The organism is Streptomyces sp. NPDC046335 (assembly GCF_055587985.1).
This window is the reverse complement of the sequence record NZ_JBVJFF010000016.1, coordinates 1-112,345: the sequence shown is the minus strand read 5'-3', so window position 1 is coordinate 112,345 and position 112,345 is coordinate 1. Positions and strand designations below refer to the sequence as shown.

Genomic DNA, 112,345 nt, shown 5'->3' with positions numbered 1-112,345 from the left:
CCAGGGCATTCTGGCCAGGGAAGGGAAAACGAGACGCGGGGAGAGGGAAACAAGAGGGGGCGGGGGACGGCGGGGGAAAGAGAAAAGAAGAGACCCCCCCCCCCCCCCCCCCCCCCCCGGCCCCGTCCCGCCCTCGCCCCTCGCACCACCGAAGGACCGCACCACCATGACCGACCCCATCCGCGGCACCCGCCATGGCTCCGCCCCCGCCGCCCTGTCCGTACTCGACTCCGCCATGACCGGCACCGGCCAGAGGGCCACGGAGGCGCTGGCCGGGAGCATCGAACTCGCCCGGCTGGCCGACCGGCGCGGCTTCACCCGCTACTGGATGAACGAGCACCACGCCATGCCCGGCGTCTCCACCTCCAGCCCGCCCGTCCTGCTCGCCCGGCTCACCGCGGAGACCAGCAGGCTGCGGCTCGGCGCGGGCGGGATCATGCTGCCCAACCATCCGCCACTGGTCGTCGCCGAGCAGTTCGGCATGCTGGAGGCCCTCGCGCCCGGCCGCATCGACCTGGGTCTGGGCCGCGCCCCGGGCACCGATCACGCCACGGCCGACGCCTTGCGGCGAGGCGCGAGCGGCGCCGAGGACTTCCCCCGACAGGTCCTGGAACTCCTGCACTTCCTCGGCGACGACTTCCCCGCCGAGCACCCCTACGCCGACCGCGTGTACGCCGTGCCGGGGCCCGCCCAGGACCGGCTCAACGGTGTCACCCCGCCCGCCGGACGCCTGCCGGTGTGGCTGCTCGGCTCGTCCGGCTACTCGGCGCAGCTCGCCGCCCGGCTCGGCCTGCCGTTCGCCTTCGCCGCGCACTTCAACCCGCGCGACGCCGTGGCCGCCCTGCGCCTGTACCGCGAGCGGTTCACTCCGTCCGAGGCCCTGGCCGAGCCGTACGCGCTGGTCAGCCTCACCGTGGCGGCATCCGAGGACGAGCGTGAGGCCCGCCGCCAGGCCGGCACCCTCGCGCACGCCATGCTCCGCATGTTCCAGCGCAAGTCCTACCTGCTGCCGTCCCCCGAGGAAGTGGACGCCTACACCTACGACGCCGAGGAACGCCAGGCCGTCGACAGCTGGCTGACCCACGTCCCGCACGGCACTCCCGAGCAGGTCACCGCCCACCTGAACCAGGTCCAGCGGGACTCCGGCGCCGACGAGCTGATGATCGGCGCCGTCGGCCACTCCGTCCAGGCCCGGCTGCGCTCCACCGAGCTGATCGCCGACGCCTACGGCATGCCCGACAGCCCGCACTGACGCGGGACGGGCGTTCCCGTGGCCACCGACCGCCCAGCCGGTAGCCGCCACCCCGGCCTCCGCCATCCCGGCACTCCGGCATCCGGCGTCCGGCATCCCCGCCTCCCGAAAGTACCGACCCCATGGCCCACCTGCCCCTCGCCCCCACCCGCACCCCGCCCACCGCCGCTCCCGCCAGCACCCCCGCCATACCCGCGGTGCAGAAGCGCACCCTGACCGTGCTGCTCGTCTCCCAGGTCCTCAGCGGTGTCGGCCTCGCCGCCGGGGTCACCGTCGCCGGGCTGCTGGCCGGGCAGATGCTCCACGACACCTCGCTGTCCGGACTGCCCATCGCCCTGCTCACCGCGGGCTCCGCCGTCGCCGCCGTCGTCATCGGACGCGTCTCCCAGCGCCTCGGCCGCCGCCCGGGGCTGGCCGCCGGATACCTCACCGGCGCCCTCGGCGGTGCGGGTGTCGTCGTCGCGGCCGCGCTCGGTAGCCCCGCGCTGCTGTTCGTCTCCCTGTTCCTGTACGGCGCCGGCACCACGTCCAACCTCCAGGCCCGGTACGCGGGAGCCGACCTCGCCGCGCCCGGTCAGCGTGCCCGCGCCACCTCCACCGTCATCGTCGCCACCGCGGCCGGCGGCATCGCGGGACCGCTGCTCGTCACCCCCGCCGGGCACCTCGCGACCGCCCTCCGACTGCCCGAACTGACCGGCCTGTTCCTCCTCTCCACGGCCGCCTTCGCGCTGGCCGCGCTCACCCTCCTCGTATGGCTGCGGCCCGACCCCCTGCTGCTCGCCCGCGCCCTGCCCGTAGCCCCGGCCGAGGGCGCGCCCGCGGATTCGCCCTCCCGGTCCGGGCCCGGACTGCTCGTCGGCGTCATGGTCCTGGTGCTCAGTCAGCTCGTCATGGTCGCCGTGATGACCATGACCCCCGTCCACATGCACGCCCACGGCTTCGCCACCGCCGCGTCCGGCCTGGTCATCGCCCTGCACACGGGCTCCATGTATCTGCCGTCGCCGCTGGCCGGCCGCCTCGTCGACCGGTTCGGCGCCACCGCGATGAGCGTGGCGACGGCCGGCACGCTGCTCGCCGCGGGAGTGGTCGCCGCCCTCGCGCCCGGCCACTCCTTCGCCCTGATCACCCTCGCCCTCGTCCTGCTCGGCGTCGGCTGGAGCTTCGGCCTGGTCACCGGCACCGCGATCGTCACCAACAGCACGCCCCTGGCCACCCGCGCCAAGGTCCAGGGACTCGTCGACGTCGCCATCGCCGTCGCGGGCGCCGTCGGCGGCCTGGCCTCCGGCATCGTCGTCGCCTTCGCCGGCTACCCGGTCCTCGCCACCCTGTGCGGCGTCCTCGCCTTCGCGGCCGCGCCCGCGGCCGTCATCGCGGCCCGCGGGCAACTCCGTGTCCATTTCCCGCCAGCCCCGCTGACTCCGAACGACTTTCATTGAACCCGCAAGCACTTCTCGCCCAAGAGCGGCGGAAACCACGCGTGAATGAAAGAGATACGGACATGTCTTCTCTCACCGGCAGGACCGCCCTGGTCACCGGCGGCAGCCGCGGCATGGGCGCGGCGATCGCGCTGCGCCTGGCACAGGAGGGCGCGGACGTGGCGATCACCTACGTACAGGGCGAGGCCGCGGCCCGCGAGGTGGTCACGAAGATCCAGTCCATGGGGCAGCGCGCCGTCGCCATCAGGGCGGACGCGGCGGACGCCGGCGACGCGGCGGGCGCGGTGGACCGCGCGGCCGACGACCTGGGCGGCCTGGACATCCTGGTGAACAACGCGGGGATCGGCGTGCTCGGCCCCATCGGCGACCTGACGCTCGCGGACCTCGACCGCGTGCTGGCCGTCAACGTACGAGGCGTCTTCCTGGCCTCGCAGACGGCAGCCGCCCGGCTCCGCGACGGCGGCCGGATCATCACCATCGGAAGCTGCATGGCCCAGCGCGTCCCGGGCCCCGGCGGCACGCTCTACGCGACGAGCAAGGCCGCGCTGATCGGCCTGAACAAAGCGCTGGCACGGGAGCTCGGCGGGCGCAGGATCACGGCGAACCTGGTCCAGCCGGGCCCCATCGACACCGACATGAACCCGGCGGACGGCCCCTTCGCGGAGGGCCAGAGCGCCATGACGGCACTCGGCCGCTTCGGCTCCGCCGACGAGGTGGCGTCCCTGGTCGGCTATCTCGCCGGGGACGACGCCGCGTACGTCACCGGCACCGAACTGTCGGTCGATGGCGGTCACGCCGCCTGACGCGCCCCGTCCCGGAACACGGGTGCATAGGCACACCGCACATCACACGTCGCACATCGGGACATGAGTGCGGGGCGCACCGGGGAGGTTCACCCGGTGCGCCCCGCGTTCAGGGGGTGCGGATCAGCCGCCCAGCTCCTGGTGGCGCGCGGCCAGCCCGGCCGCGCCCGCCTCGGTCAGCGAGCCGAACAGGCGCAGGCGGGAGATGCCGCCGTCCGGGAAGATGTCGACGCGGACGTGCGTACCGACGACCGGCGCGTCGAGGACGAACCGGTGGTTGGTGTCGGGCTGGAGGCGGGTGCGGGGCAGGGCCTCGGCCCACTCCCCCGACTCGCCGTCACGCACCGAGAGGGCGGCCCAGCCGGCCGAGTTGCCCTTGAGGTAGGCGGTGTCGATCTCGACGGCGCGGATCTCGGACTGCTGCACCAACTGGTAGCGGATCCAGTCGTTGCCGGTGTCGCGGCGGCGGCGGGTCTCCCAGCCGTCGTCCATCTTGCGGGACCTGCCCGGCTGGATGGTGTTGGTGGCCGGCGAGTAGAAGCGGTCGGAGGCGTCCTCGACCTGGCCGCCGTTCTCCAGGGCGACGACGTCGAACGTGCCGAGCGCGGCGAGCCACTTGGGGTCGGCGACGACCTCTCCGTAGACGCGGAGGCGGGCGATGCCGCCGTCCGGGTGCTGGTTGACGCGCAGGTGCGTGAAGCGCTGCTCGACGTCGACGGCGAAGCCGTTGGCGGCGTGACCGCCGACCGGCGTACGGGGGACGAGGGTCGTCCACTTCACGTCGTCGCCGCACAGCTCTTCCGGCGTCGGCGAACCCTCGACGCTGGTGCCCTCCACGGACACGGCCTGCGGGTAGTTGCCGCGGAAGTGGGCCGTGTCGATGACGATGCCGCGTACGACACCCGGCGCGCCGAGCCGTACGAGCGCCCAGTCGTGGTCGTCCTGGGTCGGCCACGGGTGCTCGGCCGACACACCGCGCCGGCGGCGGGTCTCCCACCCGTCCATGACCTTGCCCTTGTGGCCGAAGTGCTCGGGGTCGAACACGGCGGCGTGCGGGAGCAGCAGGTTCTCGCGCATCGCGAAGAACTCGTCGTTGGCGGCGATGACACCGGCGCCGAGCTGCCGGTCCGCGAGGTTGGCGTACTGGGTGAAGGGGAAGTCGGCCGTGCGGTAGTCGGCGTAGGGCTCGCCGCCGCCGTAGGGGCTGGCGTCGCCGGTGAAGGAGGCCAGGGGAGTTATGTTCTGCGCCGTCACGGTGTCAGTTGTTCCTTTCCAGAAGTCGGCCCGCGGGTTCACTGAACTCGCCGCCGTGCAGGATGCGTTCGCCGCGCAGCCAGGTGGACTTCACGACGCCGCTGAGGGTCTTGCCCGCGTACGCCGTGACTCGGTTCCGGTGCTGGAGCTCCGCGGGATCCACGGTGAAGGTCTCGTCGGGCGCGAGGACCGCGAAGTCGGCGTCGCGGCCGGCTTCGATGGCGCCCTTCTGGTCGAGTCCGACCAGTTCCGCGGTACGGGTGGACATCCACCGCACCACGTCCTCAAGGGTGTGGCCGCGCTTCCTCGCCTCGGTCCAGACGGCAGGAAGGCTGAGCTGGAGGCCGGAGATGCCGCCCCAGGCGGTGGCGAAGTCGTCGGTCTTCAGGTCGGCGGTGGACGGCGAGTGGTCGGTGACGACACAGTCGATGGTGCCGTCGGCCAGCGCGGCCCAGAGCAGGTCCTGGTTGCCCGCCTCACGGATGGGCGGGCAGCACTTGAACTCACTGGCTCCGTCGGGGACTTCCTCGGCGGTCAGGGTCAGGTAGTGCGGGCAGGTCTCGACGGTCAGCTTGACGCCCTCGCGCCTGGCGGCGGCGACGAGCGGCAGCGCGTCGGAGGACGACAGGTGCAGTACGTGCACGCGCGCGCCGATCCGCTTGGCGACGGCGATGAGCCCGTCGATGGCGGTGTCCTCCGAGACCCGGGGCCGGGTCTGAAGGTAGTCGGCGTACTTGGGGCCGCTCTTGTGCGGGGCGGCGTCCAGCTCGTGCGGGTCCTCGGCGTGCACGATGAGGAGGCCGCCGAACCCGGCGATCTCGGCCATGGAGGCGGCGAGCTGGTCCTGGTTCAGCTCGGGGAACTCATCGACGCCCGAGGGCGAGAGGAAGCACTTGAATCCGTAGACGCCCGCGTCGTGCAGCGGCTTGAGGTCCTGCACGTTGTCGGGGAGGGCGCCGCCCCAGAAACCGACGTCGACGTGGGCCTTGGGCCGGGCGACCTCCTGCTTGGTGCGGAGATTGCCGACCGTCGTCGTCGGCGGCAGGGAGTTGAGCGGCATGTCGACGAGCGTGGTGATGCCGCCGGCGGCCGCGGCGCGGGTGGCGGTCCAGAAGCCCTCCCACTCCGTGCGGCCGGGGTCGTTCACGTGGACGTGCGTGTCGACGAGGCCGGGCAGCAGGACGTCGTCGCCGAAGTCCTCGAGGCGTGCGCCGTCGGGTACGGCGGCGTCGTGCGCGGCGACGGCCACGATCTTCCCGCCGGAGACGGCGACCGAGGCGGCCCGGGTCCCCTCGGGGGTGACGACGCGTGTGGAGCGCAGCACCAGCTCCACCTCGCCGGTCCCGGCACTCGTGACGACGTCCACGTCTCGCTCGGACACCCGTGTCCCCTCTCTTCTGTTCCGCTACACAGACCTTTTGCTTCCGCTTAACGGAATTCAACGTTCTGTTGAAGAAGTTTTCACGCTCGCTCTTCCGGCGTCAAGGGTGGAATGGGCGGCGGGGTTCGCGTGCGCGCGGCGACGAGGCTCGCACTAGACATTTCCACAGAGTGGAAATACAATTCCGCACAACAAAACGTAGCTACGCACAACGACGGCGCCGAGTGATCCTTGGACATCACCGTGGAGACACGGACAAAGGCGACCTGACCGGCTACGACGTCACGACGCGCCAGAGCCCTGGCGGGGAACCGCCCGGTAGGCTGCTGACTTGCCCGCCAGCACCGAAAGGAACGCGCCGTGCCGACGTCAAGCGCCAACGACGCCCTTGCTGAAGTCGCCGCCTCAAAGCCTCCCGCCGCGAGCGGTGGCGTCCAATCCCTGGAGCGCGCCTTCGATCTGCTCGAGCGGATGGCGGACGCCGGGGGCGAGGTCGGTCTCAGCGAGCTCTCCGCCAGCAGCGGGCTTCCGCTGCCGACGATCCACCGCCTCATGCGCACGCTGGTCGCCTGCGGTTACGTACGCCAGCAGGCCAACCGCCGCTACTCCCTCGGCCCGCGCCTGATCCGCCTCGGCGAGTCCGCCTCCCGGCTGCTCGGCACCTGGGCCCGGCCCTACCTCGCCCGCCTCGTCGAGGAGACCGGCGAGACCGCGAACATGGCGCTGCTCGACGGCGACGAGATCGTGTACGTGGCGCAGGTGCCGTCCAAGCACTCCATGCGGATGTTCACCGAGGTCGGCCGGCGGGTCCTGCCGCACTCCACGGGCGTCGGCAAGGCACTCCTCGCCGACACGCCTCCCGATGAGGTACGGGCGCTGCTCGCGCGCACCGGGATGCCGGCGGCCACGGAGAAGACCATCACTACGCCGCAGGGGTTCCTCGACGCGCTGGAGGAGGTCCGCCGCGCGGGGTACGCGGTCGACGACAACGAGCAGGAGATCGGCGTGCGGTGCCTCGCCGTGCCGGTGCCGAACTCGCCCACGGCGGCGGCCATCTCGATCTCCGGGCCCGCGGGGCGGGTCACCGAGGCCGCCACGGACAAGATCGTGCCGGTGTTGCAGCAGGTGGCCGTCGAGCTTTCGGCCGCCCTGTCGGCCACTGCCACTGGCTCCTGAGCCTCGGCGGGCAGGGGCGGGGGGCGGTTCTCCCGAAGGGCCGCCCGAAAGCCCCCTCCCGGGAGCCGAAGCGGGGGTGTCAGAGGCCAGGGGGCCCGACGACCTTGCCGTCCGACAGTTCCACCACCCTGTCCGCCACACTGAGCCGCGACCGGTCGTGCGTGACCAGCACCGTCGCCGTGCCGCGCTCCCGCGTGAGGCCCGCCAGCAGGTCGAGTACCGCGCCTCCCCGCTCGTGGTCCAACGCGCTGGTCGGCTCGTCGACCAGCAGCACCGCGGGTGAGTTCATCAGCGCCCGCGCGATGCCGACCCGTTGCCGCTGCCCACCGGACAGCTGATGCGGGCGCCGCCCCGCCTCCCCCGCGAGCCCGACCGCGGCCAGCAGTTCCCTCGCACGCTCACGGACCTGCCGGGAGGCCCGCCGGCCGTCCACGTGCGCCATCAGCTCAAGCTGCTCCACCGCCGTGAGCGAGGCCAGCAGGTTCGGCTGCTGGAAGACGAGGCCGAGGCGCCGCCGCCGCAGCGCGGCCTGTTCCGCCCGGCTCAGCGCCCCCGTTTCGACGCCGTCGATCACGACCCGCCCCCGGTCGGGCATGACCAGCGTCGCCGCCACCGCGAGCAGGCTGGACTTCCCGGAACCCGACGGGCCGAGGACGGCCGTCATGGTGCCGCCGGGCACCGCGAGACTCACCCCGTCCAACGCGGTGAGCCGCCCGCCCCCATCGGGATACGTGAGGGTGACGTCCTCCACCGACAACGAGGACGGAGACGAGGACGAGGACGAACCGGACGGGAACAAATCTGCTGCATTCATCGAGCACTCCCCAGCGCAACCAACGGATCCACGGCGGTGATCCGCCGCACGGAAAGACCGGCTCCGACCACCCCGAGGGCGACCATCACCGCGGCCGGCCACAGCACGGTCGACGGTTCGAGGACGAACGGCACGTCGTCGCCGCTGATGACCCCGCCCACCGCGGCGGCAAGACCCGTCCCGAGGGCCGTCCCGGCGACCAGCATGGCCACCGCCTGCCCCAGCGCGTCCCGCAGCAGATACGGCGTCGAGGCGCCCAACGCCTTCAGGACGGCGATGTCACCGCCCCGCTGAATCGTCCAGACAGTGAAGAACGCGCCTATGACCAGCGCGGAGATCACGAAGAGGAAGCCCCGCATCAACTGAAGGGACCCGTTCTCGGCCTGGTAGGAGCCGATCGCGGTGAGCGCGCCGTCCAGCGACTTCGTCTCCGTCCCCGCGGCCCGGTCCCCGGCGGCCAGATCGACGCCGTCGGCGGTACGGAGCGCCACCACGGTCGCCTGCGGCTCCTTCGACGCCCCCTTGCGGGAGAGCTCCTGCCAGTCGTCGAGGCCGACCCACACCACGGGGGTGTGGCTGTACGAGGCGTCGGACGCCACCCGTACGACCCGCTCCTCGACCGCACCGCCCCCGAGCCGCACACGGTCACCGACGCCCGCGCCGAGCTCCGCGGCGGCCTTCTCGGACAGCACGGCCCCGCCGGACGTGACCCCGCGCGGGGCGATACCGGAGCCGGGCTCCACGCCGAACGCGGAGACCGCGGCCGACCGGTCGCCCGAGGTGGCGTTGAGGGTACTGATGCCGATGGGGTGCGCCGAGGTGACACCGGGACGCCCGGACCACTTCTCCCAGGCGCCCCGCCCCAGCGACGAGTTGGTGAAGGAGACGGACTGGCCGTCGGGCGGCGCGGCGAACGCCAGATGGTCGGCGGGCAGCCCGGTGATGGCCGAAGTGTTCTCCTTCGCGAGCCCGGCGGTCAGGCCGGACAACAGCCCCACGAGCAGGGTGATCAGTACGACGACGGCTCCCATGAGGGCGAACCGCCCCTTGGCGAACCGCAGGTCTCTCCATGCGACAAACATGCCTCCACCCTGCGGGCCCGGCGGGTGCCCGGGCATCGCGCCACAGCACGGTTCACCCGTATCGAAGTGCGGAACCGCCGCTCAACCTTTCGGTTGACGATCGAGCGGGGGCTGAGCCCGTACCGTGGAAGGAACCCCCGCCCGACCACACGAGACGCCCCCATGCCACGCACCCGCACCGCCACGAGCCCCCCGCCGGGCCGGCCGGTCCCCGTACCCCCCACCATCCGCCTCTGCCTCCACGCCCTCCTCGCCGGGCTGCTCGCGCTCGCCGCGGTCAAGGCGATGGCGGGCGGCGCAGAGCATCGGACGGGGGTCGTCGCGGCGGCGCTGGCCATGGGGGCCGTGTACACGGCGGGCACGCTGCACCCGGCGGTGGGCCGCTCGCGGCGTGCGACCGTGTGGTGGCTCGCGGCGCTCACCGCCTGCTGGCTGGTGCTGCTCGCGCTCTCGCCGGACGGGCTCTGGGCCGCCTTCCCGCTGTACTTCCTCCAGCTCCACCTGCTGCCGAAGCGCTGGGCGCTGCCCGCGGTCCTCGGCACGGCTGCGGCCGCCATCGCGAGTTTCCTGGTGCACAGCGCGCGGGTCACACCCGGCAGCTTCATAGGGCCACTGCTCGGCGCGGCCGTGGCGGTGGCCACGGTCGTGGGGTACGAGGCGCTGTACCGGGAGAGCGAGCGCCGCCGCGAGCTGATCGACGAGCTGATGGCGACCCGCGCCGAACTGGCCGCCGCCGAACGCACTGCGGGCACCCTGGCCGAGCGCGAGCGCCTGGCCAGGGAGATCCACGACACGCTGGCGCAGGGCCTGTCCTCGATCCAGTTGCTGCTGCGGGCCGCCCAGCGCGCGCTGCCGGACGACTCCGCCGCGGCCCCGCACATCGAGCGGGCGCGCGAGGCCGCGCAGGACAACCTCGCCGAGGCCCGGCGCTTCGTACGCGCCCTGTCGCCGCCCGACCTGGAGCACGGTTCGCTCGCGGGAGCCCTTGAGCGGCTGAGCGCGTCGAGTGCGGGGCCGCGCGTCCGGTTCTCCCTCAGCGGTACGCCGACGGAGCTTCCCACGCCGTACGAGGTGGCGCTGCTGCGGGTCGCGCAGTCCGCCCTGGCGAACACGGTCCGCCACGCGGAGGCCGGCCGCGCCGAGATCACCCTGACGTTCATGGACTCCTCGGTCACGCTGGACGTGGTCGACGACGGCCGCGGCTTCGACCCCGCGGCGGACGGCCGGGGCTCCGCCGGTGAGCGTGACGGCGGCTTCGGGCTGCCCGCCATGCGGGCGCGTGCCGAGTCGCTCGGCGGTACGTTCACGGTGGAGTCGGCGCCCGGTCAGGGCACGGCGGTGGCGATCTCGCTGCCGCTGCCGGTACTGGCGAAGGAGGACGCGGCGTGACGTTCGTACCCGGGGCGGGGGCACCGAAGATCCGGCTGCTGCTCGCCGACGACCATCCGGTGGTCCGCGCGGGCCTGCGGGCCGTCCTCGACGCCGAGCCGGACTTCGAGATCGTCGCGGAGGCGGCGACGGCGGAGGCCGCCGTGGAACGCGCCGCCGCGCAGGGGCCGGAGGGGACGGAAGGGGCGGAGGGCATCGATGTGGTGCTGATGGACCTCCAGTTCGGCCCCGGGATGCACGGAGCCGCCGCGACGGCGGCGATCACCGCGCGCGAAGGCGCGCCGCGGGTTCTGGTCCTCACCACGTACGACACGGACGCGGACATCCTCGCGGCGGTGGAGGCGGGCGCCGCGGGCTACCTCCTCAAGGACGCGCCGCCCGAGGAGCTGGCCGCTGCGGTCCGCACCGCGGCATCGGGACGTTCGGCGCTCGCCCCCGCCATCGCCCACCGCCTGATGGACCGGATGCGGGCGCCCGCGGAGGCGCTGAGCCGTCGTGAGCTGGAGGTGCTGCGCCTGGTGAAGGACGGCCTCTCCAACCAGCGGATCAGCAAGGAGCTGTTCCTGAGCCAGGCCACGGTGAAGTCCCACCTGGTGCACATCTACGCCAAGCTGGGGGTGGACTCCCGTACGGCCGCGGTGGCCGCGGCGACCTCCCGCGGCCTGATCCGCGACCGTCCCTGAACCCGCCCCCCAACTCTTTCCGGCGTGTCCTACCGCCCCACCAGCGCGATGTTCTCCACGGTCACCCGCCGCAGCGTCCTGCGCAGACCCCTCGGCAGAGCCGGTGCGGGAACGGTGAGGACCGGGCAGAGCGCGCGCGCACCGACCCGCCGCCGCAGCCGGCCCGGGCGGCGCCTGCCGGGCCGGGTGCCGAGGACCAGCAGGTCGTACGAGTGGACGGCCAGGCCGGGCAGCGCGCGTTCCGGACGGGCCTGAGAGCCTGTGTCATAACCCCGGCCGGGCGCCCGACGCCTGGCACGCACTCCCCCACGCCTGAAGGGCGCGGGGGGACCCCCATGCGGCGTTGCCGAAACGCCCTAGTAGCTCCTCCCCCAGGCCTGAAGGGCCTGGGGGGACCCCCATCGAGGACGCTCCGGCGCCTTGCGATCGCACGCTTCCCCAAGCTCTCGACTTCACTCGAGCAGGGGGGACCCCCATGACGCCGCGCGCTGATCCGACCGGGGTTATGACACAGGCTCTGACCACCCGGCGCTCGCACTCGACGCCGGGTGGCGCGCCGCCGAAGGCCGCGTCGAAGGCGCCGTCGAGGCGGGCCCGCGCCTCGGCCCGCCAGTGCCGTGCCCACGCCGGGTCGGGGTGCCGCAGATACAGCGCCTCGCCCTCCGGCGGCTCCCAGGCGGTCACCGCCACCAGCAGGCGCCCGCTCCGCCTGGCCTCGTCGGCGGCGGCACGCAGCGCGGCGAGACTCGCGAGCGAGCCGCTCACCCCCACCACGACCCGCCCGTCCACGCTCTCCGTCCCCGCTGTCGATGCCACCGGTACCTCCCAGGCCACATAGCCGCTTCACGCCCGCCACTGACGACTCTGTACGCTGATTGGCCTGGAGAGCAGGGCCAATCGGCAGGAGTTGGCATGGCAGAGGGGCACGTGGTCCGCGTGGTGGACAGAAGACTCGGCAGCCGTCAGCTCGCCGCGCTGCTCGTCGGCGCCGTGGGCGGGCACCCCGGCTACCGCGCGCTCGCGCACGGCATACGCACCCTCGTCCTGGACGGCCGTGTCCCGCTGCACACCCGGCTGCCCGCCGAGCGCGAGCTGGCCTCGGCGCTCGTGGTGAGCCGGGCCACGGTCACGGCGGCGTACGACGTGCTGCGCGAGGGCGGCTTCGCGCGCAGCCGGCGGGGCGCGGGGACCTGGACGGAGCTGCCGGAGGGGCAGCGTCCTGCCGCCGTGGCGGCGTTTCCCGCGGGCGACGACGTGCTGGATCTGGCGGTGGCGGCGCCCGGCGCTCCGGAGCCGGAGCTTGCCGCGGCGCTCGGCGCGGCGGCCGCGATGCTGCCCGCGCACGCGCCGACGGCGGGCTACCACCCGTACGGCATACCGGAGTTGAGGGCGGCCGTGGCCGACCGCTTCACCCGGCGGGGGCTCCCCACGCTCCCCGACCAGATCCTGATCACGACCGGCGCCCAGCACGCGCTGTCCCTGACGCTCTCACTCCTCGGCAGGCCGGGCGACCGCGTCCTGGTCGAGAACCCCTCGTATCCGAACGCCCTGGACGCGATCCGCAACGCCGGGCTGCGTTCGGTGCCGGTTCCGGTCACGGAGGACGGCTGGGACAGCGGGCTCGTCGAGTCCTCGCTGCGGCAGGCGGCACCCCGCATGGCCTACCTCGTACCGGACTTCCAGAATCCGACCGGCGGTCTGATGCCGCGCGAGCAGCGCGTACGCGTCCTGGAGACGGCCCGCGCCACCGGCACCTGGCTGCTGATCGACGAGACCATCGCCGACATCGCCCTGGACGGGCCGCCGCCCACGCCCTTCGCCTCGCTGGCGCCGCACGGCGTGGGCGAACAGGTCGTCACCGTCGGGTCGTTGAGCAAGTCGCACTGGGGCGGGCTGCGGATCGGCTGGGTGCGGGCGAGTACGCGGCTGATCACGGAACTGGCGATGGCGCGGGTGCCCACCGACATGGCGACGCCCGTCATCGAGCAGCTCGTGGCGCTGCATCTGGTGCGCGACATGGACCGGGTCCTCGGCGAGCGGCTGCCGATGCTGCGGGAGCGGCGGGACGCCCTGGCGGCGTCGCTGGCCAGGCACCTGCCGGAGTGGCGCTGGCGGACGCCGCCGGGCGGGCTTTCGCTCTGGGTGGATCTGGGGCGCCCGGTGGCGTCGGCCCTGGCCCGCGCGGCGCTGGCCCAGGGCGTGCGGATCGAGGGCGGCTCCCGCTTCGGCGCCGACCCCGGCACCCACGAACACCGCCTCCGCATCCCCTACACGCTTCCGCCCGCCACCCTGGAGGAGGCCGCGCAACGCCTGGCGGCAGCGCTGGCGGGCGACCTGCGCGCCCCCACCGACGACTCGCAGGGCCGCCGCTGGGTCGCGTGACGAGGGGCTAGGCCCCCGGCGGGGCTCCGAACATCTCCACCGCGCCCCGCACCTCCGCGAGCCCGGGCGCCAGGGCGCTGACGGAGCCGATCGCGCCGGCCACGAGGAGCAGGGAGCGGCGCAGCCGCGGGATCTCGGGGGTGCCGCCGTCGGCCATTTCCGCGAGGGCGGCCAGTTCGTCCTCGGCTATGCCGCGGTCGGTGAACTCCGGCGGGTGGACGGCGAGTTCACGTCGCAGCCGCGCCACGGAGACCCGCAGCCCAGCCACCCGCGGATCCTCACCGCTTCCGGCGCCCCCGGCCCTCGCGGTGCTCCCGGCACTCCCGGTACTCGCGACGTGCCCGACGCTCGCGGTACTCGCGGCGTGCCCGGCACCTCCGGCGCCCCCGGCACTCCCGACCCTCGCGGCACCTCCGGCGCTCTCGGCGCTCGCGATCCTCGCGGCACTCCCGACGCTCCCGGCACTCCCGGCACTCCCGGTGCTCCCGGTGCTCCCGGTGCTCGCGGCGCGCCCGGCACCTCCGGCGCTCGCGGTGCTCCGGGCGCTCACGGTGCTCCCGGCACTCCCGGCGTGCCCGGCGCTCCCGGCGCTCCCCGCCACTCGTCTCTGCTCCGTGCTCCGCAACACGGTTCTCCCCCCTCGCACACCGTCGCGCGTCAGTTCCCGTGCGTCAGTTCCGTGCGTCAGTTCTCGTGCGTCTTTCTCTGCCCCGTCAGGGCGCTGGTCAGGCGCCCGGGAGCCGCGGATCAGTAAACCGTTACGTGGGCGCGGTGCGCCACTTTCCGGCCGCCGCCCGGCCGGAACACGCCCTGCCGCCCGGGTGTATGCAGGGGGCATGACGACAGAACCGATGAACCCGCAGGCCGGCGAGGTGGCCGGACTGCTGCTCGCCGCGGGCGGCGGGCGACGCCTCGGCGGCCGGCCCAAGGCGCTTCTGGAGCACCGGGGCCGCCCCTTGGTCGAGCACGCCGTACGGGTGCTGCGCGAGGCCGGGTGCGCACGCGTGCACGTGGTCATCGGCGCCGCCTCCGCCACCGTACGCGCGCGTGCCTCGCTCCCCGGCTGCGTACTGGTGGACAACCCGGACTGGGCCCAGGGCATGGGTTCGTCGCTGCGGGCCGGTCTCGCCTCGCTGCGGGACACCGGCGCGGCGGCCGCGCTGGTCTCGCTGGTCGACCAGCCGGGGATCGGCCCGGCGGCCACCGCGCGCGTGCGCGCCGCGTACCGGTCGCCCTCGACGCTCGCGGCGGCGGCGTACGACGGCGTACGCGGCCACCCGGTCCTGTTCGGCTCCGCGCACTGGGCCGGGATCGAGGCGAGTGCGGTCGGCGACCGCGGGGCACGCGCCTATCTGAGGCAGCACGCCGGCGCGATCGCTCTGGTCGAGTGCGGGGATGTGGCGGAGGCTTACGACATCGACACGGCGGCGGATCTGAGCCGCCTGGAGCCCGCACCCCGGGACTCCGGGACGGCGGCGCACGGCGAGTGACCGGCGTGGCACTCAGCGACACGTTGTGTCGACGAAAAGAATCTCGACATCAACAAACCATTGAACTTCCACCATGAGGAAACTAGTATCCACTGACCAGAAGGCCCGTTACCTCGGACGGGGCCCGGAAGCCGTACCTCGGCTCTGGTGGCACTCCGTGCCACCGTGTCTGCCCGGCGGCTCGCCCGGCCACCGTCCGTGCAGCTCTCTGAAGGAAGTGACAGTTCATGTCCGCACTAGCGCCGTCGCCGCTGGCCATCGTCGACGCAGAGCCCCTGCCCCGGCAGGACGAGGTGCTCACCGACGCGGCCCTCGCCTTTGTGGCCGAGCTGCACCGGCTGTTCACGCCCCGGCGTGACGAGCTCCTCGCCCGCCGCGCCGAGCGCCGTGCCGAGATCGCCGCGACCTCCACCCTGGACTTCCTCCCGGAGACGGCCGCGATCCGCGCCGACGACTCCTGGCGGGTCGCCGAGGCCCCGGCCGCGCTCAACGACCGCCGCGTGGAGATCACGGGCCCGACCGACCGCAAGATGACCATCAACGCCCTGAACTCGGGCGCCAAGGTCTGGCTCGCCGACTTCGAGGACGCCTCCGCGCCCACCTGGGAGAACGTGGTCCTCGGCCAGCTCAACCTCGCCGACGCCTACGAGCGCCGCATCGACTTCACCGACGAGCGCACCGGCAAGTCGTACGCCCTCAAGGGCGCCGACGAGCTCGCCACGGTCGTCATGCGCCCCCGCGGCTGGCACCTGGACGAGCGCCACCTCCAGGTCGACGGCAAGCCGGTCCCCGGCGCCCTCGTCGACTTCGGGCTGTACTTCTTCCACAACGCCAAGCGCCTCATCGAGCTCGGCAAGGGCCCGTACTTCTACCTCCCGAAGACGGAGTCGTACCTGGAGGCCCGCCTCTGGAACGACATCTTCGTCTTCGCCCAGGACTACGTCGGCATCCCCCAGGGCACGGTCCGCGCGACCGTCCTGATCGAGACGATCACCGCCGCGTACCAGATGGAGGAGATCCTCTACGAGCTGCGCGACCACGCGTCCGGGCTCAACGCGGGCCGCTGGGACTACCTCTTCTCCATCGTCAAGAACTTCCGTGACGGCGGCGAGAAGTTCGTCCTGCCGGACCGCAACCTGGTCACGATGACCGCCCCGTTCATGCGGGCGTACACCGAACTCCTCGTCCGCACCTGCCACAAGCGCGGCGCGCACGCGATCGGCGGCATGGCGGCGTTCATCCCGTCCCGCAAGGACGCGGAGGTCAACAAGGTCGCGTTCGAGAAGGTCAAGAACGACAAGGACCGTGAGGCGAACGACGGCTTCGACGGTTCGTGGGTGGCGCACCCGGACCTCGTCCCGATCGCCATGAAGTCCTTCGACACCGTCCTTGGCGACAAGCCGAACCAGAAGGACCGCCTGCGCGAGGACGTGAAGGTCGCGCCCGAGGACCTGATCGCCATCGACTCCCTCGACGCGAGGCCCACCTACGACGGCCTGGTCAACGCCGTCCAGGTCGGCATCCGCTACATCGAGGCCTGGCTGCGCGGCCTCGGCGCCGTCGCGATCTTCAACCTCATGGAGGACGCGGCCACCGCCGAGATCTCCCGCTCCCAGATCTGGCAGTGGATCAACGCCGGGGTCGTCTTCGAGACGGGCGAGACGGCCACCGCCGACCTGGCCCGCGAGGTCGCGGCCCGGGAGCTGGACGCCATCCGCACCGAGATCGGCGAAGAGGCCTTCGCGGCCGGCAAGTGGCAGCAGGCCCACGACCTCCTCCTCCAGGTCTCCCTGGACGAGGACTACGCGGACTTCCTGACCCTCCCGGCATACGAGCAGCTCCGCTGACCGACCAGCAGACAGACGCCTCAGCGCCAGCCCCATCCCCCGGCACCGCACAGCGCCGGGGGCCGGGGCGCGGTCGGTAGAGGCCCACGGCCGGAGCCCGCCCTCAGCCGAGGTGGGCCGACCAGTCCTGCTCAGCCGCGGGCTTGCCGTGCAGGTCGGGCACCCGCTTGAGCCAGGCGGGCCGCCCCCGCTCGGTGGCGGCCGCCCGCCGCGCGTCAGCGGCAGCCAGCTCGTCCCGCGAGGGAAAACCGCTCGGCAGCCAGACGGCGGAGGACCGAGCCCGCGCCAGCAGAAACTCCACGTAGGCATCCCGGACCGCCCCCGGCGAGCCGAATCCGGGCTCGTCGTCCAGCCAGGCGTCCGGCACGAGCCTGGTGACTTCCCGCAGCAAGGACTCCGTGACCAGCGGCGCGAGTTCCGCGTCGGCGGCGGCCGTGTCCGGCCCGTAACCGCCCAGCGCGTGGTGCCGGAAGTCGTACACCTTGTCCGGCGCGGAGGCGCCCCACCGGTGGTGGAAGACCAGAGCCGCCCCGTGGTCGATGAGCCAGAGCTTCGGCGGCAGCACGCCGAAGGTGGGCCAGACCATCAGGTTCGAGCTGTGCACGGTCCGGTCCACGTTGGCCGTGAGCGCGTCGAGCCAGACGACCTTGCCGGCCTCCAGCGGGTCGACGTCGATCGCCTCCGGCGTGAAGTCGCGCGCCCCCGGCAGCAGGTCCATGCCGAGGTTGAGACCCGCGCTGGCACGCAGCAGGTCCCGCACCTCCTGGTGCGGCTCGTGCGCGCCGACCGCCGGGTCGAAGTCGACGAGGACCAGCTCGGGAAAGCGGAGCCCCAGCCGCCGCGCCAGCTCGCCGACGATGATCTCGGCGACCAGGGCCTTGCGCCCCTGCGCGGACCCGGTGAACTTGACGACGTACGTCCCGAGATCGTCGGCCTCGACGACCCCGGGCACCGAGCCGCCGGTGTGCAGCGGTTCGACGTAGCGGGTCGCCGCGACCTCTCTCAACATTTTCTCAGCCTCCGGCATGAAGTGAGCATAGTGACCGTAGGTGATCACAGGCGAGGAGTGGACTCGTCGTCCGGGACGACGACGCGGGCGACTCGGCCGTGCGCGCCTGGGCCCTCCCGCGGTGGCTGCACTGGCTCCCCGGCGGCAAGGCGGAAGGCGAAAGCGACGGCGGCCTCGGAGCAAGCCCCCGCTCCCGCTCCCGAAGGCAGGGCCGCCTCACGTCTCCCGCAGTGCCTTCGCCAGGACCCCGTCCCCGGAGAGCTCGATCCGGCCCGCGCGCAGGCCCTCGCCCACCGTCAGCGCGCCCCCGCTCACCTCGACGCACGTCTGCGCGTCCAGCGTGAGCAGCACGTCGGGGGCTTCCGGCGCGGGCCCGTCGCCGAAGCCCTCCGGATCGCCGCCCACGCGTACGTGGAACTCGCCCTCCGCCAGGCGGACCTGCACGGTCCCTGCCGCCCCGAGCCCCGCGAGCGACCGCAGCAGCGGCAGCGCGAACCAGTGCGCGCGCACCGCGTCGGTGGGCCTGCGCTCCGCCAGGGCGGGCGTGCCCCAGGCGGCGATGGCGCGCAGGACGGGCTGCAAATCCCGCCCCGGCGCGGTGAGTTCGTACACGTACGCCGCCGACGGCGGAGGCAGCTTGCGGCGGGTCACCAGGCCCTGCTGCTCCATGTCCTTCAGGCGCGAGGCGAGGACGTCCGTGCTGACGCCGGGCAGGTCGGCGTGCAGGTCGGTGTAGCGACGGGGTCCGGCGAGCAGCTCCCTGACGATCAGAAGGGTCCAGCGGTCCCCGACGGCGTCGAGACCGCGGGCGACCGCGCAGTACTGGTCGTAACTTCGGCGGGAGCGGGCGGACGGCCGTGACTGAGGTGGCATGCGACATAGTCTAGGGAACTTGTTGGACTTTCCAAGCGCGGGCTTGGTAAAACCAAGTAACACACGTCACGGGAGGCGCACCGCATGGAGTTCCGGCAGTCGAGCAAGCTCAGCGAGGTCTGTTACGAGATCCGGGGCCCCGTCATCGAGCACGCCAACGCCCTGGAGGAGGCGGGCCACAGCGTGCTGCGCCTCAACACCGGCAACCCCGCGCTCTTCGGCTTCGAGGCGCCCGAGGAGATCGTCCAGGACATGATCCGGATGCTCCCGAACGCGCACGGCTACACGGACTCGCGCGGCGTCCTCTCCGCCCGCCGCGCGGTCGCCCAGCGCTACCAGGCGCTCGGCCTCGACGACGTCTCCGTGGACGACGTCTTTCTCGGCAACGGCGTGTCCGAGCTGGTCACCATGGCCGTGCAGGCACTCCTGGAGGACGGCGACGAAGTCCTGATCCCCGCCCCCGACTTCCCCCTGTGGACGGCCGTGACCACCCTCTCCGGAGGCAAGGCCGTGCACTACGTATGTGATGAGTCCGCGGAGTGGTACCCCGACCTCGACGACATGGCCGCGAAGATCACAGACCGGACCAAGGCCGTCGTGATCATCAACCCCAACAACCCCACGGGCGCCGTCTACCCCAAGGAGATCCTGGAGGGCATCCTCGACCTCGCGCGGCGGCACGGCCTGATGGTCTTCGCCGACGAGATCTACGACCAGATCCTGTACGACGACGCCGTGCACCACAGCGTCGCCGCCCTCGCCCCGGATCTCGTCGTCCTCACCTTCTGCGGACTCTCGAAGACGTACCGGGTGGCAGGGTTCCGGTCCGGGTGGATGGTCGTCACAGGGCCACGGCAGCACGCCAGGAACTACCTGGAGGGCCTGACGATGCTCGCCTCCATGCGGCTGTGCCCGAACGCCCCCGCGCAGTACGCCATCCAGGCCGCGCTCGGCGGCCGGCAGTCCATCCGCGAGCTCACCGCTCCCGGCGGCAGGCTGCACGAGCAGCGCGACCGCGCCTGGGAGAAGCTGAACGAGATCCCGGGCGTCTCATGCGTGAAGCCCAAGGGCGCCCTGTACGCGTTCCCGCGCCTGGACCCGAAGGTGCACCCGATCCACGACGACGAGAAGTTCGTCCTCGACCTGCTGCTCCAGGAGAAGATCCAGGTCGTGCAGGGCACCGGTTTCAACTGGCCGCGCCCCGACCACTTCCGCATCCTCACCCTCCCTTACGCTGACGATCTGGACGCGGCGATCAGCCGCATCGGCCGCTTCCTCAGCGGCTACCGCCAGTAGCCAGTTCCGCCACGGCCCACCGGGAGCGACGTGACCCCCTGCCCCACCTGCGGTACGGCCTCCCGTACACAGTTCGCGTCACCCGATCTGGTCGGGCCCATCGTGTACGAGGACTTCGACCGCGCCGCCGACCCGGCGTGGCGGGAGTCGGGCGCCGCCACCGTCGAGGACTACGCGCGCTGGTGCGGCCACCTCTGCGGCCTGACGTGCTACCAGATGGCGCTCGGCGCGGACGCGCCCTCCCTCTTCGAGCTGCGTGACGGCGCCCTGAAGTACGGCGCGTACACCGAGGAGGACGGGGTGATCCGCGGGATGGTCTACGCGCCCTTCGCCGAGTACGCCCGCGAGGCGCACGGCGTCGACGCCACGGTCCACCGGCACCTCTCCGTGGCGGAGATCGGGACGCTGCTCGACGAGGGACGCCGGGTGATCGCCTCCGTCCACTTCGAGATCCGCCGCCCGCACCGCCCCGCGCCCGGCAGGGGCGGCCACCTGGTCCTGCTCACCGGCCGCACCGCCGAGGGGCTGCACTTCCACAACCCCTCGGGCATCGACGCGGCGACCAGGACCGCCACGCTCCCCGCCGACGAGTTCGAGCCGTTCTTCGCCGGACGCGGAGTCTCACTGCCCTGACAGATGGTCACCGGGGCTGCCAGGATGGCCCGATGATGCGTGGGGGCAGGGTCGCCGTCGTGGGGGGCAGCATCGCCGGATGTGCGGCGGCGCTGGCCGCGCACCGCGGCGGCGCCGATGAGATCACCGTGTACGAGCGCGCGGGGGGTGACCTCGCGGACCGCGGGGTGGGCCTCGCGGTGCACGACGCGCGGTACGCGGAGCTGGAGTCGGCCGGGTACCTGGACGCAGGCATGGCGTGGGTGCGGATGAGGCGGCGGCGCTGGTACGTGCGTGACGGCTCCACCGCCTCCCCGGTGGGCCGGGAGATCGCGGAGATGCCCTTCCCCTTCCGTACGTACAACTGGGGACCGCTGTGGCGGGAGCTGCGCGACCGGGTCCCCGGGGCCGCGGTCTTCCGGGCGGGTACGCCGGTTCAGGCGCTGCACCCCGGGGCCGACGGCACCCGGGTGGCGACCGCCGCGGGCTCCGAGCGCTTCGACCTGGTCATCGGTGCGGACGGCTACCGCTCGACGGCCCGCGCGGCGGCCTTCGGCGACGTACGCCCCGCGTATGCCGGATACCTCGCCTGGCGCGGTGCCTTCCCCGAGGACCGGCTCGCCGATCCGGCGCTGTGGCCCGGTGAGATCTGCGCGTACGTCGTCTTCCCCGGCGGCCACCTCATCGTCTACCGCATCCCTGACGGGTCCGGCGGCCGCCGCGTCAACTGGGTCCTGTACACCGCGCCGCCCCCGGGCCTGGACCTCGGGCTCGGCCTGGACCTGCGGCTCACAGGGCCCGCGAGCCTGCCGCCCGGCGGCCTCACCGAGGCGCTCACCGCGCATCTGCGGCACGTGGCCGACGAGCTGCTGCCGCCGTACTGGGGCGCGCTGCTGCACGCGACGGCGCCCGACGAGCGGTTCCTCCAGCCCATGTACGACTTCGCGGCGCCGCACTGCACGGCGGGCCGCGTCCTGCTGGTGGGCGACGCGGCGGCGGTGGCCCGGCCGCACACCGGCGCGGGCGCGGTGAAGGCGCTCCAGGACGCGACGGTCCTGGAGTCCTGTCTCGCGGCGGCGGACACCTGGGGTGAGGCCCTGGCCGCGTACGACAGGGACCGCACGCTCTCCGGCCACGCGATGGTGGACCTCGGGCGCCGGCTCGGCGACGCGCTCGTCCTGGCCACGCCGGACTGGCGGGCCATGGACGGGACGGCGCTTGAGGCCTGGTGGAAGCGGGCGGACGGCACCGGGGTCTTCGGCGGCCGGGAGCTGAAGCCCTCGTAGCCGGGCGGGCGTGGCGTGGCCCATGGGCGAGCGTGGCGCCCTGTGCCGTTCTGACGCCGTTTTGGGGATGTGCCGCCATGATCAATAAGATCCGGCGATGATCACAAGACAACGGCCGGCGGCCTGGGCCATCGCCCTGCTCGCCGCCCTGACCGCCGGGCTCGTCACGGCGGGCCCCGCAGCCGCCGACGACGACGGCGACGAACCCGCACAGCCCTCCCCCAAGGTCGAGCTGGTCCTCGACGTCAGCGGCTCCATGCGGGCCCGCGACATCGACGGCAAGTCACGCATGGCCGCCGCGAAGCAGGCCTTCAACGAGGTGCTCGACGCCACCCCCGACGAGGTCGCGCTCGGCATCCGCACCCTCGGCGCCAACTACCACGGCGACGACCGCAAGACGGGCTGCAAGGACACCGAGCTGCTCTACCCCGTGGAGCGGCTCGACGACTCGGGCCGCACCGACGCCAAGACCGCGGTGGCGACCCTGGCGCCGACCGGCTGGACGCCGATCGGCCCGACGCTGCTCAAGGCCGCCGACGACCTGACGGACGACACCGCCGAGCGCAGCCGCCGCATCGTGCTGATATCCGACGGCGAGGACACCTGCCAGCCGCTCGACCCGTGCGTCGTGGCCCGTGAGATCTCCGCCAAGGGCATCCACCTGACCATCGACACGCTCGGCCTCGTCCCCGACGCCAAGACCCGTGAGCAGTTGAGCTGCATCGCGGAGGCGACCGGCGGTACGTACACCTCGATCCGCCACACCGACGAACTGGCCGGTCGCGTCAAGCAGTTGGTGGACCGCGCCGCCGACCCGGTGGTCACCCCGGTGGAGGCCAAGGGCGGCGCCCGGTGCGCCGACGCGCCCGAGCTGAAGTCGGGCCTCTACACCGACCGCGAGAAGTTCGGCGAGCACCGCTGGTACCGCGTGGCGGTCCCCGCGGGCAAGGAGCTGCGCGCCTCCGTGAGCGTCTCGGCCGACCGTGCCGTCAACCCGGACTACGGCGTGCTGCTGCGGGCCGAGACACCGGACGGACGCGAGATCGTACGCGGCCAGGAGTCCGGCGACGGCCGCACGGACGTCATCTCCACCGGCCTGCGCCACCCGACCCCCGAAGCGGACGACGAGGACGAGGAGGGCACCGACGAGACGGTCTGTCTGCGCGTCAGCAACTCCTTCTCCGCGCCCGCCTCGGTGAAAACGGCACCAGGCCTGCCGATCGAGCTGGCCGTCGACCTGGTCGACTCCCCCGACGAGGCGTCCGACGTGGCGTCCTTCGGACTCGGCCACGGCTGGTGGCTGCTCGGCCTGCTCGTGCTCGTCGGCTTCCTCGCCGGGCTGGTCTGGGGCTGGATCTCACGCTGGCGTCTCGCGGTCTGGAGGACCAACTGATGCGTACGACACGTGTGCTGCGCCGGGCGCTGCTGCTGGCAGGTGCGGCGCTCCTGACCTTCTCCGGAGCCGCTTCCGCCGCCGGTGACGGTGCCGGCGACGACAAGAGCGACGCCCCCTCCGAGGCGGGCACCTCCTTCCGTACCGCCACGGCGATCCGCCAGGACCAGGAGGCCACCGCGGACGCGTCCACGGGCGACTACCTGTACTGGGCGTTCCCGGTGGACGCCGGGCAGCGGGCCACCGTGCACGCCACGGTGAAGCTGCCGGACGCCGCCGCCCGGCACGCGGCGTCCACCTGGCAGGTCGACGTCTACGACGGGCTGCGGCGCCGTCAGGCCTGCCGCCTCGGCACGCCGAAGAGGACGGCCGCGCAGGACGCCGCCTCGGTGTCCCTGTCCTGCTCGCTGCGGACGGTCAGGGCCTGGTCCGAGCAGTGGGCGAACGATCCGCTGCCGGGCACGTACTACCTGCGGCTCACGGTCACCGGCCTGAAGGCCGACGACCTCGGCCTGCCGGTACGGGCCGAGGCCAAGGTCACCGCGACCGACGCGGGCGGCGCGCAGGCCGTGGACGGGGCGCTCGCGGAGCCGCTGGTGCCGGGCGCGGGCTCGGACGGGCAGCGGCCCGCCGGGATCACCGAGCCGGAGGACGGCTGGTCCTCCGGATGGTGGTCATCGCGCTGGCTCTGGACGGGGGCCGGCGGTGTCCTCGCGGCCCTGGCGGGCGTCGGCGGCTACGCCCTGACGCGCGGCTCCGGCCGCCCCGCACGAGTGCCACAGGGACTGTGAACCGCCGATGAGGCGCGTCCCGGGGGGCACCTGACCTGCGGGGCATGGCAGTCTCGGGGGTGGCGGTACCGCACGGCACCGCCACCCCCACAAGAACAGGACTGGCGCGACATGGGCGATCTGCTCCTCGTCCGGCACGGCGAGACGGAGTGGTCCCTCTCAGGACAGCACACGAGCTGGACGGACATCCCCCTGACGGACAACGGCAGGGAGCAGGCCCGCTCGCTCGCCCCGCTGATCGGCAGGTTCCGGATCGGCACGGCGTTCACCAGCCCGCGGCAGCGTTCGCGGGAGACCGCGGAGCTCGCCGGATTCCCGGACGCCCGCGTCGATCCCGACCTCCGCGAGTGGGAGTACGGGGCGTACGAGGGCGTCACGACCGTCGAGATCCACCGCACGCGGCCCAACTGGTACCTCTTCGACGACGGCGTCGCCCTCGGCCCGCCCGACCACCCCGGCGAGAACCCGGCGCAGGTGGGTGAGCGCGCCGACCGCATGCTGGCCAAGGTGGACGCGGCCCTCGCCAACTACGAGGGCAGTGTCGTCCTCTTCGCCCACAGCCACTTCCTCCGCGTCCTCACGGCCCGCCGCCTGGGTCTGCCGGTGTCCGGCGGCTCGATGTTCCTCCTGGCCACGGGCACGGTGTGCCGCCTGAGCACGGAGCACGGGCGGCCCGTGGTGGCGAGCTGGAACCAGCGGCCGTAGCCGGGCCGCGGTCCGCTCCACCGCGCTCCCCGAGGCCCGTTGTCAGTGCCGCGAGGCACTATCGGAACCAGCGGACGGATCAACGGCGTCGGATCAACGGCGTACGGTGCCGATGGACTCATGGGGGAAGGGGTGCACGCGCGGTGAAGCCACCCACGGCCGCCCAGCGGCGGATCATCGAGGCCGCGGACCCGGACACGGGCCGCCTGTCCGGTACGGAGGCCCAGCTCACGGCCCTGGTCCGGGCCCGGCTCGCCTTCCGCCATCCCCGGCCGCCGCGCGCGTTCTTCCTGACCCCGGCGGGCCATCGTCTACGGGACGAGGGCGCGGCCCCCGCTGTCGCCCCCGATCCTGCGGAGCCCGCACCGGCCTCCGGGGTCTTCGCCGCCCGCACCGGCACGGAGACGTCGGCGCCCGGCAGCGAGGGCCCCGCGCGGGCGCGGGAGGTCCGCAGCGCCTGGGAGGGCCTCGTCGAGCTGCGCCGTATGACCAACCCCGACGGCTCCCGGGACCGCCCCTGCGCCTGGGAGCGCGCGCATCTGGCCCAGGCGGCGGCCCTGGCCCTGGAGGCCGCGGGCCGCTCCCCTGCGGCCCCCGGCCGCGAGGGGTACGAGGTGACCGGCACCCCGCAGCCGGAGGCCGTCGCCGTGCGCGAGCCGTCGCCGGAGGGGCTGCGGGCCTGCGCGGCGGCCCTGGAGCGGGCGGGCTGGCAGGTCGGCGAGCACGCGGGGCCGCGCGGCGGGGGCCGCTATCTGCTGGCCTCGCCGAGGCGAGCATGAGCCACCGGCCGTGCGCGCGGAATCGCGTGCGGCGAAGCCGAGTTGAACGCACCGAGCACATCCGAGAGATACCGAAGGGAACAAACACCGTGGCAGAGCCGTTTTCCGTGCGCGTCGACGTCCGTGGGTACGAGACGGACACGCAGGGGCACCTCAACCAGGCCGTGTACCTCCAGTACGCCGAGCACGCCCGCTGGTCCCTGCTCCGCGCGGCGGGCATAGCCCAGAGCGACCTCCTCGACAAGGGCGTCGGCCCGGTCGCCCTGGAGAACACCGTCCGCTACCGCAGCGAGCTGCGCGCGGGCGACGAGACGACGGTGAGCTGCGCGTTCCTCTGGGGCGACGGCAAGACGTTCCGCATCGAGCAGACGGTCACGAAGGCGGACGGCACGGTGGCCGCGACGTTCACCTCGGTCGGCGGCCTGATGGACCTCAAGGAGCGGCGGCTCGTCGCCGACCCGCGGGAGTACTTCAGGGCGCTGGCGAGCGACCCCGCGCTACTGGGGCTGTGAGCACGCGACTTACGCCCCCGCGCCAACGACCAGGGTGACTGTGTACATGACATCGTCACCGAACCACCCCACACCGTTCACACGATCGTACGCACATCCGTGCCACTCTCCCGGTGACTGACCAGTCAACTCGCGTAGACCACGCGCCCCTTGGGCGGACGCGCGGCGCGCGAGGTCGGATTCGGGAGAGGACACCCCCCACATGCCCGCCCCGCGCGTACGCCGCTGGAAACCCCTGGCCCTGACCGCCGCCGCGGTGCTCGTCGGCATCACCGTGCCGTCCGCCGCCACGGCCACCGCGTCCCCCGCCCCGGCCGCGGCACCCGCAGCCGTCGGCGCCTATGACGACACGTACTACCAGGACGCGATCGGCAAGAGCGGCCCCGAGCTCAAGGCCGCGCTGCACACGATCATCAGCGACCAGACCAAGCTGTCGTACTCCCAGGTCTGGGACGCCCTGAAGGCCACCGACCAGGACCCGGCCAACAGCTCGAACGTCATCCTGCTCTACAGCGGCACCTCGCGGAGCAAGAGCGCGAACGGCGGCGACCAGGGCGACTGGAACCGCGAGCACGTCTGGGCCAAGTCCCACGGCGACTTCGGCACGTCGACCGGCCCGGGCACCGACATCCACCACCTCCGCCCGGAGGACGTGAAGGTCAACAGCATCCGGGGCAACAAGGACTTCGACAACGGCGGCGGCGCGGTGGACGGCGCCCCCGGCAACCTCACCGACGGCGACTCCTTCGAGCCCCGTGACGCGGTCAAGGGCGACGTCGCCCGCATGATCCTCTACATGGCCGTGCGCTACGACGGCGAGAGCGGCTTCCCCGACCTGGAGCCCAACGACAAGGTCGACAACGGCAGCGCCCCCGCCATCGGCCGCCTCTCGGTCCTGAAGCAGTGGAGCGACGAGGACCCGCCGGACGCCTTCGAGAAGAACCGCAACCAGGTCATCTTCGACAAGTACCAGCACAACAGGAACCCGTTCATCGACCACCCGGAGTGGGTGCCGGCCATCTGGTGACCTGACCGCCGCACGGCGGGGGTGACGCGGAGCTGCCGCGTCACCCCCGCCGTCGCTTTCCAGGCGGCCAAGGGTGGCGCTGACGGCGCGAGTTGCGGGGCCGCCCGAAATCCGGGGCGGGAACTCGCGGCGGTGGCCGACCGTCTAGATTGATGCTTGATCGTCGAACTTCGACGCAGGTTTTCAGGAGGCTCCCGTGTCCGACCACGACCCGCAACTCGACTCCGCCGCCGACATCCGCGCGCGAATCGACACCAGCAAGCCGCACTCGGCGCGGTTCTGGAACTATTTCGTGGGCGGCAAGGACAACTACGAGAAGGACCGCGAACTGGGCGATCACATCAAGGAGATCTTCCCCGGCCTGGTCGACGTGGCCCGCCACAGCCGTCTCTTCCTGGGCCGCGCGGTCACCCACCTCGCGGGCGAGCAGGGCATCCGGCAGTTCCTCGACATCGGCACCGGCCTGCCCACGGCGGACAACACCCACCAGGTCGCGCAGAGCGTCGCCCCGGACTCCCGCATCGTCTACGTGGACAACGACCCGCTGGTCCTCGCGCACGCCCGCGCCCTGCTGACCAGCACGCCCGAGGGCGAGACGGCGTACATCGACGCGGACCTGTACGACCCGGACGCGATCCTGCGGGAGGCGTCGAAGACCCTGGACCTCTCCCGGCCGGTCGCCCTGATCATCCTCAACACCCTCGGCCACGTCGCCGACCACGGCAAGGCCCGTGACCTGGTCACCCGTCTCATGGCCGGGCTGCCGTCCGGCAGTCACCTCGTCATAAGCGACTCCACGGCCACCAGCGACGGCATGATCGCGGCGTCGAACGAGTACAACAGGAGCGGCGCGATCCCGTACTACGTACGCAGCGTCGAGGAGATCGGCGCCTTCTTCGACGGTCTCGAACTCCTGGAGCCCGGCGTCGAGCAGGTCACGCGCTGGCGCGCGGAGACGGCGGACCCGGTGCGGGTCGACGCCTACGGAGCGGTGGGGCGCAAGCCGTAGCACCCTGCCCGGCGGGCGACGGATGAGTCCGGGCGACGACTGGCACGCGTTCGCCCGCATGCTCCTGACGGTGGGCGTCGCGGACGGCGCCGCGGGTGGCCGTCGCCTGCTGGCCCCCGCGTCGGTGCGCCTGATGACCACCGACCATCTGACCGCGGCCCAGCGTGCTGCGCTTCTGGCGGTACGCGGCGGAGGCCGGTGGCCGGGATACCGGCACCTAGCCGCGTGAGAGCTCGGCCGTGCCGACCACGTCGGAGCCCTCGCGGCGCATCCGTTCACTGCCCCAGGCGCCGAGCGGCCCGAGCGCCTGGTTGAGCGTGTGCCCGTGCTCGGTCAGGGAGTACTCCACCCGTGGCGGCACCTCGGCATACACCTTCCGGTGCACCAGTCCGTCCTCCTCCATCTCACGGAGGTGCTGGGTCAGCATCTTCTCGCTCACTCCGGGCAGACCACGACGGAGCTCGGCGAAGCGGCGTACGCGATGGGCGTCGAGCTCCCAGAGGATCAGCCCCTTCCACTTGCCGCTCACCACGTCGAGCGCGGCGTCGATGCCGCAGATGTAAGGCCCGCATCTCGGCGCCTTGGCCATCACTGGTCCCCTTACTAAAAGGTAAGTACCGCAGAAAATAGTGGGTACTTCTCAGAGTAGTGGCGCACTCCGATCATTGAGGAGTGAACGAACAACAGCACCACACCATCAGGCAAGGCAGCGCTGTCACCGTGATCGGGCTCGGCCCGATGGGGCAGGCGATGACCCGCACCCTCCTCGCGGCCGGCCACCCGGTCACCGTCTGGAACCGCACCGCCGCCCGGGCCGACGGCGTCGTCGCCGACGGAGCGACGCTCGCGGCGACACCTGGCGACGCGGTCGAGGCGAGTGACCTCGTGATCCTCAGCCTCACCGACTACCAGGCGATGTACGACATCCTCGACGGCACCACCGCATCGCTCGCGGGCCGGACGGTGGTCAACCTGAGCTCCGACACCCCCGACCGCACACGCGAGGCGGCAGCCTGGGCGGCTGGCCACGGCGCCGCCTTCCTCACCGGCGGTGTCATGGTCCCGGCGCCGATGGTCGGCACGGAGGCGGCCCACGTCTACTACAGCGGCCCCGGCGAGGTGATGGAGAACCACCGGGCGACGTTGGCACTGCTCGGCACACCGAAGTATCTGGGTGAGGACCTGGGTCTCGCCCAGATGATGTACCAAGCCCAGCTCACGGTGTTCCTCACCACCCTGTCCGCACTGATGCACGCCACCGCGATGCTGGGCACCGCGGGAATGAAGGCCACGGAAGCGCTGCCGGAGCTGCTCGCCTCCGCCGACGCGATCGGCGCCATCCTCAGGGCCGGTGAGGAGAACCCCGGCGCCGCGCTGGATGCCGGGGAGCATCCCGGCGCCCTCAGCACGGTCACCATGATGGGCGCGACGTCCGACCACATCGTCGAGACCAGCACGTCACTCGGCCTCGACCTCGCGCTTCCCCTGGCCGTGCAGGCCCACTACCGGCGCGCGATCGAGAGCGGGCACGGCGGCGACAACTGGACCCGCATCATCGACAGCATCCGAACGCCGCGCTGACCCGGGCCTCCCGCGGCTGAGGCGGGCAAGCGCCGCACACTGGAGGGCGGCGGCGCATGCCATGGCCAGGCAGATCCCGGGGAGCCCGTGGCCCACCAGTACGTAGGCGAAACCGAGTTGAACGGCGGAGCCGTACGCCGTGACGCGGGCCAGAGCCGGGCTGCCGCCGCTGCCCTCGAAGACGCCGCCCACCCCGATGAAGCACGCGAGCAGCACCAAGTACGGCCCCAGGCACCGCAGATAGAGCGCCCCGGCGTCGGCCACCTCTCCCCCGGCTCCGAAGGCCCGCATGATCCAGGGCGCGGCGGCGAGCAGTGTCACGGCGGCCACCAGGCCGAGCGTCCCGGCGACGACGAGCGCCTGGCGGCCGACCGACCGCCGCTCGTCGCGCCCGGCGCCCAGCAGGTGGGCGGTGTGAATGGCGGCGGCCTGGCGTACGGAGTAGAACGCCATGGTCGCGACGTACATGGCCTTCGTCGCGATGCCGTACGCGGCGACCTCGTCCACGCCGATCCGGGCGACGACGGCGACGAGCGCGAGCGAGCCGGTCATGCGGACGACGAAGTCGGCGGACATGGGCAGCCCGGTCGCGGCCGTCCGCCGCGCGTCGGCGGCGAGCGCTCGGGCCGCCGGGAACCCGCCGCGGCGGCGCACCACCCCCGACGGGCCGCGCCGCGAGCGGCGAAGCGAACGGCGCAGCACCGCCAAGCCGCAGATCAGCGCCACCGTACGGCCGGTGACCGTGGCGATCGCCGCCCCGCGCACGCCGAGGTCGAGTCCGAGGATGAGCAGGGGGTCCAGGATGAGGATCAGCCCGTTGGCGAGCAGGGCGAGCCGCATCGGCGTACGGGTGTCGCCCGAGCCCTTGAGGATTCCGTCGACGACGTTCGTGGCGAAGTAGACCGCCATGCCCGGCAGTGCGACGGCGAAGTACTCCGCCGCGAGGTGCGGCGCCCGGCCGCCGTCGCCGAGGACCAGGCGGGCGAGCGGCTCGCGGCAGACGTAGCCGCCGACGGCGACCACGGGGGTGAGCAGCGCCCACAGCGCCCAGCCCCCGCGCACCGCGGACCGCGCCGCCGCCACGTCCTTCGCCCCACGGGCACGGGCCATCAGCACCGTCGTACCGGAACCGGCCATGAGGATGACGCCGAGCAGGACGTTCTCGACGTTCGTGGCGACGGCCACCGCGGCGACGGCGTCCCCGCCGAGCCCTGCCACCCAGACCATGTTGATGATCCCGGCCGCGACTCCAGCCAGGAGTTCGCAGTAGACCGGCAGGGCGAGCGACACCAGCCGCCGCCGGTGCTCCGTCGTACTCACCATGACCCATCCCCCTTTTCGCTGTACCTCGTTTCGAGGTACAGCGAAAAGAGATAGCATCATCCGCGGGGCAGGGACAAGGGCAGACGACCGAGAGTTCACGGGACAAGGAGCGCCGCTCGTGCTGGAGTTGACGATTCTGGGCTTCCTCCACGAGGAAGCCCTGCACGGTTACGACCTCAAGGCCCGTATCCAGGACCTGAACGGCCACATCCGGCCGGTGAGCGACGGCGCCCTCTACCCGGCCATCAACCGGCTGACCAAGGCCGGCCTCGTCGAACAGCGCACCGAACCCGGCAGCGGCGCCGCGCCCCGCCGGGTCCTGTCCCTCACCGAGGCGGGCCGTACGAGGCTGCTCGCCCGGCTGCGGGAGCCGAAGGACGTGGAAATCACCGACGGGCAGCGGTTCTTCACGCTGCTCGCGTTCCTGCGGCACCTGCCCGACCCGGCGGAGCAGGCCGCGGTGCTCCGCCGCCGCCAGGCCTTCCTCGACGCCCCGGCGAGCTTCTTCTACCGGGACGGGGAGCCCGTACGCGCGGAGGACGCGCCGGACCCGTTCCGTCAGGGCATGCTGCGGATCGCCCGCGCCACCGGCCGGGAGGAGAAGGCGTGGCTGGCCGAGACCATCGCCGCGCTCAGTCCGCCGGCTCGCGGGATCAGCGGCTGACGGCGGCCTCCCGCGTCACGCGCGACAGCTTGTCGGGGTTGCGGACGTGGTAGGCGCCTGTGACCCAGCCGTCCTCGACGCGCACGGCCACGACGCCGTCGACCTGCCCGTCGACCCGGACGAGGAGCGCCGGGCTGCCGTTGATCTGTACCGGTTCCAGCGACCTCGCGGCGTCGCGCTTCCACCAGCCGCCGGCCAGGAGGCGGGCGACCTTGTCCGCGCCCACGACGGGCCGCAGCAGGGCGTGCCGGACTCCGCCGCCGTCGCTGAGGGCGACGACGTCAGGGGCGAGGATGTCGAGCAGGCTCTGCAACTCCCCTGTCTCGACCGCCCGTTGGAAGGCGTGGAGCGCGGCTCGGGTCTGGGCCGGGGAGGTGGTGCCGCGTGGGCGGCGCGCGGCGACGTGCGCCCGTGCCCGGTAGGCGAGTTGGCGGACCGCGGCGGGGCTCTTGCCGACGGCTTCGGCGATCTCGTCGTACGCGAGGTCGAACACCTCGCGGAGCACGAAGACCGCCCGTTCGACCGGCGTGAGTGTCTCCAGGACCAGCAGCATCGCCATCGAGATGCTGTCGGCCAGCTCGACGTCCTCGGCCACATCCGGCGCGGTCAGCAAGGGCTCGGGCAGCCACGGGCCGACGTACGCCTCCTTGCGCCTGCCGAGCGCGCGCATCCGGTCGAGTGCCTGCCGGGTGACGATCTGCACCAGGTACGCGCGTTCCTTCCGCACCGTCGCCGGATCGACGGCCGTCCACCGCAGCCAGGTCTCCTGTAGTACGTCCTCGGCGTCAGCGGCCGAGCCGAGGATCTCGTAGGCGACGGTGAACAACAGATTGCGGTGGGCCACGAACACCTCGGTGGCGGCGTCCGGCATCGCCGCCCGGGCGGCGCGGCCCGGCGGCTCGGGTGTGTCCGCTGTCCGCCCGCCGCACTCGCTCATACCCGGCTCCCGCCCTGTCCGCTTCCCCGCCATGCGCAGCCATGCACAGTCATGGTCCGTGCATGAGACGTCGGCCCGGAGTCGCCCGTAACACTCGCGCCGGGTGGCCTGCGTCACACCGCCGCGGGTGTTACGGGCGACGGGGGGCCGACGTCTCGTGTGTGTCAGGACGCCATGCGTACGCACCGAGAAGGGCAGGGAACATGAGCAGCAGCAAGTTCGCCGTGGCAGGAGCGACCGGACGGCTGGGACGCCACGTCGTGGACGTTCTCACGGAACGGGGACACCGGGTCGTGCCGATGTCCCGCGCCACCGGTGTGGACGTGATCACCGGTAAGGGCCTGGCCGACGCGCTCACCGGTGTCGACGTCATCATTGACGTCGCGTCATGGCACGCCTCCGACCAGGAGGCCGCCACGGAGTTCTTCCGTACCGCCACCCGCAACCTGCACGAGGCCGGCCGGCGCGCGGGAGCCGACCTGATCGTGGCCGTATCCATCGTCGGCGCGGACAAGGCCACCGCCGGTTTCCTCGCCGCCCAGCAGGTGCACGAGGAAGCCAACCTGTCCGGCCCGCTGCCCGCCCGCATCCTGCGGGCCGCGCAGTTCCACGAGTTCGTCGGTCAGGTCCTGGACTGGCGGCAGGGTGACGTCGCGTACGTCCCCGCCCTGCCCACCCAGCTCGTGGCCTGCCGCACCGCGGCCGAGACACTGGCCGACCTGGCCACCGACCCCCACGCCGCGCAGCCGGGCCCCGGAGTGCCGATCCCCGAGGTCGCCGGACCCCGCAGGGAGTTGCTGTCCGAAGCGGCCCAACTCCTCGGCGCCCGCCGGGGCATCGAGGTGGTCCCGGTGGACGGCTCCGGCATGCCCGACGCCGAGATCGCGGCGGCCGGCGGGTTCCTGCCGGGACCGCACGCCAAGCTGGCCGGCCCCACGTTCCGGGAATGGCTCGAAACCCAGGACACAGCACACTAACCGGCACCACGCTAACCGTTAGTAAAGGAGAGCAGATATAAAAACCTAACCGTTAGTGTTAGCTTTGCCGCAGCACAGGGACGGCAAGAGGAGGAACGATGCGCACTGTGATCGTGGGCGCGGGTCTGGTCGGGCTCACCACCGCGGCTTCGCTGCGGCAGATCGGGCATGAGGTCATCGTGCTGGAACACGCGCCGCAGGTGCGGGCCGCCGGGGCCGGCATCGGCCTGTGGCCCAACGCGCTGCGGGAGTTGGACGCTCTTGGCGTCGGCGACGACGTCCGGCGCATGGGCGAGACCGTCGACGCCTGGTTCTTCGACGCCGCGGGACACCCGATGCGCGCGGCCGGCTACGACCCGGCCGCCCACCAGTTCCTGATGGTGCCGAGGCCGGACCTGAACAACCTCCTCGCCGACACCGTCGGCAGGGACCGGATCCGCCTGGGAACACACGTCACCGGCTTCACCGAGCACGACACACACGTGGAAGTGCACCTCGCCGACGGTGCGCCCCTGCGGGCGGATCTCCTGATCGGCGCGGACGGCGTCTACTCCGACGTACGTGCCTCCCTGGTGCCCGGCAGCACGGCGGTCGCGCATGCCGGCAACTACGCCTGGCGGGCCGTGGTGCCCTCCGGGGACGAACGGCCGGAGGGCACGTTCGTCACGATCGGCCCCGCGCGGACCCGAGGCGGCTACACGCGGGTCGCGCAGGGCCAGACCATGTGGTGGGTCGGCCAGTTCGACGCCGGTGAACTGGCCGGCAGCAAGCGGGAGCGGGCCCTGCGGCGGGCCCGCAACGTGGCCGAGTCCGGCTGGCACGACGAACTTCTGGAGATGATCGCCGCGACGCCGGAGGATGCCATCCTGGAGAATCAGATCATGCTCGTCCCCGAGCTGCCGCGCTGGACCACCGCCCGCGTCGCGCTGATCGGGGACGCCGCGCACGGCCTGTCCCCGCACATCGCGGCGGGCGGCACCCTGGGCATCGAGGACGCCGGAGTACTGCGCGCCGAACTGGCGGGCGGGTCCGGCACAGCCGCAGCCCTGGCCCGCTACGAGAGCGCCCGCCGCTCCCGGTTCGAGCAGGTGCGCGAGCACTCCGCCGCGGTCGAGCACGCCGACGGAGCCGCCGAATCCGCCGAGCGCTACGCCGCCTTCACCCACTGGATGACCACCACCATGCCCACCACCTGAGGCGGGCCGAACTGCGGGGCGCACCCACGGAGGAACGCGCCCCGCGCCGTGGCTAGCGACCCGGGCACTCCTTCCAGGCCATGTGGTACGTCGTGCTGATGTCGCCGTCCGTGGAGTCCATCGTCATGAAGCTGGTCTTCGTGGGGTCCGAGGTGCCCGCGCTCACGCGCAGCTCGGTGTTGATGTTGAAGTTCCGCCGCTCACCGCAGGGCGCGTAGACGAGTTGGGCCCAGTCCGTGGTGTCGGTGGCCTGCCAGTTGTCGTCGTACGCGCCGTTGAACTCATGGCTGAGCGAGGCCGTGCCCGGCGAGCCCTGGAAGTAGTACGAGGCCTTCTCGATGCCCTTGGCGCCGGGCTGGAGCGAGGCGTAGCCGCGGTAGTCCGCGCTCGCGATCGCGTAGGTGAAGCCCTGGGGGACGTACACGACAAGGCTGAGCTGGCAGTTCTTGCGGGCCGCCGTGGGGTCCGCGCCGCCGCCAGTCTTGGCGAGGTAGTCGCTGTAGGTGACCGTGAAGGCCGTGTTGTCCTGGGAGACGGCCACGGCCGCGGTGCCCAGCGGGCAGCCCGAGCCGTTCACCGTGGCGACCTCGATCACGATCTTGTCCGGGGGCGGTTCCGTGATCGTGGTCGGGTTGTGCGTGGGGAGTGTCGAGCCGAACAGCGCCGCGACGGCGCCGGACAGCAGCATTGCACCAGCCATGATTCTCCGTTCCATTGCGTAGGCGATTGCCAAGGAGGGGGTTGGAGAAGTGCTGTGGTGCGTGGAGCGGAATGCGTGAGCGAGGGGGAGCGTACGGACCACTGGGGCTGGCGGCCAGAGCGATGTCCGGCCATTCGGAGGCTCCGGTTCGGCCGCACGGGAGCACCCGTCAGCCACGCGTCAGGCGCACACCAGCCACGCACCAGCCTCTGCTTGACGGGTATACGTCATGCCGGATCTCTGGTAGGAAACCTTCCTAACAGTACGTGGATCGACGAACTCCCCACCCTGGAGGCCCTCGTGCAAACCCCCCACCCCCGCACGCCTCGCTCACCTCGCGCCGCACCCTGCTCACCCTCCTCGGCGCCGCCGTCGTCGCGGGCCCGGTCATCGCCACGCGGACGGCGTCCGCCGGGCAGGCGTCCGCGCGGGCCGGCGGGCTCGACGATCCGGCGAAGAAGGAGATCGCCATGAAGCTCGTGTGCAGCGCCGAGAACTCCAGCCTCGACTGGAAGAACTACTACCGCTACATCGAGGACATCGGCGACGGCCGCGGCTACACCGCCGGCATCATCGGCTTCTGCTCCGGCACCGGCGACATGCTCGACCTCGTCGAGCTGTACACCCGGCGCAAGCCCGGCAACGTCCTCGCGAAGTACCTGCCCGCGCTGCGCAGGGTCGACGGCACCGACTCGCACGACGGGCTCGACCCGAACTACCCGCGCGACTGGGAGCGGGCCGCCGAGGACCCCGCCTTCCAGCAGGCGCAGAACGACGAGCGCGACCGCGTCTACTTCAACCCGGCGGTCAAGCAGGGCAAGGCGGACGGCATCGGCGTGCTCGGCCAGTTCTGCTACTACGACGCCATCGTGATGCACGGCGACGGAGGCGACTCCACCAGCTTCCGCAACATCCGCAGGCGCGCGCTGCGTTCGGCCGAGCCGCCGGCCCAGGGCGGCGACGAGGTGTCGTACCTGAACGCCTTCCTCGACGCGCGCGTCTGGGCGATGAAGCAGGAGGAGGCCCACGAGGACACCAGCCGGGTCGACACCGCCCAGCGGGTGTTCGTGCGGAAGCGGAACCTCGGCCTGAACACCCCGCTGGAGTGGAAGGTGTACGGGGACTCGTACCGCATCGGCTGACCGGCCGGCCGGGGCGGCGAGGAAGGCGGTCGCTTCGTCAACTCGGCCGCTGTGCGCGGTGATCGGCGGTGTTAGTGTCCCGGCATGTCCCAGGCCGAGATAGACGCGCTCACAGCCGAGTTCTTCGGCTCCTTCGACAACCGTGACGGGAAGACCGCCGACGTCGCCCGGATCCGCCGGCTGATGCTGCCGGGCGGCGTCATCGTCGTGACCGCGCCGGAGTACCACGCGTTCACCGTGGAGGAGTTCATCGGGCCGCGCGAGGAACTCCTCGCCGAGGGCGGCCGGGTGACCGAGTTCTCCGAGTGGGAGACCTCCGCGCGGACGGACATCACCGGCGGCGTCGCCTCACGCTTCGGTGAGTACGCCAAGGCCGGGCTCCTGGAGGGCAAGCCGTTCGAGGGCGGCGGCACCAAGACCATCCAGTTCGTCCGCACCCCCGAGGGCTGGCGCATCTCGGCGTTCGCCTGGCACGACCGGCCCTGACGGCTCCGGCTCAGTGCGTGGCGGCCGCTTCGGCGTCCGTCGGCGCGGGGGCCGAAGTCGCCTTCGTACCCAGGTGGTTGAAGACGAGGTTCAGCGCCACGGCGAGCAGGCAGCCGGTGGAGATGCCGGAGCCGAGGACGATCTGGGCCCAGGCGGGGAACGCGTCGTAGAAGCCGTCGGACAGGGCGGGGGCCAGGCCCGCGCCCAGGGTGACGACGACGATGAGGGCGTTGTCGCCGCGGTGCAGGTCCGCCTGGAGCAGCGTCTGGATGCCGCTGACGGCGATGGAGCCGAAGAGGAAGAGGCTGACGGCGGCGAGGACCGGCATCGGGACGACCGAGATCAGGGCCGCCGCGGCCGGGCTGAGGCCGATCAGGACGAGGATGGCACCGCTGAGCGCGACGACGAAGCGGCTGCGCACCTTGGAGATCACGACCAGGCCGATGTTCTGGGCGAACGCGCTGGCGTGGAAGGCGTTGAAGAGGGGGCTGAGCGCGGAGCCGAGCGCGTCGGCGCGCAGGCCGCGGGCGATGGTCTTCTCGTCGACGTCACGGTCGACGATCTTGCCAAGGGCGATCATGTCGGCGGTCGACTCGGTGAGGATCACCAGCATCACGACGCACATCGAGATGATCGCGGGCAGGTTGAACTGCGGGGCGCCGAAGTGCAGCGGGGACGGGATGCCGACCGCGGCGGCGCCGTCCAGCTTCGAGAAGTCGGCGAGCCCCATGGGGATGGCGAGCAGCGTGCCGAAGATCATCGCGAAGAGCATGCTGATCTGCTTGAGGAAGCCGCGCGTGAACCGCTGGAGCAGCAGCATGACCAGCACCGTGGCGCCCGCGAGGCCGATGCTCCTGGGCTCCGGGGTGCCGCTCGCCGAGTCGTCGACGATCCAGTCGTAGGCGACGGGGATCAGCGAGACGCCGATCAGGGTGATGACGGAGCCCGTCACGACGGGCGGGAAGAACCGGACGAGCCGTGAGAAGTACGAGCTGACCAGCAGCCCGAAGAGACTTGAGACGATGATGGCGCCGAAGACGATCGGCATACCCGCCTCGACGCCGCCCTGCGTGGCGATGATCGTCAGCATCACGCCGACGCCCGCGAACGAGACGCCGTTGACGAAGGGCAGCCGTGAGCCGATGAAGTTGCCGATGCCGAGTGTCTGGAGCAGGGTCGCGACGCCCGCCATCAGGAGGCTGCCGCCCATGAGTACGGCCGTGTCCCCCGGTGACATCTTCGCCGCGACGGCCACGACGAGCGGGACGGAGACCGCGCCCGCGTACATGGAGGCGACGTGCTGGAGGCTGGCGACGAGCATGCGGCCCGGGGGCAGGATCTCGTCGACCGGGTGGACCTCGGGGGCGGCGGCGCTCGCGTCCGCGGTCTTCGCTTCAGAACTCATGGATGGCGCTTCTTCCGTTGCGTGACACCGGAAGCCGGCCCCGTTCCGTGGGAGTTCAAAGAGACGCGGAACAGGGCCGACGTAACCGACTGGAAAGTAACTTCCGCCATGCGGTCGACGGCGCCACGACGTTACGTCAGTGCACCCCGGCAGCGGAAGACCCCGTGTGTGAGGAGTGCGTGCGCTGTTCGACGATGGCCCCGCCGCCCTCCATCGGCGCCGTGACGTCGTCGTCCTCGCGGCCCTTGCCGATGTGGTTGAAGACCAGGTTCAGGAGCACGGCCGCCACGCAGCCCGTGGAGATGCCCGAGTCGAGGATGATCTTCGCGGTCTCCGGGAACGCGTGGTAGAACTCGGGCGCCGCGATCGGGATCAGGCCGACGGCCAGCGAGACGGCCACGATCAGGACGTTGTTGTCCTTCTCCAGGTTGGCCTTGACCAGCGTCTGGATGCCGCTCGCCGCGACGGAGCCGAAGAGCACCACACCCGCGCCGCCGAGCACCGGACGCGGCACGACCGCGATCAGCGAGGCGGCCATCGGGCAGAGGCCCATCAGGACGAGGAAGCCGCCGCCGGCGGCCACCACGTACCGGCTGCGGATCTTGGTCATCGCGACCAGGCCGATGTTCTGCGCGAAGGCGCTGCACATGAAGCCGTTGAAGAGCGGGCTGACGGCCGAACCGAGGCAGTCGGCGCGCAGACCCGCGGCGATCGTCTTCTCGTCGGCGGGACGGTCGACGATCTCACCGAGGGCGAGCATGTCGGCCGTGGACTCCGTCATCGAGACGACCATGACGACGCAGAGCGAGACGATCGCGGCGGCCGCGAACTGCGGGGCGCCGAAGTGGAAGGGCGTCGGGAAGCCGACGATGTCCGCGTCGCCGACCGGGCTGAAGTCCGTGACGCCGAACGGGATCGCCACGAGCGTGCCGATGACCAGGCCGAGCAGGACCGCGATCTGCTTGACGAAGCCGGTGGTGAAGCGGCGCAGCAGCAGCACGATGACGAGGGTGATGCCCGCGAGGCCGAGGTTCTTCATCGAGCCGTAGTCGTCGGCGCCCGGCACGGGGCCCTGCGCCCAGCCGAAGGCGACCGGCATCAGCGAGATGCCGATGAGCGTGATGACCGTGCCGGTGACCACCGGCGGGAAGAACCGCACCATCTTGGAGAAGAACGGGGCGGCGATGAAGCCGAGGACTCCGGCGACGATCACCGCGCCGAAGATGATCGGCAGCGCGTCGTCCTTGTCCTTGGTGGAGTCGACGACGGCGAGCATGGGGGCGACACCGGCGAACGTCACGCCGTTGACGAAGGGCAGCCGGGCGCCGATCTTCCAGACGCCGAGGGTCTGGAGGAAGGTCGCGAGGCCCGCGGTGAAGAGGCAGGCGCCGGTCAGGAAGGTGAGTTCCTTCGCGGAGAGGCCGATGGCCGCGCCGACGATGAGCGGCGGTGCGACGACGCCCGCGTACATGGCGGCCACGTGCTGAAGGCCGGTGGTGGCCATCTTCAGGGCCGGGAGCTTCTCGTCGACCGGATGCACGGATGGGGGTATGGAGGCTTCGCCGTCGCTGTCGGACGGCTCCGGGGTGTTGCCCTGCTTGGTGAACCTGGGCTGAGTGGCCACTGTGGCTCCTCCGGTTGTTTTCCAGTACCGGCTGGACACCGGCACTTTTCGCTTCTGGGAGGTGGTGCGTGGTGCGGGGAACGCTCGGTATTCGGTTGTGGGAATGCGCCCAGGTAGTGCTGACCGCCCCGGGAACGTGAAGCGTTGGGCCACGTTCCCGGGGCGGCACTTGAGCAGCCCGCTCGGCTGCTCAAGTCCGGTCGGGGGCCGTCCCCCCCGACCGGAGTTCCATGTGTCAGCTCCCGGCGGCGATGCGCGCCAGTCGCTGCGCCTCGTCCCGCGTGGAGCGGGCGATGGCGTCCTCGTCGGCGTGGAGCAGGCGGCCGTTCTCGACGACCGGCTCGCCGTTGACGAGGGAGAGGGTGACCGGGGCCGCCGCGCCGAAGACGACGGCGGTCACCGGGTCGGCGATCGAGGCGTGCCCGATGCCGTCGATCTTCCAGAGGACGAGGTCGGCGAGCTTGCCGGCCTCCAGGGAGCCGATCTGCGTGGCCCGGCCGAGGACTTGGGCGCCGCCGTAGGTGCCAAGGCGCAGGGCCTGGCGGGCGTTGAGCGCGGCTTCCTTGTGCGCGCCGAGGCGGTTGATCAGCAGGGCGTTGCGCAGCTCGGTGTGGAGTTCGCCGGACTCGTTGGAGGCGGTGCCGTCGACGCCGAGGCCGACCGGGACGCCCGCCCTCAGCATGTCGGGGACGCGGGCGATGCCGGCCGCCAGGCGCGCGTTGGACGAGGGGCAGTGGGCCACTCCCGTACCGGTGCGGGCGAAGGCGGCGATGTCGGAGTCGTTCATGTGGACGCAGTGCGCCATCCACACGTCGTCACCGAGCCAGCCGGTCGACTCGAAGTAGTCGGTCGGGCCCATGCCGAAGAGCTCGTGGCAGAACTTCTCCTCCTCGACCGTCTCACTGCCGTGGGTGTGCAGCCGTACACCCAGGCGGCGCGCCAACTCGGCGCCCTGCTTCATGAGTTCGGTGGAGACGGAGAACGGCGAACAGGGGGCCACGGCCACCTGCGTCATCGCGTCGAAGGAGGCGTCGTGGTGCCGCTTGACCGTCTCCTCGGTCGCGGCGAGCGCACCCTCCAGGGTCTCCACGGCGAAGTCCGGCGGCAGACCGCCGTCCTTCTCGCTGCGGTCCATGGAGCCGCGGGCCAGGGTGAACCGGACGCCCATCTCGGAGGCGGCGCGGATGATCGACCCGGAGAGGTCGCCGGAGCCGTGCGGGAAGACGTAGTGGTGGTCCATGGCGGTGGTGACACCACCGCGGGCCATCATGCCGAGGGAGCCCTGCGCGGCGGCGTACGTCATCTGCTCGTCGATGCGCGCCCACGTCGGGTACAGCGCCGTCAGCCAGTTGAACAGGTTGTGGTCGGTGGCCAGGCCCCGGGTGATCCACTGGTAGAAGTGGTGGTGGGTGTTGACCAGGCCGGGGGTGACGAGGTGGCCGGTGGCGTCCACACGGCGTACGACGCCCTGAAGGCCCTCGGGGGCCTTTCCGGCGCCGATGGACTCGATGCGGTTGCCCGCGACGACCACGTACCCCGAGGCGTACTCGGTGTCGTTGGCGTCGACCGTCGCGATGGCGGCGTTCTCGATGACGATGCGCTCGACGGCGCCTTCCTGGGTTGCCGATGCTGCCATGGTGCTTCCTCTTCTACTCGTGGCGCTGCGATGCGGGCACGGCATGACCCTAGGAAGATTTGAGTGCCGCGGCCGATGAGCCACGGGTGCCGAGGTGGTTGAAGAACAGGTTGAGCGAGACGGCGACCAGTGCGCCGGCGCTGATGCCGGAGCCGAGGACGGTCTGCGCCCAGGCGGGGAACTCCGCGTAGAAGGTGGGCGCGGCGAGCGGGATGATGCCCGCTCCGAGCGACACGGCCACCAGGATGATGTTGGAGCTGTCGTCGAGGCCCGCCTCGGAGAGCGTACGGATGCCGCTGACCGCGATGGAGCCGAAGAGGACGATGCCCGCGCCGCCGAGCACCGGCATGGGGACCACGTTGACGACCGCGCCGAGCACCGGGAAGGCGCCTAGGACGATGAGCGCGCCACCGGCGACGGCGACGACGTAGCGGCTGCGTACGCGGGTCAGCGAGACCACGCCGACGTTCTGCGCGAAGGCGGAGGTCGGGAAGCCGCCGAAGACGGGGCCGACCAGGGTGGCGATGCCGTCGGTGCGCAGCCCGCGGGTGATGGTCCTGCCGTCGGTCCTGCGCTCGCAGATCTCGCCGAGGGCGAGCATGCCGGCCGAGGACTCGGTCATCAGGACCAGCATCACGATGCAGAGCGAGAGGATCGCGGCGGGCTGGAAGGTGGGCGCCCCGGAGGCGAACGGCGTGGGCAGCGCGGCCAGCGGCGCGGACTGTACGGAGGTGAAGTCCGCCATGCCGAAGGGGATGGCGGCCAGCGTGCCGATGAACATGCCCGCGAGCAGGGCGACTTGCTTGAGGAAGCCGCGGCCGAAGCGCTGGAAGACCAGGATCACGACGAGCGTGAAGGCGGCGAGCGCGAGGTACTTCATGTCGCCGAAGGTCGGGTCGGTGTCGTCGCCGCCCTGCGCCCACTTCACGGGCACGGGCATCAGCGTGACGCCGATGAGGGTGATGACGACCCCGGTGACCAGCGGCGGGAAGAAGCGCAGCAGCCTGCCGAAGAAGGGGCCTATGACGAGGCAGAAGACACCGGCGACCATCACCGCGCCGTAGATGGCGGGGAGTTGCTCGCCCTTGGCGTTGGTCTCGGCGATGGCGAGGATGGGCGCGATGCCGGCCGACGAGGCGGCGTTCACGAACGGCAGGCGGTTGCCGACGAAGCCCTTGACGCCGAGGGTCTGAAGGATGGTGGCGAGACCGGCGATGAGCAGTCCGGCGGCGATGAGCCGGGTCTGCGCCACGGTGTCCAGGCCGCAGGCCTGGCCGATGATCAGCGGAGGGGTGACCACGCCCGCGTACATGGCGGCGATGTGCTGGAGCGCGGCGGGGACGAGCCGCGAGGGGTGGAGCTTCTCGTCCACCGGGTGACAGTCGAGCGCTGACGCGTCTTTCGTCAGCTCCGTTCCCGCTGTCATCTCCGATGGGGTGGAACACGGGCCTTCTGCCGGCCCCGATGCAGGCTGTGCCATTGCTGTTCCCTCCGGTGTGGCGCGCCCCCGCCCGCTGCGGTGGGGCGGGGGCGCGCGTCCCGCGTCAGAGGTTGGTCATGTCGACCGGGATCTTCGGCTCGACGCCGTCCCGCAGGATGGTGGCCTCGATGAGGCCGTAGGGGCGGTCGGCGGCGTAGTAGACGGCTCCGTCCTTGGCCTCGTTGTCGAGGCCGAAGGGCGAGAGGTCCTGACGGAAGTGGTGCTTGTTGGGCGCGGAGAAGCGGATCTCGTCGATCTCGCTGCGGTTGTTGATGACCCGCGAGCCCATCTGGTAGAGCGTCTGCTGCAACGACAGCGAGTAGGTCTCCACGAAGGCGTGCAGGATGTGCTTCTTGGCCTGCTCGTACGACCGCTCCCAGCTCGGCATGCGCTGCTCGTCGCTGGTCCAGTTGTGCCGCCACCAGGTGGACAGGGAGGTGGCGAGGATGCGGTCGTAATCCTCCTTGAGGGTCGTGTACTTGTCCTTGATGAAGCCCCAGAACTCCGAGTTGGTGCTGTTCATCACGGTCAGGTCCTTCAGACCCGAGAGGACCTCGAACTTCTCGCCGTCGTAGGTGATCTGGGCGAGCCGCGTCTCCTGGCCCTGGCGGACGAAGGAGTGGTTGACCTCGTCGGCGCCGATGAACTTGGCGTTGCTGTCGGAGCCGCCGATGCGGGCCCAGGAGTACTCCTCGATCCGGATCCGCGCGCGGTGGATCGAGGGCTGGCTGTCCACGAAGTGCCGGGCGAGGTGGATGCCGTACTGCTCGGCGGAGTCGATGCCGTACTCCTTGGCGAACGCGAAGCAGGTGTTCTTCGTCGTGTCCGTCGGCAGGCAGTTGGCATTCGAGCCGTTGTAGTGGACGTCGTCCAGGTCGCCGGAGAGGGCGACGGAGACGTTCAGGTCCTTGATGTGGTGGGTGTCGCCGTCCCGCGTGATCTTTACGACCCGGTTCTCAGCCTTGCCGTACTGGTTCTGTCCCAGAATGGTGGGCATGTCTGCTAGCTCCCTCGGTAAACGGAGTAGCCGAACGGGTTGAGCAGCAGCGGTACGTGGTAGTGCTCGCCCGGCGTGACGGCGAACGTGATCGCCACCTCCGGGAAGAACGCTCCGGTCGTACCGCTGTCCCGATTCGCGGGGGCGTCCTGCTGCGCCTCGGCTTGCTGGTTCTTCGACTTCAGGAAGTACGCCTCGGTCTCGAAGTCGAGGTGTACGTGGGTGGTGCCCTCCGGCAGCGCCGGCAGGTCCTTGCAGCGTCCGTCCGCGTCGGTCGCGCTGCCGCCGAGCTCCTGCCACTTCTCGCCGGAGCCGCTGCGGGCCGACAGGGAGATGGCGACGCCCCCGGCGGGGCGTCCGACGCTGGTGTCCAGGATGTGCGTGGACACCGAGGCGGTGGTTTCCGTGCTCATGCTGATTCCTCTTCCAGGAGGCGGGTCAGGCGGATGCGGTTGATCTTGCCCAGTTCGGCGCGGACGATTTCCCGCTCCTGCTCGGGCGAGCTGCCGATCCGTTCCTTGACCGCGTCCCGCATCTGCTCACCGGTGCGGCCGGTGGCGCAGATCAGGAAGACGTGACCGAACTTCTCCTGGTAGGCCAGGTTCAGTTCGAGCATCTCGGCCTTGAGCTCCTCGGAGGCGCCGGCCATGCCCCGCTGTTCACGGGACGAGGTCGGGTCTCCCGGCTTCGGGCGGCCGATCGGCGGATGCCCCGCCATCGCCTCGGCGAGATCGTCCGCGGTGAGCTCCGCCATGGCGGCGTCGCTCGCGGCGAAGAGGGCTTCGACGGTGTCGTAGGGGCGCTGGGCGAGCAGTCCGCTCCCCCACGCCGAAGAGGCACAGGCCTCATGGAGGGCGGCGGTGGCCGCGGCCTCCGGCAAGGCATTGAACCGGGCGATGCCCGGCGTCTTACTCGAAGTCACGGGAGCCTCCGTGGCCTTGTGCTGGACGGGCTGCGGAACAGCTAAGACCTTGAAGAACACGGCGTCAACAGTTTGTTGAAATTACTTGAACAAAGAAGCCGCCACCCGGCTGAACGGGTGACGGCTCGGCCGCGCAGCGTGACCGCGCGGCCCGGGGACGGACGTGGATCATTCGCCCTTCGCGGCGCTCTCCCTGTTCAGGTAGTTGTAGACGGTGAAGCGGGAGACGCCGAGCGCGCCCGCGACCGTCTCGACGCCGTGCCGCACGGCGAACGCGCCGCGCGCTTCCAGTATCCGCACGACCTCCTGCTTCGCCTTCCGGTCGAGTTCCGCGAGGGGCCGGCCCCGCTTGCGCTCCAGGGCGAGCAGGATGTGGTCCAGGGAGTCGGCGAGCTGCGGCAGCTTCACCGCCACCACGTCCTCGCCCTCCCAGGCCAGGACCACGTCGTCGGCCCCCGCCTGGTCCGGCGGCATCATCGTGCCGCCCATGGCGTCCACCAGCGGCTTCACCGCGGTGACGAAGGGATCGTCCCCAAAAACGGTCACTTATCCGCCTCCCCCGGCTCGCGCGGCTCCCCCGGTTCACCGATCACGTTGACCTGGAGCGAGACGCGGGTGGCGCCCGCCCCCAGGGTCTGGCGCAGCATCGCGTCGACGGCGGTCAGGACCGCGTCGACGCCGCCCTCGGCGGTGTTGCCGAACGGGCCCACGTCGACGGTGTCCAGTGGGGCCCCCTGGATCACCTCGCGGGCCACCAGGGCATGCGGCGGGGCCTCGTCGAGGTCGAACGGTTCGGTCGTGAACTCCACTCTCAATCGCACGCCGCCAACCTACTGCCGTCGCCCGAATTTTCGGCAGGGCCCTCTTGACAGCTTCCGTGGACGGCAGGCACTCTTCCATCAAGCAGAAATGAACTTCCGCAATACGGAAGGAGCGCGGAAGCCCCATGGGATACTCCGACCAGCGCTTCAATGTGAACCTGTCGATCCTCTTCACCGAGCTCCCGCTCCTGGAGCGCCCCGCGGCCGCCGCGAAGGCCGGCTTCGGCGCGGTCGAGCTGTGGTGGCCCTGGGTCGACGCCCCCACCCCCGAACAGTCCGAGCTCGACGCCCTCAAGCAGGCGATCGAGGACGCGGGCGTCCAGTTGGTGGGCCTGAACTTCTACGCAGGCCAGTTGCCGGGGCCCGACCGCGGCGCCCTGTCCGTACCCGGCGAGGAGAGCGAGAAATTCCGCGCCAACCTCGCGGTGGCCGCCGACTTCGCGAAGTCCCTCGGCTGCACGGCGCTCAACGCGCTGTACGGCAACCGAGTCGACGGAGTGGACCCGGCCGTCCAGGACGAACTCGCCCTGGAGAACCTGGTGCTCGCCGCCCGAGAGGCCGACCGCGTCGGCGCGATCCTGCTGATCGAGGCGCTCAACGCGCCCGAGTCACCCAAGTGCCCGATCGTGAGCGCCCCCAAGGCGATCGAGATCGTGGACAAGGTGAACGCGGCGAGCGGGCTCGGCAACGCGAAGTTCCTCATGGACCTGTACCACCTGTCCATGAACGGCGAGGACCTGCCCTCGGTCATCGAGCGGTACGCCGCCAAGACCGGGCACGTGCAGATCGCGGACAACCCCGGCCGCGGGGCGCCCGGCACCGGGTCGCTGCCGCTGGAAGCCCTGCTCGACCAGCTGCACGCCGCTGGATACGAGGGGTGGGTCGGCCTGGAGTACAAGGCCGGCGACCGCCCGAGCGCCGAGGCCTTCGACTGGCTGCCCACCGGGGCCCGCGCCGCGCGCTGAGCGCCCACTCATCGACGTACGACAAGCTTGAGAGCAGCAGGAGAGGCACCCTCATGAGCAACCTTCCCAAGATCGCGTGGATCGGCCTCGGCATCATGGGCTCCCCCATGTCCGAGAACCTGATCAAGGCGGGTTACTCCGTCACCGGTTACACCCTGGAGCAGGACAAGCTGGACCGGCTCGCCGCCGCCGGTGGTACGGCGGCGAAGTCCATCGCCGAGGCCGTCGGGGACGCCGACGTCATCGTCACGATGGTGCCCGCCTCCCCGCAGGTCGAGGCCATCGCGTACGGTCCTGACGGCATCCTGGAGAACGCCAGGTCCGGCGCGCTGATCGTCGACATGTCGTCGATCACCCCGCAGACCTCCGTGGACCTGGCCAAGGCCGCGAAGGAGAAGGGCCTGCGCGTCCTTGACGCCCCGGTCTCCGGCGGCGAGGCGGGCGCCATCGAGGCCGTGCTCTCCATCATGGTCGGCGGCGACCAGGCCGACTTCGACGAGGCCAAGCCGCTCCTCGAAGCCCTCGGCAAGACCATCGTGCTGTGCGGTCCGCACGGCTCGGGCCAGACCGTCAAGGCCGCCAACCAGCTCATCGTCGCCGTCAACATCCAGGCGTGCGCCGAGGCCGTGGTCTTCCTGGAGAAGTCCGGCGTCGACCTGAAGGCCGCGCTCGACGTGCTGAACGGCGGCCTCGCGGGCTCGACCGTCCTGACCCGCAAGAAGGACAACTTCCTGAACCGGGACTTCAAGCCCGGCTTCCGGATCGACCTGCACCACAAGGACATGGGCATCGTCACCGACGCCGCCCGCAACGTGGGTGCCGCGCTGCCGGTCGGCGGTGTCGTCGCCCAGCTCGTCGCCTCGCTGCGCGCCCAGGGCGACGGCGGCCTCGACCACTCCGCCCTGCTGCGCTCCGTCGAGCGCCTCTCGGGCGCCGAGCTCCAGTAACGGAGCTCCCCTGATCTTCCGGGCCGTGGCGGCGCTGACACCTGTCCTGTCGCGCCCAGGCGCCGCCGCGGCCCGGAACCCTTACTGCCGCCACACCGCTCTTGGGTGCGGCTCGTGCAACACCCACCAAAAACTTCAACAAACTGTTGACGTAGCTGCTCAGGGCTCCATACGCTCCCGAACACCGTCACCAGTCGAAGCAGTTCCGTATGGAAGGTCAACCTCGCCACCATGTCGAAGCGTGTGCTCACGACCGAGTCCGGCGCCCCCGTCGCCGACAACCAGAACTCCGCCACCGCCGGCATTGGTGGCCCGATCCTGCTCCAGGACCAGCACCTCCTGGAGAAGCTCGCCCGCTTCAACCGTGAGCGCATCCCGGAGCGTGTCGTGCACGCCCGCGGCTCCGGCGCGTACGGCTACTTCGAGGTGACCGACGACGTCACCGGCTTCACCCACGCCGACTTCCTCGGCGAGATCGGCAAGCGCACCGAGATCTTCACCCGCTTCTCCACCGTGGCGGACAGCCTCGGCGGCGCGGACGCGGTCCGTGACCCGCGCGGCTTCGCGGTGAAGTTCTACACCGAAGAGGGCAACTACGACCTCGTCGGCAACAACACCCCGGTGTTCTTCATCAAGGACCCGATCAAGTTCCCCGACTTCATCCACTCCCAGAAGCGCGACCCCTTCACGGGCAAGCAGGAGCCGGACAACGTCTGGGACTTCTGGGCACACTCCCCCGAGGCCACGCACCAGGTGACCTGGCTGATGGGTGACCGCGGCATCCCCGCCTCGTACCGTCACATGAACGGCTACGGCTCGCACACCTACCAGTGGACGAACGCGCAGGGCGAGGCCTTCTTCGTCAAGTACCACTTCAAGACGAACCAGGGCATCCGCTGCCTCTCCGCCGAGCAGGGCGCCGAGCTCGCGGGCAAGGACGCCAACAGCCACCAGACCGATCTCCTCCAGGCGATCGAGCGGGGCGTGAACCCGTCCTGGACGCTGCACGTGCAGATCATGCCTGCGGCGGAGGCGGCCGAGTACCGCTTCAACCCGTTCGACCTCACCAAGGTGTGGCCGCACAAGGACTACCCGCTCCAGCGCGTGGGCCGTCTGGTCCTCGACCGCAACCCGGACAACGTGTTCGCGGAGGTGGAGCAGGCCGCCTTCTCCCCGAACAACTTCGTGCCCGGCATCGGTCCGTCCCCCGACAAGATGCTCCAGGGCCGCCTGTTCGCCTACGCGGACGCGCACCGCTACCGCCTGGGCGTCAACCACACCCTGCTCGCGGTGAACGCCCCCAAGGCGACGAAGGCCGACAACTACGGCCGTGACGGTCTGATGGCGTCCAACGCCTACGGCCGTGACCGCAAGAACTACGAGCCCAACTCGTACGACGGTCCCGTCGAGACCGGCCAGGCCCTCTCCGCCCCGCTCGCCGTCAACGGCCACACGGGCACGCACGAGGCCCCGGCCCACACCAAGGACGACGACTTCTTCCAGGCCGGTGAGCTGTACCGGCTGTTCTCGGAGGACGAGAAGTCACGCCTGGTGGCGAACATCGCCGGCGGTCTCTCGCAGGTCTCCCGCGACGACGTCATCGAGAAGAACCTCGCCCACTTCCACGCCGCCGACGCCGACTACGGCAAGCGCGTCGAGGAGGCCGTCCGCGCCCTGCGCGAGGACTGAGGCGCTTGAGCTTCACCGGGGGCCGACGGGAGGTCGGCCCCCGGTGTTGAGCCCGACCCGCGTCACGAACCCGGATGAGGGGTGGTACGTGACGCGGTCGGGCAGGCCGGTCCGCGGCGGCTCTGCGAGCCAGTGCGGTGGTGAAGGGTCCGCGGCTTCCCTCTCGACCTGAGAGAGGGGATCCCACGGCCCGTCGCATCCGCCGCGGTCCCTCGCCCCTGGGCGTCGAGCGGTTCCCCCGCTCACCCCGGGGCTCTCCGCCGGCCCGGAGGCCAGGCCCCATGAACTCCGCCCGGCAGCGCGCATGCATGTTCCGCCAGTCGCGCGCGGTCGGGCGGTATCAACTCCACGTTTCTCACGGCCTGAGCGCCGGGTACGGACGGTCCCGTACCCGGCGCTCTTCCGCGTGTGCGGGGCCGGCGAGCGAACGGTGGGCGTTGTCGATCAGCTCCTTGTAGGTGAGGACCTCGACGCGGGTGACGTGCGAGTTGAATGTCCGCAGCGCCTCACTGATCTGCTCCTCCGGCACGTCGGGTTGGAGCGCGGGGTGGCCTATCAGCACCAGCGCACTCGCCCTGCGCGTCTCGATGCCGAGCTCCTCGCGGATGCGGCCACGGTTCTCGTCCAGGCCCACGAGGTAGTTGACGGCCTGCGCCACGGCGTCGTGCACGTGGGAGGTGGGTACCCAGGCGCCACGGTGCTTCTTGACCAGCGCGCCCTGAAGGCTCATCGCGCGCTTCAGCTCCACGACGTGCAGGGCACCATCGCCGCGGAGCAGGGGGATGTCGAGCTCGTCGCCGGGCACGAGACGGCGCCGTACGGCTTCGCCGACATAGCGGCCCCCGAAGATCCAGGGCTGGCCCTGGAGAGCGCACTGCAGATCGCCTTCGGATGCGCCGGGATCCTCGACGACCTTGCGCAGCGCCTCCAGGCCCGCCGCGCGCCGCTGCAACTCCGCCGCCTGGAGCAGCAGTTGCCCCTGGTCGTCAGCCGCGAGGAGCTTCAGTGCCTCCGGTGAGGTGACGATCTGCCGGGCCGCTTCCGTGGGGTCCTCGACGTCGATACGGCTGTCGCACAGGATGCGCTCCAGCCAGAGGGCGGTCTCCGCCGTGCCGCGTGGAATGACGTAGCGCCCCGGCCTGTCGGGGGGCGCGTTCAGGAACCGCGCGTCGCCCGCGAGGGACCGAAGGTGGCTGATGAGCTCCGGCGCGGCGGCTTCCGGGTGCGTGCCGAGGAACTCCTCGCCCGCGTCGGCCGCGCCGGCATAGCCCGCCGCCACGACCCTGCCGAAGGGCTCTGCGCTGCTCACCCGCCGCCTGCCGTCCCTGAACAGCCGCAGCCGGTCGTCCAGCTCCGGTTTCAGGATGCGCCCCTCGGCGTAGTCCACGGCGTCCTGCACGAGGCGGACGACGTGCCACTCGCCGACCGAGGCAGCCTTGGCCCGCGCCTCGGAAAGCAGGTGCAGGAGCTTCTTGCCGCCCCGGATCTTCCTGCCCCCGCCTCGCAGATGGCCCGCCACGGCCGCCAGGCAGTACCGCACATCCGCGTCCGACGCGACTCCAGCGGCGGCTTCCACCTGTCGCTCCAGCGTCACGTCCGCTCTCGGTTCCATGGCGAGCAGTGTGCCGCCCGGCACTGACAACGCCCCGCGTACGCGGAAGGGGCGGTCCACCCCCCTCGGGTGGACCGCCCCTGGCTTCGGCGGGTGTCAGACCTTCAGCGGGCGGATCGCCGTAGGCGCGTGCGCCGGCTCCGTGGCGATCTCCTCGAACTCCTTGACCGCGCTGATGTCCGCCGTCGGGCTCATGGAGATGTTCGTGATCCGCTCCAGGATCGCCTCGACGACCACCGGCACCCGGTGCTCCACCGCCAGCTTCTTCGCCTGCTCGAAGGCGTCGGCGAGGTCGGCCGGGTCGGTGACACGGATCGCCTTGCAGCCAAGGCCCTCGGCGACCTTGACGTGGTCGACGCCGTACACACCGAGTTCCGGGCTGTTCTGGTTCTCAAACTCCAGGTTGACCTGGAAGTTGATGTCCAGGCCGATCTGCGCCTGGCGGATCAGGCCCAGATAGGCGTTGTTCACGAGGACGTGCACGTACGGGATGCGGTGCTGCGCCCCGACTGCCAGCTCCTCGATCATGAACTGGAAGTCGTAGTCACCGGAGAGCGCGACGACCGGGGTCTCCGGGTCGGCCTTCGCGACGCCGAGCGCGGCCGGGATGGTCCAGCCGAGCGGGCCCGCCTGGCCGCAGTTGATCCAGTGCCGCGGCTTGTAGACGTGCAGCATCTGGGCGCCGGCGATCTGCGAGAGGCCGATCGTGGTGACGTACCGCGTCTCGGGGCCGAAGGCCTTGTTCATCTCCTCGTACACGCGCTGCGGCTTCATCGGCACGTTGTCGAAGTGCGTGCGGCGCTGGAGGGTCTCCTTGCGCCTCAGGTGCGAGGCGACCCACTCGGAGCGGTCGGGCAGCTTGCCCGCGGCCTTCAGCTCCTTCGCCACCTCGACGAACAGCTCAAGGGCGGCCTTCGCGTCGGAGGCGATCCCGTAGTCCGGGGCGAAGATCTTGCCGATCTGTGTCGGCTCGATGTCGACGTGCACGAACTTGCGGCCCTGCGTGTACACGTCCAGCTTGTAGCCGGTGTGACGGTTGGCCCAGCGGTTGCCGATGCCGAGGACGAAGTCCGACTCCAGGAACGTGGCGTTGCCGTAGCGGTGGCCGGTCTGCTGGCCGACCATGCCCGCGTTCAGGTCGTGGTCGTCGGGGATGGTGCCCCAGCCCATCAGGGTCGGCACGACGGGGGTGTTGGTGAGCTCGGCGAACTCGACCAGCAGGTCGGAGGCGTCGGCGTTGATGATGCCGCCGCCCGCGACGATCAGCGGCCGCTCGGACTCCAGGAGGAAGCCGATCGCCTTCTCGATCTGGGCACGGGAGGCGGCCGGCTTGTAGACCGGCAGCGGCTCGTACGTCTCGGGGTCGAAGTCGATCTCGGTCTGCTGGACGTCGATCGGCAGGTCGATGAGGACGGGTCCGGGACGGCCCGAGCGCATCAGGTGGAACGCCTGCTGGAAGACGCCGGGGACCTGCGCGGCCTCCAGGACGGTGACGGCCATCTTGGTCACCGGCTTGGCGATCGTCGCGATGTCGACGGCCTGGAAGTCCTCCTTGTGGAGCAGGTGCGTCGGCGCCTGGCCCGTGATGCACAGGATCGGGATCGAGTCGCCGATCGCGGAGTACAGGCCGGTGATCATGTCGGTGCCGGCCGGGCCCGACGTACCGATGCAGACGCCGATGTTGCCGGGGTTGGCGCGGGTGTACCCCTCGGCCATGTGCGAGGCGCCCTCGACGTGGCGGGCGAGGGTGTGGTCGATGCCACCGCCCTCCTTGAGCGCCTTGTAGAAGGGGTTGATCGCAGCGCCGGGGACACCGAACGCGTTGACGACGCCCTCACGCTTGAGGATCTCAACTGCCGCGCGGACAGCGGTCATACGAGCCATGGGATTCTCCTGCTTCGACAGCTTCGACAGCTTTTCTGCTGCCGGATACGGCTGGCGGATCCGGCTCCCGTCGCGCCCCGCGGTGAGCTTCTGTTTCCGCATCATGGAAAGAATGTTCTGCTATATGGAAGCAATGTAAGGGGGTGCGGCGAAGACCGTCAAGAGACGGCCGGGGATACGGCCACGGATTGCGGTGCGGGACACGGCCGCGGGCGGCATGGGATACGGCACCCCGGCTTTGCGCAACTCGCCTCGCGCGGGGCCCGCCGGGTGGAGGATGGAGGGACGTCGTATGGCGTACGGCGGGCGGTACGGACGCGGGCGGTGGAGACGATGACGGCAGGTGGCGTCCCGGTGCGGTGCCCGGGCTGCCGGCGCGAGCACTTGTACGAGCCGCCGTCCCTCCCCTGCGCCTGCGGAGCGCCCGTTTCACCGCCGGTGGCCCGCGGGGCACCGCTGACGCCGGTCACCGACCGGACCTGGGCGGACGAATGGATCACGGTCCGCTGCTGGGCCTGCGGCCGCCAGGGACAGTGGCCCCAGCCGGAACTGGACTGCGACTGCGGACGCGTCCTCCGCGTACCGGTGGTCCCGGCCCTGAGAGCCCCGGGGCACTCCAGCGCACCGGGGCGCCCCAGCGCTCCCGCAGGAGAGTCAGCGGCGGGTACTCCCGGACGCCCCGGCGCTCCCGGGGGAGAACCGCCGGCGGAATCTTCGGGGCACCCCAGCGCTCCCGGGGGAGAGTTGCCGCCGGGTGCCGGTGAGGCCGGCGTGGGGTCTGTCGGCGAGGCCGCCGAGACGCCTCCCGAAGGCGTGCCTCCCGTCGCCCCCGCCCATATCCCGCTCCCCCGCACCGCCCCGCGCCCCCGCCCCGCCTTCCGGCCCGTGCCCGTCCGGGACGCCCGCGACGCGGTCGCCGTGAGCGCGCTGTACCTGCGCTGGCTCGGCTACTCCGACACCCGCAGCACCCCCCGCGCCCGGCCCTCGGCGGTGCGCATCACCGCGCGCGGCATGCTGGCCCAGGTGGATCCGGCCCTGCGGCGCACCACCCCGCGCGACATCGAATGCCTGTGGCTCACGGCCATGACAGGCCCCTCCGAGACGCCGCCCGCCTGCGCCTTCTTCTCCCTCGCCGGATATACGGACCCCGCCCGCGCCCGCGCGGACACCCTAGGGGTGCCGCTGTTCACGCTGGACCTCACGGGAACCCCGCAGCCGGTCAACAGCGCGGCGGACGAGCTGGTGGCCACGGGCGCGTGAACTCGCGGCCGACCGACGAGGCCGCCGCACTGCCCGTGCCGGCACGAGATGGCCGGGCCCCGCATACCCGTCCCGTACGCACCACCCGTACACACTCAACCCGTACACAACTCGGCCCATGCATACTCACCCCATGCCGACCCGCAGCCGCATCCGCCCCGCCACCACCTCCGACCTCCCCTCGCTCCAGGACATCGAGCGCGCCGCGGGCGAACCGTTCCGCGCCATCGGCATGGCGGCCATCGCGGACGACGAGCCGCCGACGGTCGAGGAGTTGGAGCGGTACCGCGCGGCGGGTCGGGCCTGGGTGGCCGTGGACGGTGACGACGGCATGGGCGGGGCCCCCATCGCGTACGTCATCAGCGAGGCGCTGGACAGCCGAGGTGAACACATCGAGCAGGTCTCCGTGCACCCCCGTGCCGCCCGCCGCGGCGTCGGCCGTGCCCTGATCGAGCACGTGGCGGCCCTGGCCCGCGCGCAGGGCAGGACCGCGCTCACCCTCACCACGTTCACCGACGTCCCCTGGAACGCCCCGTACTACGCCCGCATCGGCTTCCGTCCGCTCGCGGAAGCGGAACTCACCCCGGCGCTCCGCGCCATCCGCGCGCACGAGGCGGAGCTCGGCCTCGACCGGTGGCCCCGCCTCTGCATGCGCCGCGACCTCACAGAGGAACTGACGACGGACCTCACTACACAACCGGACGGAGTCACTCGCTGAACCGCTCCCTGAGCTCGACCTTGCGCACCTTCCCCGAGACCGTCATGGGGAAGGACTCCAGGATGCGCAGCGCCGCCGGGATCTTGTAGTGGGCCAACTGCCCCCGGCAGTGGTCCTGGAGCTCCTCCAGGGTCAGCGTGCCGCCGGGCTCGCGCAGGATCACGCAGGCGAGGGGCACCTCCCCGTACCGTTCGTTGGGGACGCCCACCACCTGGACGTCGGCGATCTTCGGGTGGCCGTACAGGAACTCCTCGATCTCGCGCGGGTACACGTTCTCGCCACCCTTGATGATCATGTCCTTGATGCGGCCGACGATCTGGACGTACCCGTCCTCGCGCATGACCGCGAGGTCACCGGTGTGCATCCAGCGGCCTGCGTCGATGACCTCGGCGGTGCGTGCCGGTTCGCCCCAGTAGCCGAGCATGACGCTGTACCCGCGGGTGCACAGCTCGCCGGAGGCGCCGCGCGGCAGGGTGACACCGGTCGCCGGGTCGACGACCTTCACCTCGATGTGCGGCAGGACCCGGCCGACCGTGCCCGTGCGGCGCTCCAGGTCGTCGTCGCGGCGCGTCTGGGTGGAGACGGGCGACGTCTCGGTCATCCCGTAGCAGATGGAGACCTCCGCCATGTGCATCTCGGCGACCACCCGTTTCATCACCTCGACGGGGCAGGGCGAGCCCGCCATGATGCCGGTGCGCAGTGAACTCAGGTCGTACGTCGCGAAGTCGGCGAGGTTCAGCTCCGCGATGAACATGGTCGGCACGCCGTACAGCGAGGTGCACCGCTCCCGCTCGACGGCGTGCAGCGTGGCCACGGGGTCGAAGGACGGGGCGGGGATGACGATGCACGCGCCGTGGGAGGTGATGCCGAGGTTCCCCATCACCATGCCGAAACAGTGGTAGAAGGGCACGGGCAGACAGACGCGGTCCTGCTCGGTGTAGCCGACGGTGCGGCCCACCCAGTAGCCGTTGTTCAGGATGTTGTGGTGGGAGAGGGTGGCCCCTTTGGGGAAGCCGGTGGTCCCCGAGGTGTACTGGATGTTGACGGGGTCGTCGCAACTCAACTCCCGCTCACGCGCGGTGAGTTGCTCCGCACCGACCGAGTCGGCGGCGCCCAGGAGCTCGTCCCACGAACGGTCCCCGATGTAGTGGACGGCGCGCAGCTCGGGGCAGCGGGGCCGCACCTCGTCGACGAGCGCGCGGTAGTCGCTGCTCTTGTGCGCCTGCGAGGCGACCAGGACGGAGACCCCCGACTGGTTGAGCACGAACTCCAGCTCGTGGGCCCGGTACGCCGGGTTGATGTTCACCATGATCGCGCCGATGCGCGCGGTGGCGTACTGCACGAGCACCCACTCGGCACAGTTCACCGCCCAGATCCCGACCCGGTCCCCCTTGGCGACCCCGGACCCGAGGAAGCCACGCGCGAGCCGCGCGACGGCTTCACCGAACTCGGCGTACGTCCAGCGGGCACCCGCCGGCACGTCCACGAGGGCGTCGCGGTCGGGCCAGGAGGCGATGGCCCGGTCGAGATTGCGCCCGATGGTGTCACCGAGGAGCGGGGTGCCGCTGGTGCCATGGGCATACGAGAGCGGAGTCGACGTGGAGGGGGTGCCACTGGCGTACGAGGACGGGCCCCCGCCGTCTTCGTCGGCGTACGGGAGGGTGCTCACCGGAAGTCCTCCTCGCGGTACTCGGCGTCCGAGCCCGCGGCGGTCGCCTCGCGCAGCTCGATACGGCGGATCTTGCCGGACACGGTCTTGGGCAACGCCCCGAACTCCAGCCGCCGCAGCCGCTTGTACGGGGCGAGCGTCGCCCGGGAGTGCTCGAAGAGCAGCTTCGCGGTGTCGGGGCCGGGCGCGAAACCCTCGGCGAGCACGACGTACGCCTTGGGGACGGCGAGGCGCACGGGGTCCGGTGCGGGTACGACGGCCGCCTCCGCCACCGCCTCGTGTTCCAGGAGGGCGCTTTCCAGTTCGAACGGGGAGATCTTGTAGTCGGAGGCCTTGAAGACGTCGTCGGACCGGCCCACGTAGGTGATGTAGCCCTCGGCGTCGCGCGAACCGATGTCGCCCGTACGGTAGTAGCCGCCCGCCATGGCCTCGGCGGTGCGCTCGGGGTCGCCGTGGTAGCCGGCCATCAGGCCGACGGGGTCCTTGCCGAGGTCGAGGGAGATCTCACCCTCGGCGATCTCACCCTCGGCGGCGTCGGGCCCGTCAGCCACCGGCTCTCCCGTCACCGGGTCGAGGAGTACGACGGTGTAGCCGGGCGTCGGGCGGCCCATGGAGCCCGGCTCCAGCGGCTGGCCGGGCGAGTTGGCGACCTGTACGGCGGTCTCGGTCTGCCCGAAGCCGTCGCGGATGGTGACGCCCCAGTCGCGCCGCACCTGCTCGATGACCTCGGGGTTCAGCGGCTCACCCGCGGCGACGACCTCGCGCGGCGGGGTGCGGAGCTGGGTCAGGTCGGCCTGGATCAGCATGCGCCACACGGTGGGCGGCGCGCAGAACGAGGTGACTCCCGCGCGGTCCATCTCCGCCATGAGCCGTCCCGCGTCGAAGCGGGAGTAGTTGTGGATGAAGACCGTGGCCTCGGCGTTCCACGGGGCGAACAGGTTCGACCAGGCGTGCTTGGCCCAGCCGGGCGAGGAGATGTTGAGGTGGACGTCGCCGGGCTTCAGGCCGATCCAGTACATCGTCGCCAGGTGGCCCACGGGGTAGGACACGTGGGTGTGCTCGACGAGCTTCGGGCGGGCGGTGGTGCCGGAGGTGAAGTAGAGCATCAGCGGGTCGTCGGCTCGGGTGATGCCGTCGGGTTCGAAGGCGGCGGGGGCGTCGGCTACGCCTTCGTAGGGGGTCCAGCCGGGGCTGATACCTGTGCCGGGGGTGGTGCCGGCGCTCGTTCCCTGGTCGTACGGGGGGCGTCGGCCCGCGGTGCCGACCACGATGCGTGTGTAGTCGCCGGGCACGTCGTCGAACTTCTCCGTGTCCTCGGGGCGTACGACGACGTGGCGGGCCCGGCCGCGGTCGATGCGGTCGCGGAGGTCGACGGGGCCGAGCAGCGGGGTCGCCGGGATGACGACGGCGCGCAGCTTCATCGCGGCGAGGGCGATCTCCCACAGCTCGGACTGGTTGCCGAGCATCACCAGGATGCGGTCGCCGGCCCGTACGCCCCGCTCGCGCAGCCAGTTGGCGGCCTGGTTCGAGCGGCTGGACAGGTGTGCGAAGGAGTGGCGGACCTCCGTGCCGTCCTCCTCGACGATGTGCAGGGCGGTCTTCTCGTTGCCGTCCGCGATGGCGTCGAACCAGTCGAGCGCCCAGTTGAAACGCTCGGGCCGCGGCCAGGCGAAGCCCTCGTAGGCGGCGGCGTAGTCCTCTCGGTGCCGCAGCAGGAAGTCCCTTGCGGTACGGAACTGCTCCGTGGCGCTGGTCCCGGTCGTCGTCATGCGCACCCCTGCTCGATTCCGTGGCTCGTACTGCTGTGCTTTTGCTGTGGCGGCTCTGCCGTACTCATTGCCGGACGCTGTGGGACATCGTGTAATTCGAGATGCGGTCCCACCACCCCCGAACGGGGGTGTCGCGAGGTGAAAGGGCGGGCGCGTGGCGGCTGACGGCGGCGAGACGGTGGAGATACGGACCGCTCTGCTGCGGCTGCGCCGCGCCACGGGCATTCCGGTGGCCTTCGGCGGACTGCTCGAAGGGCAGCGGCATGTGCGGATCGGGGAGCTGAGCGGCACGGGGACGCGTGCGCTGTGCGGGCTCGCGGTCTCCTCGGGCACCGGTCTCGGCGGCAAGGTGGTCGCCCTGTCCCGGCCGTGCGCCGTCACCGACTACAGCGAATCCCGGCACATCAGCCACGAGTACGACGCGGCGGTCGAGGCCGAGGGCCTGCGGTCGGTGCTCGCGGTGCCGGTGGTGGTGCGGCGGCGGGTGCGGGGCGTTCTGTACGGGGCGTTGCGTACCGCTCAGCCGCTCGGTGACCGGACCCTGTCGGCGGCGGTGGCGGCGGCGCGGGACGTGGAGCAGGCGCTGGTCGTCCGCGACGAGGTGCGGTCGCTGCTCGCGGCCGCGCGGGAGCCGGTGGCGGGCCCCGGGGCCTGGGAGCAGGTCCGCGAGGCGCACGGCGCGCTGCGTGGCCTGGCCCCGCGGATCGTGGACCCGGCGCTGCGGGCGGAGCTGCTGGCGGTGTGCGGCCGCCTGGAGTCGGCGACGGCGGTGCCGAACGGTGGTGGCGAGCGTTCCCGTCCGGTACGGCTGGCGCCCCGGGAGGTGGACGTCCTGGCCTGCGTGGCCGCGGGCGTCACGAACGCCACAGCGGCGGAACGGCTCGGCCTCCGGCCAGAGACGGTCAAGGGCTACCTGCGCTCGGCCATGCGAAAACTGGGCACGCATACGCGGCTCGAAGCGGTGGTGGCGGCTCGGCGGGCAGGGCTGTTGCCTTAGGGGGGCCGGGGCCTGGGGGCGCCGGCTTTGCAGAGCTGCTGCTGCCCCCGCGGGGTTGTTGGCTCGGGCCGCTGCCCCGGCAGGGCGCCGGGCCAAGGCAGCGGCTCCTCGCGGCCAGGCGTCGCGGCGACGGCAACGGCGTTCCGGGCGGGGCCGGGCTACCCGTCAGGCGATCCGTCAGGCGTCGATGACTGCGCCGAAGCGGATGTCGTACGAGGGCGACGTCGACGCCGGCTTCTCGGCGATCCGCGACAGCATCCGCTCGGCCTCGCCCGTCAAGGAGTTCCGCTCGGCCCGGCTCAGCTTCCCGAACGGCTCGATCGTCAGCACGGCGTCCCCGCCCTTCGGGGCCTCCTCCAGCCGCCACACCCCCGCGAGGAAGCCGTCCAGGAGGAAGGCGCAGTACGCGATGTTCCCCTTCCAGGTGTGTCCCTTGTACTCCGGAGGGATCACGCGGGCGCGGTCCGCGTGGGAGAGGAGGAGATTGTCGAACTCCGGGAGGAAGCGGGGTGGGGCCGGCGTGTCCGCGGGCGGGCGTGGCGCGTCCGGCAGGTCGAAGAGCTCCACGCCGTTCGCGTCGCGGAAGGTACGCAGGCGGGGGCGCAGCCGCTCGAAGACCTCCCGCATCCGGGTGAGCCGCGCCCAGGTCTGCATGTCCTTGACGGAGGCGGGCCCGAAGGCCGCGAGGTAACGCAGGACGATGGCCTCGGGCAGAGGCAACGCCGCACCCGGCGGCGTCGCCCCGGCGATGAGCAACTCCCGGGCACCCGGCGGCTCCGCGTCGGCGCTCGACGCCGCCCGGGCACCCGGCGGCTCCGCGCCGACGCCAGGCCGTGGCCCAGCACCCGGCGGCTTCGAGCCGGCGCTCAGCGGTGCCCCCGCACCCGGCGGCTTCGAGCCGGCGCTCAACGCCCCCCGAGCCCCTGGCGGGACCGCCCCCGCGCTCAGCGGCCCCTCGGCGCCCGCCAGCCCCTGGGCACCCGGCAGCTTCGCCTCGGCACCCGGCAGCCTCTGCTCGGCCCCCGGCAGCTTCGCCTCGCCCCCCAGCCACTGCTCGACCGTGGTCAGAGCCACCTGCCCGCTTCGCCGCCAGAGCCCCCGCGGAGTCACCTGCACCAGCGGCAGCAGGCACCGCGCGGCGACCGCGAGGGACTGCGGGTCGGCGTCGGGCCACCGTACGAGCAGCACCTCCCGCAGTTGCTTCATCGTGCGGGGCTCCGCTTCGACGGCCGCACGCGCGACCTCCGCGAGCTCCGGGAGGTCGACGCCGGTGAGGCCGTGCCGGAACGCGCTCAGCTCCCGCTCCAGCGCGCCCTGCACGAACGGCCGCAGCGTCAGCGCGTCCTCGGCGGTGTGCAGATGGATGGTGGAGCGCATCGTGACCATGCGGACCAGCTCACGCGCCTCCAGGAGCGCCGACAGCTCGGCCGGGTCGAAGTCCTCCAGGCGCGCGGCGAGAGCGTAATAGGGCGGCTTGACGTTCTGCGCCTGGAGGCCGAGAAGGTGGGTGACGGCGTCCTTGACGGAGAGGTCGCGGGAACGGCGCAGGAGAAGCTGTCGTTCGAGCGTGGCGCGGTTGAGCGCGCGGTCGTCCAGTACGGGGGCGCCGCCGCTCGGACGGCTCACCCGGCTTCCGGTCGTCTTCGGCATGGCGCCAGGCTAGCCAGCCTTGCGGACAGAAACGGTCCGCGATACGAATCACCGCGGCCGCGTCGGGCCCACCTTGGCCGGCGCGATCCACGGCATGAACTTCGACGCGACCCCGGAACTGAACTGGGCGTTCGGGTATCCGTTCGCGATCCTGCTGATGGCCGCGGTCTGCGTGAGCCTGTACTTCAGCTTCAAGAAGCGGGACTGGCTGTAGCGGCGCTGCCGCGTCGGCTCGGCGGAGTCCGGCACCGGACATGCGAAAGCAGCGGCCCGGATCTCGTCCGGGCTCACCGCCGTGCCGCTGCGTCCGGCAGGGCCCGCTCCGTCTCGGCCGCCGTCCTGTGGCGCGCGATGCGCCAGGCGCCTTCGAGCAGCGCACCGGCCACGACGGCGATGCCGGCCGCGGCACACGGGGCGGTGGTGCCGGCCAACTCCATGTCGAAGAAGGACCGGAGGTGCGGGACCAGGGGAATCGCCGCGAAGGACAGCGCCATCGCGAGCACGAGCAGTACGCGCCTCCAGGTGCAGGGGCGCGCGACGATGGACAGTGCCCACAGTCCGACGAGGAAGGCCGTGAGCGTCGTGGCGGACGTCTGCGCCTCCAGGTTCCCTCCATGGACGGCGCGGGCGACGGCGTACGACCCCATGGTGGCCGCGGCGGTCACGGCTCCGCACGGGACGGCGAACCAAAGCACCCGCCGCACGAAGTGGGGCCGCGCGCGCCCGGTGTCGGGGGCGAGGGCGAGGAAGAGGGCCGGGATGCCGATGGTGAGCGAGCCGAGCAGGGCGAGGTGCCGGGGCAGGAACGGGTACGGAACGTCGGCAAGGACGACCATGACGGCCAGCAGGAGGGAGTACGTCGTCTTCGTGAGGAACAGCTTGGCCACGCGCTCGATGTTGCCGATGACGCGCCTGCCCTCGGCCACCACCGACGGCAGGGCCGAGAAGTCGTTGTCGAGGAGCACGATCTGGGCGGCCGAGCGGGCGGCCGGGTCTCCCGTTCCCATGCAGACGGCGACGTCCGCCTCCTTGAGGGCGAGCACGTCGTTCACCCCGTCGCCCATCATCGCCACCGTGCGGCCGCGGGACCGCAGGGCGGTGACCATGTCGCGTTTGCGTTGAGGGCCCACCCGGCCGAAGACCGCGCTGCCCTCCATGGCTTCCGCCAGTTGGCCGCCGTCGTCGTCGGGGAGCCGGCGCGCGTCGATGTGGCGGTCGCTGTCCGGCAGCCCCGACCCGCGGGCCGCCGCGCCCGCCGAGAGCGCGTCGTCACCCGAGATCACCTTGATGTCCACGCCCTGGTCCGCGAAGTACTGGAGGGCGGCAGGGGCCTCCTTGCGGATGTGCTGCGCGATGACCACGAGAGCCACCGGGTCCGTCGCGCCGGGGCCCCGCTCCGGCGCGGCCAGCACCTCGCTCAACGGGAGGGAGCAGCGCGCCAGGAGCAGCACCCGCAGGCCGCGCTCACCGTAGGCGTCCACGGCGACCAGTACGGAGTGTCCCGGCGGGAGCAGCACATCGGCCGCGCCGATCAGCCACGTCACGGTGGCACCGTCCCGGCCGGTCAGGGTCGCACCGCTCCAGCGACGGGCGGCGGAGAACGGGGCGCGCTCCTTCTCGGTCCAGCCCTCGGGTGCGGGGAAGGCGTCGATGGCGGCCCGCGGACCGGCGGTGGGGTGGGTGTCCAGCGCCCCTAGTGCGCCGAGCACGTCCTCCACCGCCACGTCCGGTTCGATCCGGTACACCTCGTCGACGTCCGTGGACGCCTCCGTCAGGGTCCCGGTCTTGTCCAGGCATACGGTGTCCACGCGCGCGAGGCCTTCGATGGCCGCCGGTTCCCGCACGAGGCAGTTGCGCTTCCCGAGCCGGACGACACTTCCGGCGAAGGCGACCGACGCGAGCAGCACAAGTCCGTCGGGGACCACCGGGACGACACCGGCGACCATCCGCCGCGCCGCCTCGGGCACATCACCGCCGTCGGCGGCCAACTGGTGCATGAACAGCGCGATCCCGACCGGGATCACGGCGTATGTGACGTATCTGACAAGGGTGTTGACGCCGTCGCGCAGTTCGGATTCGACGGGTGTGAAGCGGGCGGCCCTCTCCGCCGGCCGTGCCGCGCGGGTGTCCCTGCCGACCCTCTTGACGGCGAACGCACCGGAGCCTGACACGACGGAACTCCCGGACATCACGTCGTCGCCCGGTCGTTTGAGCACGGGGTCGGCCGCACCGGTCAGGAGTGCCTCGTCGATCTCCAGGCCGTCCGCCTCCAGCACGGTGCCGTCGACGACGACCTCGTCCCCGGTACGGAGTTCGATGACGTCGCCGAGGACGATCCGGGCCGGGGCCAGGCCGACGGTACGGCCGTCGCGGCGCACCGCCTGGCGGGCCCCGCCCGTGGCGGTGAGCCGGTCGAGGGTCCGTTCGGCGCGTACGTCCCGCACGACGCCGAGCAGGATGTTGGCGAGGACGACAACGCCGAAGGCGGCGTTCTGGACGGGCCCGACAGTCAAGATGATCACGAGCAGGACGCCGATGGCCGCGTTGACGCGGGTGCATACGTTGGCGCGCACGATGTCGCGGATGGTGCGACCGGTCGGTGGGGGTGCGTCGTTGGCCTCGCCCCGTCCGCTTCTCCGCTCCGCCTCAGCGGAGGTCAGGCCGGTGGCCGCACCCCCAGGTAAGAAGGGGCCGACGGTGTCACCACCGCCGGCCCGCTCCGTTCCATTCGCCCCCCTCGACCGCATATCCATACCTGGATCCCCTCCACACCGGTCGTGACCAATGAACTGATCCAGACCGTAATGACCGCTGGTGTCCCCTCACTACGGACGAACGATGGTGGTGGCCCCCACTTTCGTGGTGGCCCCGACGGGACGAACGGTCGGACCCGCGGTCGGTCGGGCGGTCGCGCGCGCAGTCGGACGGGCGGTCGGACGGGCGGTTTCCGGCCTCAGCTCATGCCCGCGTCACGGGCGAGCAGCGCCACCTGGACGCGGTTGGAGAGGCCCAGCTTGGCCAGGGCCCGGCTCACATGGGACTTCACCGTGCCCTCGCTCATGGACAGTGCGCGGCCGACCTCGGCGTTCGACAGGCCTCTGGCCACCGCTCGGACCACGTCCTCCTCCCGCTCGGTCAGCACCGCCATCCTTTCGCGGGCGTTCGCGGAGTCCCCCGATTCCAGTCCGGCGAAGGTGTCGATCAGCCGCTTGGTGATCCGGGGGGTGAGCATCGCGCTGCCCTCGGCGACCGTGCGCACAGCGCCGGCGAGGTCGCGTGGCGAGGTGTCCTTGAGGAGGAACCCGGCGGCGCCGCTGCGCAGCGCGGTGTGCACGTAGTCGTCGAGGTCGAACGTGGTCAGCATGATGACGCTGGGGGCGTTGGGCGAGCGGCGCAGTTCCTTGAGCGCGGTCAGTCCGTCCATGCCTGGCATGCGTACGTCCATGAGGACGACGTCCGGGCGGTGCTTGGCGACAGCCGTGACCGCCTCGCTGCCGTCGCTCGCCTCGGCGACCACCTCGATGTCGTCGGCCGGATCCAGGATCATGCGCAAACCGGCCCGTACCAGCGCTTCGTCGTCAACGACCAGGACCCGGATCACTTCTGCTCCTCCATGTCGTGCGTGGGCACGTCGTGCGTGGGCACGCCGTACGTGGATGCGTCGCCGCCCGTGGATGCGTCGCTGCCCCTGGGCGTGTCGCCGCCCCTGGGCGTGTCCCCCGTGGGCGTGTCGTGCGTCGGGATCGGGAGCCGTGCGCGGACGGAGAATCCGCCGCCCGGCCTCGGCTCCGCGGTGAACTCTCCGTCGAGCAGCTCTACGCGTTCGCGCAGCCCGACCAGGCCCATGCCGCTGCCCGGCAGCAGTTCGACGGGCCCCGCGGGGGCTTCGTTGTGCACGGCGATCTCCAGGTGGTGGTCGTGGTAGCGGACAACGACCTCGGTGCCGGCCGCTCCGGCGTGCTTGTGCACATTGGTGAGGGCTTCCTGCACCACGCGGTAGGCGGCGTGTTCCAGCAGGGTGGGCAGGCGTTGCGGGGTTCCCTCGTCGCGTCTGCGGACGGACATGCCCGCGGCCCGCGACTGGTTGAGGAGCCGTTCGAGGTCCACCAGGGTGGGCTGCGGTCCGAGGGCGATTCCCTCGCCGTCCACTGCCTTGAGCACGCCGATGACGTCCCTGAGCTGCGCGAGGGCCTCCCGGCCCGTGGTCCGGATGAGTTCCGCTCCGAGCGCGGTCTTCTCGTCCTTCGCGTTGATCTCCAGGGCGCCCGCGTGCAGCACCATCAGGGACACCCGGTGGGCGACCACGTCGTGCATGTCCCTGGCGATGCGGGCACGTTCCTGCAGACGCGCCTGCTCGGCGCGGGCCACCTGCTCGCGCTCCAACCGCTCCGCCCGCTCGCGCAGGCTCTCCACCACGTCCTTGCGGGCCTTGTTCCACAGCCCGAGGGCGAAGGGCAGCCAGACGAACAGCCCGGCGCCGCCGAGCGACGACAGCATGTCCGCCCAGAAGACCCCCGGCAGCCCGATGGCCAGGCCCGTGGCCGTCGGCAGCACCGTGATCGCGCTGGCCCCCGTCACGTAGGACATCTGCTGGAGCGGCCTGTGCACGGTCGAGCCGACGATGTACGAGGCCACGCACAGCGTGGCCCAGACGGATGTCAGCACCCATGAGGCGCAGCCCACCACGACGACCGGCCAGCGCGTGCCCGGGAGCGCCCGCACCGCGGCCACGGAGGTGACCGCGATGAGCACGGCCAGGACCAGGGCGGGCCACGGGGTGAGCCCCAACTCCCCCTGTACCTGCGGGACCGGGCGGCCGTCGATGGGGAAGAACGCGCCGACGGCGAGCGCGGTCGACAGCACGCTCAGCCCCCAGCGGTCCAGCCATCGCCGTATGCGTGCTCGAAATGCCGGTTCGGTGGCTGTCGGCGTACGTCGTGTCACATGCCGAGCGTAGTAGCTCACCCGGAGTCCCGTCCTCCGCCGTGTGTCCGGACCTGTCCCCACGAAAGTTGGGTGTCGCCGTGACCTAAGTGGGGCAGGATCGTGGACTTTCCGGCGACGTGGCAGGGGCCCCGTTCTCGCAGACTCGCTGCCATGACAGAAACGACAGCCGCTGTCCGGGCCGCGGGGCTCGGCAAGCACTACGGATCCGGTGACGCGCGGGTGACCGCCCTCGAGAACGTCGACGTGCGCTTCATGCGCCAGGAGTTCACGGCCATCATGGGCCCTTCCGGCTCCGGGAAGTCGACGCTGATGCACTGCGTCGCAGGTCTCGACAAGGCCGACGAGGGTTCGGTGTGGATCGGTGACACCGAGCTGACCGGCCTGAGCGACAACGCTCTCACCGATCTGCGCCGGGACCGCGTGGGCTTCGTGTTCCAGGCGTTCAACCTGCTCCCCACCCTCACCGCGCTGGAGAACATCCTGTTGCCGTTCGACCTCGCAGGGCGCAAGCCCGACAAGGACGTGCTGGACAGGATCATCACGACGGTGAACCTCAGGGACCGGCTGAGCCACCGGCCGAGCCAGCTCTCCGGCGGACAGCAGCAGCGTGTCGCCTGCGCCCGGGCACTGGTGACCCGGCCGGACGTGGTGTTCGCCGACGAGCCGACCGGCGCGCTGGACTCCACCGCGTCCGCGGAGCTGCTCCGCTTCCTGCGGCAGAGCGTCGACGACCTCGGCCAGACCGTGGTGATGGTGACCCACGAGCCCAGTGCCGCCGCCTTCGCCGACCGGGTGCTCTTCCTCAAGGACGGTGCCCTCGTCGACGAGATCCTCGCGCCGACCGCGGACAGCGTCCTGGAGCGCATGAAGTCCTTCGAAGGGTCAGTGGCCTGATGCTGAGGACCATGCTGCGCGATCTCCTCGCGCACAAGGGCCGTGTGGTGATGACGCTCGTGGCCATCGCCCTGGGCGTCACCGCGACGGTCGGCAGCTGGGTGGTGAGCGACTCCATCGCGGCGACGCTCACCCTGCGCGAGACGCGGGACGACGTCAGCGTCGCGGTGCAGAGCCCCGGCAAGGACCCGGTGCTCGGCGCGGCGGAGCGCGACCGTCTCGCGAAGCTGCCGGGGGTCTCCAAGGCCCAGGGAGTGGTCGTGGGGCGGGCCGGCGTCGTCGGGGACGACGGCAAGCTGACCAAGGCGACCACGGTCCTCGACCGGGCGGGCACCAACTGGAGCAGCGACGAACGCTTCACCGTGGACGCGGGGAAGGCGCCCCAGGGCAAGGGCCAGGTCGCGCTCAACAAGACCGACGCCGAAAGCGCCGGGTACTCGGTGGGTGACACCGTGCGCGTCCTGCTGTCCGGCGGCCGCACGGACCGCGCCGAGGTGACCGCGCTGTTCACGTACCACCGCCTGGGACCGGAGGCGGAGGCGGATTCCGACCAGGCGTCGGACGCCGTTCCCGTGGTGGCCTACGACAACGCCACCGCCGCGGAGCTCCTCGGCCCCCGCTTCCACCGGGTCGAGTTGACGGCCGCGTCCGGGACCACCGCCGCCGCGCTCGCGGACACCGCGCGCGACGCGATGCCCGACAACTACCCGGTGGCGACGGGCAAGTCCCTGGCCGATGCCGCGGCCGCCCAGTCCGACACCGAGGCCCAGGACCTGAGGCTCACGATGCTGCCGTTCGCCGCGGTCGCGCTGATGGTCGGGATGTTCGTCATCGCCAACACCTTCACCATGCTGGTCAGCCAGCGCACCCGGCAGTTCGCGCTGCTGCGCGCCGTGGGCGCGCGAAGGAGGCAGGTGCGGACCGCGATCATCGTGGAGGCGGCCGTACTGGGCGTCGCGGGCGGCGCGATCGGCTCCCTGGCGGGCGTCGCGATCGGCCCGTTGCTGATCAACGTGATGCGTCCCGACGACAACGTCGAGTTCACCGTACGGCCGGTCGCGATCCTGCTGGGCTTCGGCGTCGCCGTACTGGTGACGGTGCTGGCCGCGTACAACTCGGCGCGCCGCGCCGCGTCCGTGCCTCCGGTGGCCGCGCTGCGCACCGACGCGGTGGTCCCCCGGGAGACCAAGCGGCGCCGGAACCTGTTGGGCGCGGGCTTTCTGGTCGTCGCCGCGGCGATGGTCATCGCCACGGCCGACCCGAGCTCGTCCAACATGCTGCGCGTCATCGCGCTGGTCGGTGCCGTCCTCGGTGTCGTCGGTGTGATCCTGCTCGCCCCCTTCCTCGCCGAGAACGTGCTGCGCCCCGCCACCAGGGTCATCGGCGGGCGGAGCGGCCCTGCCGTACGCCTGGGGCTGCGCAGCGCGGCCGGTGACCCGCGGCGTACGGCGGGCACCGCGACCGCCATCACGGTCGGCCTTGGTCTGGTGTGCGCCTTCGCCACCCTCAGCGCGTCCTTCTCCGATCTGATCGCCTCGACGACCCGGAGCAATGTGCCGGTCACGACCACCGTGCTCCAGTCGGCGGCCGGGGGCGAGTCGACCCTCACCCCGGCGGAGGCGGAGCGGGTCCGCGGGCTGCCGGGCGTCGACCACGTCGCCGCGAGCCGCGACGTGCTGGTCGGTCTCTCCTACCCGGGCGGCAAGACGGAACGGCGGATCTCCGCGATCGAACCCGCCGCGCTGAAGACGGTGCTGACGCCCGACATCACGGAGGGCAGCGCCGATCTGACCCGGGGCGTGGTCATCTCGAAGAACCAGGCCGACATGCTGAAGCTCGGCATGGGCGACAAGCTCACGCTGAAGCTGGACTCCCAGACGTCGGTCACGCAGCCGGTGGTGGGCGTCTACGACGCCACCGAGCTTCAGGCGAGCATCTTCCTGGACGCGGCGAAGGCACCGCAGACGCTGCGCAACCAGATCACCCTCCTGTACGCGTCGGGGGCCGACCCGGACAAGGCGCGCGCGAGCATCGAGGCGGCGTTCCACGACCGCCCCGACGTGTCCGTCACCGACCGCGAAGGCCTGGTCGAGCAGGGCGTCGACCAGCAGCAGTTCGCCTTCACCCTGATGTACGCCATGTTCGGTGTGGCGATCGTCATCGCGGTGTTCGGCGTCATCAACACGCTGGTGCTGTCCGTCATGGAACGCACCCGTGAGATCGGCGTGATCCGGGCGGTGGGCGCCAAACGGCTGCTCGTGCGCCGGATGATCAGGTCGGAGTCCATCGCGATCTCCCTGTTCGGCGCGCTCCTCGGAGTGGTGGTGGGGGTTCCGGCGGGTGCCGTGATGCAGCACGCCATGTTCGGACAGCGGCTGTGGGACTTCTCGATGCCGTACACCACGATCGGCATCGCGCTGGTCGGGATCGGCGTCGCCGCCGTACTGGCGGCGATGTGGCCGGCCCGCCGCGCCGCGAACACCAACATGCTGGCGGCGATCGCCAGCGAATAGCCGGGGACGGAAGGGCTCGGCACAGCGGAGCACGGCGGCGGGGCCGGTGGACATCCACCGGCCCCGCTCCGTCAGGTCTGCGGCGCCTCGCCTGTCAGCCGGGTACGCCCCAGCGTCGGCCGCCGCCCGCGGCAGGCACGTCGTACGCGTCGAAGTCCGGGGTCGTGCCGCGGCGTACGACGGTCAGCGTCTCGCCCTCGACGGGCCGGAACAGCGCCGTGCGCGGGCCGGTGCGCCGTATGTCGGCCCGGCGGCCCGGGCCGTCGGCGCCGGGTGGGCTCACCCATGCCTCGACGTCTCCTTCGATGCCGTGCCGCAGGGTCAGCGGCCGGCCGGCCTCGCTGCGCACCCGCACCCACCGCGTGCTGCCGTCCTCGCGTGCCGCGTCGACGACGAAGCCGCCCGGCGCGCGCAGTCCCGCGATCCGGACGTCCGGCCAGTCGTCGGGCACGGCCGGGAACACGTCGACCGGGCCGCGCCCGGCTCCGACGAGGAGTTCGAGGAGGGCCTGACCCGCGTCGAAGGGGGCGGCGGCGAAGGGTGACGAGACGTGGGTGTAGAGGGAGTTGGGGGACAGAGCGCCCTCGGCCGCGGCTCCCGTACCCGTACCCGTTCCCGTTCCCGTCAGGTGGTGCAGCATCTCCAGCGCCCGGCGTGCGTCGCCCAGGGTCGCCGCCAGGGCCGCGGCCACGGCGTACGACCCGCCGTGCCAGGCGTCCCGGCTGCTCGCCCAGTGCTCGAAGCCGCGCCGCGCCTCGCGGTCCCCCTGGCCGTCTCCCGCCCTCTCGCGCAGGGGCAGCAGCCACAGGAGGTGCGAGGGCACCGGATGGGAGCGGCTCGCCCGGACGCCTGCTCCGATCATGACGCCGGTGTCGTCCCGGTGGTACGGGGTGAGCCGCGCGGCGATGTCCTGCCAGTCCGCCATACGGGGATCGTCGTCGCCGAGTTTGCGGACGGTGTCGATCAGCGTCGTCACCGCCCACCGGACGAGCGCGAGGTCGTAGGTGCAGTCGGTCACGTCGGCCTGGCCCGGCGAGTAGGTGACGGGCAGGTGCAACAGGCCGTCCACTCCCTCGTAGAGGAAACCGGCGTAGTAGTCCACCGCCCGGCGCAGCGCGGGCCGCAGCAGGTCCTCGAGAAGGCGCCGGTCCTGGGAGTAGCGGTACGCCTCCCACAGGGCGAGCGCACCCGATGCGCGCACCGGGTGTTCCGTACGCCCGGCCTTCGAGCCCACTCCGGGCAGGGCGCTGGTCAGATGGCGGTGGCTGTGGTGCGGCCCCTGCTCCAGCGCGGTGGCGACCGGGCCGATGTCGAGGTGGCCGGACGGGCCGAGCAGCGCCGGGGCGTGGCCGATGCGCTCGGGGGCGGCATCGACGACGGCTGCCAGGGTGTACATCTGGATCCAGTGGAACCGCTGGAGGGTGCGGTCCGGCAGGGACACGTAGGCGCGCCGGTAGTGGGCACGCCACCATGCGCGATGCCGCGCGATCACGGCGTCCGGGTCGGCCGTCAGCAGCGTGCGCAGCGCGGCCTCGTCCGTCCCGCGCCCCGTCCCGGACGTGGCGGCGAGCAGCTTGTGCGCGCCGCCGCCCTGGTGGACCCAGGTCAGCGGCCGCGTCCGGCCGTCCGGGGGCGGAGCGGTGAAGGAGACCCGCTCTCCTCCTTCCGCGGTCGCGCGCAGGAGGAGTGCCGGGCCGTTCCTGTCCACCAGCGCGCTGAAGGCCACGCTGCCTCTGGTCGTGGTGAGCCGTCCGGTCAGCTCGGCGTTCCACAGGTCAAGTGCGCAGGAGAGTCCGGTCGGGGTTCCGAGGGGGACGAGGTCCAGTTGGCCGGGGAGCGGGTCCGCGGGACGGGTGCCGGGTCCGCCGATGAGAAGGCGCACGGCACGTCCGCCGGGCGCCGTGACGAGTTGTGCCGCCATTCTGCCGTTGCCCAAGTATGGTGCGCCGGAAGGGTTTTCCGGTATTCGCGCCCATTCCATGCGGGCGTCCCGCACGGCGCGTTCGTACGGGTCCGTGGATTTCTCCCGGTCCTCGGGCACCGGGACGCCCGGTGTTTCCGCCGCCCAGGCGGTGCCGGACGCGGCGGCCAGGCCGGTGCCCGCTGTCGTGCGGATGAAGGTCCGTCTGCCGAATCCGGCGTTCATTGTCGGGGCCTCCGGCCTCAGTCAATAATTCAATACCGTTCCAGGCGCCAACCCTTTACCGCACCGAAAAATGACCCTACAACTGGGGCAAGCGACAGTCACCGCCATTAAGTGACCGATGAAAGACGCTCCACCAGGGGCCGTGGGAGGCGGCCGGAAGCTGCGGCCGCCCCCTACGAAAGTGGTACGCAGCCGATTTCCATCGTCAGATGTGCCGGGCTGCCCCGATACATACGGTGGAGCCATCGGCGTACCAACAGGGAGCATGCATGATTAGCCTCAGCGGGCTTACGAAGCGCTACGGCACGGTCACCGCCGTGGATGATCTCAGCCTTGAGATCAAGGCCGGCCGTGTGACCGGCTTCCTCGGTCCCAACGGTGCCGGGAAGTCCACGACGATGCGCATGATTCTCGGCCTGGACCGGCCCACCGCCGGAAAGGCGCTGGTCAACGGCAAGGCCTACGAGGAGTTGCGCTATCCCTTGCGGGAGGTCGGGGCTCTCCTCGACGCCAAGGCGCTGCACCCCGGGCGGACCGCGAGGAGCCATCTGCTGTCCATGGCCCGCAGCAACGGCATCGCGGGGCGGCGCGTCGACGAGGTGCTCGAGGTGGTCGGCCTGACCACGGTCGCGGGGCGGCGTGTCGGACTGTTCTCGCTCGGCATGGGGCAGCGCCTGGGTATCGCGGGAGCGCTGCTCGGCGACCCGGGGGTGCTGATCTTCGACGAGCCCGTCAACGGCCTCGACCCCGACGGGGTGCGCTGGGTCCGTGGGATCGCCCGCTCGCTGGCCGACGAGGGCCGTACGGTCTTCCTCTCCAGCCACCTGATGAGCGAGATGCAGCAGACCGCGGACCAGGTCGTCGTCATCGGCAAGGGCAAGCTGATAGCCGACATGCCGATCATGAAGCTGATCGAGCGCAGCGCGCTGGGCACGGTGCGCGTACGCGTCCCTGACCCGCGGGGCCGTGAGCAGCTGGCGCTGCGCATCGAGTCGGCCGGTTTCACGGCCGAACGCTCGGACGAGGACGCGCTGGTCGTGCGCGGTACCACCCCTGAGCGGGTGGGCGACATCGCGCACGAGGCCGCGATCCGGCTGCACGAACTGCGCATGCAGGAGCCCTCGCTGGAAGAGGCGTACATGGAACTGACCTCCGGGAGCCTGGAGTACGGCACCTCCCGGATGGCGAACCGAACGGACGGTCCGGACGCATGAACGACAAGACGACGACCGCTCCGGCGGCAGTGAACCACGGCCGCGGCGGACTGCCGGGAGCCACGGCGGCCGAGTGGACCAAGCTGTGGTCCGTACGCTCCACCTGGGTGTCCTTGGCGGCGACGGCGGCACTGCTCATCGCCTACACCGTCATCTCCGGCGTCTCCGCCCGGTCCTCCGACGAGTCGGCCTCGGGCGGCGGGCTGCCGACCGCGCCGCTGGACAACGTCGGCACCGGTGTCATCTTCATGGGCCAGTTCGCGGTGCTGGCCATGGCGACCATGGTCATCGCGTCCGAGTACGCGACCGGCAGCATCCGCTCCACCCTTCAGTGGGTGCCGGTACGTCACCGCATGCTGCTGGCCAAGAGCCTCGTGCTGTTCCCTGTGCTGTTCGTGGCCGGTCTGGTGCTCACGCCCGTGGCGCTCGGCACGGCGCTGGCCTCGCTCGGCGATGTCGCGGACCCGGTGAGCTCGGGCGACACCGTCCGCCAGGCACTGGCCGTCGGCGGTTACCTCGGCACGGTCGGCGTGATCATCACCGGCATCGGTGCGGCGGTGCGCAGCGTCGCGGGCACCCTCACCGTCGGGTTCCTGGTGCTCCTGATCCTCCCCATGACCCTCCAGTCCGTCTCGGTGGAGTTCCTCGCGAAGGCCGCCGACTACCTCCCGGGCCCGGCGGGCATGGCGTTGATGGGCGTCTCCGAGAACGACACGTACGGCGCCCCCGTGGCTGTCGCGCTGCTCGTCCTGTGGGCCGTGGTCGCCAACGCGGCCGGCTACTGGGTGCTGCGCAACCGCGACGCCTGAGGCGTCCGCCCCCGTAGCGGGCGCCCCCCTGATCGTCCCGGGCCCTCACATCCCCCGCGGGGCCCGGGACTTCCCGTCCCACAAGAATGCTGATTAAGCAGGGAACAAAAGAAACTGGCAGGGGCCCTTTTCTCACCGGAAATGCCTGCCCGCTTCACCCGGCGGCGGAACGATCGACCCTGACAGGGCAACGGAGCTGAGTTAGTCTCCAGTAGCCCGTCAGCCGTCACATTCCTCCGCTGGAGTATCATGCTGCCTTCTGGGCCAGAAATCACCGACAATGCGGCCCGACCTCCGGACGAGGAGGTGGCGGCATTGAATTCATGGCTGACGCACATGAGGCACACCGCCCCTGTCGGATATGACGAGTCCATCCGCGCCTGGCAGGTATTCGGTTACGACGAGGCGCAGCGGGTCCTGTCCGACCCGTCCTTCTCGGCCGACATGCGCGCGGCGAGCCGGGCCGCGGGGATCGACACGTACGTACCGCCGGTCATCGAGCGGCTGACGTCGGCCAGCTTCTTCACCATGGACCCGGCCACCCACCGCTCGTTCCGCGGTCTGGTCAGCCAGGCGTTCTCGCGGCGCCTGGTGAACCGCCTCGCGCCCGGGGTCGCCGAGACGGCCACCGGCATCCTGGACGAACTCGACGGCCTGGAGCGGTTCGACCTGCTCGACCGGTTCGCCTACCCCCTGCCGATGATCGTGCTGTGCGAGCTCCTGGGGGTGCCGCACGACGACCGGCGCGCCTTCCAGAGCTGGGCGGCCTCACTGATCGACCCGACCGGGCAGCCCGCCGACGGCGGCGGCGAACTCGGCAGCGAGCTCGAGCAGTTGGAGCAGTACCTGCACGAGCTGGTCGGCAGACGCCGCCAGAAGCCCGGCACCGACCTGCTCAGCCGGCTGGCCACGGCCGAGGTGGACGGCGAGCGGCTCACCGCCGAGCACGTCGTGAGCCTGGCCGCCGTCATGCTGCTCGCCGGGCACAACACCACGACGATGCTGCTTGCGAACCTCGTGGTGTGCCTGGACGAGAACCCGGCGGCCGCGGCCGCGATACGGGCCGACCGCGGCCTGATCCCCTCGGCCATCGAGGAGGTCTTCCGCTACCGCGGGCCGCTGCCGCGCGCCCTGCGCCTGGCGACCGAGGACTGCCGCATCGGCGGGCAGGCCGTGTCCGCCGGTGCTCCCGTCATCGTCTGGACGGCGTCGGCCAACTGGGACGAGACGCAGTTCGCGCACCCGGACCAGTTCGACATCCGCCGCACGCCCAACCGCCATCTGGGCTTCGGGCACGGCATGCACTTCTGCCTGGGCGCTCCGCTGGCCCGCGTCGTGGCCGAGACCGCGATGTCCCTGCTCATGGACCGCTGTTCGAGCGTCACGGTCTCCCGGGAGGCTCCGCTGTCGTACCCCGCGCCGCGGGTGAACCTCGCACCGGCCAGGCTTCCGGTCGAGATCCGCTGGGCCTCCGCCACGAGCCGCTAGGGGGACAGACAGCGTGTCCTACCTCGGGTATCCCAGGCTGAACTTCGCCGGCACCATCCAGACCGACGTGGCCACGGCCAACAACGTGCCGCAGTACTTCGACAACGACCTCTTCGAGCCGCGCTACCAGTGGCGGATGGACCTGCCCGACGTCAACGGCCTGTGGAATCCGCGCGGTCCCGGCACGCTGCGGCTGGCCGACGTCTCCGTGACCAGCGTCTGCCTCAAGGACGGCCGCCGGCTCACCGACGGCCGCAAGGACCCCGTCGTGGGCGGCCGGCTGGTCGACGACGATCTGCGGACCAACGGCAAGATGGTCGACCTCGACCCGCACAACCAGATGGTGCCGGAGATCTACGGCTGGCGCCCCCGTCTCCTGGACAAGGACGGCAAGGAGCTGCTGCGGGGCGCCTACCTCCCCTCCGCCGTCGAGGACATGTGGCCGCGCGCCACCCTCCCCTCCGGCCGCCCCGACATCTCCGGGGCGTACCACTCCGTCCTGACCGACCTTGAATGGGCGTCAGAGCTCACGTCCCCCTTCCTGCGCGCCCTGCGGGCCCTGACCCAGGACGGCATGCTCTCGATCAAGGTCACCATGGACGCCGTCGAGGACGGCGTCGAGAAATGGCCCGACAACATCACCTTGGGGCGGATCGTCGGCTCCATCGGCCCCTGCTTCACGGGCGAGCCCCGGCGCTTCGTCGCCGGCCGCAGGCTGCGCAAGGCCGACGACAAGAGCCCGCTCTTCCACGCGCCGTGCCGGGTCGACGAGCAGTCGTCCACCGTCTTCGTCGACCTCGGGAACAGCATTCCGGCCACCAAGCGCGGCGGCCCGCTCAAGGACGTCGGCCCGCTCGCCCTCGCGGTCCTCGACGAAGCCGGCGAACCCGAGACGCTGGCCCCCCTCGAAGGCATCGACTCCGGCTTCTACGAACGCAGCGCGGGCATCGCCACCGCGAAGCTCACCCGGCAGCAGCTCGCCCTGATCTCCCGGCGCCGCATCGCCGTGGTCCGCTCGGCCGACCCGCCCGTCGTCCTCCTCGCGGAGAACGCCGACGCCTCATGGGTCCACGCCGACGGCTTCGTCTTCCGGCTGCACCCCGACAGCCCGGCCAGGAAGGCCTCCACGACGCTCTACGCGACGCGCTACGGCCGCCCGGCCAAGGCGATGCGGCTGTTCCTCGACGCGGGCAAGGGCGCCAAGCCGCTGAACGTCCCCGAAGAGGCCGTCACCGACGCCAAGGGCCGCGCCGTGGTGACGTTCACGGGCACCGACCCCGGCAATCCCCGCAAGAAGATCGACGGCGCGCTTGCCGAGGTGTCCTACGGGCCGCTGCGCCGCCGGGGCGAACCGGACGGCAAGATCTCCATCCGCGTCTTCGACCCCTACCGGGCCCCGCGACGCCCGACGTGGCTCCGTGACGTACGGCCGCTCTTCCAGCAGTACGCGAACCTCTACCCGGTGATGCGGGACGTCATGGACCTGGGCAACTACAACCACGTCCTGCGGCACCGCACCTACGTCCGGCGGACCCTGCTCGCGTCGCCCGACTCCCCCACCCATATGCCGGTCACCCGGGACCTCTCCCCAGGAAAGCGAGACATGATCGTGAGCTGGCTGGACAGCGGACCCCTGCCACCGCTGCTCGACATCACCACCGTCGACGAACTCAGGGACGTACTCCAGCAGGCGATGCTCGTCGAGCTGGCGACCATGCCGCCCTACCTGGCCGCGCTGATGTCCGTCAAACCCGGCCACAACGTGAAGATCGCCCAGCTCATACGGGCCGTCGTGCTGGAGGAGATGCAGCACATGGCCCAGGTGTGCAACCTCCTGAACGCCGTCGGCGGGCAGCCACGGATCGGCCGCCCGGGGTTCGTGCCGGTCTATCCGGGCGCGCTGCCCGCGGGGGTCCTGCCCGACCTCGAGGTCAGGCTGCGCAAGCTGTCGATCGAGCACGTACGCGACGTCTTCATGACGATCGAGCAGCCGCAGCACCCGACCGTGGACGGCAAGCCGTTCAAGGGCCACGTCATCTCCCCCAAGAGCGTGCGCGTCAGCCGCGACGGCGACGTGCGGCACGTGGACGACGACGCCGTCGAGAAGCTCAGGAAATGGTTCTCGAAGGCGGAGTACGAGCCGCAGACCATCGCATGGCTCTACAACCACATCGCCCGCGCCATCATCCGCCTCGACGACGGCGGCAAGCTGTTCAGCGGGGACCCGGACCGGCAGGTCGGCTGGCCCGACGCGCCCGGCACGCTCTACAAGGTCACCGACAGCCGCTCCGCCCTCCTGGCCATCCATCAGATCGTGGAGCAGGGCGAGGGTTCCCCGCACGACCTGGACGGCGACGGCCTGGGCGATCCCGGCGAGCTGGGGCACTACTACATGTTCGCGGAGATCGTCGAGGGGCGGCAGCTCAAGCGCGACAGCAGCGGCAAGTGGACCTACTCCGGTCCCGCGATCCCCTTCGACCCCGACGGGGTCCACCCGATGGTCGACGACCCCGACACGTACCGGCTGCCCGCGGACTCCCTCGGCCGGCGCGAGTCACTGCGCTGCGACGTGTCCTACACCAACCTCCTCAAGAGCCTGAACCGAGTGTTCAACGGCCATCCGAAAGAACTGGACGACGCCGTGGGGCTGATGTTCCAGGTGCAGATCGAGGCCAAGAAGCTGCTGGCCATCCCCTCGTCGGAGGGCGCGAAGACCGTCCTCGGGCCCGCCTTCCAGTCGCCCGGCGTCAGCCTCGGCCAGTAGACGCGCCCGGCGGAACCAGGAGCCGGGCGCGCGCACGCCACACACAGGCACTTCCCCGTCAAAGGAGACACCGTGAGCAGCCCTTCGACACTCCACGCCCTCCACCACGAGCACGAGAGGGGCGACGGGATGCTGAGACTGCACTGCAACGAGAACCCGTACGGCCCGCCGCCCGGGGTCATCGCCTCGGTCACCAAGGAACTCGAAGGCCGGTGCGCCACCTACCCGGACAGCGGGGCCACCGTGCTGCGGGAGCGGCTGGCCGAACACATAGGCGTCCCCACGGACATGGTGGCCGTGGGCAACGGTGCCGACGAGCTCGTACTGCTCGTCACGCTCGCGTCGGCGGGCCCCGGCCAGACCGTCGTCGTCACGGAGTCGACGTTCCCCGGGTACGCCGCGTCGGCGGCCGTGGCCGGAGCGACGGTCCGCAAGGTCCCGCTGATCGACGACCACGTACCGGCCGCGGGTCTCGTGGGGGCACTCGAAGGCGCCCGCCTGGTCTTCGTCTGCAATCCCCACAACCCCACGGGCACCGCGCTCGCCCCGGCCGCCGTCGAGGAGATCATCACGGCCGCGGAACGCGCCGGAGCCGTGCCGGTCTTCGACGAGGCGTACATGGAGTTCGCCGGGCCCGGTTACGAGCACGCCCTGGACGCGGTGCGCGCGGGCCGGCGGCTGCTCGTACTGCGGACCTTCTCCAAGGCGTGGGGGCTCGCCGCCCTGCGCGCCGGCTACGCGGTCGGCCCCGCGGACCTCGTCGCGGGCATCCAGGAAGTGCGCAGGGCACTGCCGTTCAACGTGAACAGGCTGGCGCAGCAGGCGGCCGTGGCCGCCCTCGACAGCCCGGACCACATCGACGAGGTACGCGGGCGTACCGCCGATGAGCGGGAGCGGCTGTGCCGGGGCCTGGAGCGCCTCGGTGTGGCGTACGTGCCCTCGGTCACCAACTTCGTGATGGTCAAGACGCCGGGAGACAGCGCCCGCTTCACCGCGCGGCTCGCCGACGAGCACGGGATCCTGGTACGTGACCTGACGTTCTTCGGGCGTCCGGGCCAGGTGCGGGTCACGGTGGGGACGTCCGAGGACACTGACCGGTTCTGCGAGGCGGTCGGCAAGCTGCTCGCCGCTCCGAGCTCGCACGCCGCGCGCGGCCACGGTCTGGGCGGCGCACGGGACGTGATCTCCGTGCCGACCGGGGATGCCGTCACACCCGAGGACCTCTTCAACGGCTACGTCGGCGCCAACGTGGTGTTCGCGCTGACCAGGCTGGGCGTGTGGGAGCGTCTTTCGGCGCAGCCCACGTGCACGCTCGACTCGCTCGTCGCCGCGACGGGCACGGACGCCACGGGCCTCACGGCGATGCTGCGGGTGGCGGCCCTGCTGGGCTACGTCGAGCTGCGTCAGGGGGACGCCCACACGGTCTCCCTGACGGCGTCCGGCCGCGACCTCGTCCGGCTGAGGGGCTTCTTCACCTGGGGTGTCGGCGGCTACCACGACGTCCTGCGCGGACTGTCCGATCTCGCCCTCGGCACCTCGGTCTTCGAGGGGGACGTCGACCGCGACGGCGCGATGGTCGCCGTGGGCTCGGGCGAGGTGGGACGCGAGCTGATGCTGCCGCTGGAGAAGGAGGTGCTGGCCACGGTCGACTTCGGCGCGGTGGCCGACCTCGGCTGCGGGGACGCCACCCGGCTGCTGCGGCTGTGCGGCGGCGACGCGGACCGGCGCGGCACCGGGATCGAGATCAACGGGGCCGCCTGCGCGCAGGCGCTCGGGCGGGTCGCCGAAGCGGGGCTCTCCGACCGCATCGAGATCGTGCACGGCGACGTCCTGTCCTTCTCCGAGCGGACGTTCCCCGGGGTCGACCTGGTCTCCAGCTTCCTGATGATGCACGACCTGTTCGACGCGACGGGAGACCCGGTCGGGGTCATGCGGACGCTGCGCCGGGTGTTCCCGGACGCCAAGCGGTTCCTGATCGGCGACACCGTGGCCCAGGACTGGGAGGAGCGCCAGGGGCCGCTGCCGGTCTTCTCGGCGGGCTTCGAGCTGGTGCACGCGTTCATGGACACGCCCATCATGAACCGGACGACCTACGAGAACGCCTTCGCGGGGGCGGGGCTGCGGGTCGAGCGGCGTGAGCCGCTGGGTGCGCCCTCGACCTGGCTGTGGCTGCTGACCGCCGAGTGAGTTCGGGCGCTAAGACGCGCTGAGCACGAAGGAGGGGCGGTCGCGACGGCGACCGCCCCTCCTTCGTGCGTGGCGGCGTCAGTCCGCGGCGCGGGCCGGGGCGCCGGAGCGGAAGAACTCCAGGATGCTCTTGTTGACCGGCTCGGGGTTCTCCAGATAGCCGTAGTGCCCGGCGTCGGGGATGACGTCGATACCGGCGCCGGGGATCAGGGCCGCCAGCTCCTCCCCGGCCCGCGGCGGGGTGATCAGATCGTCGGCGAAGGCGATGACGTGGCAGGGGACGCGGATGCCGGCGTACGCCTCGCGGCGGTCGGGCATCGGCTCCAGGGCGAGCTGGGCGCCCTGGCCCACCGGGTCCTGGGGGGACATCTCCAGCACGTCGAGCCAGTCGACCACGGCCCGCTCGTCGTCGAGCGTCCGGGGGGCGAGACTCTGCATCGCCTGGACCACCGCCCGGTAGCGCGTGGGGAGCGGCACCCCCGACTCGTGCAGTTCCTTCTCGGCCCTGGCCAGGGCCGCGCGCAGCGCGTCGCTGCGGGCCCGGCTCGCCATCAGTACGGCCTGGCTCACCAGGTCGGGCCGGGCCAGGGCGAGTTCCTGGGCCACGTAGGCGCCCATGGAGGTGCCGACCAGCCTGACCCGGCCGAGACCGAGCCGGGCGGTCAGCGCGATGACGTCCGCCACCATGTCGTGGACGGTGAACCCCTGGGCGCACAGGTCGGTGGGCGGGATGCCACGGTTGTCGAAGGTGATCACCCGGTAGCCGGCCGCCGTCAGCGCCGGTACCTGGTGCATGTGCCAGGCACTGCCCCCGCTTCCCGAACCCATGATCATGACGACCGGTTCGCCGGAGCCGCTGTCCTCGTAGTGGAGACGGATGCCGTTGACGGTGACAAGGGGCATGGTTCTCCTACCTCCCGGCCAGAACGATGGTCCGCAGTCGTGGTGAGGCCTGGATCTCCCGCTGGGTGAAGCGCTCGCGGACCCAGGTTCCCTCGGCGTAGAGCCGTGTCTGGTCCGCGTGGTGCGGGGAAGTGGGGTCGGCGGACTGCCCGTAGGTGAGCAGCGACGAGGTGCGGGGTGCGCCCTTCGCCGGGAACTCCGTCACCTGGAGGAAGCTGGACCCGGTCGCCACGTCGGGGGTGCCGGCTCCGGGGGCCGTCCGTGGCGTGATCACGTTGAGCACTCCGGTCTCGTGCGGGCCGCCGTGGATGGGGATGCGCTCGCCGCCGCGCACCACGTACTGGTGGTCGCCGAGCGGGGCGTCCAGGGGGATGTCCGCGGTACGGAGCTCCGCGGCCGCGTCACCGAACGCCCGCCGCACCTCGGGCCTGTCCGCTGCCAGGGTGTGCGGTGTGCGCAGTGGGTCGGACGGCTCGAAGGGCACCTTCCACGGGCCGTCCTTCACCGTGGCGGCCTTCGCGACGAAACGGGCGAAGAGCAGTGAGCCACGGCTGCGGCTGTCGTAGCGGCCGTCCCAGTCGGCCAACGCCCGGCAGGCGCTCGACACGTCGACGGGGCCGTGGGAGGACGGTGCCGCTCCGCCGGGGAAGGACCGGCACATCTTCGCGGTGTCGGCGGCGGCCAGTTCGGCGGCCCTGCTGTGGTCGCGGAAGAGCATCCGCTCCATCGTGGTGCGCGAGAATCCCTTGCCCGGCAGCCCGTCCGTGCCGGCCAGCCGCCGCTGCACGGAGAGGATGCCTTCCTGGGTGCGGAGTGAGCGCGGCGTGCCGGTGTCCCCCACGACGCGGGGGTAACCGGTCAGCGGGGCCTCGGGGTTGGTCAGCCAGGGGCTGTTGTTGGAGTTGGTGACGTAGTCGTCGCGTTCCAGCCGGGGGAGCCGTCCGGGGCCGAGCAGGCCGGGCTCCACCGCGTCCCGGTCACTCCCCCAGGCGCAGGCGCCGCGTCCGCCGTCGAGGACGGGTACGCCGCTGGTGCCCAGGAGCTGCTTGCCCAGCGGGGTGGAGCACCGCTTCGCCAGGTCGTCGGTGACGTGCGGCACGACCTGGATGTCGGAGTAGTACGACCTGCCCCTGCGGTCCACCGCCAGGGTGTTGATCCACGGCAGGCCCTGGGTGCGGGACTGCGAACGCCGTACGTCACCCGTGTCACGGGTGCGGCCGAGAGCGAGCCAGCTGTTCATGGCCCGCATGTTGGTCTTGTTGGCGTCCCGCAGCGTGAAGGCGGTGTCCTTGTTCCAGGGCAGCGGGAAGCCGCCGGGTCCCGCGCCGAGCACGGGCCCGTAGCGGCTGTCCCACAGCGTCCGCTCGACCGTGCGGACCGTCCCGTCCTTCTCGCGGACCCGGACGCGGACGCGGTGGCTCTTCATCGCCTCGGGTACGCCGTCGACGAGGTAGCGCGTCGGGTCCCCGGGGACGAGCGGCACTTCGTACAGCCCGTAGGTGCTGGCGGTGGAGACCGTGTGGGTCCACGCGACGTCGCGGTTGTGGCCGATCAGCACGGCGGGGAAGCCGAGCAGCGAGGCGCCCGAGACGTCCAGCCGGCCGGGAATCGTCAGGTGGCTCTGCCACAGGCGGCGCATGCCCTGCCACGGGAAATGCGGGTTGGCGAGGAGTACGCCGCGGCCGGCGCGGGTGCCCTCGGCGCCGATGGCGAGGGCGTTGCTGCCCAGTTCACCCTCGCCCCGGGCGGCGCGGACCGCCGCGGCGAGCCCGGCCGCCGCGTCGGCGGACCGCCGGGGGGCCGCGCCGGATTCCGCGGGCGGGCGGGCCCCTGTGATGCCGTCCATGAAGATGCCGGACCCGGACATCGTGGTGACCGCGTGGATCTGCCGGTACACGTCGATGGCGGCGATGGGCCGGACCCACTTCTTGCCGCGGCAGGCGGGGTCGGTGATGCCGCCCCGCGCGTCGGCCTCGGCGACGTATCGGTTGTAGCCCTGGACGTAGCCCCGCACGAGCTGGGCGACCTCCGGTTCCGGGCCGAGGGGCGGCGGCTGGGCGATGAGCCGCTCGACGGTGCCGGAGTCCTTGAGGCGCTGGAAGTACAGGTCGCTGGTGAGGCTGTCGGCCGCCGCGCCCACGCCCGGGTTGGCGGGGGCGTCGGCACCGAAGTGGCGGGAGCGCTCGGCGTTGACCGTGACATACGCGTCGGCGAGGACGCAGACGTTGTCCTTGGCCGACGCGTAGCCGTAGCCGTAGCCGAGCCCCGGGTAGTCGTCGGCGGTGATGTGCGGGATGCCGTACTCGGTGTACTGGATCACGGCGCGGCGGTCGTGGCCGGCCGCCGCGTCGATGGGTGTGGTGGAGGCCGGCAGGGCGGTGAGCCCCACCAACGTGGCCCCGGCCACCAGCGAGCTCACCGCCCTGCGGATTCGTGCGGGCAGCCGGGTCACGCGCGGCATGCGTGAGGCCCCCCTTTCCTGTGTCGGTCCTGTGGGACATGCCCGTCGTCGAGGGCGGGGTGCGGGGGCCTGGTCCGCTCGCCTCAGGCGGCGTCGGCCTTCTCCATGGCCTCGATCAGGCTCTTGGGCCGCATGTCGGTCCAGTTCTCGTTGACGAAGTCGAGCGCCGACTGCCGGTCCGTCTCCTTCAGGGCGACCAGCCACCCCGCGGGTACGTCGACGAACGACGGCCAGAGGGAGTGCTGGCCCTCGTCGTTGACCAGGACCAGGTAGGTGCCTTCGGCGTCCTCGAACGGGTTGGTGCTCATCTGTGTCCTCCTCGGCTGGTGACGCGGTCAGATGGCCGCGTCAGGTGTCTCTTCGTAGCGGGCGAGTCCCGCCGGATCCGGCTCGAAGCGCACGGGCAGCTCGCTGAATCCGGTCAGGAAGTTGGAGTGGATGCGCCGCGTCGGGCCCGCGATCTCGAAGCCCTTGGTGAAGGTGCGCAGCGCGGAGAGCAGTTCGGAGAGCTCGACGCGGGCCAGGTAGGCGCCGAGGCAGAAGTGCGGCCCGTACCCGAAGGTGATGTGCTTGTTGGGGCTGCGGTCCAGGGCGAAGGTGCCGGGGTCCGCGAAGACGGCCTCGTCCCGGTTGCCCGAGGAGTGCCACAGGGTGACGATGTCTCCCGCCTCGATCCGCACGCCGCCGACCTCGGTGTCCTTGAGGCAGGTGCGCCCGAAGTGCATGGCGGGTGAGGCCCAGCGCAGCACTTCCTCCACGGCGGTGCCGAGGCTCACCTCGCCGGCCCGCAGGAGCTGCCACTGCCGCGGGTGGTGCGACAGCGTGAACACCGAGTCGATCATCGAGAGGCGGCTCGTCTCGTCGCCTCCGATGATGAGGCTGTAGCAGTTGAGGACCATCTCGTCCTCGGTGAGCGCCTGGCCGTCGATCTCTCCGCCCGCCAGCACGCTGATGACGTCGTCGCCCGGGGCATTGCGCCGCTCTTCGACCAGCTCGCCGAAGTACAGCAGGATTTCGTTGCGCGCCATGAGCGCGTCCATCTCCTGGCTGTCGGCGGCATCGGAACTCAGGGCCGACTTCGTCAGGGAGAGGAGGAATTCACGGTCGGCCGCGGGAACGCCCAGCAGATCCGCGATGGTGCCCATGGGGATATGGCTCGCGATGTCCTCTGCGAAGTCGCAGGTGCCCCGTTCTACCGCCTCGGCCACCAGTCTCCTGGTATTGGTCCGCACCCGGTCGGATATCCGCTCCAGGGCGCGCGGGGAGAACGCCTTCAACATGATCTTCCGCAGTTCGCGGTGCCGGTGGCCGTCGGTGACGGCGAGCATCTGACCGGCCGCCGAGTCCCCGCCGGCCAGGAGGGTGACCAGGAGATTCCCGCGCTCCGACGTGAAGTTCACGTTGTCGCGGTACACCGCCATGATGTCGGCGTACCGGCTGACGACCCAGAAGCCCGGATTCTTGCCGAGCGGCGGGTGCCAGTACACCGGGCTCTCGGACCTGAGCCGTTGCCAGAATTCCGTCAGGTCTTGTTCGTTGAAGGTCTGCGGGTCGGCCAGGTCTACGGCCTGGATCAGTTCCGTCATGCCGCGGATTACCTCTTCGTCCTGGTGTCGGATCCTTGCGTCGACGGCCGGCACCGAAGCTAGCACCGGCCGTCGAAAGGGGCACCGTCATTAAGCGGCAGCCAAATGTCCCACCGTCGTCGGGTGTCTTTCACAGCTCCCGGGCGAGTGCCCTGCCGATGGCGGCGACGGCTTCGGTGTCGGCGAGCATCCCGCCGTGCGTGGTGTCCACCACGTGGTCGGTGATGGTGCCCTTGACGTAGGGCCGCCATGACTCGGGCACCAGCCTCTCGCGCACCTCGTCGGGGTGGCTGATCCCGGGGGTGGGACGGGCCGCGGTGAAGAACAGCAGATCCCCGCCGAAGACGCCCGGATCGAACGTCCGCATCAGGCGGTTGTTGTGGACATAGGCGTTCATGCTCTTCACCAGACCCGCCTCGCCCAGCGCGGCCAGCCGGTTGTTCTCCTCGTCGAGGTAGGCCGCGTAGCGGCCCAGGACGGCTTCGCGGTCCTCGGCGAGCTGCGTCAGGTCGAAGTCGAAGCCGGACGCCAGCAGCGGCGCGATGATCTCCTCGTCGGACCAGTCGGGTGCCTCGGCCTCCAGGTCGGGCGGGAAGGTGTCCATGATGCCGAGTACGCTCACCTCCTCGCCCATCTCCTCCAGTTGGACGGCGATCGCGTGCGCGACCAGGCCGCCGAACGACCAGCCGAGGACCGCGTAGGGCCCGGTCGGCTGTACGGTGCGCATCCGCTCGATGTAGTCGGCGGCCATCTCCTTGATCGTGCCCGGCATCTCGTCGGGCTCGGTCAGCCCCCTGGCCTGGAGCCCGTAGACGGGCTGGTCGGTGTCCAGGTGCGTGAGGAGACCGGCGAAGGACCAGCTCGTGCCCGAGCCCGGGTGGACGCAGAACAGAGCGGGACGCTCTCCTCTGGGGCGCAGCGGCAGCAGCGCGGCCAGCGGGTCACGCGAGGTGTCGGAGCCCAGTTCGCGGGCGAGCCCGGCCGCGGTCGGCGCTTCGAAGACCGTACGTACGGAGATCTCCACCCCGAGGTCCGACTGCACGCGGCGCACGAGCCTGGTCGCCAGGAAGGAGTGGCCGCCGAGCCGGAAGAAGTCGTCGTGGATGCCGACCGCGGGTACGCCGAGCAGTTCGGCGAAGAGGTCGGCGAGCACCTTCTCCTCGGGCGTGCGGGGGTGGACGAGGGAAGCGGGCCGCAGCCCCGGCGCGGGCAGTGCGCGGCGGTCCAGCTTTCCGTTGCGGGTCAGCGGGAACGCGTCGACGGTCACGAAGGCCGAGGGGACCATGTAGTCCGGCAGGCTCTGCCTGACGTGCGCGGCGAGTTCCTCCTCGCCGGTGTCCGCTCCGGCTTCCCGCGCCGGCTCGTCCGGCACCACGTAGGCGACGAGGCGCTTCTCGCCCCGGCCTTCGTCGCGGGCCAGGACCACCGCCTTGGCCACGGCCGGGTGCCGGGCCAGTACGCCCTCCACCTCGCCCGGTTCGACGCGGAATCCGCGGATCTTCACCTGGAAGTCGGCGCGGCCCACGTAGCGGACCTGGCCCTCGGGCGTCCAGCGGACCACGTCCCCCGTCCGGTACATGCGCCCGCCCGGCGGGCCGAACGGGTCGGCGACGAAGCGCTCGGCCGTCATGCCCGGACGGTTGAGGTAGCCGCGGCCCACACCGCTTCCCGCGAGGTACAGCTCGCCGGAGCGGCCTGCCGCGACCGGGCGGAGCGCCTCGTCGAGCACGTACAGCCTGGCGCCCGCGATGGGCCCGCCCATCGTGGGGACGGGGTGCCACTGCGCGGCGTCCTCCGGCAGGACCCAGCCCGTCATCACATGGGTCTCGGCGGGACCGTACTGGTTGTGCATGCGGCGGCCCGCCGCGCGCGCGTGGAAGGCCCGCACGGACTCGCTGGGGATGAGCGCCTCCCCGGCCTGCACGATGTCGCGGAGCGCGGGGAGGTCCATGCCGCGTTCGAGGGCCGCGTCGCTGACCGCCTCCACGACGAGGCTGGGCGCGAAGAGCTCCTGCACCTCGTGGCGGTCGAGCCAGGCCACCAGGCGTTCGGAGTCGCGCCGTACGTCTTCGGGGCACTGCACCAGCGTCTTGCCGTACACCAGCGCGGAGAGGATCTCCTGGACGGACACGTCGAAGCCTATGGGGGCGAACTGAGCGGTGATCCTGTTCCGCGGCAGCAGCGCGTCCTGCCAGGCGATCAGGTTCGCCGGACCGCAGGCCCGCATGACGACGGGCTTGGGCAGGCCGGTGGAGCCCGACGTGTAGATGACGTACAGGGGGTGGTCGGGCAGCAGCGGCGGGCGTTCGGCGTCGGTGACGTCGGTGTCCGGGTAGGCGGCGAACGTGTCGAGGACGGCCGGGTCGTCGAGCAGCAGGTGGTCGGTGGGTTCGCCGGGCAGGAGGTGCGCGAGCGCCACGGTGGTGAGCACCACGGTGGGTTCGGCGTCGGAGAGCATGTAGGCGATGCGTTCGGCCGGCTGGGCGGGGTCGACCGGCACGTACGCGGCGCCGGTCTTCAGGATCGCCCATACGGCGGTGACCAGGAGCGGGGAGCGGGGCATGGCCACGGCCACGTAGGTCTCGGGCCCGACACCCAGGTCGATGAGCAGCCGGGCGATCCGGTTGGCGCGCGCGTTCAGCTCGGCGTAGGTGAGCCGCTCCACTTGCCCCGGGGTGCCGTCGTGGGCCACCTCCTCGCACACCACGGCGGGGGTGTCGGGGACGAGCGCGGCCCGCCGCTGGAACAGCTCAGGCAGGCTCCGCCACGGCCGCTCGCCCCCGGTGTCGTTCCACCCGGTGAGGACCTGGTCGCGCTCCTCGGCGGAGAGCACGTCGATGCGCCGCACCCGCGCGGCGGGGTTCTCCACGGCGATGTCGAGGATTCTGAGCAGGCTGTCCACGAGGGACCGGGCGGTGCTGTCGTCGAACAGGTCGCGGCTGTACTCCAACGACGCCTGCATTCCGGCGGGTGTGCCGTCGGCGCCGCGCCGCTCGGCGAAGGAGAACAGCAGGTCGAACTTGGCCGTGTTGACGGTGACCGGTTCGTTGGTGACGGTCAGCCCCGGCAGCCGGCCCTGCACGCTCGCGGCGGCCTGCTGGTCGTTGTTGTTGAAGGAGAGCTGGACCTGGAAGAGCGGGTGGCGGGACAGCGACCTCTCCGGGTTGAGCACCTCGACGAGCCGCTCGAAGGGGATGTCCTGGTGCGCGTAGGCGGCCAGGTCGGTGTCGCGGGCCCGGGTGACGAGTTCCTTGAAGGTGGGGTCGCCCGACACGTCGGTGCGCAGGACGAGGGTGTTGACGAAGAAGCCGACGAGTTCCCCGATGGCGTCGTCGGTGCGCCCCGCGATGGGGGTGCCGATGGGGATGTCGGTTCCGGCGCCGAGCCGGGACAGCAGTCCGGCGAGTCCGGCCTGGACGACCATGAACATCGTGGAGCGGGTGTCGCGGGCGAGCCGCGCGAGGCCGCTGTGCGTGCGCTCGGGCACGTCGAAGATCAGCATGCCGCCGTCGCCGCTCGACACGCGCGGGCGCTCGCGGTCGGCGGGCAGCGCGAGCTCCTCCGGCAGACCGTCGAGCTGCTCTCTCCAGTGGGCCAGCTGGCGGGACATGGCCGAGTCGGGGACGTCCTCCGAGCCCAGCATCTCCCGCTGCCAGACGGCGTAGTCGCCGTAGTTCACCGGCAGGGGCTGCCACTCCGGGGCACGGCCCGCGACGCGCGCGGCGTAGGCCACGGTCAGATCGCGCCGCAGCAGCGGCATCGACCAGCCGTCGGCGGCGATGTGGTGCATGAGCAGCAGCAGGACGTGCTCGGTCTCCGACAGCCGGAACAGCCATACCTTCAGGGGCCGTTCACCGCTCAGCTCGAAGCGGTGCTCCACGGCCTCGTCGAGCAGGCCGCGCAGCCGCTCCTCGGTGGTCGGCACGGTCTCCACGCCGACGGGCGCGACGGGCAGCACCTTCTGGTACGGGCCCGTGGCGTCCTCGGCGAACACGGTGCGCAGGGGCTCGTGGCGGGCCACGACATCGGCGAGCGCGGCACTCAGGGCGGCGTCGTCGAGCCGGCCGCTCAGCCGCAGCGGCACGGGGAGGTTGTACGTCGGACTGGCCCCCTCCACCTTGTGCAGGAACCAGAGGCGCTGCTGGGCGAAGGACAGCGGGACGCGCGCCGGACGCGGTGCGGCGGGCAGGATGCCGGTGCGGACACCTCCGGTGCGGTCGAGGACCTCGGAGAGCGCCGCCACCGTCGGCGCCTCGAACAGTTCGCGGATGGCGAGTTCGGTCTTGAGCGTGGACCGGATGCGGCTCACCAGGCGGGTGGCCATGAGCGAGTTCCCGCCGAGCTCGAAGAGGTCCTCGTCGATGCCGACCCTGGCGACTCCGAGCACCTCGGCGAAGAGGCCGCACAGGATCTCCTCGCGGGGGCCGCGCGGGCCGCGGCCGAGCACAGCGGTGTCCCAGTCGGGTTCGGGGAGGGCCTTGCGGTTCACCTTGCCGTTGGGCAGGACGGGCAGCGAGAGGAGCGGTACGAACGCGGTGGGCACCATGTAGCCGGGCAGGGTCTGCGCGGTGTGCGCGCGCAGTTCCTCGACGTCGATGGTGTCCTCGCCACCGGCCGCGGGCACCACGTAGGCCACCAGGCGCTTCTCGCCGGCCCTGTCCAGGCGCGGCAGGACCACACTCTGGCCGACCGACGGGTGCCTGGTGACGGTGTCTTCCACCTCGCCCGGTTCGATCCGGAAGCCGCGGATCTTGACCTGGTGGTCGGCGCGCCCCGCGAACTCCAGGACGCCGTCCGGGGTGCGGCGCACCAGGTCGCCGGTGCGGTACATCCGCGAGCCCGGCGGCCCGAACGGGTCGGCGACGAACCGCTCCGCGGTCAGGGCCGTGCGGCCCGCGTAGCCGCGCGCCAGGCCGGCGCCCGCGACGTGCAGCTCCCCCGGCACGCCGTCGGGCACGGGCAGCAGGTTCGCGTCCAGGACGTACAGCCGGGTGTTGTCCATGGGGCCGCCGATGGGGACCACGGACCCGAGCGAACCGGCGTCGGTGACGGCGTGGTGGGTGGCGTTCATGGTGATCTCGGTCGGACCGTACAGGTTCGACACGGTGACGCCCGGGCAGTGTTCGAGGACCCTGCGGAACGCCTCGGCCGAGGCCGCGTCGCCGCCCGTGGTGATGTCGCGCATACCGGCGAAGACGCCGGGGCGTTCCTCCGCAAGGAGGTTGAACAGCGCGGTGGTCAGCAGGGCGCCGGTGACCCGGTGCCGGGTGACGGTCCGCTCCACGGCGTCCACGTCCACCTCGCCCGGCGGGACGACGACGATCCGGTGTCCGGCCAGGAGCGGTACCCACAGCTCGTAGGTGGAGGCGTCGAAGGCGAGCGTCGCGTTCATCAGGACCCGCTCGTGGGCGCCGCCTCGCCAGCGGGCGTCGAGGGCGAGTTCGGCGACGCCTCGCTGGGTCACCACCACGCCCTTGGGCCTGCCGGTGGAGCCGGAGGTGAACATCGTGTACGCCGCCTGGTCCGCGCTCACGGGCACGCCGGGGTCGGTGGACGGCCACTCCCGGCCGCCCGGCGCGTCCACGACGACCGTGCGCAGGCCGAGCTCTCCGGCGCGCGGGGCCGTGGCCAGGTCGGTGACCACCACCTGCGCCCCCACGTCGGCGACGGCCTGCCTCATCCGCTCCAGCGGGTAGCTGTGGTGCAGGGGCACGTAGTGGCCGCCCGCCTTGAGGACGCCCAGCACCGCGACGGGGACCTCGGGCGAGCGGTCCAGCAGGAGCACGACCGGTGAGTCGGGGCGCACGCCCTCGTCGATCAGGTGGTGCGCGAGCCGGTTGGCGCGCTCGTCGAGCTCGGCGTAGGTGACCTCGCCGCCGTCGTGGACCAGGGCCGGGGCGTCCGGCACCCGCAGGACCTGGTCCCGGAAGAGCCGGGCGAGCGGAGCGTCGGGTACGGCCCGCTCGGCTCCGGCCAGGCCGGGGGGAAGCGTGCCGCCGCCCGGCTCGCACGCGGCGGTGATCCGGGCGACCGGGCTCTCCGGGGCGGCCGCCACCGCTTCGAGGGCCCGTACGGCCCGGTCCATGATCTGCCGCGCCGCGGTCTCGTCGTACAGGTCGGGGCGGTGGTCCAGGCGCAGCCAGATGCGCTCGCCCGGTGCGCCGATGAGCGACAACGGATAGTGGTTGGCGTCCTGGCTGTCGACCCGGGTCACCTTCAGGGCCGCGGACGACGCTCCCCCACCGCCGCCTCCGGGGTAGTTCTCGAAGACGGTGAGGGTGTCGAAGAGTCCGCCGCGGCCCTCGGCCCCGACGGCTCTGCTGATGTCGGCGAGGCCGATGTGCTGGTGCGGCAGCAGGCGGGTCTGCGCCTCCTGGAGCCGCCGCAGGAACGCGGCCATCGGTTCGGCCGGCCGCAGCCTGGCCCGCATGGGCACCGTGTTGATGAACAGGCCGATCATGCCCTCGATGCCGTCGATCTCGGACGGCCGTCCCGAGACGGTGACGCCTGCCACCACGTCGTCGCGTCCGGTGAGGCGGGAGAGCACCACCGCCCAGACGCCCTGGAGGACGGTGCCCATGGTCAGGCCCTCGTCGCGGGCCCAGTCGGTGAGCCGCTCGGTCACCTCCCGGGACAGCCGTACGTTGATCTGCCCGGGCACCTTCGACCCCGAGCCCGCGCCGGGCGCGACCAGCGTCGGTCCCTCCAGGTCCGCCAGCGCCTCCCGCCAGGCGTTCTCCGCGGCGACCCGGTCCTGGCCCTGGAGCCAGGCGAGGTAGTCGCGGTACGGGCGGACGTGCGGCAGCTTCGACGGGTCGCCCTTGCTGCCGTAGAGGGCGAACAGCTCACGCCACAGGACCGGCAGCGACCAGCCGTCGAGCAGTATGTGATGGAACGTCAGCAGGAAGCGGTGACGGTCGTCGTCGATGCGGACGAGCGTGAAGCGCATCAGGGGCGGCTTGGCCGGATCGAGGCGCTGGGCCCGGTCCTCGGTGACGACGCGGTCGGCCTCGGCCGCGCGGTCCTCCTCCTTCAGCGGGGTGAGGTCCACGTCCCTCCAGGGCACCGGCACCTCGCGGTGGATGATCTGGAGCGGGCGGTTGACCCCTTCGTAGCGGAAGCTCGCACGCAGGTTCGCGTGGCGGCGCAGCAGGCCGTCCGCCGCCGCCCTGAGGGCCACGCGGTCCAGCGGCCCCTCCAGATCGACGACGAGTTGCACCGCGTACAGGTCCGGTGCCGTCTCGTCGTACACGCTGTGGAAGAAGATCCCTTCCTGCAGCGGTGACAGCGGCAGGATTTCCTCCAGCCCGGGCTGACTCATTCCGACATCCTCCAGTCGCCTTCCAGCAGATCGATTTCGCTCTGGCTCAGCTCCACCAGAGGCATGTCCGAGGGGGTGTATCCGCCGGTGGCCGGTCGGCGGGCGTGCTCCACCAGTGCCTCGAGCGCTCTGAACCACGCGTCGGCGAGGCGGCGGACCTCCTCCTGGGAGAGCACGTGCTTCGCGTAGAGCCAGTGGGCCGTCAGCTCGGGTCCGTTCGCGCCGTCCCGGGTCACGGCCGCCAGGTCGACGGCGTGCGGCAGCCGCATTCCGGGCGCCTGACCGCCGACTCCGCTGAGGTCGGCGAGGACCGACCAGTCGGTCGTGCCCTCGGTGGTCTCCGTCTCGGTGAACCGGCCCAGGTAGTTGAAGCCGATCTGGGCCCCGGGCCGTCCGGCGAGTCTGCGCGCCGTGCGGGGGTTGAGGTGGCGCAGCGCGCCGTAGCCGATCCCGTTCTCCGGTACGGCGCGCAACTGCTCCTTGATCCGCTTGAGCACCTGGCCCGCGGCGGGCCCGGCGGCCAGCGCCTCTGCGTGGTCGTAGACGCCGGTGTCCAGGCGCACCGGGTACATGTTGGTGAACCAGCCGACGGTCCGGGACAGTTCGGTGCCCGGCAGGGTCTGTTCCTCGCGGCCGTGGCCTTCCAGGTCCACCAGGACTCCGGTGGTGCCGTCGCCCCGCAGTTCGGCGACGGCCATGGCCAGCGCGGTGAGGAGGACTTCGTCGACACCGGTGCGGAACGTCTCGGGAACGGTGGTCAGTACCGCTTGGGTGAGGTCGGGCGAGAGCGTGCGGGCGAGCGTCGCGCCGCGCTCGTTCACGTCGCGCTCCGGGTCGAGCGGCCGCTTCCCGATGAGCGGTTCGTCGTGGGACAGGACCTCCTGCCAGTGGGCGAGTTCCGTCTCCCGTGCCGGGTGCTGCGCCCAGTCGGCCAGCCGCAGGGCCCAGCCGCGCAGGGACGTGCCGACCGGCTGGAGCGCGGGCTCCTCACCGGCGGCCACCGCCTGCCACACCTCTTCGATGTCCGGCAGCAGAATGCGCCAGGACACTCCGTCGACGGCGATGTGGTGGACGCTCAGGAAGATCCGGCCGGCCTCTTCCGCTCCCCGGTCGAACCACACGGCCTGTACGAGGCTGCCCGCTTCGAGGGACAGCCGCTCCCGCGCGGCGTGCGCGTGCTCGACCATCAGTTTGAGGCAGGCGTCCTCGTCCATGCCCGCGCAGTCGACGCGCCGCACCATGGGGCCGGCCGGGACGGTGCCGGGGCCGCTGACCTCCAGCCGCCAGCCCTCGCCCGCGCCGTCGCCCTCCCGCGGCCCGCCGGGGTCGACGGTGAGGCGCAGCCGCAGGGCGTCGTGGTGGTCGAGCAGGGCCTGCACGGTGGCCGTCAGACGCTCCTGGTCGCAGCCGTCCGGTGCCTGGAGCACCCGCCACTGGTGGAGCTCGTCGACGGGCCCGCCGAGTTCGGCGAACCAGTGCATGATCGGTGTCAGCGGGAGGGGCCCGACGCCCGCGCCCTCCTCCTCGACGCTCGCGCCGTCGGTCTCGGTGGCGACGCGGGCGAGCGCGGCGGCGGTCTTGTGCTCGAAGACGTCCTTCGCCGAGATGACGAGGCCCCGCCTGCGGGCCCGGCTGGCCAGCTGGATGGACATGATGCTGTCGCCGCCCAGCGCGAAGAACTCCTGGTCGGCACCGATCTCTTCGAGGCCGAGGACGTCGGCGATCAGCTCGCACAGCAGCCGCTCGCGCTCGTTGCCCGGCTCTGCCCCGCCCGGTGATCCGGTGCCGAAGTCGGGCGCGGGCAGCGCCGTGCGGTCGAGCTTGCCGTTGGGGGTGAGCGGAAACTCCTCGATGCCGATCAGCGCGGCCGGGATCATGTAGTCGGGCAGGCTGCGGGTGAGGTGGGCGCGGATCTCGCCCGGGTCGACCTCGCCCGCGGCTCCCACGAGGTAGGCCACCAGGCGTCGGTCGCCGGAGCGGTCCTCGCGCACCGTCACCATGCCCTGGGCGACCGAGGTGTGCTGAGCCAGTACCGCTTCGATCTCGCTGAGTTCGACGCGGAACCCGCGGATCTTGACCTGCTCGTCGGCGCGGCCGACGAACACCACCGAGCCGTCGGAGGTCCAGCGCACCAGGTCGCCCGTGCGGTACATGCGGGCGCCCCGGGGGCCGAACGGGTCGGCGACGAACCGTTCGGCGCTGAGGCCGGGCCGGTTCAGATAGCCCCTTGCCACCCCCTCGCCCGCGAGGTACGCCTCGCCCGTGACACCCGGCGGCACCGGGTTGAGTGCACTGTCCAGGACGTAGAGGCGGTCGTTGGGGATGGGGCCTCCGGCGTCCGGCACGGTGTCACCCCGCAGCGGGTCACTCATGGTGGTGAGTACGGTCGACTCCGTGGCGCCGTAGACGTTGATGACCCGTACCCCCGCCTGTGACCAGCGCTGGGCCAGTTCGGCGGAGAACGACTCGCCGCCCATCAGCACTCCGCGCAGCGTGGGTGCCCGCTCGGGGTCGAGGGTGGCGAGGAGCGTCGGCGGGAGCGCCGTGTGCGTCACCCGCGCCCGGGTGACCAGGTCGGCCAGTTCGTCGCCCCCGACAAGCCCCGACACCGGTCCGAGGACCATGGTGGCCCCCGTGAGCAGCGTCATCACGTAGTCGCCGATGGCGGCGTCGAAGTTGGGCGAGACGAGTTGGAGCACCCGGCTCGCGTCGTCCAGGGCCAGTTTCTCGGCGTGGGCGGCCGCGAGCGATGCCAGGCCCGTGTGGGGCACGACCACGCCCTTGGGGCGGCCGGTCGAGCCGGAGGTGTAGATCGCGTAGGCGGCGCCTTCGAGCCGCAGCGGCGCCGACCGGTCGGTGTCCGCCGGGTCGTGGGCGGGCCGCGCGGCGACGGCGGAACGCGTCGCCGGGTCGTCGAGCAGCAGTCGTGGTGCGTCGCCGGCGGGCAGGGTGGCGGCCGTCTGAGCGGTGGTCACGAACAGCGCGGGGCGGGCCTCGCCGAGCATGTACGCGATGCGGTCGGAGGGGTAGTTGGGGTCGATGGGCAGATAGGCCGCGCCCGCCTTGAGGAGGGCGACCAGCGCGACGACGAGTTCGTCGGTGCGGGGCAGTGCCACGGCCACGAACTGCTCGGGTCCCACGCCCAGGTCGATGAGGTGGTGTGCGAGCCGGTTCGCCCGTGCGTTGAGTTCCCCGTACGTCACCGCCGTGCCCTCGTACTCGACGGCGGTGCCGTGCGGTGTGCGCTGCGCCTGTGCCTCGAACAGGCTCGGCCAGGTCTCCCGCGGCAGCTCACGTGCGGTGTCGTTCCAGGCGCCGAGGACGAGTTCGCGTTCGGCCGGTTCCAGGACGTCGACCAGGTCGACGGAGAGTTCCGGGTCACTCGTCACGGCGTCGAGGAGCCGCAAATAGCGGTCGGCGACGGCCCGTACGGTGCCCTCGTCGAAGAGGTCGGTGCTGTACTCCACCGAGCAGTACATGCCGCCCGGGGCGCCGTCCCTTGCGGGGACCTCGCCGAAACCGAAGAGGAGGTCGAAGCCCGAGGTGCCGGTCCCCACGGGGTGTGCGGTGACTCGCAGGCCGTGGCTCCCCGCATCGGCGCCGGGCGGCACCGGGTCGGTGTTGTTGAGCGAGAGCACCACCTGGAAGAGCGGGTGCCGGGCCAGGGTGCGCTCCGGGCTGAGGGCGTCCACCAGCCGTTCGAAGGGCACGTCCTGGTGGGCGTAGGCGCTCAGGACGGTCTCGCGGACCCGTTCGACGAGCTCGGCGAAGCTGGGGCCGCCCGAGACGTCCGTGCGCAGCACCAGGGTGTTGACGAAGAATCCCACGAGGTCGTCGAGCGCCTCGTCGGTGCGCCCCGCGATGGGGGAGCCCACCGGGATGTCGGTGCCGCCGCCGATGCGGTACAGCAGGGTGGCCAGGGCCGCCTGGAGCACGATGAAGACGCTGGCGTCGTGTGCCTGGGCGACCTCTCTGAGCCGGGCGTGCAGCGCGTCGGGGACGGTGATCTCGAAGCGGTCCCCCCGGTAGGAGGGAGAGGCGGGCCTGGGGCGGTCGGTGGGCAGGGCGAGCTCTTCCGGCAGCCCGCGCAGCACCCGGGTCCAGTACGCGAGCTGGGCGCCGATCTCGCTGTCCGGGTCGTCCTGGGAGCCGAGCAGCTCCCGCTGCCAGCGCGTGTAGTCGGTGTACGTCACCGGGAGGCCGGTCGCGTCGGGCTCCTCCCCCTTGAGCCGGGCGGTGTAGGCGCGGGTCAGATCGCGGGCGAGCAGCGGGATCGACCAGCCGTCCGCGGCGATGTGGTGCATCAGCAGCAGCAGGACATGCTCGTCCTCGGCGAGCGCGAACAGCGTTGCCCGCAGGGGCAGTTCGGTGCTCAGGTCGAACGGGTGCCGGGCCGCCGCCGCCAGCCTGTCGTCCAGTTCCTCCTCGGTGACGGGCAGCACGGCGAGCCGGATGTCCGCCTCGTCCGCGTCCAGCACCCGCTGGAAGGCGCCCTGGTCGTCCTCGCCGAAGGCGGTGCGCAGCGGCTCGTGCCTGACCACGACGGAGTGCAGCGCGTCGGCCAGGGCCGCACGGTCCAGCGGTCCCGACAGCCGCAGGGACAGCGGCATGTTGTAGCCGGCGCTGGGCCCCTCGAAGCGGTTGAGGAACCACAGCCGCTGCTGGCCGTACGACAGGGGGGTGCGGTCCGGCCGGGGACCCGCCGTGACGGGGGCGCGGGTGCCGGTGCCGCCGTCGAGTGCGGCGGCGAGCCCGGCGACGGTCGGGGAGTCGAAGAGGGTGCGGACGCCGACCTCGGTGCGCAGGACGGTCCGGATGCGGCCGGCGAGCCGGGTGGCGAGGAGCGAGTGTCCGCCGAGGTCGAAGAACGAGTCGTCGACGGACACCTGCCGCACACCGAGCACTTCGGCGAAGAGAGCGCACAGGATCTCCTCGCGCGGGGTGCGCGGTTCCCGCCGCGGGCCCTCGGCGGTGTGCTCGGGTACCGGGAGCGCCTCCCGGTCGAGCTTGCCGTTGGGGGTCAGCGGCACGGCGTCGAGGAGCACGAACGCCGAGGGCAGCAGATGGCCGGGGAGCGTCAGGGCCAGGCCGGCGCGGAGCGCCGAAGGGGTCGGCGACGCACCGTCCGCCGGGACCACGTAGGCGACGAGGCGCCGGTCGCCGGGGCGGTCCTCGCGCACCACCACCTCGGCCCGCGCGACGCCGGGCAGGTCCGCGACGGCGGCCCGGATCTCGCCCGGCTCGACACGGACACCGCGGATCTTGACCTGGTCGTCGGCCCGGCCCAGGAACTCCAGCGTGCCGTCGCGGCGCCAGCGCACCAGGTCGCCCGTGCGGTACATGCGCTCCCCCGGCCCGCCGAACGGGCAGGCCACGAAACGCTCCGCGGTCAGCGCGGCTCGCCGCACATAGCCGCGGGCCAGGCCGGCGCCGCCGATGTACAGCTCGCCGCCGACGCCCGCGGGCACCGGACGCAGCCCCTGGTCGAGGACGTACACCCGGGTGCCCGCCACCGGCCGGCCGATGTGCGGTGCCTCGCCCTCGGCGAGGGGCGCGCTCATGGTCGCGGTGACCGTGGCCTCGGTCGGGCCGTAGGCGTCGATGACCCTGCGCCCGCCGCGGGTCCAGCGCCGGGCCAGCTCGGGTCCGAAGGCGTCGCCGCCGGTCATGACGGTCCGCAGGGTCGTGGCGCGCTCCTCGGGCACGGTGGCGAGGAGCGGCGGCGGCAGCAGTACGTGGGTGGCGGCCCGCCCGGTCATCAGATCCGCGAGTTCGTCACCGGTGAGCCTGACGTCGGCGGGCCCGAGCACCAGCGTCGCCCCGGAGACCAGCGCCTGGGTGACGTCGGCCACGGCGGCGTCGAAGCTGAGCGACATCAGTTGCAGCACCCGGCTCGACGTGTCCATCGCCAGGTTCTCGATGTGGCTGGTGAGCAGCGAGTTGAGGCCGCGGTGGGAGACCGCCACGCCCTTGGGGCGGCCGGTGGAGCCCGAGGTGTAGATGACGTACGCGGTGTTGTCCGGGCGCGCCACGCCCACGCTCCGGTCGCCTTCCGCCGGGTCGGTGTCCGCCGACGCGGCGATGCGCTCGCGCACCGTCGGTGCGTCGAGGTCGACGAGCCGCCCGGTCGCGGCGGCGCCGAGGGCCGACTCCGCCGCGCCCCGGGTGCCGGCGTCGGCGAGCACCAGGACCGGCGCGGCGTCATCGATCATGTACGCGATGCGGTCGGCCGGGTAGGCGGGGTCGACCGGCACCCACGCGGCCCCGGCCTTGACGGCGGCGAGCATCGCCACCACCCATGTCTCGCCGCGCGGCAGGACCAGTGCCACCAGGCTCTCGGGGCCCGCTCCCGCCGCGGCCAGGACGCGGGCGAGACGGTTGGCCCGCGCGTTCAGCTCCGCGTAGGTGAGGCGCTGTCCGCCGCTCTCCACGGCGATGTGCTCCGGCGTGCGGGCGGCCCGCTCCTCGAACATGGCCCGCAGGGTGCGCGGCGGCAGGGCGTCACCCGTCGTGCTCCACCGCTCAAGAACGCGGTGCCGTTCCGCGGCGTCGAGCACCTCGGCCTCGCCGATGCGCCGGCCGGGGTCGGCGGACGCCGATTCCAGCAGGCGCACGAAGCGCTCGGCCAGCTCCGCCACCGTGTCCCTGTCGAACAGGTCGGTGCTGTACTCCAGGACGCCGTGCAGTCCGTCCTGATGCGCCCCGGGCCGCTCGTGGAGGGCGAACGCGAGGTCGACCTTGGCCGTGGCCGTGCTCACCTCGTACGGGGCGACGTCGGTGCCGGACAGCGCCAGCGCCTCGGAGACACCCGTCCTCGCCGTGTTGTTGAGTGCCAGCGCCACCTGGAAGAGCGGGTTGCGGGAGAGGGACCGTTCGGGGGCGAGCACCTCCACCAGGCGTTCGAAGGGGACGTCCTGGTTGGCGTAGGCGGCCAGGTCGGTCCTGCGTACCCGCTCGATCAGCTCGGCGAAGGTGGGGTCGCCCGAGGTGTCCGTGCGCAGGACGAGCGTGGTGACGAAGACGCCGACCACCTCGCCCACCGCGTCATCGGTACGGCCCGCCGCGGGGGCGCCGAGCGGGATGTCCGTTCCCGCGCCGAGCCGGGTCAGCAGGGCGGCGAGTCCGGCCTGAAGAACCATGAAGAGGCTGGAGCGGGTCTCCTGGGCCAGGAGCCGAAGCCGCGCGTACAGCCCGGCGGGTATCTCGAAGCCGACCAGGTCGCCCCGGTGGCTGGCGGTCGCGGGGCGCGGCCTGTCGGTGGGCAGCGTCAGCTCCTGCGGGCTGCCGCTCAGCGTCTCCCGCCAGTGGTCGAGCTGACGTGCCCGCACGCTGTCGGGGTCGCCCTCATCGCCGAGTGCCGCGCGCTGCCACAGGGCGTAGTCCGCGTACTGCACGGGCAGCGGCGGCAGGTCCGGCCGCTCCCCCGCGCACCGCGCGGCGTAGGCGGCGCCGATGTCCCGTCCGACGAGCGGCATCGACCAGCCGTCGCCCGCGATGTGGTGCATCAGCATCAGCAGGACGTGGTCGTCCTCGGCGAGGGTGAACAGGTGCCAGCGCACGGGGAGCCCGGAGCGGATGTCGAAGGGGCGCCGCGCGGCCTCGGCGACGCGCCGGTCCAGCTCGTCCCCGGTGGTGGCCACCGTGTGCAGCTCGGGTTCCGTTCCGGGGTCGAGCACCACCTGGTGCGGTCCTTCGGCGTCCTCGGCGTAGACGGTGCGCAGCGCCTCGTGCCGTGCCACGGTGTCGGCGAGCGCCTGGCGGAGCGCGCCGGTGTCGATCCGGCCCGAGATCCGTACCGCCGCGGGCATGGTGTAGGTGGGGCTCGGGCCCTGGAGGCGTTCGAGGAACCACAGCCGCTGCTGGGCGAACGACAGCGGCAGGCGCGCCGGGCGCGGGGTGGCGGCGGTGACCGGGGTCCGGCCCCGCTCAGCGCCGTCGAGGGCGGTGCCGAGGGCCGCGACCGTGGGCGACTCGAAGACCTGCCGTACCGAGATCTCGGCCGACAGGGTGGCGCGGACGCGGTTGACGAGCCGGGTGACGAGCAGGGAGTGGCCGCCCAGGGCGAAGAAGTCGTCGTCTATGGAGACCTCCGCCGTGCCCAGGACCTCGGCGAACAGGCCGCACAGGAGTTCCTCGCGCGGGGAGCGCGGGGCGCGCCCGCCGCTGTCGGGTCCGTACCGCGGTACGGGCAGTGCCCGCCGGTCCAGCTTGCCGTTGGGTGTCAGGGGCAGCGCGGCCAGGGCGAGGACCGCGGACGGCACCATGTACTCGGGCAGGGTGTCCGCCGCGTGCGCCCGCAGGGCCTCGGGGTCAGGGGCCGCTCCGTCCACCGGTACGACGTAGGCGACGAGCCGCTTGTCCCCCGGGGTGTCCTCGCGCACGAGCACGGCGGCGCGGGCGACGTCCGGGTGGCTTCCCAGGCGTGCCTCGACCTCGCCGGGCTCGACGCGGAAGCCACGGATCTTCACCTGTTCGTCGGCGCGTCCCAGGTATTCCAGCTCCCCGTCGCGGTTCCACCGCGCCAGGTCACCGGTGCGGTACATCCGCTCGCCCGGCCCGCCGAAGGGGCAGGCGACGAACCGCTCGGCGGTCAGGGACGGGCGGTCCCAGTAGCCGCGGGCCAGACCGGTGCCCGCGATGTGGAGTTCACCCGCGGTGCCGACCGGGACCGGGCGCAGCCGGCTGTCGAGGACGTAGGCGCGGGTGTTGCCGACCGGGCGCCCGATGGGGGCTGAACCGGGCCATCCCGCGGGGTCGTCCGGCATGGTGTGCGCGGTGACGACATGGGTCTCGGTCGGGCCGTAGTGGTTGTGCAGCCGGTGGCCCGGCCTGCGGGCGTGGAAGCCCTGGATGGCGCCGCCCGGTGTGAGGGCCTCACCCGCCTGGGCGATGTGGCGCAGCGCGGGCAGTGCGAGCCCCTGCTCGTCGGCGGCCCGGCAGACGGCGTCCACCACCAGGTTCGGCGCGTACAGCTCCGCCACCCGGTGCCGGTCGAGCCAGGCGGCCAGCGCGTCGGGGTCGCGGCGCACGTCCTCGGGGCAGAGGGCGAGTGTCTTGCCGTACATGAGCGTGGAGAGGATCTCCTGCGCGGACACGTCGAAGCTGATCGCGGTGAACTGCGCGGTGACGGTGCCCTGTCCGCCGGGCAGGGTGGCGCTGTGCCAGTCCAGCAGGTTCACCAGGGCCTCGGCAGGCATGACGACGGCCTTGGGCCGGCCGGTGGAGCCCGAGGTGTACATGATGTACGCCGGGTGGCAGGGCCGCAGCGGGGTGGAGCGCTCGGCGTCGGTGACGTCGCCGTCCGACGGCAGCGGGGGCCGGTCGGGGCCATCGGCCGGTTCCGGTTCGTCCGTCCCGAGCACCAGGACGGGCCGGCTGTCGGCGAGCATGAACTCCCTTCGCTCGGCGGGCAGTTCCGGGTCGACGGGCAGCCACGCGGCGCCGGTCTTGAGGGTCGCGAGCAGGGCGACGATCCACTGTTCGGACCGGGGCATCGCCAGGGCCACACACCGCTCGGGGCCCGCGCCGCGGCTGATGAGGTGGCGCGCGAGCCGGTTGGCGCGGGTGTTGAGCTCCCGGTACGTCAGCGTGGTGCCGGCCCCCACGACGGCACAGGCGTCGGGCGTGCGCGCCGCCTGCCGCTCGAACAGGCCGGGCAGCGTGACGGCGGGCACCTCGCGGGCGGTGTCGTTCCACTTGGCGAGGACCAGCTCGCGCTCCTCGGGCCCGAGGACGTCGATGGCGTGCACCGACTGGTCGCGGCCCGAGGTGACGGCGTCCATCAGGCGCAGCAGGCGGCCGGTCATCTCATCGGCCGTGACCCGGTCGAACAGGTCGGTGCTGAACTCCAGCGCCGCGTCCATCCCCGCCGGGGCGCCGTCCTGGTCGCGCCGTTCGGAGAACGAGAGCAACAGGTCGAAGCGGGCCACGCCGGTGCTGACCCGCTGGACCTCGGCGGTGACTCCGGGCAGCGGGCGCACGGCGCCGTCCCGTACGGCGTTGTCGACGACGAGCAGGACCTGGAACAGGGGCTGACGTGCCGCGGAGCGCTCCGGGTTCAGCTCCTCGACAAGACGCTCGAAGGGCACGTCCTGGTTGGCGTAGGCGGCGAGGTCGGTCTCCCGCACCCGCTCCAGGAGCTGGGGGAACGTCGGGTCGCCGGACAGGTCGGTCCGCAGCACGAGCGTGTTGACGAAGCAGCCCACCAGGTCCTCGACGGCCTCGTCGGCACGGCCCGCGACGGGGCTGCCCAGCGGGATGTCGGTGCCACCGCCGAGGCGGGAGAGCAGGGTGGCGACGGCGGCCTGGACCACCATGAACAGGCTGCAGTGGTTCTCCCGGGCCAGTCGCGCCAGTTCGGCGTGGAGCGCGGGGGGAACCGCGAAGTCGACCCGGTCGCCGCGGTGCGTGGGGACGGCGGGCCGCGACCGGTCCGCGGGGAGGGGGATCTCCTCGGGGAGGCCGTCCAGCGCCGTCCGCCAGTGGTCGAGCTGCCTGGTGACGGGCGTGTCGGCCGGATCGGCGGCGCCAGTGGCCCCGGCGGCGTCGGCGGTGCCCCCGTCACCGATGACCCGCCGCTGCCACAGCGCGTAGTCGGCGTACCCGACGGGCAGGGGCCGCCAGTCGGGCTGCCGTCCGGCGCGGCGTGCGGTGTAGGCGGCGTTCAGGTCCCGGGACAGGACGGGCAGCGACCAGCCGTCCGCCGCGATGTGGTGCACCAGCAGGAGGAGCACCTGCTCCGGGTCCGCCCCGTCGGCCGGCTCGGGGAGCCGCAGCAGCCAGGCGCGTACGGGGGCTTCGGCGGCCAGGTCGAACCCGTACCCCGCGGCTTCGGCGAGCCGCTCGTCCAGCTCGCCGGGGAGCACGGACACGGTCTCGGGAACGAGGGGGGCGGTGTCCCGCACGATCTGGAACGGACCGTGGTCGTCCTCGGCGAAGACGGTGCGCAGCGGCTCGTGCCGGGCGACGAGGTCGGTCAGCGCGGCCCGCAGTGCCTGCTCGTCGAGGCGGCCCGTGAGGCGCAGGGCGAGCGGCATGTTGTAGGTCGCGGACGGGCCCTCGTAGCGGTTGAGGAACCACAGCCGCTCCTGCGCGTACGACAGGGGGAGCCGGTCGGGCCTGGGGCCGGCCGTCACGGCCTGCCGCGCGCGGTCCGCGCCGTCGAGCCGCGGTGCGAGCCTGGCGACCGTGGGTGCCTCGAACAGGGCCCGCAGGGGCAGTTCGGCGCCGAGGGTGGCGCGGATGCGGCTGATGAGTCGGGTGGCGAGCAGGGAGTGCCCGCCGAGGTCGAAGAGATCGTCGTCGATCGTGACGCGCGGTACGCCGAGCACCTCGGCGAAGAGCGCGCACAGGATCTCCTCGCGAGGCGAGCGCGGGTCCCGCCCCTCGCCGTCCGTGCCGCCGCCCCGGGCGGGCGCGGGCAGCGCCTTGCGGTCGAGCTTGCCGTTCGGTGTGAGCGGCAGCGCCTCCAGCGTCACGAACGCCGAGGGCACCATGTAGTCCGGCAGCGCTGCGGCGGCGTGCTCGCGCAGCCTCGCGGGCTGCGGGACCCGTCCGTCCGCCGGGACGACGTAGACCACCAGGCGCTTGTCTCCCGGGCGGTCCTCGCGGACGGCCGCGGCGGCCCTGCGGACGTCCGGGTGGCTGCCGACGGCGGTCTCGATCTCGCCGAGCTCGATCCGGAACCCGCGCAGTTTCACCTGGTCGTCGGCGCGTCCGACGAAGTGGAGCCGCCCGTCGGCGGTCCAGCGCGCCAGGTCGCCCGTGCGGTACATCCGGGACCCGGTGGCGCCGTGCAGGGCGCCGTAGGGGTCGGCGACGAACCGCTCGGACGTGAGGTCGTGGCGGGCGAGGTAGCCGCGCACGACGCCCGCTCCCGCGATGTACAGCTCACCGGGGACGCCCGGGGGCACCGGCCGCAGGGCACGGTCGAGGACGTAGGTGCGGGTGTTGGCGATGGGGGTGCCGATGTCCGGGGCGGATTCGGAGCGTTCGCCGATGTCGGCGGCCGCGGACCAGACGGTGGTCTCGGTCGGTCCGTACAGGTTGAGCACGGAGCCGGCATACCGGCGCAGGGTGCGGGCCAGGTCCGCCGGGAGCGGCTCGCCCCCGGTCAGGACGCGCACACCGCGCAGCCCGGTGGCGCCGCCGTCGCCGGTGATCGCGTGCCACAGGCTGGGGGTGGCCTGCATGACGGTGATGTTCCGGTCGGCGAGCAGTGCGCGCAGGGCGGCCGGGTCGCGTGCGGTGTCGGTGCCGGCGAGCACGGTGGTGGCACCGTTGAGCAGCGGGCCGAAGATCTCCAGGGCGGCGATGTCGAAGCCGATGGTGGTCACCGCGAGGAGACGGTCGCCGGCCGCCATGACGACCCGGTGGCTCATGTCCCGCAGGAAGTTGAGCAGTCCGCTCCGTGGCACGACGACGCCCTTGGGGCGGCCCGTGGAGCCCGAGGTGTAGATGACGTATGCCGGGTGGGCGGGGTGCGAGGGAGCCGTGCGGTCGGCGTCCGTCGGGGCGTGGTCCGGACGTGCGCCGATGGCCGACCGGGTCGCGTCGGCGTCCAGTCGTACGACGCGGTCGGAGAATTCCTCGGGGAGGGCGCCGGCGGCTTCGGAGGTGGTGAGGAGCAGGGCCGGTGACGCCTCCTCGACCATCATGGCGATCCGGTCGGCCGGGAAGTCGGGGTCGACGGGGAGGTAGGCCGCGCCGGTCTTGAGCACCGCGAGCATGGCCACGACCAACTGCTCGGTGCGGGGCAGCGCGAGGGCCACGTACCGCTCGGGGCCGCAGCCGTGGTCGATGAGGTGGTGGGCCAGCCGGTTGGCCGCCGTGTCGAGCTCGCGGTAGGTGAGGGTACGGCCCTCGTACTCGACCGCGGCCGCGTCGGGAGTGTGCGCGGCCTGCTGTGCGAACAGCTCGCTCGGCGAGCCGGTGGTCGGCGCCGCCGCGGGCAGGGTGGTCGCGGTGTCGTTCCAGTGGGACAGGACCCGCTCGCGCTCGTCCGGTTCCAGCACGTCGAAGTCCGTGATCGCGGTCCCGGGTGCTTCCGTGGCCGCGCCCAGGATCCGCAGCAGGCGGTCGGCCATGGACCGTGCGGTACCGAGGTCGTAGAGGTCGGTACCGAATTCCAGGGAGCAGCCGATGCCCTGGGCGCCCGCGTCCCGGTCGGCGCGCCGCTCCTGGATGGTGAGGTAGAGGTCGAACTGCGCTGTGCTGGTGCCGACTTGGCGGGGGCGGGCGGTCAGTCCGGGGAGTCCGTCCAGGTCCCGGGTCCCGCCTTCGGCGGAGGCCAGCATGATCTGGAAGAGGGGGTGGCGGGCGAGGGAGCGTTCGGGGTTGAGCTCTTCCACGAGCCGTTCGAAGGGCAGGTCCTGATGGGCGTAGGCGGCCAGGTCGGTCTCCCGCACCCGCTCCAGGAGCTCCGCGAACGTCGGCTCGCCGGACAGGTCGTTGCGCAGCACCAGCGTGTTCACGAAGCAGCCCACCAGCCGCTCCACCGCCTCGTCCGTACGCCCCGCCACCGGCGTACCGATCGGCACGTCCGTCCCCGCACCCAATCGTGACAACAGCACGGCCAGAGCGGCCTGCACCACCATGAACACACTCACCCGATGCCGGAGCGCCACCTCCACCACCCGCGCGTGCAGCTCCGCCGGGACCTCGAACTCAAGCCGCTCACCGCGGTACGACGCCACCGCAGGGCGCGGCCGGTCCACCGGCAGCACCAGCTCCTCCGGCAGCCCCGCCAACGCCTCACGCCAGAACGCCAGCTGGCCGCCCAGCAACGAATCCGGATCGTCCCCGGACCCCAGCACCTCCCGCTGCCACACCGCGTAATCCGCGTAGCTGAGCGGCAGTTCGGCCCACTGGGGGGCCGCTCCCGAGCAGCGGGCGGTGTAGGCGGTGGCCAGGTCGTCGCTGAGGACGCGCACGGACCAGCCGTCGGCCGCGATGTGGTGCACCAGGAAGAGCAGGACGTATCTGTCGTCCGGCAGCTCGAAGAGCCAGGTGCGGGAGGGGGCTTCGGTGGTCAGGTCGAAGGGGTGCCGTGCGGCGCGGGCGAGTTCCTCGTCGAGCCGCTCGGCGTCGATGCGGACGGCCGTGAACTCGGGCGTGACGTCGTCGCGGACGATCTGGTGGGCGCTTTCGGAGTCTTCGGCGAAGACGGTGCGCAGCGGCGCGTGACGTGTCACCACGTCGGCCAGCGCGGCACGCAGCGCTTCCCGGTCCAGGCGTCCGGACAGTTCGAGCACGAGCGGAAGGTTGTAGGTGGCGGCGGGTCCCTCGAAACGGTGCAGGAACCACAGCCGCTCCTGGGCGAGGGAGAGCGGCAGCCGGTCGGGGCTCGTCTCCGGCCGTGTGACCTTGTTCCGGGCCCCGGCGGCGCTGTCGAGCACGGCGGCCAGTTGCGCGACGGTGGTGCTCTCGAACACCTGCCGGATGGATAGTTCGGCGTCGAAGACGGTGCGGATCCGGCTGACCAACCGTGTCACCAGCAGCGAATGCCCACCCAGATCGAAGAACGAGTCATCCACACCCACCCGCGCGACACCCAGCACCTCCGCGAACAAGCCACACAGGATCTCCTCCCGCGGACCACGCGGCAACCGCCCCGCACCCACCCGGTACTCCGGAGCGGGCAACGCCCGACGATCCAGCTTCCCGTTCACCGTCACCGGCAGCCCGTCCAACACCACCACCGCCGACGGAACCATCCCCTCCGGCAACTTCCCCGCTACCCACTCACGCACCACACCCCCATCCACCACACCACCCGCGACCGCCACCACATACGCGACCAAACGCCAGTCCCCCACCCCTTCCTCACGCGCGACCACCACACACTGCCCCACACCCGGAGCAGCCGCCACCACCGCCTGAACCTCACCCAACTCAACCCGCTGACCACGAATCTTCACCTGGTCATCCACACGCCCCACAAAGACCAGATCACCCGACACGGTCCACCGCACCAAGTCCCCGGTCCGGTACATCCGCGCCCCCGCCACCCCGAACGGGCACGCCACAAACCGCTCCGCACTCAACCCCGCACGGCCCCAATAGCCATCGGCCAACTGCACCCCCGCCAGATACAACTCACCCACCACACCCGGCGCCACCGGCCGCAGACCACCGTCCAGCACGAACACCGACGTGTTCCACACCGGACGACCCATCGGCACCGACACCCCACCCCCCGCACCGCCGGTGCACTCGAAGTGCGTCACCTCGATGGAGGCTTCCGTGGGGCCGTAGAGGTTGTGCAGCCGGGCGTCCAGTACGTCGGTGAAGCGGTCGCGCAGTTCGGCGGGGAACGCCTCGCCGCTGCAGAAGACGCGGGTGAGGGAAGTGCACTCCGCCGCGGCCGGCTCGGAGAGGAACGCGCCGAGCATCGACGGCACGAAGTGCACGGAGGTGATCTTCTCCCGGCGGATCACGTCCGCCAGGTAGGCCGGGTCACGGTGCCCGTCGGGCCGCGCCACCACCAGGGTCGCGCCCGTGATCAGCGGCCAGAAGAACTCGGGGACGGAGACGTCGAAGCCCGCGGGTGTCTTCTGCAGGAGCCGGTCGCCGGCGGTGAGGGGGTCCTTGGACTGGAGCCACAGGAGGCGGTTGACGATGCCCCGGTGCGGCACCACCACACCCTTGGGACGCCCCGTCGAACCCGACGTATACATCACATACGCCGCACCCCCCGGCAACGCCCGCGACACGAACCCACCGGCCGAACCCGAACCCACCCCATCCACACACACCACCGGAACACCCGGCACATCCACCGACACACCCGACACCGTCAACAACAACGCCGGCGCCGCATCCCCCACCACATACCGAACCCGCTCCACCGGATAATCCACATCCACCGGCACATACGCACCACCCACCTTGTGCACCGCCAGCAAAGCCACCACCAGCTCCACCGACCGAGGCACCATCACCCCGACCCGATCACCCACCCCCACACCACGCGCCACCAACAACTCCGCCACACCACACGCACGCGCATCCAACTCCGCATACGACAACGACACACCCTCGAACACCAACGCCACAGCGTCAGGCGTCCGGCCCACCTGCTCCACAAACAGATCAGCCAACGAAACCGACGGCACCACAGCCCCCGTCGCATTCCACTCCACCACCACCCGCCGCGACTCCTCACCCGACAGCACATCGAGATCGGACACACGACGACCGGGGTCGCGGATCAGTGCGTCGAGCACCTTCGCGAGCCTGTCGAGCACCGCTTCGGCTCCGGTGCGGTCGAAGGTGTCGGGGCGGTGGTCGAGACGGAAGCCGAGCCGGTCGCCCGGCGCGGTGATCAGCGCCAGCGGGTAGTGCGTGGCGTCCCGGTTGTCCACCCGGTTGACGTGCAGGGACCCCGTGGACGTACGGCGGCCCGCCCCACTGGAGGGGTAGTTCTGGAAGACGCAGAGCGTGTCGAAGAGTTCGCCGACGCCGGCCTGGCGCTGGATCTCGGCGAGTCCGATGTGCTGGTGCGCGAGAAGGAGGGACTGCTCGCTCTGGAGGCGTCGCAGCATCGCGGTCAGGGACTCGTCGTAGCGGATGCGGTGCCGCAGCGGCACGGTGTTGATGAACAGGCCGACCATCGACTCGACGCCCGCCACCTCGGGCGGGCGCCCGTTGACGGTGACGCCGGTGACGACGTCGTCCCGTCCGGTCATGGCGTTCAGCACCAGGGCCCAGGCGCCCTGCACGACGGTGCTCAGGGTGAGGCCGTTCTCCCGTGCCCAGTTCAACAGGGCGGTGGTGTCCGCCTCGGTCAGTTCCAGGCGTACCTCTTCGGGTACGACGGGGTCGCGGTCGGCGCCGGGCGCGACGAGGGTGGCGTCGGTGATGCCGTCGAGCGCCTCGCTCCAGGCACGGACGGCCTCGTCGCGGTCCTGCCGGGCGAGCCAGCTCAGGTAGTCGCGGTAGGGGCGCACGGGAGGCAGCTCGTCGGTGGCCCCGCGGCTCTCGTACAGGGCGAACAGCTCGCGGGCCAGGACGGGCTGGGACCAGCCGTCGAACAGCAGGTGGTGGCTGGTCAGCAGGAAGCGGTAGACCCCACCGCCGAGCCTGAGCAGGGTGCAGCGCATCAGCGGCGGCCTGGAGAGGTCGAAGCGGCGTATCCGGTCCTCGGCGACGATGCGGTCCGCCTCGGCGGTGCGCTCGGCCTCGGGCAGGCCGCTCAGGTCGGTCTCCTGCCATACGGGTTCGACGTCGCGCAGCACCAACTGCGCCCAGTCGCCCGACTTGCGCTCGCGGAAGCAGGCCCGCAGGGCGGCGTGCCTGCGCAGGAGACCGCCCACGGCGGCCCGCAGGGCGCCGGTGTCCAGCGGCTCCGCCAGCTCGAACACCGACTGCGCGGTGTACACGTCGTTGCCCGAGCGGTCGTAGACGCTGTGGAAGAGGAGGCCCTCCTGCAACGGCGAGAGCGGGAGAATGTCCTCGATGGTCCGCGGCTGTCGGCTCATTTGTGCGTCTCCCACTCCTGGGTCAACTCTTCTTCGAACTCGTCGATCTCGTTCTGGTCGATCGTCGAAAGGCCTACGTCGGACGGGGTGAGCCCGCCGGCGTCGGGGCGTTCGGCGTGTGTGGCGAGGGACTGGAGCGCCCGGAACCACAGGCGGGCCAGTTCCTCGACCCGGTCTTCGGTGAGCAGGTCCGCCGCCCAGGTCCAGACGGCTGCCAGTTCGGGCCCGCGGGGGGTGTCCCGGGTGGCGGCGTTCAGTTCGAGCACATGCGGCAACGGCATGCGTGGGTCGTGGTCGGGGCCGGTGTCGACGCCCGCCTCGATGGTCCAGTCGGCGGGGTCCTGGTCCGTGCCCACGGTGTACCGGCCCAGGTAGTTGAAGCCGATCTCCGGCTGCGGGCGGGCGGCCAGCGGGCCCGCGGTGCGCGGGTTGAGGTAGCGCGCCAGGCCGTAGGCCATGCCGCGGTCGGGGATGGCGCGGAGCTGTTCCTTGACCTGTTTGACGAGGTCGCCCGCGGCTGGGCCGGCGGCCCACGCGTCGGACAGGTCGATGCCGTCGGCCCGCAGGCGCACGGGGTGGATGCTGGTGAACCAGCCGACGGTGCGCGACAGGTCGGCGCCGCCCGCGAAGTCCGCCTCCCTGCCGTGCCCTTCGAGGTCGAGCAGGACCTCGGCGGCGGCCCGCGCCGTGCGGCCCGTGCCGTGCGGGCCCGTCCCCTGCCATTCGGCCATGGCGAGGGTGAACGCGGCGAGGAGCACTTGGTCGGGCCCCGCGCGGAAGGCGGCGGTGACGGAACTCAGTACGGCCTCGGTGACATCCGGCGGCAAGGTCACCGAGAGGTGGCGGGCGGTCGCGTAGGTGTCGCGCGCCGGGTCCAGGGGGCGTGTACCGAGTGGCGGCGCCGAGGGGGCGAGGACGTCCTGCCAGAGCGCGAGTTCGGTGTTGTCGGGGCGGTCGCCGGCGAGTTCGGTCAGCCGGTGCGCCCAGCCGCGCAGCGAGGTGCCCACCGGCTGGAGGTGCGGGGTGCCTCCGGAGGCGCAGCCGTGCCATGCCTCCGCGAGGTCCGGCAGGAGGATGCGCCAGGACACGCCGTCGACGGCGAGGTGGTGCACCACCAGGAGGAGCCTGCCCTGCCGGTGCGGTCCCGCGTCGAACCACACAGCCTGCACCATCACCCCGTCGCGGGGTGCGAGCCGGGCGCGGGCCGCGGCTCCCTCCAGGGGGATCAGGGCCCGCATGCCCTCGTCGTCCACGGTGGAGACGTCGACCCGGTGCAGCACATCGGCCGCGCGCGGGCCGGGGCCTTCGGGTACCTCCAGTCGCCAGCCCGCGGCGCCGGCGCCGACGTCGTCGCCGCTGTCACCACCGCCTTCGGTGACGTGGAGTGTCATGCGCAGGGCGTCGTGGTGGTCGAGGACGGTCTGAAGCGTCCGTGCCAGCGTGTCGGGGTCGGCGCCCGCGGGCACCCGCACCATCTGCGACTGGCAGAAGTGGTCCGTCGGGCCGCCCAGTTCGGCGAGCCAGTGGGTGATGGGCATGAGCGGTACGTCGCCGGTGCCCTTCACGTACTTCTCGGTGTCTCCCGCCCCTCCGTCGGCGTCGGACGCGGCGTGTGCCAGGGCCGCGACCGTCTGGTACTCGAAGACGTCGCGGACGGAGAGCTGGAGTCCGGCGCGGCGGGCCCCGCTGACGAGCTGGATGGCCATGATGCTGTCGCCGCCGAGCCCGAAGAACCCTTCGTCGGCGCCGACCTCGTCCTGGCCGAGGACCTCGGCGAACAGGGCGCACAGCGCTTCCTCGCGCGGGGTGGACGGGGCGCGCCGCCCGGTGCCGCCGCCGTACTCGGGGCGCGGCAGGGCCTGTTGGGCGATCTTGCCGTTGGGGGTGAGCGGCAGGGCGTCCAGCGGCATGACCGCCGTGGGCACCATGTGGCCGGGCAGTTCCCGCGCGAGGTGTTCCCGCCAGGCGGCCGGGTCCGGGTCGGCGGCGCCGGTGGCCGGAACCGCGTAGGCGACGAGGCGTTTGTCCCCGGGCCGGTCCTCACGGACCACGACGGTGCACTGGCCGACCCCCGGATGCCGGGCGAGGGCGGCCTCGATCTCACCCAGCTCGATACGGAAACCACGGATCTTGACCTGATGGTCGGAACGGCCCAGATACTCCAGACCCCCACCACGCAACCGCCGGGCCAGGTCACCCGTCCGGTACATCCGCGAACCATCCGCCGCGAAAGGATCAGCGACGAACCGCTCCGCCGTCAGACCCGCACGATGCAGATACCCGTCCGCCGGAGCCCGCCC

General features: G+C 71.8%; 75 protein-coding genes and 3 pseudogenes. 40 read left to right on the top strand and 38 right to left on the bottom strand.

The features are described 5' to 3' along the window. Nucleotides 1–166: 166 nt before the first annotated feature. The 3 genes from ACZ6JY_RS33795 to ACZ6JY_RS33785 all read left to right on the top strand — a co-directional run bounded on the left by ACZ6JY_RS33795 (nucleotide 167) and on the right by ACZ6JY_RS33785 (nucleotide 3,491). Nucleotides 167–1,252 (top strand): LLM class flavin-dependent oxidoreductase, encoded by a 1,086-nt coding sequence (locus tag ACZ6JY_RS33795; RefSeq protein WP_469202118.1) that lies wholly within the window; start codon nucleotides 167–169, stop codon nucleotides 1,250–1,252. 122 nt (nucleotides 1,253–1,374) lie between these two features. Beyond that, nucleotides 1,375–2,688, top strand: a complete 1,314-nt coding sequence (locus ACZ6JY_RS33790; protein ID WP_469202116.1) for an MFS transporter — start codon at nucleotides 1,375–1,377, stop codon at nucleotides 2,686–2,688. A 62-nt stretch (nucleotides 2,689–2,750) separates the two neighbouring features. After that, nucleotides 2,751–3,491: an SDR family oxidoreductase gene (locus ACZ6JY_RS33785; protein ID WP_469202114.1), complete on the top strand. Its 741-nt coding sequence runs from the start codon at nucleotides 2,751–2,753 to the stop codon at nucleotides 3,489–3,491. Between the two features lie 123 nt (nucleotides 3,492–3,614). Here ACZ6JY_RS33785 and alc read toward each other — a convergent pair whose 3' ends face one another. Together alc and allB are read right to left on the bottom strand one after the other, a co-directional pair. Beyond that, on the bottom strand, nucleotides 3,615–4,745 hold the full coding sequence (alc, locus tag ACZ6JY_RS33780) for an allantoicase (RefSeq protein WP_469202112.1): 1,131 nt from the start codon (nucleotides 4,743–4,745) through the stop codon (nucleotides 3,615–3,617). Between the two features lie 4 nt (nucleotides 4,746–4,749). After that, complete coding sequence (gene allB, locus ACZ6JY_RS33775; protein WP_469202111.1) at nucleotides 4,750–6,126, bottom strand: allantoinase AllB; 1,377 nt, start codon at nucleotides 6,124–6,126, stop codon at nucleotides 4,750–4,752. A gap of 360 nt (nucleotides 6,127–6,486) precedes the next feature. Between allB and ACZ6JY_RS33770 the strand changes: the two genes are divergently transcribed. After that, a complete protein-coding gene (locus ACZ6JY_RS33770) occupies nucleotides 6,487–7,302 on the top strand; it encodes an IclR family transcriptional regulator (RefSeq protein WP_469202109.1) in 816 nt (271 codons plus the stop codon). 79 nt (nucleotides 7,303–7,381) lie between these two features. Here ACZ6JY_RS33770 and ACZ6JY_RS33765 read toward each other — a convergent pair whose 3' ends face one another. Then, the gene (locus ACZ6JY_RS33765; RefSeq protein WP_469202107.1) at nucleotides 7,382–8,116 is read right to left on the bottom strand and encodes an ABC transporter ATP-binding protein; all 735 of its coding nucleotides are present in this window, start codon (nucleotides 8,114–8,116) and stop codon (nucleotides 7,382–7,384) included. Continuing rightward, on the bottom strand, nucleotides 8,113–9,198 hold the full coding sequence (locus ACZ6JY_RS33760) for an ABC transporter permease (RefSeq protein ID WP_469202105.1): 1,086 nt from the start codon (nucleotides 9,196–9,198) through the stop codon (nucleotides 8,113–8,115). The genes ACZ6JY_RS33765 and ACZ6JY_RS33760 overlap by 4 nt, the downstream gene beginning before the upstream one ends. 162 nt (nucleotides 9,199–9,360) lie before the next feature. Here ACZ6JY_RS33760 and ACZ6JY_RS33755 point away from each other — a divergent pair, with 162 nt between their 5' ends. Together ACZ6JY_RS33755 and ACZ6JY_RS33750 are read left to right on the top strand one after the other, a co-directional pair. Beyond that, complete coding sequence (locus ACZ6JY_RS33755) at nucleotides 9,361–10,587, top strand: sensor histidine kinase (protein WP_469202103.1); 1,227 nt, start codon at nucleotides 9,361–9,363, stop codon at nucleotides 10,585–10,587. Then, the gene (locus tag ACZ6JY_RS33750; RefSeq protein WP_469202101.1) at nucleotides 10,584–11,270 is read left to right on the top strand and encodes a response regulator; all 687 of its coding nucleotides are present in this window, start codon (nucleotides 10,584–10,586) and stop codon (nucleotides 11,268–11,270) included. Before ACZ6JY_RS33755 ends, ACZ6JY_RS33750 begins: the two co-directional genes overlap by 4 nt. Nucleotides 11,271–11,299: 29 nt before the next feature. Here ACZ6JY_RS33750 and ACZ6JY_RS33745 read toward each other — a convergent pair whose 3' ends face one another. Both ACZ6JY_RS33745 and ACZ6JY_RS33740 read right to left on the bottom strand, forming a co-directional pair. Then, complete coding sequence (locus ACZ6JY_RS33745) at nucleotides 11,300–11,572, bottom strand: hypothetical protein (RefSeq protein WP_469202099.1); 273 nt, start codon at nucleotides 11,570–11,572, stop codon at nucleotides 11,300–11,302. Continuing rightward, nucleotides 11,535–12,035, bottom strand: coding sequence for a hypothetical protein (locus tag ACZ6JY_RS33740; RefSeq protein ID WP_469202336.1), 501 nt, complete (start codon nucleotides 12,033–12,035; stop codon nucleotides 11,535–11,537). The genes ACZ6JY_RS33745 and ACZ6JY_RS33740 overlap by 38 nt, the downstream gene beginning before the upstream one ends. Nucleotides 12,036–12,182: 147 nt before the next feature. Between ACZ6JY_RS33740 and yczR the strand changes: the two genes are divergently transcribed. After that, nucleotides 12,183–13,652 carry a MocR-like transcription factor YczR gene (gene yczR / locus ACZ6JY_RS33735; RefSeq protein WP_469202097.1) on the top strand — a complete coding sequence of 490 codons (1,470 nt, stop codon included), beginning with the start codon at nucleotides 12,183–12,185 and terminating at the stop codon, nucleotides 13,650–13,652. Nucleotides 13,653–13,659: 7 nt separating this feature from the next. Here yczR and ACZ6JY_RS33730 read toward each other — a convergent pair. Then, nucleotides 13,660–13,941, bottom strand: a pseudogene (locus ACZ6JY_RS33730) (DUF5955 family protein); the annotation flags it as partial. Between the two features lie 547 nt (nucleotides 13,942–14,488). Between ACZ6JY_RS33730 and ACZ6JY_RS33725 the strand changes: the two are divergent. Continuing rightward, nucleotides 14,489–15,142, top strand: a complete 654-nt coding sequence (locus tag ACZ6JY_RS33725; RefSeq protein ID WP_469202095.1) for a nucleotidyltransferase family protein — start codon at nucleotides 14,489–14,491, stop codon at nucleotides 15,140–15,142. Nucleotides 15,143–15,369: 227 nt separating this feature from the next. Further along, nucleotides 15,370–16,989 (top strand): malate synthase A, encoded by a 1,620-nt coding sequence (gene aceB, locus ACZ6JY_RS33720; RefSeq protein WP_469202093.1) that lies wholly within the window; start codon nucleotides 15,370–15,372, stop codon nucleotides 16,987–16,989. Between the two features lie 103 nt (nucleotides 16,990–17,092). Here aceB and ACZ6JY_RS33715 read toward each other — a convergent pair whose 3' ends face one another. Further along, nucleotides 17,093–17,998 (bottom strand): HipA family kinase, encoded by a 906-nt coding sequence (locus tag ACZ6JY_RS33715; RefSeq protein ID WP_469202091.1) that lies wholly within the window; start codon nucleotides 17,996–17,998, stop codon nucleotides 17,093–17,095. A gap of 216 nt (nucleotides 17,999–18,214) precedes the next feature. Next, nucleotides 18,215–18,871: a winged helix-turn-helix transcriptional regulator gene (locus tag ACZ6JY_RS33710; RefSeq protein ID WP_469202089.1), complete on the bottom strand. Its 657-nt coding sequence runs from the start codon at nucleotides 18,869–18,871 to the stop codon at nucleotides 18,215–18,217. An 84-nt stretch (nucleotides 18,872–18,955) separates the two neighbouring features. On the opposite strand from ACZ6JY_RS33710, the gene ACZ6JY_RS33705 reads away from it, so the two are divergent. The 11 genes from ACZ6JY_RS33705 to ACZ6JY_RS33655 all read left to right on the top strand — a co-directional run bounded on the left by ACZ6JY_RS33705 (nucleotide 18,956) and on the right by ACZ6JY_RS33655 (nucleotide 28,510). Then, nucleotides 18,956–20,167, top strand: a complete 1,212-nt coding sequence (locus tag ACZ6JY_RS33705) for a pyridoxal phosphate-dependent aminotransferase (protein ID WP_447040970.1) — start codon at nucleotides 18,956–18,958, stop codon at nucleotides 20,165–20,167. 30 nt (nucleotides 20,168–20,197) lie between these two features. Then, the gene (locus ACZ6JY_RS33700; protein ID WP_469202086.1) at nucleotides 20,198–20,800 is read left to right on the top strand and encodes a cysteine peptidase family C39 domain-containing protein; all 603 of its coding nucleotides are present in this window, start codon (nucleotides 20,198–20,200) and stop codon (nucleotides 20,798–20,800) included. Nucleotides 20,801–20,835: 35 nt separating this feature from the next. Next, the gene (locus tag ACZ6JY_RS33695; protein WP_469202084.1) at nucleotides 20,836–22,065 is read left to right on the top strand and encodes an FAD-dependent monooxygenase; all 1,230 of its coding nucleotides are present in this window, start codon (nucleotides 20,836–20,838) and stop codon (nucleotides 22,063–22,065) included. Nucleotides 22,066–22,162: 97 nt separating this feature from the next. Next, a complete protein-coding gene (locus tag ACZ6JY_RS33690) occupies nucleotides 22,163–23,458 on the top strand; it encodes a VWA domain-containing protein (protein WP_469202082.1) in 1,296 nt (431 codons plus the stop codon). Beyond that, nucleotides 23,458–24,249, top strand: a complete 792-nt coding sequence (locus ACZ6JY_RS33685; RefSeq protein WP_469202080.1) for a hypothetical protein — start codon at nucleotides 23,458–23,460, stop codon at nucleotides 24,247–24,249. Before ACZ6JY_RS33690 ends, ACZ6JY_RS33685 begins: the two co-directional genes overlap by 1 nt. Before the next feature lie 111 nt (nucleotides 24,250–24,360). Next, nucleotides 24,361–24,954: a histidine phosphatase family protein gene (locus tag ACZ6JY_RS33680; RefSeq protein WP_447040964.1), complete on the top strand. Its 594-nt coding sequence runs from the start codon at nucleotides 24,361–24,363 to the stop codon at nucleotides 24,952–24,954. A gap of 143 nt (nucleotides 24,955–25,097) precedes the next feature. After that, nucleotides 25,098–25,733 (top strand): hypothetical protein, encoded by a 636-nt coding sequence (locus ACZ6JY_RS33675; protein ID WP_469202077.1) that lies wholly within the window; start codon nucleotides 25,098–25,100, stop codon nucleotides 25,731–25,733. A gap of 89 nt (nucleotides 25,734–25,822) precedes the next feature. Then, a complete protein-coding gene (locus ACZ6JY_RS33670; RefSeq protein ID WP_469202075.1) occupies nucleotides 25,823–26,245 on the top strand; it encodes an acyl-CoA thioesterase in 423 nt (140 codons plus the stop codon). 202 nt (nucleotides 26,246–26,447) lie between these two features. Beyond that, nucleotides 26,448–27,272 carry an endonuclease I family protein gene (locus ACZ6JY_RS33665; protein WP_469202073.1) on the top strand — a complete coding sequence of 275 codons (825 nt, stop codon included), beginning with the start codon at nucleotides 26,448–26,450 and terminating at the stop codon, nucleotides 27,270–27,272. Nucleotides 27,273–27,468: 196 nt separating this feature from the next. After that, entirely contained in the window at nucleotides 27,469–28,281 is an 813-nt protein-coding gene (locus tag ACZ6JY_RS33660; RefSeq protein WP_469202071.1) for an SAM-dependent methyltransferase, read from the top strand. Nucleotides 28,282–28,303: 22 nt separating this feature from the next. Beyond that, nucleotides 28,304–28,510 carry a hypothetical protein gene (locus tag ACZ6JY_RS33655; RefSeq protein ID WP_469202069.1) on the top strand — a complete coding sequence of 69 codons (207 nt, stop codon included), beginning with the start codon at nucleotides 28,304–28,306 and terminating at the stop codon, nucleotides 28,508–28,510. On the opposite strand, the gene ACZ6JY_RS33650 is transcribed toward ACZ6JY_RS33655, so the two are convergent. Beyond that, the gene (locus ACZ6JY_RS33650) at nucleotides 28,499–28,870 is read right to left on the bottom strand and encodes a winged helix-turn-helix transcriptional regulator (RefSeq protein ID WP_469202067.1); all 372 of its coding nucleotides are present in this window, start codon (nucleotides 28,868–28,870) and stop codon (nucleotides 28,499–28,501) included. The two genes, ACZ6JY_RS33655 and ACZ6JY_RS33650, sit on opposite strands and share 12 nt — an antisense overlap. An 83-nt stretch (nucleotides 28,871–28,953) precedes the next feature. Here ACZ6JY_RS33650 and ACZ6JY_RS33645 point away from each other — a divergent pair, with 83 nt between their 5' ends. Next, nucleotides 28,954–29,862, top strand: a complete 909-nt coding sequence (locus tag ACZ6JY_RS33645) for an NAD(P)-dependent oxidoreductase (protein ID WP_469202065.1) — start codon at nucleotides 28,954–28,956, stop codon at nucleotides 29,860–29,862. Here the strand turns inward: ACZ6JY_RS33645 and ACZ6JY_RS33640 are convergent. Then, nucleotides 29,857–31,185, bottom strand: a pseudogene (locus ACZ6JY_RS33640) (MATE family efflux transporter); the annotation flags it as partial. The gene ACZ6JY_RS33645 and the pseudogene ACZ6JY_RS33640 overlap by 6 nt on opposite strands. A gap of 118 nt (nucleotides 31,186–31,303) precedes the next feature. Between ACZ6JY_RS33640 and ACZ6JY_RS33635 the strand changes: the two are divergent. Then, a complete protein-coding gene (locus tag ACZ6JY_RS33635) occupies nucleotides 31,304–31,849 on the top strand; it encodes a PadR family transcriptional regulator (RefSeq protein WP_469202063.1) in 546 nt (181 codons plus the stop codon). On the opposite strand, the gene ACZ6JY_RS33630 is transcribed toward ACZ6JY_RS33635, so the two are convergent. Then, on the bottom strand, nucleotides 31,839–32,786 hold the full coding sequence (locus ACZ6JY_RS33630; protein WP_469202061.1) for an RNA polymerase sigma-70 factor: 948 nt from the start codon (nucleotides 32,784–32,786) through the stop codon (nucleotides 31,839–31,841). The two genes, ACZ6JY_RS33635 and ACZ6JY_RS33630, sit on opposite strands and share 11 nt — an antisense overlap. Before the next feature lie 203 nt (nucleotides 32,787–32,989). On the opposite strand from ACZ6JY_RS33630, the gene ACZ6JY_RS33625 reads away from it, so the two are divergent. Both ACZ6JY_RS33625 and ACZ6JY_RS33620 read left to right on the top strand, forming a co-directional pair. Next, on the top strand, nucleotides 32,990–33,763 hold the full coding sequence (locus ACZ6JY_RS33625; protein ID WP_469202059.1) for an SDR family oxidoreductase: 774 nt from the start codon (nucleotides 32,990–32,992) through the stop codon (nucleotides 33,761–33,763). A 98-nt stretch (nucleotides 33,764–33,861) separates the two neighbouring features. Continuing rightward, entirely contained in the window at nucleotides 33,862–34,959 is a 1,098-nt protein-coding gene (locus ACZ6JY_RS33620; RefSeq protein WP_469202057.1) for an FAD-dependent monooxygenase, read from the top strand. A 52-nt stretch (nucleotides 34,960–35,011) separates the two neighbouring features. On the opposite strand, the gene ACZ6JY_RS33615 is transcribed toward ACZ6JY_RS33620, so the two are convergent. After that, a complete protein-coding gene (locus ACZ6JY_RS33615) occupies nucleotides 35,012–35,659 on the bottom strand; it encodes a DUF4360 domain-containing protein (protein WP_469202055.1) in 648 nt (215 codons plus the stop codon). 347 nt (nucleotides 35,660–36,006) lie between these two features. On the opposite strand from ACZ6JY_RS33615, the gene ACZ6JY_RS33610 reads away from it, so the two are divergent. Both ACZ6JY_RS33610 and ACZ6JY_RS33605 read left to right on the top strand, forming a co-directional pair. After that, a complete protein-coding gene (locus tag ACZ6JY_RS33610; protein ID WP_469202334.1) occupies nucleotides 36,007–36,801 on the top strand; it encodes a chitosanase in 795 nt (264 codons plus the stop codon). Between the two features lie 84 nt (nucleotides 36,802–36,885). After that, entirely contained in the window at nucleotides 36,886–37,287 is a 402-nt protein-coding gene (locus ACZ6JY_RS33605; RefSeq protein ID WP_447040934.1) for a DUF4440 domain-containing protein, read from the top strand. Nucleotides 37,288–37,297: 10 nt separating this feature from the next. On the opposite strand, the gene ACZ6JY_RS33600 is transcribed toward ACZ6JY_RS33605, so the two are convergent. The 9 genes from ACZ6JY_RS33600 to ACZ6JY_RS33560 form a co-directional block, all read right to left on the bottom strand. Further along, nucleotides 37,298–38,692 carry a nucleobase:cation symporter-2 family protein gene (locus ACZ6JY_RS33600; protein ID WP_469202053.1) on the bottom strand — a complete coding sequence of 465 codons (1,395 nt, stop codon included), beginning with the start codon at nucleotides 38,690–38,692 and terminating at the stop codon, nucleotides 37,298–37,300. Between the two features lie 136 nt (nucleotides 38,693–38,828). After that, nucleotides 38,829–40,196, bottom strand: a complete 1,368-nt coding sequence (locus ACZ6JY_RS33595; RefSeq protein ID WP_469202332.1) for a nucleobase:cation symporter-2 family protein — start codon at nucleotides 40,194–40,196, stop codon at nucleotides 38,829–38,831. A 355-nt stretch (nucleotides 40,197–40,551) separates the two neighbouring features. Beyond that, nucleotides 40,552–41,952, bottom strand: coding sequence for an 8-oxoguanine deaminase (locus tag ACZ6JY_RS33590; RefSeq protein ID WP_469202051.1), 1,401 nt, complete (start codon nucleotides 41,950–41,952; stop codon nucleotides 40,552–40,554). Between the two features lie 49 nt (nucleotides 41,953–42,001). Beyond that, complete coding sequence (locus tag ACZ6JY_RS33585) at nucleotides 42,002–43,432, bottom strand: nucleobase:cation symporter-2 family protein (RefSeq protein WP_469202049.1); 1,431 nt, start codon at nucleotides 43,430–43,432, stop codon at nucleotides 42,002–42,004. Between the two features lie 64 nt (nucleotides 43,433–43,496). Continuing rightward, nucleotides 43,497–44,429, bottom strand: a complete 933-nt coding sequence (gene pucL, locus ACZ6JY_RS33580) for a factor-independent urate hydroxylase (protein ID WP_447040929.1) — start codon at nucleotides 44,427–44,429, stop codon at nucleotides 43,497–43,499. 5 nt (nucleotides 44,430–44,434) lie between these two features. Continuing rightward, a complete protein-coding gene (gene uraH, locus ACZ6JY_RS33575) occupies nucleotides 44,435–44,842 on the bottom strand; it encodes a hydroxyisourate hydrolase (RefSeq protein WP_469202047.1) in 408 nt (135 codons plus the stop codon). Next, entirely contained in the window at nucleotides 44,839–45,351 is a 513-nt protein-coding gene (uraD, locus tag ACZ6JY_RS33570) for a 2-oxo-4-hydroxy-4-carboxy-5-ureidoimidazoline decarboxylase (protein WP_469202045.1), read from the bottom strand. The genes uraH and uraD overlap by 4 nt, the downstream gene beginning before the upstream one ends. A 168-nt stretch (nucleotides 45,352–45,519) precedes the next feature. Then, on the bottom strand, nucleotides 45,520–45,897 hold the full coding sequence (locus ACZ6JY_RS33565; RefSeq protein WP_447040924.1) for a helix-turn-helix domain-containing protein: 378 nt from the start codon (nucleotides 45,895–45,897) through the stop codon (nucleotides 45,520–45,522). Then, complete coding sequence (locus ACZ6JY_RS33560) at nucleotides 45,894–46,172, bottom strand: YkoF family thiamine-binding protein (RefSeq protein ID WP_469202043.1); 279 nt, start codon at nucleotides 46,170–46,172, stop codon at nucleotides 45,894–45,896. Before ACZ6JY_RS33560 ends, ACZ6JY_RS33565 begins: the two co-directional genes overlap by 4 nt. Nucleotides 46,173–46,297: 125 nt before the next feature. On the opposite strand from ACZ6JY_RS33560, the gene ACZ6JY_RS33555 reads away from it, so the two are divergent. The 3 genes from ACZ6JY_RS33555 (at nucleotide 46,298) to ACZ6JY_RS33545 (ending at nucleotide 49,773) form a co-directional block, all read left to right on the top strand. Beyond that, nucleotides 46,298–47,137, top strand: a complete 840-nt coding sequence (locus ACZ6JY_RS33555) for a TIM barrel protein (RefSeq protein ID WP_469202041.1) — start codon at nucleotides 46,298–46,300, stop codon at nucleotides 47,135–47,137. Between the two features lie 53 nt (nucleotides 47,138–47,190). Next, a complete protein-coding gene (locus ACZ6JY_RS33550) occupies nucleotides 47,191–48,084 on the top strand; it encodes a 2-hydroxy-3-oxopropionate reductase (RefSeq protein ID WP_469202039.1) in 894 nt (297 codons plus the stop codon). 231 nt (nucleotides 48,085–48,315) lie between these two features. After that, nucleotides 48,316–49,773: a catalase gene (locus ACZ6JY_RS33545; RefSeq protein ID WP_469202037.1), complete on the top strand. Its 1,458-nt coding sequence runs from the start codon at nucleotides 48,316–48,318 to the stop codon at nucleotides 49,771–49,773. A 355-nt stretch (nucleotides 49,774–50,128) separates the two neighbouring features. On the opposite strand, the gene ACZ6JY_RS33540 is transcribed toward ACZ6JY_RS33545, so the two are convergent. After that, nucleotides 50,129–51,385: a Shedu anti-phage system protein SduA domain-containing protein gene (locus tag ACZ6JY_RS33540; RefSeq protein WP_469202035.1), complete on the bottom strand. Its 1,257-nt coding sequence runs from the start codon at nucleotides 51,383–51,385 to the stop codon at nucleotides 50,129–50,131. Between the two features lie 96 nt (nucleotides 51,386–51,481). Beyond that, nucleotides 51,482–53,269, bottom strand: a complete 1,788-nt coding sequence (gene gcl, locus ACZ6JY_RS33535) for a glyoxylate carboligase (RefSeq protein WP_469202330.1) — start codon at nucleotides 53,267–53,269, stop codon at nucleotides 51,482–51,484. A 771-nt stretch (nucleotides 53,270–54,040) separates the two neighbouring features. Here gcl and ACZ6JY_RS33530 point away from each other — a divergent pair. Together ACZ6JY_RS33530 and ACZ6JY_RS33525 are read left to right on the top strand one after the other, a co-directional pair. Continuing rightward, on the top strand, nucleotides 54,041–54,529 hold the full coding sequence (locus ACZ6JY_RS33530; RefSeq protein WP_469202033.1) for a hypothetical protein: 489 nt from the start codon (nucleotides 54,041–54,043) through the stop codon (nucleotides 54,527–54,529). A 133-nt stretch (nucleotides 54,530–54,662) separates the two neighbouring features. Then, the gene (locus tag ACZ6JY_RS33525; RefSeq protein ID WP_469202031.1) at nucleotides 54,663–55,247 is read left to right on the top strand and encodes a GNAT family N-acetyltransferase; all 585 of its coding nucleotides are present in this window, start codon (nucleotides 54,663–54,665) and stop codon (nucleotides 55,245–55,247) included. Here the strand turns inward: ACZ6JY_RS33525 and ACZ6JY_RS33520 are convergent. Continuing rightward, nucleotides 55,237–56,787 carry an AMP-binding protein gene (locus ACZ6JY_RS33520; RefSeq protein WP_469202328.1) on the bottom strand — a complete coding sequence of 517 codons (1,551 nt, stop codon included), beginning with the start codon at nucleotides 56,785–56,787 and terminating at the stop codon, nucleotides 55,237–55,239. The genes ACZ6JY_RS33525 and ACZ6JY_RS33520 overlap by 11 nt on opposite strands. A gap of 125 nt (nucleotides 56,788–56,912) precedes the next feature. Further along, on the bottom strand, nucleotides 56,913–58,685 hold the full coding sequence (locus ACZ6JY_RS33515; RefSeq protein ID WP_469202029.1) for an AMP-binding protein: 1,773 nt from the start codon (nucleotides 58,683–58,685) through the stop codon (nucleotides 56,913–56,915). Between the two features lie 154 nt (nucleotides 58,686–58,839). Between ACZ6JY_RS33515 and ACZ6JY_RS33510 the strand changes: the two genes are divergently transcribed. Continuing rightward, a complete protein-coding gene (locus ACZ6JY_RS33510; protein WP_469202027.1) occupies nucleotides 58,840–59,682 on the top strand; it encodes a response regulator transcription factor in 843 nt (280 codons plus the stop codon). Between the two features lie 177 nt (nucleotides 59,683–59,859). On the opposite strand, the gene ACZ6JY_RS33505 is transcribed toward ACZ6JY_RS33510, so the two are convergent. Then, entirely contained in the window at nucleotides 59,860–61,332 is a 1,473-nt protein-coding gene (locus ACZ6JY_RS33505; RefSeq protein ID WP_469202025.1) for a winged helix DNA-binding domain-containing protein, read from the bottom strand. 67 nt (nucleotides 61,333–61,399) lie between these two features. Here ACZ6JY_RS33505 and ACZ6JY_RS33500 point away from each other — a divergent pair. After that, a pseudogene (locus ACZ6JY_RS33500) lies at nucleotides 61,400–61,546 on the top strand (CorA family divalent cation transporter); the annotation flags it as partial. A 73-nt stretch (nucleotides 61,547–61,619) separates the two neighbouring features. Here ACZ6JY_RS33500 and ACZ6JY_RS33495 read toward each other — a convergent pair. From ACZ6JY_RS33495 to ACZ6JY_RS33485, 3 genes are all read right to left on the bottom strand, one after another. Continuing rightward, entirely contained in the window at nucleotides 61,620–64,085 is a 2,466-nt protein-coding gene (locus ACZ6JY_RS33495) for an HAD-IC family P-type ATPase (RefSeq protein WP_469202023.1), read from the bottom strand. 200 nt (nucleotides 64,086–64,285) lie between these two features. Beyond that, the gene (locus ACZ6JY_RS33490; RefSeq protein ID WP_469202021.1) at nucleotides 64,286–64,933 is read right to left on the bottom strand and encodes a response regulator; all 648 of its coding nucleotides are present in this window, start codon (nucleotides 64,931–64,933) and stop codon (nucleotides 64,286–64,288) included. Beyond that, nucleotides 64,930–66,276, bottom strand: a complete 1,347-nt coding sequence (locus ACZ6JY_RS33485; RefSeq protein ID WP_469202019.1) for a sensor histidine kinase — start codon at nucleotides 66,274–66,276, stop codon at nucleotides 64,930–64,932. The genes ACZ6JY_RS33490 and ACZ6JY_RS33485 overlap by 4 nt, the downstream gene beginning before the upstream one ends. A 153-nt stretch (nucleotides 66,277–66,429) precedes the next feature. Here ACZ6JY_RS33485 and ACZ6JY_RS33480 point away from each other — a divergent pair, with 153 nt between their 5' ends. Both ACZ6JY_RS33480 and ACZ6JY_RS33475 read left to right on the top strand, forming a co-directional pair. Next, nucleotides 66,430–67,173, top strand: coding sequence for an ABC transporter ATP-binding protein (locus tag ACZ6JY_RS33480; protein ID WP_469202017.1), 744 nt, complete (start codon nucleotides 66,430–66,432; stop codon nucleotides 67,171–67,173). A gap of 11 nt (nucleotides 67,174–67,184) precedes the next feature. Then, on the top strand, nucleotides 67,185–69,686 hold the full coding sequence (locus ACZ6JY_RS33475; RefSeq protein WP_469202015.1) for an ABC transporter permease: 2,502 nt from the start codon (nucleotides 67,185–67,187) through the stop codon (nucleotides 69,684–69,686). Nucleotides 69,687–69,780: 94 nt separating this feature from the next. On the opposite strand, the gene ACZ6JY_RS33470 is transcribed toward ACZ6JY_RS33475, so the two are convergent. Further along, entirely contained in the window at nucleotides 69,781–71,832 is a 2,052-nt protein-coding gene (locus tag ACZ6JY_RS33470) for a glycosyl hydrolase family 95 catalytic domain-containing protein (protein ID WP_469202013.1), read from the bottom strand. A gap of 269 nt (nucleotides 71,833–72,101) precedes the next feature. Here ACZ6JY_RS33470 and ACZ6JY_RS33465 point away from each other — a divergent pair, with 269 nt between their 5' ends. From ACZ6JY_RS33465 to ACZ6JY_RS33445, 5 genes are all read left to right on the top strand, one after another. After that, on the top strand, nucleotides 72,102–73,046 hold the full coding sequence (locus ACZ6JY_RS33465; RefSeq protein ID WP_469202011.1) for an ABC transporter ATP-binding protein: 945 nt from the start codon (nucleotides 72,102–72,104) through the stop codon (nucleotides 73,044–73,046). Further along, the gene (locus ACZ6JY_RS33460) at nucleotides 73,043–73,855 is read left to right on the top strand and encodes an ABC-2 transporter permease (protein ID WP_469202009.1); all 813 of its coding nucleotides are present in this window, start codon (nucleotides 73,043–73,045) and stop codon (nucleotides 73,853–73,855) included. Before ACZ6JY_RS33465 ends, ACZ6JY_RS33460 begins: the two co-directional genes overlap by 4 nt. Before the next feature lie 336 nt (nucleotides 73,856–74,191). Next, nucleotides 74,192–75,343 carry a cytochrome P450 gene (locus ACZ6JY_RS33455; protein WP_469202007.1) on the top strand — a complete coding sequence of 384 codons (1,152 nt, stop codon included), beginning with the start codon at nucleotides 74,192–74,194 and terminating at the stop codon, nucleotides 75,341–75,343. Nucleotides 75,344–75,356: 13 nt separating this feature from the next. Next, nucleotides 75,357–78,107 carry a ferritin-like domain-containing protein gene (locus ACZ6JY_RS33450; RefSeq protein WP_469202005.1) on the top strand — a complete coding sequence of 917 codons (2,751 nt, stop codon included), beginning with the start codon at nucleotides 75,357–75,359 and terminating at the stop codon, nucleotides 78,105–78,107. Between the two features lie 72 nt (nucleotides 78,108–78,179). Next, a complete protein-coding gene (locus ACZ6JY_RS33445) occupies nucleotides 78,180–80,294 on the top strand; it encodes an aminotransferase class I/II-fold pyridoxal phosphate-dependent enzyme (RefSeq protein WP_469202003.1) in 2,115 nt (704 codons plus the stop codon). Nucleotides 80,295–80,372: 78 nt separating this feature from the next. Here ACZ6JY_RS33445 and ACZ6JY_RS33440 read toward each other — a convergent pair whose 3' ends face one another. From ACZ6JY_RS33440 to ACZ6JY_RS33410, 7 genes are all read right to left on the bottom strand, one after another. Next, nucleotides 80,373–81,197: an alpha/beta fold hydrolase gene (locus ACZ6JY_RS33440; protein ID WP_469202001.1), complete on the bottom strand. Its 825-nt coding sequence runs from the start codon at nucleotides 81,195–81,197 to the stop codon at nucleotides 80,373–80,375. A gap of 7 nt (nucleotides 81,198–81,204) precedes the next feature. After that, nucleotides 81,205–83,658 carry a penicillin acylase family protein gene (locus ACZ6JY_RS33435; RefSeq protein WP_469201999.1) on the bottom strand — a complete coding sequence of 818 codons (2,454 nt, stop codon included), beginning with the start codon at nucleotides 83,656–83,658 and terminating at the stop codon, nucleotides 81,205–81,207. Nucleotides 83,659–83,741: 83 nt separating this feature from the next. After that, nucleotides 83,742–83,966, bottom strand: a complete 225-nt coding sequence (locus ACZ6JY_RS33430) for an MbtH family protein (RefSeq protein ID WP_469201996.1) — start codon at nucleotides 83,964–83,966, stop codon at nucleotides 83,742–83,744. Nucleotides 83,967–83,993: 27 nt separating this feature from the next. Further along, nucleotides 83,994–85,244 (bottom strand): cytochrome P450, encoded by a 1,251-nt coding sequence (locus tag ACZ6JY_RS33425; protein ID WP_469201994.1) that lies wholly within the window; start codon nucleotides 85,242–85,244, stop codon nucleotides 83,994–83,996. A gap of 130 nt (nucleotides 85,245–85,374) precedes the next feature. Further along, nucleotides 85,375–92,565 carry an amino acid adenylation domain-containing protein gene (locus ACZ6JY_RS33420; RefSeq protein ID WP_469201991.1) on the bottom strand — a complete coding sequence of 2,397 codons (7,191 nt, stop codon included), beginning with the start codon at nucleotides 92,563–92,565 and terminating at the stop codon, nucleotides 85,375–85,377. Continuing rightward, nucleotides 92,562–110,045 (bottom strand): non-ribosomal peptide synthetase, encoded by a 17,484-nt coding sequence (locus ACZ6JY_RS33415; protein ID WP_469201989.1) that lies wholly within the window; start codon nucleotides 110,043–110,045, stop codon nucleotides 92,562–92,564. Before ACZ6JY_RS33415 ends, ACZ6JY_RS33420 begins: the two co-directional genes overlap by 4 nt. Next, on the bottom strand, nucleotides 110,042–112,345 hold a 2,304-nt coding region (locus ACZ6JY_RS33410; RefSeq protein WP_469201986.1), incomplete at its 5' end, for a condensation domain-containing protein. The genes ACZ6JY_RS33415 and ACZ6JY_RS33410, both read right to left, overlap by 4 nt.

Bases quoted from the DNA above. Each gene is read 5' to 3' on its own strand.
- ACZ6JY_RS33795 (WP_469202118.1), top strand. From the start codon at position 167: ATGACCGACCCCATCCGCGGCACCCGCCATGGCTCCGCCCCCGCCGCC.
- ACZ6JY_RS33790 (WP_469202116.1), top strand. From the start codon at position 1,375: ATGGCCCACCTGCCCCTCGCCCCCACCCGCACCCCGCCCACCGCCGCT.
- ACZ6JY_RS33785 (WP_469202114.1), top strand. From the start codon at position 2,751: ATGTCTTCTCTCACCGGCAGGACCGCCCTGGTCACCGGCGGCAGCCGC.
- ACZ6JY_RS33765 (WP_469202107.1), bottom strand. From the start codon at position 8,116: ATGAATGCAGCAGATTTGTTCCCGTCCGGTTCGTCCTCGTCCTCGTCT.
- ACZ6JY_RS33760 (WP_469202105.1), bottom strand. From the start codon at position 9,198: ATGTTTGTCGCATGGAGAGACCTGCGGTTCGCCAAGGGGCGGTTCGCC.
- ACZ6JY_RS33755 (WP_469202103.1), top strand. From the start codon at position 9,361: ATGCCACGCACCCGCACCGCCACGAGCCCCCCGCCGGGCCGGCCGGTC.
- yczR (WP_469202097.1), top strand. From the start codon at position 12,183: ATGGCAGAGGGGCACGTGGTCCGCGTGGTGGACAGAAGACTCGGCAGC.
- ACZ6JY_RS33725 (WP_469202095.1), top strand. From the start codon at position 14,489: ATGACGACAGAACCGATGAACCCGCAGGCCGGCGAGGTGGCCGGACTG.
- aceB (WP_469202093.1), top strand. From the start codon at position 15,370: ATGTCCGCACTAGCGCCGTCGCCGCTGGCCATCGTCGACGCAGAGCCC.
- ACZ6JY_RS33715 (WP_469202091.1), bottom strand. From the start codon at position 17,998: ATGTTGAGAGAGGTCGCGGCGACCCGCTACGTCGAACCGCTGCACACC.
- ACZ6JY_RS33710 (WP_469202089.1), bottom strand. From the start codon at position 18,871: ATGCCACCTCAGTCACGGCCGTCCGCCCGCTCCCGCCGAAGTTACGAC.
- ACZ6JY_RS33705 (WP_447040970.1), top strand. From the start codon at position 18,956: ATGGAGTTCCGGCAGTCGAGCAAGCTCAGCGAGGTCTGTTACGAGATC.
- ACZ6JY_RS33695 (WP_469202084.1), top strand. From the start codon at position 20,836: ATGCGTGGGGGCAGGGTCGCCGTCGTGGGGGGCAGCATCGCCGGATGT.
- ACZ6JY_RS33690 (WP_469202082.1), top strand. From the start codon at position 22,163: ATGATCACAAGACAACGGCCGGCGGCCTGGGCCATCGCCCTGCTCGCC.
- ACZ6JY_RS33685 (WP_469202080.1), top strand. From the start codon at position 23,458: ATGCGTACGACACGTGTGCTGCGCCGGGCGCTGCTGCTGGCAGGTGCG.
- ACZ6JY_RS33680 (WP_447040964.1), top strand. From the start codon at position 24,361: ATGGGCGATCTGCTCCTCGTCCGGCACGGCGAGACGGAGTGGTCCCTC.
- ACZ6JY_RS33665 (WP_469202073.1), top strand. From the start codon at position 26,448: ATGCCCGCCCCGCGCGTACGCCGCTGGAAACCCCTGGCCCTGACCGCC.
- ACZ6JY_RS33655 (WP_469202069.1), top strand. From the start codon at position 28,304: ATGAGTCCGGGCGACGACTGGCACGCGTTCGCCCGCATGCTCCTGACG.
- ACZ6JY_RS33650 (WP_469202067.1), bottom strand. From the start codon at position 28,870: ATGGCCAAGGCGCCGAGATGCGGGCCTTACATCTGCGGCATCGACGCC.
- ACZ6JY_RS33630 (WP_469202061.1), bottom strand. From the start codon at position 32,786: ATGAGCGAGTGCGGCGGGCGGACAGCGGACACACCCGAGCCGCCGGGC.
- ACZ6JY_RS33625 (WP_469202059.1), top strand. From the start codon at position 32,990: ATGAGCAGCAGCAAGTTCGCCGTGGCAGGAGCGACCGGACGGCTGGGA.
- ACZ6JY_RS33620 (WP_469202057.1), top strand. From the start codon at position 33,862: ATGCGCACTGTGATCGTGGGCGCGGGTCTGGTCGGGCTCACCACCGCG.
- ACZ6JY_RS33615 (WP_469202055.1), bottom strand. From the start codon at position 35,659: ATGGCTGGTGCAATGCTGCTGTCCGGCGCCGTCGCGGCGCTGTTCGGC.
- ACZ6JY_RS33605 (WP_447040934.1), top strand. From the start codon at position 36,886: ATGTCCCAGGCCGAGATAGACGCGCTCACAGCCGAGTTCTTCGGCTCC.
- ACZ6JY_RS33600 (WP_469202053.1), bottom strand. From the start codon at position 38,692: ATGAGTTCTGAAGCGAAGACCGCGGACGCGAGCGCCGCCGCCCCCGAG.
- ACZ6JY_RS33595 (WP_469202332.1), bottom strand. From the start codon at position 40,196: ATGGCCACCACCGGCCTTCAGCACGTGGCCGCCATGTACGCGGGCGTC.
- ACZ6JY_RS33590 (WP_469202051.1), bottom strand. From the start codon at position 41,952: ATGGCAGCATCGGCAACCCAGGAAGGCGCCGTCGAGCGCATCGTCATC.
- ACZ6JY_RS33585 (WP_469202049.1), bottom strand. From the start codon at position 43,432: ATGGCACAGCCTGCATCGGGGCCGGCAGAAGGCCCGTGTTCCACCCCA.
- pucL (WP_447040929.1), bottom strand. From the start codon at position 44,429: ATGCCCACCATTCTGGGACAGAACCAGTACGGCAAGGCTGAGAACCGG.
- uraH (WP_469202047.1), bottom strand. From the start codon at position 44,842: ATGAGCACGGAAACCACCGCCTCGGTGTCCACGCACATCCTGGACACC.
- ACZ6JY_RS33555 (WP_469202041.1), top strand. From the start codon at position 46,298: ATGGGATACTCCGACCAGCGCTTCAATGTGAACCTGTCGATCCTCTTC.
- ACZ6JY_RS33550 (WP_469202039.1), top strand. From the start codon at position 47,191: ATGAGCAACCTTCCCAAGATCGCGTGGATCGGCCTCGGCATCATGGGC.
- ACZ6JY_RS33545 (WP_469202037.1), top strand. From the start codon at position 48,316: ATGTCGAAGCGTGTGCTCACGACCGAGTCCGGCGCCCCCGTCGCCGAC.
- ACZ6JY_RS33540 (WP_469202035.1), bottom strand. From the start codon at position 51,385: ATGGAACCGAGAGCGGACGTGACGCTGGAGCGACAGGTGGAAGCCGCC.
- gcl (WP_469202330.1), bottom strand. From the start codon at position 53,269: ATGGCTCGTATGACCGCTGTCCGCGCGGCAGTTGAGATCCTCAAGCGT.
- ACZ6JY_RS33525 (WP_469202031.1), top strand. From the start codon at position 54,663: ATGCCGACCCGCAGCCGCATCCGCCCCGCCACCACCTCCGACCTCCCC.
- ACZ6JY_RS33515 (WP_469202029.1), bottom strand. From the start codon at position 58,685: ATGACGACGACCGGGACCAGCGCCACGGAGCAGTTCCGTACCGCAAGG.
- ACZ6JY_RS33505 (WP_469202025.1), bottom strand. From the start codon at position 61,332: ATGCCGAAGACGACCGGAAGCCGGGTGAGCCGTCCGAGCGGCGGCGCC.
- ACZ6JY_RS33495 (WP_469202023.1), bottom strand. From the start codon at position 64,085: ATGGATATGCGGTCGAGGGGGGCGAATGGAACGGAGCGGGCCGGCGGT.
- ACZ6JY_RS33480 (WP_469202017.1), top strand. From the start codon at position 66,430: ATGACAGAAACGACAGCCGCTGTCCGGGCCGCGGGGCTCGGCAAGCAC.
- ACZ6JY_RS33475 (WP_469202015.1), top strand. From the start codon at position 67,185: ATGCTGCGCGATCTCCTCGCGCACAAGGGCCGTGTGGTGATGACGCTC.
- ACZ6JY_RS33470 (WP_469202013.1), bottom strand. From the start codon at position 71,832: ATGAACGCCGGATTCGGCAGACGGACCTTCATCCGCACGACAGCGGGC.
- ACZ6JY_RS33465 (WP_469202011.1), top strand. From the start codon at position 72,102: ATGATTAGCCTCAGCGGGCTTACGAAGCGCTACGGCACGGTCACCGCC.
- ACZ6JY_RS33460 (WP_469202009.1), top strand. From the start codon at position 73,043: ATGAACGACAAGACGACGACCGCTCCGGCGGCAGTGAACCACGGCCGC.
- ACZ6JY_RS33455 (WP_469202007.1), top strand. From the start codon at position 74,192: ATGAGGCACACCGCCCCTGTCGGATATGACGAGTCCATCCGCGCCTGG.
- ACZ6JY_RS33440 (WP_469202001.1), bottom strand. From the start codon at position 81,197: ATGCCCCTTGTCACCGTCAACGGCATCCGTCTCCACTACGAGGACAGC.
- ACZ6JY_RS33435 (WP_469201999.1), bottom strand. From the start codon at position 83,658: ATGCCGCGCGTGACCCGGCTGCCCGCACGAATCCGCAGGGCGGTGAGC.
- ACZ6JY_RS33430 (WP_469201996.1), bottom strand. From the start codon at position 83,966: ATGAGCACCAACCCGTTCGAGGACGCCGAAGGCACCTACCTGGTCCTG.
- ACZ6JY_RS33425 (WP_469201994.1), bottom strand. From the start codon at position 85,244: ATGACGGAACTGATCCAGGCCGTAGACCTGGCCGACCCGCAGACCTTC.
- ACZ6JY_RS33420 (WP_469201991.1), bottom strand. From the start codon at position 92,565: ATGAGTCAGCCCGGGCTGGAGGAAATCCTGCCGCTGTCACCGCTGCAG.
- ACZ6JY_RS33415 (WP_469201989.1), bottom strand. From the start codon at position 110,045: ATGAGCCGACAGCCGCGGACCATCGAGGACATTCTCCCGCTCTCGCCG.